This is a genomic window from Flavobacterium chungangensis, assembly GCF_042654045.1.
GTDB classification, from domain to species: domain Bacteria; phylum Bacteroidota; class Bacteroidia; order Flavobacteriales; family Flavobacteriaceae; genus Flavobacterium; species Flavobacterium chungangensis.
Genome location: NZ_JBHSFY010000001.1, coordinates 115343 through 230685, shown reverse-complemented (window position 1 = coordinate 230685; position 115343 = coordinate 115343). Strand labels below are relative to the sequence as shown.

General features: G+C 33.6%; 108 protein-coding genes and 3 tRNA genes (2 of these 111 running past the window's edge). 43 read left to right on the top strand and 68 right to left on the bottom strand.

Going from position 1 to position 115343, the window contains the following annotated elements; translation table 11 throughout:
- Together dnaE and ACFO3N_RS01025 are read left to right on the top strand one after the other, a co-directional pair.
- Window positions 1-263 carry the end of a DNA polymerase III subunit alpha gene (dnaE, locus tag ACFO3N_RS01030; protein WP_379794887.1) on the top strand. Its footprint begins 4273 nt before the window's first position, so 263 of the gene's 4536 nt are visible here — the last part of the coding sequence; its start codon lies beyond the left edge, outside the window; its stop codon occupies window positions 261-263.
- A 177-nt stretch (window positions 264-440) separates the two neighbouring features.
- Entirely contained in the window at window positions 441-1373 is a 933-nt protein-coding gene (locus ACFO3N_RS01025; RefSeq protein WP_379794885.1) for an outer membrane beta-barrel protein, read from the top strand.
- Between the two features lie 182 nt (window positions 1374-1555).
- Here the strand turns inward: ACFO3N_RS01025 and ACFO3N_RS01020 are convergent, their stop codons facing one another.
- The 4 genes from ACFO3N_RS01020 to ACFO3N_RS01005 form a co-directional block, all read right to left on the bottom strand.
- Window positions 1556-2551 (bottom strand): Gfo/Idh/MocA family protein, encoded by a 996-nt coding sequence (locus ACFO3N_RS01020; protein ID WP_379794883.1) that lies wholly within the window; start codon window positions 2549-2551, stop codon window positions 1556-1558.
- A 333-nt stretch (window positions 2552-2884) separates the two neighbouring features.
- Window positions 2885-4987 carry a prolyl oligopeptidase family serine peptidase gene (locus ACFO3N_RS01015; protein WP_379794882.1) on the bottom strand — a complete coding sequence of 701 codons (2103 nt, stop codon included), beginning with the start codon at window positions 4985-4987 and terminating at the stop codon, window positions 2885-2887.
- Window positions 4988-5210: 223 nt separating this feature from the next.
- Window positions 5211-7418: a TonB-dependent receptor gene (locus ACFO3N_RS01010; protein ID WP_379794880.1), complete on the bottom strand. Its 2208-nt coding sequence runs from the start codon at window positions 7416-7418 to the stop codon at window positions 5211-5213.
- Between the two features lie 164 nt (window positions 7419-7582).
- Window positions 7583-7936, bottom strand: a complete 354-nt coding sequence (locus ACFO3N_RS01005; protein WP_379794879.1) for a hypothetical protein — start codon at window positions 7934-7936, stop codon at window positions 7583-7585.
- A gap of 221 nt (window positions 7937-8157) precedes the next feature.
- Between ACFO3N_RS01005 and ACFO3N_RS01000 the strand changes: the two genes are divergently transcribed.
- Window positions 8158-8862 carry a porin family protein gene (locus ACFO3N_RS01000; RefSeq protein WP_379794878.1) on the top strand — a complete coding sequence of 235 codons (705 nt, stop codon included), beginning with the start codon at window positions 8158-8160 and terminating at the stop codon, window positions 8860-8862.
- On the opposite strand, the gene ACFO3N_RS00995 is transcribed toward ACFO3N_RS01000, so the two are convergent.
- Window positions 8857-9555, bottom strand: a complete 699-nt coding sequence (locus ACFO3N_RS00995; protein ID WP_379794876.1) for a hypothetical protein — start codon at window positions 9553-9555, stop codon at window positions 8857-8859. The genes ACFO3N_RS01000 and ACFO3N_RS00995 overlap by 6 nt on opposite strands.
- 473 nt (window positions 9556-10028) lie before the next feature.
- On the opposite strand from ACFO3N_RS00995, the gene ACFO3N_RS00990 reads away from it, so the two are divergent.
- The 3 genes from ACFO3N_RS00990 to ACFO3N_RS00980 all read left to right on the top strand — a co-directional run bounded on the left by ACFO3N_RS00990 (window position 10029) and on the right by ACFO3N_RS00980 (window position 14111).
- Window positions 10029-12500 carry a bifunctional UDP-N-acetylmuramoyl-tripeptide:D-alanyl-D-alanine ligase/alanine racemase gene (locus ACFO3N_RS00990; RefSeq protein ID WP_379794874.1) on the top strand — a complete coding sequence of 824 codons (2472 nt, stop codon included), beginning with the start codon at window positions 10029-10031 and terminating at the stop codon, window positions 12498-12500.
- A gap of 68 nt (window positions 12501-12568) precedes the next feature.
- The gene (gene mscL, locus ACFO3N_RS00985) at window positions 12569-12946 is read left to right on the top strand and encodes a large conductance mechanosensitive channel protein MscL (RefSeq protein ID WP_095929726.1); all 378 of its coding nucleotides are present in this window, start codon (window positions 12569-12571) and stop codon (window positions 12944-12946) included.
- A gap of 175 nt (window positions 12947-13121) precedes the next feature.
- Window positions 13122-14111, top strand: coding sequence for an aspartate-semialdehyde dehydrogenase (locus tag ACFO3N_RS00980; RefSeq protein WP_379794872.1), 990 nt, complete (start codon window positions 13122-13124; stop codon window positions 14109-14111).
- 97 nt (window positions 14112-14208) lie between these two features.
- On the opposite strand, the gene ACFO3N_RS00975 is transcribed toward ACFO3N_RS00980, so the two are convergent.
- The 3 genes from ACFO3N_RS00975 to ACFO3N_RS00965 form a co-directional block, all read right to left on the bottom strand.
- Window positions 14209-14541, bottom strand: a complete 333-nt coding sequence (locus ACFO3N_RS00975) for a hypothetical protein (protein WP_379794870.1) — start codon at window positions 14539-14541, stop codon at window positions 14209-14211.
- 40 nt (window positions 14542-14581) lie between these two features.
- Window positions 14582-15106 carry a hypothetical protein gene (locus ACFO3N_RS00970; RefSeq protein ID WP_379794869.1) on the bottom strand — a complete coding sequence of 175 codons (525 nt, stop codon included), beginning with the start codon at window positions 15104-15106 and terminating at the stop codon, window positions 14582-14584.
- 141 nt (window positions 15107-15247) lie between these two features.
- Window positions 15248-15694, bottom strand: a complete 447-nt coding sequence (locus ACFO3N_RS00965; protein WP_379794868.1) for a hypothetical protein — start codon at window positions 15692-15694, stop codon at window positions 15248-15250.
- A gap of 144 nt (window positions 15695-15838) precedes the next feature.
- Between ACFO3N_RS00965 and ACFO3N_RS00960 the strand changes: the two genes are divergently transcribed.
- The 5 genes from ACFO3N_RS00960 to ACFO3N_RS00940 all read left to right on the top strand — a co-directional run bounded on the left by ACFO3N_RS00960 (window position 15839) and on the right by ACFO3N_RS00940 (window position 20214).
- Window positions 15839-16858: a hypothetical protein gene (locus ACFO3N_RS00960; protein ID WP_379794866.1), complete on the top strand. Its 1020-nt coding sequence runs from the start codon at window positions 15839-15841 to the stop codon at window positions 16856-16858.
- Window positions 16839-17888, top strand: a complete 1050-nt coding sequence (locus ACFO3N_RS00955; RefSeq protein ID WP_379794865.1) for a hypothetical protein — start codon at window positions 16839-16841, stop codon at window positions 17886-17888. The genes ACFO3N_RS00960 and ACFO3N_RS00955 overlap by 20 nt, the downstream gene beginning before the upstream one ends.
- On the top strand, window positions 17875-18918 hold the full coding sequence (locus ACFO3N_RS00950) for a hypothetical protein (protein ID WP_379794864.1): 1044 nt from the start codon (window positions 17875-17877) through the stop codon (window positions 18916-18918). The genes ACFO3N_RS00955 and ACFO3N_RS00950 overlap by 14 nt, the downstream gene beginning before the upstream one ends.
- A 23-nt stretch (window positions 18919-18941) precedes the next feature.
- Window positions 18942-19490 carry a YcxB family protein gene (locus ACFO3N_RS00945; protein WP_379794863.1) on the top strand — a complete coding sequence of 183 codons (549 nt, stop codon included), beginning with the start codon at window positions 18942-18944 and terminating at the stop codon, window positions 19488-19490.
- A 169-nt stretch (window positions 19491-19659) separates the two neighbouring features.
- A complete protein-coding gene (locus ACFO3N_RS00940; RefSeq protein ID WP_379794862.1) occupies window positions 19660-20214 on the top strand; it encodes an SMI1/KNR4 family protein in 555 nt (184 codons plus the stop codon).
- Window positions 20215-20283: 69 nt separating this feature from the next.
- On the opposite strand, the gene ACFO3N_RS00935 is transcribed toward ACFO3N_RS00940, so the two are convergent.
- From ACFO3N_RS00935 to ACFO3N_RS00920, 4 genes are all read right to left on the bottom strand, one after another.
- A complete protein-coding gene (locus ACFO3N_RS00935; protein ID WP_095929730.1) occupies window positions 20284-20601 on the bottom strand; it encodes a 2Fe-2S iron-sulfur cluster-binding family protein in 318 nt (105 codons plus the stop codon).
- Between the two features lie 56 nt (window positions 20602-20657).
- On the bottom strand, window positions 20658-21137 hold the full coding sequence (locus tag ACFO3N_RS00930; protein WP_379794861.1) for a hypothetical protein: 480 nt from the start codon (window positions 21135-21137) through the stop codon (window positions 20658-20660).
- Window positions 21138-21352: 215 nt separating this feature from the next.
- Window positions 21353-21592: a NifU family protein gene (locus ACFO3N_RS00925; protein WP_379794860.1), complete on the bottom strand. Its 240-nt coding sequence runs from the start codon at window positions 21590-21592 to the stop codon at window positions 21353-21355.
- A gap of 142 nt (window positions 21593-21734) precedes the next feature.
- Window positions 21735-22862, bottom strand: a complete 1128-nt coding sequence (locus ACFO3N_RS00920) for an Mrp/NBP35 family ATP-binding protein (RefSeq protein ID WP_095929733.1) — start codon at window positions 22860-22862, stop codon at window positions 21735-21737.
- Between the two features lie 418 nt (window positions 22863-23280).
- Between ACFO3N_RS00920 and ACFO3N_RS00915 the strand changes: the two genes are divergently transcribed.
- A complete protein-coding gene (locus tag ACFO3N_RS00915) occupies window positions 23281-24882 on the top strand; it encodes a L,D-transpeptidase family protein (RefSeq protein ID WP_379794859.1) in 1602 nt (533 codons plus the stop codon).
- 65 nt (window positions 24883-24947) lie between these two features.
- Here the strand turns inward: ACFO3N_RS00915 and ACFO3N_RS00910 are convergent, their stop codons facing one another.
- The 3 genes from ACFO3N_RS00910 to ACFO3N_RS00900 form a co-directional block, all read right to left on the bottom strand.
- Window positions 24948-27377, bottom strand: a complete 2430-nt coding sequence (locus ACFO3N_RS00910) for an ABC transporter permease (RefSeq protein ID WP_379794858.1) — start codon at window positions 27375-27377, stop codon at window positions 24948-24950.
- Window positions 27378-27510: 133 nt separating this feature from the next.
- Window positions 27511-28218 carry an ABC transporter ATP-binding protein gene (locus ACFO3N_RS00905; protein WP_248729096.1) on the bottom strand — a complete coding sequence of 236 codons (708 nt, stop codon included), beginning with the start codon at window positions 28216-28218 and terminating at the stop codon, window positions 27511-27513.
- 142 nt (window positions 28219-28360) lie between these two features.
- Window positions 28361-29605, bottom strand: coding sequence for an efflux RND transporter periplasmic adaptor subunit (locus tag ACFO3N_RS00900; RefSeq protein WP_379794857.1), 1245 nt, complete (start codon window positions 29603-29605; stop codon window positions 28361-28363).
- A 160-nt stretch (window positions 29606-29765) separates the two neighbouring features.
- Here ACFO3N_RS00900 and ACFO3N_RS00895 point away from each other — a divergent pair, with 160 nt between their 5' ends.
- The gene (locus ACFO3N_RS00895) at window positions 29766-31118 is read left to right on the top strand and encodes a sigma-54-dependent transcriptional regulator (protein ID WP_379794856.1); all 1353 of its coding nucleotides are present in this window, start codon (window positions 29766-29768) and stop codon (window positions 31116-31118) included.
- Between the two features lie 146 nt (window positions 31119-31264).
- Window positions 31265-32590, top strand: coding sequence for a sensor histidine kinase (locus ACFO3N_RS00890; RefSeq protein ID WP_379794855.1), 1326 nt, complete (start codon window positions 31265-31267; stop codon window positions 32588-32590).
- A gap of 360 nt (window positions 32591-32950) precedes the next feature.
- On the opposite strand, the gene ACFO3N_RS00885 is transcribed toward ACFO3N_RS00890, so the two are convergent.
- The 6 genes from ACFO3N_RS00885 to ACFO3N_RS00860 form a co-directional block, all read right to left on the bottom strand.
- Window positions 32951-33460, bottom strand: coding sequence for an Imm6 family immunity protein (locus tag ACFO3N_RS00885; RefSeq protein WP_379794854.1), 510 nt, complete (start codon window positions 33458-33460; stop codon window positions 32951-32953).
- A gap of 15 nt (window positions 33461-33475) precedes the next feature.
- Complete coding sequence (locus tag ACFO3N_RS00880) at window positions 33476-33802, bottom strand: MGMT family protein (protein WP_379695395.1); 327 nt, start codon at window positions 33800-33802, stop codon at window positions 33476-33478.
- Window positions 33803-33956: 154 nt separating this feature from the next.
- Window positions 33957-34592, bottom strand: coding sequence for a LysE family transporter (locus ACFO3N_RS00875; RefSeq protein ID WP_379794853.1), 636 nt, complete (start codon window positions 34590-34592; stop codon window positions 33957-33959).
- Between the two features lie 42 nt (window positions 34593-34634).
- Entirely contained in the window at window positions 34635-35312 is a 678-nt protein-coding gene (trmB, locus tag ACFO3N_RS00870) for a tRNA (guanosine(46)-N7)-methyltransferase TrmB (protein WP_095929742.1), read from the bottom strand.
- A gap of 113 nt (window positions 35313-35425) precedes the next feature.
- Window positions 35426-36808: an ammonium transporter gene (locus ACFO3N_RS00865; RefSeq protein WP_379794852.1), complete on the bottom strand. Its 1383-nt coding sequence runs from the start codon at window positions 36806-36808 to the stop codon at window positions 35426-35428.
- Window positions 36809-37071: 263 nt separating this feature from the next.
- The gene (locus tag ACFO3N_RS00860) at window positions 37072-37560 is read right to left on the bottom strand and encodes a nuclear transport factor 2 family protein (RefSeq protein WP_379794850.1); all 489 of its coding nucleotides are present in this window, start codon (window positions 37558-37560) and stop codon (window positions 37072-37074) included.
- 241 nt (window positions 37561-37801) lie between these two features.
- Here ACFO3N_RS00860 and ACFO3N_RS00855 point away from each other — a divergent pair, with 241 nt between their 5' ends.
- Entirely contained in the window at window positions 37802-38467 is a 666-nt protein-coding gene (locus ACFO3N_RS00855; protein ID WP_379794849.1) for a hypothetical protein, read from the top strand.
- Between the two features lie 92 nt (window positions 38468-38559).
- Here the strand turns inward: ACFO3N_RS00855 and ACFO3N_RS00850 are convergent, their stop codons facing one another.
- Window positions 38560-38874, bottom strand: coding sequence for an HPF/RaiA family ribosome-associated protein (locus tag ACFO3N_RS00850; protein ID WP_095929746.1), 315 nt, complete (start codon window positions 38872-38874; stop codon window positions 38560-38562).
- 345 nt (window positions 38875-39219) lie between these two features.
- Here ACFO3N_RS00850 and ACFO3N_RS00845 point away from each other — a divergent pair, with 345 nt between their 5' ends.
- Window positions 39220-39453 (top strand): hypothetical protein, encoded by a 234-nt coding sequence (locus ACFO3N_RS00845; RefSeq protein ID WP_008466285.1) that lies wholly within the window; start codon window positions 39220-39222, stop codon window positions 39451-39453.
- A gap of 34 nt (window positions 39454-39487) precedes the next feature.
- Here the strand turns inward: ACFO3N_RS00845 and ACFO3N_RS00840 are convergent, their stop codons facing one another.
- From ACFO3N_RS00840 to ACFO3N_RS00825, 4 genes are all read right to left on the bottom strand, one after another.
- Window positions 39488-40708, bottom strand: coding sequence for a type II restriction endonuclease (locus ACFO3N_RS00840; protein ID WP_379794848.1), 1221 nt, complete (start codon window positions 40706-40708; stop codon window positions 39488-39490).
- A gap of 64 nt (window positions 40709-40772) precedes the next feature.
- Entirely contained in the window at window positions 40773-41987 is a 1215-nt protein-coding gene (dcm, locus tag ACFO3N_RS00835) for a DNA (cytosine-5-)-methyltransferase (protein WP_379794847.1), read from the bottom strand.
- On the bottom strand, window positions 41984-42205 hold the full coding sequence (locus ACFO3N_RS00830) for a helix-turn-helix domain-containing protein (RefSeq protein WP_263523988.1): 222 nt from the start codon (window positions 42203-42205) through the stop codon (window positions 41984-41986). Before ACFO3N_RS00830 ends, dcm begins: the two co-directional genes overlap by 4 nt.
- 117 nt (window positions 42206-42322) lie before the next feature.
- Window positions 42323-44794 (bottom strand): AsmA family protein, encoded by a 2472-nt coding sequence (locus ACFO3N_RS00825; RefSeq protein ID WP_379794846.1) that lies wholly within the window; start codon window positions 44792-44794, stop codon window positions 42323-42325.
- 231 nt (window positions 44795-45025) lie between these two features.
- Here ACFO3N_RS00825 and trxA point away from each other — a divergent pair, with 231 nt between their 5' ends.
- A complete protein-coding gene (trxA, locus tag ACFO3N_RS00820) occupies window positions 45026-45343 on the top strand; it encodes a thioredoxin (RefSeq protein ID WP_068844792.1) in 318 nt (105 codons plus the stop codon).
- A 300-nt stretch (window positions 45344-45643) separates the two neighbouring features.
- On the opposite strand, the gene ACFO3N_RS00815 is transcribed toward trxA, so the two are convergent.
- The 6 genes from ACFO3N_RS00815 to ACFO3N_RS00790 all read right to left on the bottom strand — a co-directional run bounded on the left by ACFO3N_RS00815 (window position 45644) and on the right by ACFO3N_RS00790 (window position 51983).
- Window positions 45644-46594 carry a DUF4625 domain-containing protein gene (locus ACFO3N_RS00815; protein ID WP_379794845.1) on the bottom strand — a complete coding sequence of 317 codons (951 nt, stop codon included), beginning with the start codon at window positions 46592-46594 and terminating at the stop codon, window positions 45644-45646.
- Window positions 46595-46757: 163 nt separating this feature from the next.
- Window positions 46758-47981, bottom strand: coding sequence for a hypothetical protein (locus ACFO3N_RS00810; RefSeq protein WP_379794844.1), 1224 nt, complete (start codon window positions 47979-47981; stop codon window positions 46758-46760).
- 50 nt (window positions 47982-48031) lie between these two features.
- Window positions 48032-50239 carry a TonB-dependent receptor gene (locus ACFO3N_RS00805; RefSeq protein ID WP_379794843.1) on the bottom strand — a complete coding sequence of 736 codons (2208 nt, stop codon included), beginning with the start codon at window positions 50237-50239 and terminating at the stop codon, window positions 48032-48034.
- A 10-nt stretch (window positions 50240-50249) separates the two neighbouring features.
- A complete protein-coding gene (locus tag ACFO3N_RS00800) occupies window positions 50250-50720 on the bottom strand; it encodes a DUF4625 domain-containing protein (protein WP_379794842.1) in 471 nt (156 codons plus the stop codon).
- The gene (locus ACFO3N_RS00795; protein ID WP_379794841.1) at window positions 50717-51148 is read right to left on the bottom strand and encodes a DUF4625 domain-containing protein; all 432 of its coding nucleotides are present in this window, start codon (window positions 51146-51148) and stop codon (window positions 50717-50719) included. The genes ACFO3N_RS00800 and ACFO3N_RS00795 overlap by 4 nt, the downstream gene beginning before the upstream one ends.
- A 484-nt stretch (window positions 51149-51632) precedes the next feature.
- Window positions 51633-51983: a hypothetical protein gene (locus ACFO3N_RS00790; RefSeq protein WP_379794840.1), complete on the bottom strand. Its 351-nt coding sequence runs from the start codon at window positions 51981-51983 to the stop codon at window positions 51633-51635.
- A 154-nt stretch (window positions 51984-52137) separates the two neighbouring features.
- Here ACFO3N_RS00790 and ACFO3N_RS00785 point away from each other — a divergent pair, with 154 nt between their 5' ends.
- The 9 genes from ACFO3N_RS00785 to ACFO3N_RS00745 all read left to right on the top strand — a co-directional run bounded on the left by ACFO3N_RS00785 (window position 52138) and on the right by ACFO3N_RS00745 (window position 63043).
- On the top strand, window positions 52138-54714 hold the full coding sequence (locus tag ACFO3N_RS00785) for a M1 family aminopeptidase (protein ID WP_379794839.1): 2577 nt from the start codon (window positions 52138-52140) through the stop codon (window positions 54712-54714).
- Complete coding sequence (locus ACFO3N_RS00780; protein ID WP_248729114.1) at window positions 54711-55637, top strand: DUF58 domain-containing protein; 927 nt, start codon at window positions 54711-54713, stop codon at window positions 55635-55637. The genes ACFO3N_RS00785 and ACFO3N_RS00780 overlap by 4 nt, the downstream gene beginning before the upstream one ends.
- Before the next feature lie 86 nt (window positions 55638-55723).
- Window positions 55724-55797: transfer RNA gene (locus tag ACFO3N_RS00775), tRNA-Asp, on the top strand.
- 683 nt (window positions 55798-56480) lie between these two features.
- Window positions 56481-56554, top strand: a tRNA-Asp gene (locus ACFO3N_RS00770).
- Between the two features lie 234 nt (window positions 56555-56788).
- Window positions 56789-57610: a helix-turn-helix transcriptional regulator gene (locus ACFO3N_RS00765; protein ID WP_320495778.1), complete on the top strand. Its 822-nt coding sequence runs from the start codon at window positions 56789-56791 to the stop codon at window positions 57608-57610.
- 443 nt (window positions 57611-58053) lie between these two features.
- A complete protein-coding gene (locus tag ACFO3N_RS00760; protein ID WP_379794837.1) occupies window positions 58054-59346 on the top strand; it encodes a TolC family protein in 1293 nt (430 codons plus the stop codon).
- Between the two features lie 89 nt (window positions 59347-59435).
- Complete coding sequence (locus ACFO3N_RS00755) at window positions 59436-60488, top strand: HlyD family secretion protein (RefSeq protein ID WP_379794836.1); 1053 nt, start codon at window positions 59436-59438, stop codon at window positions 60486-60488.
- A gap of 1 nt (window position 60489) precedes the next feature.
- Complete coding sequence (locus tag ACFO3N_RS00750; protein WP_379794835.1) at window positions 60490-62073, top strand: efflux MFS transporter permease; 1584 nt, start codon at window positions 60490-60492, stop codon at window positions 62071-62073.
- Window positions 62074-62377: 304 nt separating this feature from the next.
- Entirely contained in the window at window positions 62378-63043 is a 666-nt protein-coding gene (locus ACFO3N_RS00745) for an HAD family hydrolase (RefSeq protein ID WP_379794833.1), read from the top strand.
- A gap of 221 nt (window positions 63044-63264) precedes the next feature.
- Here ACFO3N_RS00745 and ACFO3N_RS00740 read toward each other — a convergent pair whose 3' ends face one another.
- Window positions 63265-64056: a hypothetical protein gene (locus ACFO3N_RS00740; RefSeq protein WP_379794831.1), complete on the bottom strand. Its 792-nt coding sequence runs from the start codon at window positions 64054-64056 to the stop codon at window positions 63265-63267.
- 152 nt (window positions 64057-64208) lie between these two features.
- Window positions 64209-64631, bottom strand: coding sequence for a hypothetical protein (locus ACFO3N_RS00735; protein ID WP_379794829.1), 423 nt, complete (start codon window positions 64629-64631; stop codon window positions 64209-64211).
- 198 nt (window positions 64632-64829) lie between these two features.
- On the opposite strand from ACFO3N_RS00735, the gene ACFO3N_RS00730 reads away from it, so the two are divergent.
- Together ACFO3N_RS00730 and ACFO3N_RS00725 are read left to right on the top strand one after the other, a co-directional pair.
- Window positions 64830-65063 (top strand): hypothetical protein, encoded by a 234-nt coding sequence (locus ACFO3N_RS00730; RefSeq protein ID WP_379794827.1) that lies wholly within the window; start codon window positions 64830-64832, stop codon window positions 65061-65063.
- A gap of 265 nt (window positions 65064-65328) precedes the next feature.
- Entirely contained in the window at window positions 65329-65784 is a 456-nt protein-coding gene (locus ACFO3N_RS00725; protein ID WP_379794826.1) for a hypothetical protein, read from the top strand.
- Window positions 65785-65833: 49 nt separating this feature from the next.
- Here the strand turns inward: ACFO3N_RS00725 and ACFO3N_RS00720 are convergent.
- A tRNA-Leu gene (locus ACFO3N_RS00720) sits at window positions 65834-65915 on the bottom strand.
- A 110-nt stretch (window positions 65916-66025) separates the two neighbouring features.
- Between ACFO3N_RS00720 and ACFO3N_RS00715 the strand changes: the two genes are divergently transcribed.
- The 7 genes from ACFO3N_RS00715 (at window position 66026) to ACFO3N_RS00685 (ending at window position 71777) form a co-directional block, all read left to right on the top strand.
- Window positions 66026-67414, top strand: coding sequence for a dipeptidase (locus tag ACFO3N_RS00715; protein WP_095929770.1), 1389 nt, complete (start codon window positions 66026-66028; stop codon window positions 67412-67414).
- 313 nt (window positions 67415-67727) lie between these two features.
- Entirely contained in the window at window positions 67728-68156 is a 429-nt protein-coding gene (locus tag ACFO3N_RS00710) for a hypothetical protein (protein WP_253251817.1), read from the top strand.
- A gap of 19 nt (window positions 68157-68175) precedes the next feature.
- Window positions 68176-69138: a DUF6624 domain-containing protein gene (locus ACFO3N_RS00705; protein WP_379794824.1), complete on the top strand. Its 963-nt coding sequence runs from the start codon at window positions 68176-68178 to the stop codon at window positions 69136-69138.
- Window positions 69135-69509, top strand: a complete 375-nt coding sequence (locus ACFO3N_RS00700; protein ID WP_198854767.1) for a BlaI/MecI/CopY family transcriptional regulator — start codon at window positions 69135-69137, stop codon at window positions 69507-69509. The genes ACFO3N_RS00705 and ACFO3N_RS00700 overlap by 4 nt, the downstream gene beginning before the upstream one ends.
- A complete protein-coding gene (locus ACFO3N_RS00695; RefSeq protein ID WP_379794822.1) occupies window positions 69506-70720 on the top strand; it encodes a M56 family metallopeptidase in 1215 nt (404 codons plus the stop codon). Before ACFO3N_RS00700 ends, ACFO3N_RS00695 begins: the two co-directional genes overlap by 4 nt.
- A 54-nt stretch (window positions 70721-70774) precedes the next feature.
- Window positions 70775-71221: an energy transducer TonB gene (locus ACFO3N_RS00690; RefSeq protein WP_379794821.1), complete on the top strand. Its 447-nt coding sequence runs from the start codon at window positions 70775-70777 to the stop codon at window positions 71219-71221.
- Between the two features lie 136 nt (window positions 71222-71357).
- Window positions 71358-71777, top strand: coding sequence for an energy transducer TonB (locus ACFO3N_RS00685; RefSeq protein WP_379794819.1), 420 nt, complete (start codon window positions 71358-71360; stop codon window positions 71775-71777).
- Window positions 71778-71866: 89 nt separating this feature from the next.
- On the opposite strand, the gene ACFO3N_RS00680 is transcribed toward ACFO3N_RS00685, so the two are convergent.
- On the bottom strand, window positions 71867-73231 hold the full coding sequence (locus tag ACFO3N_RS00680; protein ID WP_379794817.1) for a saccharopine dehydrogenase family protein: 1365 nt from the start codon (window positions 73229-73231) through the stop codon (window positions 71867-71869).
- A gap of 187 nt (window positions 73232-73418) precedes the next feature.
- Here ACFO3N_RS00680 and ACFO3N_RS00675 point away from each other — a divergent pair, with 187 nt between their 5' ends.
- Together ACFO3N_RS00675 and pckA are read left to right on the top strand one after the other, a co-directional pair.
- Window positions 73419-73805 carry a DUF423 domain-containing protein gene (locus ACFO3N_RS00675; protein WP_379794816.1) on the top strand — a complete coding sequence of 129 codons (387 nt, stop codon included), beginning with the start codon at window positions 73419-73421 and terminating at the stop codon, window positions 73803-73805.
- Window positions 73806-74108: 303 nt separating this feature from the next.
- Window positions 74109-75713 carry a phosphoenolpyruvate carboxykinase (ATP) gene (pckA, locus tag ACFO3N_RS00670; protein WP_379794814.1) on the top strand — a complete coding sequence of 535 codons (1605 nt, stop codon included), beginning with the start codon at window positions 74109-74111 and terminating at the stop codon, window positions 75711-75713.
- A gap of 244 nt (window positions 75714-75957) precedes the next feature.
- On the opposite strand, the gene ACFO3N_RS00665 is transcribed toward pckA, so the two are convergent.
- A complete protein-coding gene (locus tag ACFO3N_RS00665; protein WP_379794813.1) occupies window positions 75958-77016 on the bottom strand; it encodes a phytase in 1059 nt (352 codons plus the stop codon).
- Window positions 77017-77090: 74 nt separating this feature from the next.
- Complete coding sequence (locus ACFO3N_RS00660) at window positions 77091-79901, bottom strand: TonB-dependent receptor (RefSeq protein WP_379794812.1); 2811 nt, start codon at window positions 79899-79901, stop codon at window positions 77091-77093.
- 236 nt (window positions 79902-80137) lie between these two features.
- On the opposite strand from ACFO3N_RS00660, the gene ACFO3N_RS00655 reads away from it, so the two are divergent.
- Window positions 80138-81238: a DUF4407 domain-containing protein gene (locus ACFO3N_RS00655; protein WP_379794811.1), complete on the top strand. Its 1101-nt coding sequence runs from the start codon at window positions 80138-80140 to the stop codon at window positions 81236-81238.
- Window positions 81239-81370: 132 nt separating this feature from the next.
- On the opposite strand, the gene ACFO3N_RS00650 is transcribed toward ACFO3N_RS00655, so the two are convergent.
- From ACFO3N_RS00650 to ACFO3N_RS00605, 10 genes are all read right to left on the bottom strand, one after another.
- Complete coding sequence (locus tag ACFO3N_RS00650; protein ID WP_095928185.1) at window positions 81371-82075, bottom strand: PH domain-containing protein; 705 nt, start codon at window positions 82073-82075, stop codon at window positions 81371-81373.
- A 71-nt stretch (window positions 82076-82146) separates the two neighbouring features.
- Window positions 82147-82518, bottom strand: a complete 372-nt coding sequence (locus ACFO3N_RS00645; RefSeq protein WP_095928184.1) for an MmcQ/YjbR family DNA-binding protein — start codon at window positions 82516-82518, stop codon at window positions 82147-82149.
- A 6-nt stretch (window positions 82519-82524) separates the two neighbouring features.
- Window positions 82525-82875: a DUF4260 domain-containing protein gene (locus ACFO3N_RS00640; protein WP_379794810.1), complete on the bottom strand. Its 351-nt coding sequence runs from the start codon at window positions 82873-82875 to the stop codon at window positions 82525-82527.
- Complete coding sequence (locus ACFO3N_RS00635) at window positions 82872-83273, bottom strand: GNAT family N-acetyltransferase (RefSeq protein ID WP_379794809.1); 402 nt, start codon at window positions 83271-83273, stop codon at window positions 82872-82874. The genes ACFO3N_RS00640 and ACFO3N_RS00635 overlap by 4 nt, the downstream gene beginning before the upstream one ends.
- A 69-nt stretch (window positions 83274-83342) precedes the next feature.
- Window positions 83343-84143: a cyclase family protein gene (locus ACFO3N_RS00630; protein WP_379794807.1), complete on the bottom strand. Its 801-nt coding sequence runs from the start codon at window positions 84141-84143 to the stop codon at window positions 83343-83345.
- Between the two features lie 51 nt (window positions 84144-84194).
- Window positions 84195-84572 carry a GxxExxY protein gene (locus ACFO3N_RS00625; protein WP_250834349.1) on the bottom strand — a complete coding sequence of 126 codons (378 nt, stop codon included), beginning with the start codon at window positions 84570-84572 and terminating at the stop codon, window positions 84195-84197.
- A gap of 118 nt (window positions 84573-84690) precedes the next feature.
- Window positions 84691-85839, bottom strand: a complete 1149-nt coding sequence (hemW, locus tag ACFO3N_RS00620; RefSeq protein ID WP_379794806.1) for a radical SAM family heme chaperone HemW — start codon at window positions 85837-85839, stop codon at window positions 84691-84693.
- A gap of 118 nt (window positions 85840-85957) precedes the next feature.
- Entirely contained in the window at window positions 85958-86329 is a 372-nt protein-coding gene (locus tag ACFO3N_RS00615) for a four helix bundle protein (RefSeq protein WP_379794805.1), read from the bottom strand.
- A 98-nt stretch (window positions 86330-86427) separates the two neighbouring features.
- Complete coding sequence (gene ruvC, locus ACFO3N_RS00610) at window positions 86428-86982, bottom strand: crossover junction endodeoxyribonuclease RuvC (protein ID WP_095928179.1); 555 nt, start codon at window positions 86980-86982, stop codon at window positions 86428-86430.
- A 5-nt stretch (window positions 86983-86987) separates the two neighbouring features.
- Window positions 86988-88751, bottom strand: a complete 1764-nt coding sequence (locus ACFO3N_RS00605) for a WG repeat-containing protein (RefSeq protein ID WP_379794804.1) — start codon at window positions 88749-88751, stop codon at window positions 86988-86990.
- Window positions 88752-88871: 120 nt separating this feature from the next.
- Between ACFO3N_RS00605 and ACFO3N_RS00600 the strand changes: the two genes are divergently transcribed.
- A complete protein-coding gene (locus ACFO3N_RS00600; RefSeq protein ID WP_379794803.1) occupies window positions 88872-89816 on the top strand; it encodes a hypothetical protein in 945 nt (314 codons plus the stop codon).
- Window positions 89813-90916: a glycosyltransferase family 2 protein gene (locus tag ACFO3N_RS00595; RefSeq protein ID WP_379794802.1), complete on the top strand. Its 1104-nt coding sequence runs from the start codon at window positions 89813-89815 to the stop codon at window positions 90914-90916. Before ACFO3N_RS00600 ends, ACFO3N_RS00595 begins: the two co-directional genes overlap by 4 nt.
- Here ACFO3N_RS00595 and ACFO3N_RS00590 read toward each other — a convergent pair whose 3' ends face one another.
- Window positions 90917-91402, bottom strand: coding sequence for a hypothetical protein (locus ACFO3N_RS00590; protein ID WP_379794801.1), 486 nt, complete (start codon window positions 91400-91402; stop codon window positions 90917-90919).
- 154 nt (window positions 91403-91556) lie between these two features.
- On the opposite strand from ACFO3N_RS00590, the gene ACFO3N_RS00585 reads away from it, so the two are divergent.
- On the top strand, window positions 91557-92057 hold the full coding sequence (locus ACFO3N_RS00585; RefSeq protein ID WP_379794800.1) for a DUF456 domain-containing protein: 501 nt from the start codon (window positions 91557-91559) through the stop codon (window positions 92055-92057).
- 274 nt (window positions 92058-92331) lie between these two features.
- Window positions 92332-92934 (top strand): DUF937 domain-containing protein, encoded by a 603-nt coding sequence (locus ACFO3N_RS00580; protein ID WP_095928173.1) that lies wholly within the window; start codon window positions 92332-92334, stop codon window positions 92932-92934.
- A gap of 64 nt (window positions 92935-92998) precedes the next feature.
- Here the strand turns inward: ACFO3N_RS00580 and ACFO3N_RS00575 are convergent, their stop codons facing one another.
- The 6 genes from ACFO3N_RS00575 to ACFO3N_RS00550 form a co-directional block, all read right to left on the bottom strand.
- Window positions 92999-93907 (bottom strand): pseudouridine synthase, encoded by a 909-nt coding sequence (locus tag ACFO3N_RS00575; RefSeq protein WP_379794798.1) that lies wholly within the window; start codon window positions 93905-93907, stop codon window positions 92999-93001.
- 203 nt (window positions 93908-94110) lie between these two features.
- Window positions 94111-95067: a geranylgeranylglycerol-phosphate geranylgeranyltransferase gene (locus ACFO3N_RS00570; RefSeq protein WP_095928171.1), complete on the bottom strand. Its 957-nt coding sequence runs from the start codon at window positions 95065-95067 to the stop codon at window positions 94111-94113.
- A gap of 62 nt (window positions 95068-95129) precedes the next feature.
- Entirely contained in the window at window positions 95130-95720 is a 591-nt protein-coding gene (locus ACFO3N_RS00565; protein ID WP_095928170.1) for a DUF502 domain-containing protein, read from the bottom strand.
- A gap of 77 nt (window positions 95721-95797) precedes the next feature.
- Entirely contained in the window at window positions 95798-96736 is a 939-nt protein-coding gene (locus ACFO3N_RS00560) for a mevalonate kinase family protein (protein WP_095928169.1), read from the bottom strand.
- Between the two features lie 308 nt (window positions 96737-97044).
- Window positions 97045-97263 (bottom strand): hypothetical protein, encoded by a 219-nt coding sequence (locus ACFO3N_RS00555; protein ID WP_095928167.1) that lies wholly within the window; start codon window positions 97261-97263, stop codon window positions 97045-97047.
- Between the two features lie 32 nt (window positions 97264-97295).
- Window positions 97296-98396, bottom strand: coding sequence for a diphosphomevalonate decarboxylase (locus tag ACFO3N_RS00550; protein WP_379794797.1), 1101 nt, complete (start codon window positions 98394-98396; stop codon window positions 97296-97298).
- 109 nt (window positions 98397-98505) lie between these two features.
- On the opposite strand from ACFO3N_RS00550, the gene ACFO3N_RS00545 reads away from it, so the two are divergent.
- A complete protein-coding gene (locus ACFO3N_RS00545) occupies window positions 98506-98982 on the top strand; it encodes a TspO/MBR family protein (protein WP_379794795.1) in 477 nt (158 codons plus the stop codon).
- Between the two features lie 43 nt (window positions 98983-99025).
- Here the strand turns inward: ACFO3N_RS00545 and ACFO3N_RS00540 are convergent, their stop codons facing one another.
- The 13 genes from ACFO3N_RS00540 to ACFO3N_RS00480 form a co-directional block, all read right to left on the bottom strand.
- Entirely contained in the window at window positions 99026-99748 is a 723-nt protein-coding gene (locus tag ACFO3N_RS00540) for a hypothetical protein (protein ID WP_379794794.1), read from the bottom strand.
- A 12-nt stretch (window positions 99749-99760) separates the two neighbouring features.
- Window positions 99761-100516 carry a hypothetical protein gene (locus ACFO3N_RS00535; protein ID WP_379794793.1) on the bottom strand — a complete coding sequence of 252 codons (756 nt, stop codon included), beginning with the start codon at window positions 100514-100516 and terminating at the stop codon, window positions 99761-99763.
- An 82-nt stretch (window positions 100517-100598) separates the two neighbouring features.
- Window positions 100599-101267, bottom strand: coding sequence for an MBL fold metallo-hydrolase (locus ACFO3N_RS00530; protein WP_379794791.1), 669 nt, complete (start codon window positions 101265-101267; stop codon window positions 100599-100601).
- 61 nt (window positions 101268-101328) lie between these two features.
- On the bottom strand, window positions 101329-101901 hold the full coding sequence (locus ACFO3N_RS00525; RefSeq protein ID WP_379794789.1) for a Crp/Fnr family transcriptional regulator: 573 nt from the start codon (window positions 101899-101901) through the stop codon (window positions 101329-101331).
- A 3-nt stretch (window positions 101902-101904) separates the two neighbouring features.
- Complete coding sequence (locus tag ACFO3N_RS00520) at window positions 101905-102552, bottom strand: HAD family hydrolase (RefSeq protein ID WP_379794788.1); 648 nt, start codon at window positions 102550-102552, stop codon at window positions 101905-101907.
- Between the two features lie 6 nt (window positions 102553-102558).
- On the bottom strand, window positions 102559-103767 hold the full coding sequence (locus ACFO3N_RS00515; protein WP_379794786.1) for a BaiN/RdsA family NAD(P)/FAD-dependent oxidoreductase: 1209 nt from the start codon (window positions 103765-103767) through the stop codon (window positions 102559-102561).
- Window positions 103768-103994: 227 nt separating this feature from the next.
- Window positions 103995-104672, bottom strand: a complete 678-nt coding sequence (locus ACFO3N_RS00510; protein WP_379794784.1) for a glycerophosphodiester phosphodiesterase — start codon at window positions 104670-104672, stop codon at window positions 103995-103997.
- 221 nt (window positions 104673-104893) lie between these two features.
- Window positions 104894-106555 carry an alpha-amylase family glycosyl hydrolase gene (locus tag ACFO3N_RS00505; protein ID WP_379794782.1) on the bottom strand — a complete coding sequence of 554 codons (1662 nt, stop codon included), beginning with the start codon at window positions 106553-106555 and terminating at the stop codon, window positions 104894-104896.
- A 207-nt stretch (window positions 106556-106762) separates the two neighbouring features.
- Window positions 106763-108625 carry a glycoside hydrolase family 13 protein gene (locus ACFO3N_RS00500; RefSeq protein ID WP_379794780.1) on the bottom strand — a complete coding sequence of 621 codons (1863 nt, stop codon included), beginning with the start codon at window positions 108623-108625 and terminating at the stop codon, window positions 106763-106765.
- 105 nt (window positions 108626-108730) lie between these two features.
- A complete protein-coding gene (locus tag ACFO3N_RS00495) occupies window positions 108731-110845 on the bottom strand; it encodes a glycoside hydrolase family 97 protein (protein WP_379794778.1) in 2115 nt (704 codons plus the stop codon).
- A gap of 29 nt (window positions 110846-110874) precedes the next feature.
- Complete coding sequence (locus ACFO3N_RS00490; protein WP_379794776.1) at window positions 110875-113178, bottom strand: glycoside hydrolase family 65 protein; 2304 nt, start codon at window positions 113176-113178, stop codon at window positions 110875-110877.
- A gap of 194 nt (window positions 113179-113372) precedes the next feature.
- Window positions 113373-114032 (bottom strand): beta-phosphoglucomutase, encoded by a 660-nt coding sequence (pgmB, locus tag ACFO3N_RS00485; RefSeq protein WP_250834327.1) that lies wholly within the window; start codon window positions 114030-114032, stop codon window positions 113373-113375.
- Window positions 114025-115343, bottom strand: partial view of an MFS transporter gene (locus ACFO3N_RS00480; protein WP_095928152.1) — the 3' portion only. It continues 199 nt past the right edge of the window; the window shows 1319 of its 1518 coding nt (coding positions 200-1518); its start codon lies beyond the right edge, outside the window; it ends in the stop codon at window positions 114025-114027. Before ACFO3N_RS00480 ends, pgmB begins: the two co-directional genes overlap by 8 nt.

The following is a 115343-nucleotide window of genomic DNA, read 5'->3' as shown; positions in this document are numbered from 1 at the left end:
AAATCATGGAGCTAGAAAAAATAAAGCGATTAGTTGAGGTAGAAACTCCAACCGATTTTGAAGCTGAAGATGCTGTTTTTGAAGCCGAAAATGAAAATGAAGATAGTGCGATGGAAGACACTAAGATTCAAGAGGTAAATGAGGTTGAAGAAATAAAAGTAGTAACCAAATTAACCATGCCGAGCCGTCGTTTGAAGGTTAAAATTTCTGCTGAATTATTGCAGGAGTTGGAGAAAATGCAGATTAATTTTAAATTGAACTAAAAAATTAACAGTTAAAATTTAAACACATGTTAATTTTTTATGTTAAAAATATGCATGCATAATAGTTTTTTAGTAATATTGCCCAAAATTACAACGTTTTCGTTCCAAGTCTAACTTTACAAACTGTAAGAATGTGTTAAAATGTTCTAAGTTTGTACTAATCAATAAATCAAAATTATGAAAAAGAACCTATTTTTATTAGGGTTACTAGTTTGCTCTATGGCCACAATGGCGCAATCAGAAAAAGTAGAAAAACCAGAAAGCTGGTATTTTAAATTGGGTGGATCTTATTTTATTCAAACAGCTGCTACAGAATTTCCAATTGTAAATGGTGCATTGCCTAATACAGATGTTTACGCGGCAGACGGTACAACTTTAATTTCAAGAGAAACAAATCATGGTTCATTTGGAGAAGGATTTCGTACAGGTATAACTGCAGGATATCGTTTTTCAACTCGTTTGGGAGTAGAAGTAGGATTTAACTATTTCAGTAGCGCTAGTAAAACTATGGTTGAAACGACTAACAGATTAGTTGCTGCTGGTCCTGTATTTGCTACTGGAAAAGCAGTAGGAAAAATTCAGGCTTTTGATGTTGCTCCAGCTCTTGTCTTATTTTTAGGAGAATCTAACGGTTTTGAACCTTACACGAAAGTAGGGGTTATTGTACCTGTTCATGGAGATTTGACAATTAAAACAAATAGAACTTATACAACCCCAGCAGGTACTGTCAATAGTTATGCTAAAGATGTAGTAAAACCTAATCCAACAGTTGGATTTTTGGCTGCATTAGGAACATCTTATAAATTAGGAACACACATTGCTGTTTTTGGAGAGTTAGAATACCGTAACTTTACGGTTCACGGAAAAACAAAAGAAACTGAAGTATATACAGAAAATGGAGTAGATAAATTAAATACACCAACTAATTTCCGTCCTGATGCTTCATACTCTGCAAGTCATACGAAATATGTTGATCAAATTAATACAACTTCAAACAGTAAAGTAACTAATGCTGCAGGATTTGATAATACAAGAGCTACAGATGATATTAGTTCTTATGTTGGAATTTCTGGTTTAGGTTTGACTTTAGGTTTAAGATACAGCCTATAATTTTCCAATTTTTTTTATAGTTTACAAAAAGAGGATATTCGAAAGAATATCCTCTTTTTTTTGAGTCTTCTTTGTCATCCTGACGAAGGAAGGATCACACTAGAGACTCGACAAAGATTGACGTCTTAGATTTCGGAGTTTCAAGTGTGATCCTTCCTTCGTCAGGATGACAAATTGTATAATTATAATTTCGAATCTCTAAACTCCTTCAAAACTTGATCAATAACCCAAGTGGTTCTAGCGCCAGAAGTTCCTTTTGATGGAGAAGCATTTTCATTCCCTAAAAGTTCAGCAATAACAGTTTCAATAAACGGCTGTTGAATGTGAAGCGGGTTTTCTATTGTAATGCTTTCTTTTTCTCCATCGGTATATTGAATATGAACGGGATCATTTCCAAAAGTAGAAAACGAGATTTTACCTTTATCGCCTACAATTTCAGTATTATCATAACGTTCAAAACTCGCAAAATTCCATAGACCAGATCCGTGAATTCCGTTTTCAAATAAAAATGACATTGAAACAGCATCTTCGGCAGGATAGGCTTTTAATTGAGAAGTGGCATGTCCGCGAACTGATTTTATCGGACCTAAAACAAAATCTAGAAAATCTAGAGTATGACAGGCAAGATCAACAAAAATTCCACCTCCAGAAATATGTGGCAGAACTGTCCAAGGAAGATTGATTTCGTCATCGTAACGTGCTTCAAAAGGATGATACAAAACACAATTTACGTGTCTAATAGTTCCTAATTTTCCCTGATCGATTATTTCTTTAATTTTTAAAAAACGAGGCAAAGCCCTTCTATAATAAGCAACAAACAAAGGAACATTATGCTCTTTGCAAGCGCTAATCATTTCGTTGCATTCTTCAAATGTCAAAGCCATTGGTTTTTCTACGTAAACAGGTTTTCCAGCTTTGGCGCATAAAATAGTGTATTCTTTATGAGAAGACGGAGGAGTAGCTATATAAACGGCATCAACTTCTGGATCATTTATTAGATCTTCAGCGTTAGAATACCATTTCGGAACATTATGGCGTTTGGCGTAACCTTCGGCAAGAGCCGCATCTCTTCGCATAACTGCAACTAAAGCCGAATTTGGAGCTTTCTGAAAAGCGGGTCCGCTTTTAACTTCGGTTACATTTCCGCAGCCAATAATTCCCCATTTTATAATTTCCATTGTTTAAGTTTTTTAGTTTCTCAAATTTAAAAGAAAATTAGCCACGAATTCACGAATTTTTTGATCTGAATGTTTAAAAAATCTGTATCGAATTATGCGAACTAATTTCACGCAGATTTAAAATAATTTTAGCAGATGCTCGCAGATTTTTTTAATTCAATGTGCTAAATCTGTAGAATCTGCGTGAAAAAAAATAAAAGCCACAGATTAAAAAGATTTTCACAGATTTTTTAATCTATCTAATCCTTTTAATCTGTGGCATAAAATAAATTAGCCACGAGCTCACAAAAATAATTCGTGAATTCGTGGCTAAAAAAAAATCAGTTTAAAGTCTTACTTTTTAGGCAAAGCTTTAAAGCCCATATTATAAAGCGTGAAAGCTTGAATATCTACATTTTCTTGAATTGTAGCCGCAACAGATTTTCCTGCTCCGTGTCCTGCTTTAACATCAATTCTAATTAAAACCGGATTTTCTCCTGTTTGTTTTTCCTGTAACTCAGAAGCAAATTTGAAACTATGTGCAGGAACAACGCGATCGTCGTGATCACCAGTAGTTACCATTGTAGCAGGATAATGAGTTCCTTTTTTTACATTGTGTACTGGCGAATATCCTTTTAAGTATTCAAACATTTCTTTGCTGTCTTGAGCAGTTCCGTAGTCAAAAGCCCATCCGGCACCTGCTGTAAAAGCATTGTAACGAAGCATATCCATAACCCCAACAGCTGGTAAAGCTACTTTCATTAAATCTGGACGCTGTGTCATAGTTGCACCAACCAATAAACCTCCGTTAGATCCTCCGCGAATAGCTAGATAATCAGAAGAAGTGTATTTTTGAGCAATTAAATATTCTGCAGCAGCGATAAAATCATCAAATACATTTTGCTTTTGAAGTTTTGTTCCTGCATCATGCCATTTTTTTCCATATTCACCTCCACCTCTTAAGTTGGCCACTGCGTAAACCCCACCGTTTTCCATCCAAACTGCATTTGCAATACTGAAACTTGGTGTTAAGCTGATATTGAATCCGCCATAACCATAAAGTATAGTTGGATTTTTACCGTCTAATTTTGTTCCTTTTTTATACGTAATAATCATAGGAACTTTTGTACCGTCTTTTGATGTATAGAAAACCTGTTTAGACTCGTAATCTTCGCTTTTGAAATCTACTTTTGGTTTTTGATACACTTCAGATTTACCAGATTTTGGCTCCAAAGCATAGATGCTTCCTGGAGTTGTATAGTTGGCAAAGCTGTAGTATAAAATCTTATCTTCTTTTTTACCGCCAAATCCGCCTGCAGTTCCAACAGCAGGAAGTTTGATTTCACGAACTAATTTTCCGTTGTAATCATATTGCTGTACAAATGAAACAGCATCTTTTGTATAATTAGCAAAGAAATAACCAGCACCAGTTGAAGGAGATAAGATATCTTTGGTTTCTTTAATAAAATCTTTCCAGTTTTCAGGTTTCGGATTTGTTGCGTCAACCGTTACGACACGTTTGTTAGGAGCATTAAAATCTGTTTGGATAAACAATTTGCTTCCATCGTTTTCAATAATATTGCTATCGCTGTTAAAGTTGTCTACAATTGTAACAATTGGGCTGTTCGGTTTTGTCAAATCTTTAATGTACAATTCATTTCCGTAAGTTGAGTTAGCAGCGGTAATTACTAAATAACGATTGTCTTCAGTAACATATCCGCCTACATATCTTCTTTTTTGATCTGCTCCAAAAATTACTTTATCATCCTTTTGAGGAGTTCCCAGTTTGTGGAAATACAATTTGTGCTGATCTGTTTTAGCCGATAATTCACTTCCTTTTGGTTTGTCATAACTAGAATAGTAGAAACCTTCATTTTTGTACCATGAAACACCACTAAATTTCACATCAACCAAAGTGTCTTCTACAACTTTTTTAGAAAGTGCGTCTATGATGATTACTTTTCTCCAGTCGCTTCCGCCTTCAGAAATTGCATAAGCTGCTTTGCTTCCGTCTTCAGAAAAATCTAAACCGCCAAGAGAAGTTGTTCCGTCTTTAGAAAAAGTATTTGGATCTAAGAAAACTTCTTCTTTTCCATTTTCATCTTTTCTGTAAACAACAGATTGATTCTGAAGCCCATTGTTTTTAGAGTAGTAATTAAATTTACCTTCTTTGTGTGGAGCTCCGATTTTTTCGTAGTTCCAAAGTTTTTCCATTCGCTTTTTAAGTTCTTCGCGAAACGGAATTTTATCTAAATAAGAATATGTAACTTCGTTTTCAGCTTTTACCCAAGCACCAGTTTCGGCAGATTTATCATCTTCTAACCAACGGTAGGGATCGCTTATTTTAGTATCAAAATAAACATCAACAGTTTCTCCTTTTTTGGTTTCCGGATATTTAGTTTGGGCAAACGAAACCCCTGCAGTTGTAAGTGCCATTAATAAAAATGTTTTTTTCATAATTAGTTTTTATCTGTTGTAACAAAAATAACGCTTTTTGTGAGATTGTTGTGTTACTAACCGCAAAGAACGCAGAATTAATCTCGCAAAGACGCGGAGGCGCAAAGTTTTAAAATTTCTTTGCGGCTTGGCGTCTTTGCGAGAATCTTTTAATCGTCATTTATAAAATAAAACTTAGCGAACCTTGCGTAATACTTTGCGCTCTTTGCGGTTAAATTTAAAATTATAAATTGAAATTAACTCCCAAAACGATATTTCTTCCAATATTCGGAATTCCGTCTGTTTTTAATCTAGAAAGGTGTGCAATATATTTTTTATCAAATAAATTGTTTCCGTTGAGGTTAATGTCGAAAGCCGTTTTTCCTAGTTTGACAGTTCCTCCAAAACCTAAATTCACCAAAGTATACCCTTTAGAAGCTGTTTCGAAACCACTTACATTATCTTGATTGAAAGTTGAAGAAACATTCAAAGAAGCAAAACCTTCACTTAGCCAATTTTTGATATTGAATTCCGTTCTAAGCGTATTATTCCAATTATTTGCAGGAATCAAAGGAAGATAATCTTTGTTGTCTTTTTTACCTGTAACCGTTTCAAAGCTCGTTTCAAAATGCAACCAATCTAATGGATGAGGGTGAAAATGAAGACCAACTTCTCCACCATACAACTGTGCATTATCCTGAATATAAGCAAAAACATCATTGTCTTCTAAAACTTCTCCTGTTGGCGAAGTGTAGATATAGTTGTTTACGTGATTGTAAAATCCATTTACGAAGAACTCAAAATGCGAGTTTTTATATTCTAAGTTCAAATCAGTCTGAACATTTTGTTCTGTTTTCAGATTTGCATTTCCAATTTCGTAACGATTTGTTCCTTCATGAACACCGTTTGAAGTCAATTCTGCCAAATTCGGCGCTCTAAATCCTGTTGCAACATTTAAACGGAAAGTTAGAGGCTCAGCAAATTTTGTTTTGTAACCTAAAGAAGCGTTAAAACTATCAAAAGAGCGATCTAAAGCTTGAAAATAGCCTTCTTCGCCTTCAATTCCGTGTGCGATAGAAGTGATGTTTCTGTTGTCAAAACGCAATCCAGCTTGAATAACGCTATTGTCCCATTCGTAATTTGCAGTTCCAAAAACCCCAAAATCATTCGTTGTGGCATCGGGAATTAAATATTCTTCTCCCGAATTTTTGTTGGTCTGATGCATTCCTTGAACACCAAAAATAGTTTCAATTTTTCCGAATTTAGGAAAATGATATTTCGCATTATAATTGAAAGTATTCAGTTTCATGTGTAAAGAAGCATCGTTGCTATCTTCAAATTCGCTTCTGTCATTTGCGATGTATCCTAAATCGACATCTAATTTTGAGTTTTCAAAGAAAATCACATTATTCAAACTTAATAAATGATTGTAAATTCCTTGTCTCGGAAATTGAGTGTCTTTGCTCGAAGATTGTTCTGCAATTCCATCTTCAGGAATTCCAATGTCCAGTTTGTTAAAATTATATCTTACAACACTAGAAAAAGTAGAATTGCTGTATCCGATTCCGGTTTTAAAATCAGTTTCGTTATAGCGTGAATTCGTTACGCGATCGCCGTCAGCAATTTTGTAGTCAGAATGCGTATTGTAGCTTCCTCGCGCCAAGAATTTCCAGTTATCGGTAGAAGTTTTCAATCCGATCGATGAATTGCTTCCCTGCGTATTTGTAAAATATTTTTGACTGAAATTAGCCTTAAAATCCCCCGCATCTGCAAATTTTTCAGGATTGAAATATAAAACACCTCCCAAAGCATCAGAACCGTACAATAAAGAAGCAGGGCCTTTAATCACTTCAACACTTTCTATTCCTGCATCGTTTAAACCTAAACCATGTTCGTCTCCAAACTGTTGGTTTTCGATACGAACACCTTGAGAATATACCAAAACACGATTACCGCTAAGTCCGCGAATAACTGGTTTTCCAATAGAAGTTCCTGTAGAAATCTGAGAAACTCCAGGAATTGTTGCCAAACCTTCAATTAAAGTAGAAGTTCCTTTTTGCTGTAATGTTTTAATGCTTTCGTGCTCAATTTTCATTACGTTTTGCGATTGCAGTTTGTTAAAAGGCGTTGAAACCACTACTTCATCCATTTCTAAAATAGATTCTTCAAGAACAATATCTAGTGTGTTTTGCTTCAATAATTTAGCAATCATTTTGTTTTGATTGGCATATCCAACATAAGTAAAAGCAACGCGTAGAGTTCCATTGGGAAGATTATTCAATTCGTATTTTCCGTTTGCGTCTGTTGTAGTTCCTTTATGTAATTCTGGGGCATAAACAGAAACTCCAGGCAGTGGATTATTTTGATTGTCGGTTACGGTTCCTGAAACCGAATTTTGAGCAGTAAGTATGCTCGAAAACCCTAAAATAAGGGCTATTATAAATTTTTTCATTTGAAAATGATGCTATAGTTAAATGGAATTTTTTTCTTCGAATGAAAAACCAAAAGCCAACAATAAAGCATTCTGATCCCGATTGATAAAATAGGATTAGGAAACTCAATGTTATTTCAATTTTAAATTAAAAGAAATGTGCTATTTTTTCGAATAATCGAAACTTAAGAAACTATAGCGGCAGGCGGTCCCCGTAAGAAATACGAAGTGGTTGAAATTGAAAAAATCTTCTCCGAAAATGGAAAGAAATAAGGGGTTTCTCTATCAAATGAACGAAATTCAAACGAGAAATCTTGCGGAAGAATAAAAGACTCAAAAGCAAAATGGCAAACAAAACAAACGTCATAATCATGATGCTGATGCGTTATTTCGCCGTTCGGATCATTGTAATTATGATGGCACTGTTTTTCTGAAAGCTGCTTTACAATATGCTCATAACTATGTATAGACTGAAACAATATTGAGAACAATATCGTGACAGCAAAAGATAAACTTAGTATGAGCTGCTTTTTCTTCATTTACTGCAAAGGTATAAAACATAAAAAGATAATTGATTTATTTTTGGCTTTTCCAATCGATTTATTGAAAAATATGCAGCAAATAATTTTATTAGCAGGTAAAATAAGAATATTTGCATTTCTTAGTGTTGCTAATAGCATTGTATTATATTTGTATATGAAATAAATAAACCCAAAAAAGCGTTTATTTTAAAATCCTCTTTTAAAACCCAATTTACGATATGCGAATTATTTTTAGCTGCTTATTTTTACTCACTTTTTTTAACTCTTTTGCACAAGAAGACGTTAAGCCTGAGATAAAACCAGTTGTAAAAATAGATTCTTTGTATCGAGAAGATCAGTTTTATTTTTCGGTTACTTATAATATGTTTACCGATATTCCAGTTAATTTCAAACAGAATAAGTTTTCTCTTGGACTTTCAGGTGGTTTCTTGCGTGATATGCCGGTTAATAAATCGAGAACTATTGCTATTGCTACGGGTTTGGGATTGAGTTATCAGAACTATTATCAAAATTTAACGATTTCTGAGGATGCTTCAGGTACAATTATATATGGAGTTAACAGTTATGGAGAATTTGTTTCTAATCGTTACCGACAATATTCTGTAGATCTTCCAATAGAATTTAGATGGCGTAATTCGACTTTCGAGAGCACTAAGTTCTGGCGTATTTATGGTGGTATAAAATTGAGTTATGTGTTTTCAAGTTCCTCTATTTTGGATGATGGAGAAACGACATATAGAATTAAGAATAACGATAATATCAATAAATTTCAATACGGCCCATATCTTTCGGCGGGATACAACACTTGGAATGTTTACATCTATTATGGTTTAAGCCCTTTGTTTAATTCGGCAACCACTTTGTCTGGCGAAAAAATCAATATGAAAACCTTAAATGCAGGATTGATCTTTTATATTTTATAACCACAAATATAAAAATAGAAGCTGAGGCATTATTCCAACAAACAATCCAATTAATATTTCCCTAGATGTATGCGCATTCATTTCTAAACGAGATGAAGCTACAATTCCCGATAATAAAATAAGTAAAGCGGGCCAATACGGATTATGAAGCTGAAGATGAATGTTTAATCCGATAACAAAAATCGTTAAACCTGAGATAGCGACCATATGCAAGCTGGCTTTGGTCTTGAACAGCACGCAAACCAATGCCAAAATAGTACTGAATAAGGCGGCAAGAAAAAAGAAATGAAGCTCTGGATAACGCGTAATTACAATACTTCTTTTTACTAATAAAATATACAGAAAACATTGCAGAATAAGCGGAATCGTTCGTTCTGAGGTCTGACTTAGCATTATTGATTTTACATGGCCAGTCGATTTTAATAATAGATAAAATAAGACCGGAACAATGATGTTAATGACCAAAATCTGAATTAAGACAAAATACTTTTCGTTTGTACTGAAAATATCGTCTTTATAAAAGAGGTAAAACAAAGTTGCATATAGCGATATAAAAATCGGATGTAATATATAGGAGAATATCGGAAGCATTTTTTTCAAAACATGGAAATTTGTAGTGTAAAAACAAATATAATCAATAAATTTTTTCTGCCACGAATTACACGAATCTACACGAATTATTTTTTTTGCCACAGATTTTTAGGATTAAAAAGGATTATAATTAGTGATGCTCTTTTAATCTGTGGCTGCAATTTTTCACGTAGATTTGCTTCGCCTGTTCGCTATCGCTCGGGTAGCAGATCTTGCAGATTTTTTTTAAAATTAATTTAGGAATGCATGACTAGTTTTTTTAGAAATCAGTGATAATCTTTTAATCTGTGGCTAAAAATTTTCATGCAGATTTACCAGATTTAGCAGTTTTTTTTTAAAATTAATTTGGGGAATGCGTGGCTATTTTTTTTAGAAATCAGTGATAATCTTTTAATCTGTGGCTAAAAATTTTCACGCAGATTCTGCAGATTTAGGCAGATCTAAGCCAATTTAATTAATAAAAAAATCTGCGCGCATCTGCTTAAATTTTTTTAAATCTGCGTGAAATTAATTTGTAAAAATTTGGGACATTCGTGGCAAACCTTTTTTTAAATTTGAAAAAAAGAAATTTCTAAATGAGCCTAAATTTAAAAAGCCTTGTTTCAGTTCTCAACGCCAAATGGATTGGCTCAGATGCTGATGTTTTAATCGATCATATCTCAATTGACAGCCGTTCGCTTCAAAACGGATCGCAAACATTATTTTTTGCTCTGGCTGGGGTTAACAACGATGCTCATTTGTTTATTCCAGATTTAATAGAAAACAAAGTTCAGAATTTTGTTGTACAATATATTCCAGAAGGTTATGCCGATAAAGCTAATTTTTTGGTGGTCGAAAATACACTTTTTGCACTTCAAGAATTTGCTGCTTATTATAGAAATTTATTCCATTTTCCAGTTATAGGATTAACGGGAAGCAATGGAAAAACGATTGTAAAAGAATGGCTTAATTTCTTATTAAGTCCTGATTATAATGTTATTAGAAGTCCTAAAAGTTATAACTCTCAAGTTGGAGTTCCGCTTTCGGTAATTGCCATCAATGAAAAGCATAATTTAGGCATTTTTGAAGCCGGAATTTCAACGGTTAATGAAATGGTTAAATTGGAGAAAATCATTAAACCAAACATTGGAGTTTTAACCAGTATAGGTTCTGCTCACGACGAAGGTTTCGAAAATTTAGTTCAGAAAATTGATGAAAAACTGCTTTTATTTAAAGATTGTCCAATCATAATTTATCAAAAAAATGAAGTGGTAGATTCTTGTTTGTCTCAATTTGTTGCAGAATATATGCATCATCCGAGAAAACTGTTTTCTTGGAGTTTTACAGATAAAACAGCCGATGTTTTTGTTGAAAAACGAGAACATAAAAATGACCATACTTTTATTCAATATCGATACAAAAACGAAATTTTCAGTTTAGAAATTCCCTTTAACGATTCGGCTTCGGTAGAAAATGCAATTTCCTGTTTGTTGGTTTTATTGCATTTTGATTACGATCAAGAAACGATTCAGAATCGAATCGAGATGCTTTATCCCGTTCGTATGCGTTTGGAAGTAAAAAACGGAATGAACAATTGCAGTATTATTGATGATAGTTATAGTTCCGATTTTCAGTCGCTTAAAATTGCTTTGGATTTCTTAGAAAGCCAGAAGAAAAAAGGCGCTTCAAAAACGGTTATTTTATCAGATATTTTTCAAAGCGGATTCAGCAATGAAGAATTGTATTCTAAAGTTGCTCAGTTAATCTCAGATAATAAAATAAACCGTGTAATTGGTATCGGACCCACAATTTCTTCTTTTAAAGCGAAGTTTCCAAACAGTACAATGTTTGAAAACACGACCGATTTTATAGCTGAAATCGATAATCTGAATTTCAATAATGAAACGATTCTAATAAAAGGAGCAAGATCTTTTCAATTTGAAGAAATTGTTTCACTTCTAGAAGAAAAAACACACGAGACCGTTCTTGAAATTAATCTCGATGCGATTACTCATAACTTCAATTATTATAAGTCAAAACTAGCGCCAAATGTCAAAATGATGGTGATGGTAAAAGCATTTGGTTATGGAAACGGCGGATTAGAAATTGCTAAATTATTAGAACATCAAAAAGTAGATTATTTGGGTGTCGCTTTCGCGGATGAAGGAATCGCGTTGAAAAATGGGGGAATAAAACTTCCCATTATGGTTTTAAATCCAGAATCGACAAGTTTTCCATCTATTATTCAATATCAATTAGAACCTGAAATTTATAGTTTGAAAGGATTAAATGCCTTTTTGAAAATTGCTCGAGAAAAGAACTTAAAAGAGTACCCAATTCATATCAAAATAGATACAGGAATGCATCGTTTAGGTTTTGAAAACAATACTGTTGATGAATTGATTACGACTTTAAAAGGAAATTCAACGGTTCGCGTTCAAAGTATTTTATCGCATTTAGCGACAAGCGATGATCCAAAACATTTTGATTTTGTGAGACAGCAGATTGCATTGTTCGAAAAACTGTCTTCAAAATTAATGGACGAATTAAATATTAATCCGATCCGACATATTTTGAATACTTCCGGAATCAGTAATTTTCCTGATGCACAATACAGCATGGTGCGTTTAGGGATTGGATTGTACGGAGTTTCAAATGATCCTGCAGAGCAAAAGTATTTAGAAAATGTTGGAACATTAAAATCAATAATTTCTCAAGTCAGAACCATTCCTGCTGGCGATAGCGTTGGTTACGGACGCCGTTTTATGGCCGATGCAACAACTAAAATTGCCACAATTCCGATTGGATACGCAGACGGAATAGCAAGATTATGGGGGAATGAAGTTGGTTTTGTCACCATCAAAAATCAAAAAGCCAAAATCGTTGGAAGCGTTTGTATGGACATGCTAATGGTCAACGTAACCGACATAGATTGTAAAGAAGGCGATTCGGTGATTATTTTCGGCGAAAGCCCTACTGTTATAGAGATGGCTGTAGCTTTAAAAACAATTCCGTACGAGATAATGACCAGTATTTCGCAACGAGTAAAAAGAGTGTTTTTTAGATAATATTAAGAATTTTCAATAAAATTGCGTATTTTCGATATTCATTTATTATTCAACTAAACAGATCAGATATGGGATTTTTTTCAGAATTTAAGGAATTTGCAATGAAAGGCAATGTGGTTGACCTGGCTGTCGGGGTGATCATTGGAGCTGCTTTTGGTAAAATTGTCAGCTCATTTATTGAAGATGTAATTACGCCATTGCTGTTGAAACCAGCTTTAGATGCTGCACATTTGTCTACTATTGAGCAATTAACTGCTTTTGGAGGTGTAAAGTACGGAGTCTTTATATCGGCAGTAATTAACTTTATAATTGTGGCTTTTGTTTTGTTCCTGATAATTAAGGCAATGAACCATGCTAAAAAGAAAGATGTTGCACCGCCACCTCCAGCTGGACCAACTCAAGAAGAATTATTGATACAGATTAGAGATTTATTGAAAAATAAATAAAAATATAATACCGCTACACTAAGTCTAACTTAACCGCCTTCTAAAGAGGCGGTTTTTTTACAAAATGTTTATTTTATAACATTTTGTTATTTTTTGTGAATCACCTTGCCATAACTTTTATTATACTTACTTTTGCCTTACAAATTAGATTAATTGATTATTTAAACATATAAAAATGAGAATTGCAGTTGTAGGTGCTACCGGAATGGTAGGCGAAGTAATGCTTAAAGTATTAGCAGAAAGAAATTTTCCTGTTACAGAATTAATTCCTGTTGCATCAGAAAGATCAGTTGGAAAAGAAATCGAATACAAAGGAACCAAATATAAAGTAGTAGGATTACAGACAGCTGTTGATATGAAAGCTGATATTGCTGTTTTCTCTGCTGGTGGAGATACTTCATTAGAATGGGCTCCAAAATTTGCTGCTGCTGGAACAACTGTTATCGACAACTCTTCTGCATGGAGAATGGATCCTACTAAAAAATTGGTAGTTCCAGAAATCAATGCTGACGTTTTAACTAAAGAAGACAAAATTATTGCAAATCCAAACTGTTCTACAATTCAAATGGTTTTGGCTTTGTCTCCTTTACACAAAAAATACAACATTAAAAGAATCATAGTTTCTACTTACCAATCTATTACAGGAACTGGTGTAAAAGCGGTAAAACAATTGGAAAACGAGTACGCTGGAGTTCAAGGCGAGATGGCTTACAAATATCCGATTCACAGAAATGCAATTCCACACTGCGATAGTTTTGAGGAAAACGGATATACTAAAGAAGAAATGAAATTAGTTCGCGAGACTCAAAAAATTCTTGGTGACAATACCATTAGAGTTACAGCTACTGCAGTTCGTGTGCCAGTTGTAGGCGGACATAGTGAAGCAGTAAATGTTGAGTTTACAAATGATTTTGATGTAAATGAAGTTCGCGAAATTCTACACCATACAGATGGAGTAGTAGTTCAAGATAATTTAGATACCTTTACTTATCCAATGCCATTGTACGCAGAAGGTAAAAATGATGTTTTTGTTGGAAGAATTCGTCGTGACGAAAGCCAGCCAAATACATTAAACATGTGGATTGTTGCCGATAACTTAAGAAAAGGTGCTGCAACAAACACAATCCAAATCGCTGAATACTTAATTAAAGCAGGTTTGGTATAATCTAGAGATTAAATTAAATTGTTATAAAGAGAAAACCGTAATTGCAGTAATGTAATTACGGTTTTTTTGATTTAATAGAATTATAATTCTAGAATATTTATTCTGCTAGTATCGATTTCCCTATTTTGTCCTGATTTTTGGTAAGCCATTCCTGAGCACATTCTTTAGCAGCCTGTTTTACTTTTGATTCATTTTCAGGTTTTTTAGCATCATTGGGTAAAATGTTTTGTTGCTTGAATTTTTGAACAGAACAATCAACAATATAATCCACCTGATCTTCTGAAAGCATTCCTTTACCTTTTTTTAGCATTCCTTCTTTTGCATCAACTTTAAATTTAGCTTCTATTTCTGGCGTCCATTCGTTTTTAGCACAAGAAAATAATGTTATTGCTAAAAGTGTAACGCTAATGTAATTTGTAAATCTCTCCATTTTTAGAAATGTTAAATGAGCTTAAAAGTCTTTTTAATGATTATTTCTTTTTGGCTAATTCCTTGCCACAATCCAATCCGATTTTTTGAATTTGAGCAGCCTTTTTAGGATCTTGTAAATCTGCAGGACTTATATTTTGCTCTTTTAGTTTTGTAATGGCACAATCTGCAAGAGCAGAAGCTTGTTCGTTTTTAAAACCACTTTGAGTAAAGGTCCTTTTTAAGGCAGCTGTATATGTTTTTTCTGATTGTGGATTCCAGGTAGCATTAGTTTTAGCAATTATTTCTTGAGAACATTCTTTTCCCATTTGAAATGCCATTGTTAAATTTTCACCCTTCTCAGCATCATTTGGTTTGATGTTCTTACTCTTTATTTTGTCAAAAATACAATCAGTTATAGAAACGATTTGATCGTCTGAGAATAGGTCTTTTCCTTTACTTTGTAAAGTATCTTTTAAGGCTTGTTTAAATTCTGTTTCTTTTTCAGGTGTCCATTCATTTTTGTTACAAGAAAACAACGTTAACGCTAGTAATGCGATGCTAATGTAATTTAGAATTTTTTTCATTCTGTTTATTTTTTTGATTAATGAATAGGTACAATTGCCTATTCCTAAAGGTTTTTGCAAAAGTATTTTGCAAAGATTCTTTAGAGAGCCTTTAAAAGATATAAGAATGATAGAATAGGGTGATTTTTTTTTAAAATAAATCTATTTCAGTTCAAACGGCACAGCATTTTTAACTTCATGAAAGACGTTAAAAATTTTTTCCTGATTGCCATTATTACTTATTAAAAGTCCATTAAGATCCAGAACATAAGACATTTTCTCAGAAGTCCATTTTTCTCTATTTATTAGTTCTCCTTCTGTTACATACGTTATATTTTCCTGACTGACATTTATTTGGTTTTGCTCAAAAACATAGATTATCTCAATCTGTCCCATTTCTCCATATATATTAATAGTACACTTTTTTATTTTAGAGTCTGTGTAATCTGCTTTCGCACCAGCCCCTTCCGTACTCATTTCATCACCAAGATCATATTCGATAGTTTTTTTGTCTTCCTTTTTTAGAATTGTTGTATTCTTTTTTTTGTTGTCTGAATTACAAGAAACAAGTAGAAGACAAATAGTAATACTGTAAACCAGATTTTTCATTTTAAATTTTTTAGGGGGCAAATATAATGCATATTATTTTTCTTACAAGTAAGCAAAACGAAAAACGTCGTATTTAGATACAATTATACTTTTTAGGGGCTATTTAAAAAGTTGTGCACCAATATTTTTGCAAAAAAATAAAAAATGAAATTTAGCGTAGTTTTTAGGATTGCAGTAATTATATTGATAGTTCAGCTTGTAAGTTGCACCAAAGAGAAAAAAGAAGTAAAAGTTAATAAGGAAATCGAATCAGATACGATATTCAATTCGGGAAATCCTTATTACGCATTTATATTAAAAAGTAATCCGGATATCATTAAAGATAATGAGTTGGTTTATTTTAAAGTAGAAGATATTGATCTCGATGGAAAACAAGAAGCAATTGTTGCATTAGGAAAATTAGATAAAGAAGATGAAAACAATACAGAAATAAATCAGATTTTTTTATTGAGAAAAGATAACGGAATAATAAAGAAATTGAATACTAATTTTAATGATTTTACAATTATTAATGAAGTTGAGCTTGTATCATTAAAAGGAATAAAACAAAAGTTTATCCGTCTTTCTATAATAGAACGGGGAAGTTCACACGGCTTAGTTCTATTTGAACTCAATGGAGATAAAGTGAAAGAGTTCTTAAGCAGTACACCTGTAGGAGAGGGATCATGTTATCTAATAGACAAAAATAATGATGGAGAATATGATGGATATGTTAAATTTTTCTTTTTTACTGATGCTGTGCATTACGAGGTGGAAGAAGCTTATGTTTTAAAGGATAAAAAATTCAAGTTATCTCAAACTCACGTTAAAATTTCAGATTACCCCAAAACAATAGAAGACTTATTGCTTCAATATATATCATTACGATCATTAGAAATAAAATCATCAGAAATAAGTGAACGACTCGAACAGGTTTGTATAGATCAAGATGCGCTTGCCATAAAATGGAATGTGGATGCATGGGAGATGGGACTTTTGGAATATTTTGATGATCCTGATACATTGAAAGTACAGATACAGGACGATAATACTGCAACAGTCACTTACATTGATGATAATAAAAAAACATATCAATGCCAGTTTGAAGTGGCAAAAACTGCTGATAAATGGCAGATTACTAAAGTCACAATAACAAAAAATGGCGATGAAGAACTTAATAAATAAAATGAAATTCAACGCTATCATTTGGGTTGTTATAATTGGTCTTGCTTTGCAATTATCTAGTTGTGCAAAAGAGAAAAAGGAACAAGCAAAAACTAAGGATAAAGAAATAATAGCTTCTGATACAGTTTTTGATAGAAAAAGTCCTTATTATTTTTTTATCCAAAAAAATCATCCGGAAGCATTAAGTCATGAGCTGGTTTATTTTAAAGTAGAAGATATTGATCTCGATGGAAAACAAGAAGCAATCGTTGCATTAGGAAAATTAGATAAAGAAGATGAAAACAATACAGAAATAAATCAGATTTTTTTATTGAGAAAAGATAATGGAATAATAGAAAGTTTATATGATTTTGAAAAATTTTGTTATTCAATTTATAATATAGGGTTAGTTTCATTACAAGGGAAAAAGGAAAAGTGTATCTGCCTTTATACAAAAAATTATACAAGAGCATCAGGTTTTCATCTTTTTGAGCTGCTTAACAATAAAGTGATTAATCTCTGTTCCAGATTATCTTTTAGTAGGTACATAAACAATTATTTAGTAGATAATGATAAAGATGGGAAATATGATGGATATGAACAATTTCTGACTTACACCTATGCTTTATTTTATGATGTAACGAGATCATATGTTTTTAAAAAGGGTGATTTTAAATGGTCTAAGACCCATGTTGAGATTTCTCCTGATTATCCTGATGCTATAGACAAAATATTACTCCAATACATATCCTTGCGCTCGTTGAACCTAGGGGAATCAAAAGAAGTGAACCAGCGCTTAAAGCTTATTTGTATTGATCAAAATGCATCAAGTATAGAATGGAATAAAGCTATATGGGGAAAAGGATATGAATATACCTACTTGAATATAGGGGGGCAAATAAAATTCGAAATACAAGAAGGTACATATACTACCATCGCTACTTATATTGATGAAGATCAAAAAATATATCAATGCCAGTTTGAATTAAAAAAGTACAGTAATCGATGGAGGATTAGAAAAGTAACAATTACGAAAGATGGCGAAAAATAATATCAAAGGCAAAATGAAATTTACCGCTGTAATTTGGTTTGTAATAATGGCTCTTTTCTTTCAATTATCTTGTGGTAAAAAAGAAGAACCCAGCAAAAAGAACACTACCATTTCTGAAAAAGTAAAAATAGAACTAGCTGTTACAGATACAATTTTTGATAGAAAAAGTCCTTACTATTCTTTTATTCAAAAAAATCATCCGGAGGCTTTAAAAGAAGAGCTTCTTTTTTTTCAGGAAAAAGATATTGATTTAGATGGCCAAAATGAAGCTATTGTTGGCTTTGGATCAAAAGGTGAAATAAAAAGAGAAAATTCTATTAATGATATATTTCTTTTAAGAAATGAAAACGGAATTATAATGGAATTAGATTTAGGCAGTGATTTTCAAAGGATAGCTGAACCCGTTTATGATATTAAGTTCATTACGTTACAAGGACAAAAGCAGTTTTACATTTATAAAGGATTGACAGCTGGAGAATATACAAATGGTTTTGTTTTGTATGAATTTACCAATAATGAGATAAAAGAGTTTTGTTATAGTATGGCTCCAATTAGATATGGTACTGATGTGCTGACAGATTCAAATAATGATGGACAATACGACAGCTATACGCAAGAAGCAGAAAGCTTAGGGAAAATAAGTTTTCCTTATAAGAAAACGTATGTTTTAAATAATGGTGTTTTTACATTAAAGAATATAGATGTTGAAGTTGGTAAATACCCGGATAATATTCAGGAAGTTTTACAGCAATATATCGCATTGAGAAAAATAGATTTTAAAAAATCTAAACAAGCAATACAGAGACTAAATCTTTTATGTTTAGATGACAGGTTAGATGAAGTGGATTGGCAAAATACATTTTCTGACTTTTTAGACAATCCGATAAGATTTGATGTTAAGCAAAATGGAAATACAGCTTCAGCATTGGGAGTTTATACTGATGATAATGAAAAAAAATATCGTTTAGAATTTGAACTTCATAAATCTGGCGAAAAATGGCAGATTACAAAAATTGATATTGTTGAATAATTATAAAAAGAAAACGAAATACAATGGAATTAAATTACAGCTTAACAGAAAACGATTATTTACAGCAACAATTATATATCGTTTCAAAAAATGATTTTTTTAAGAAAGAAAGAAGAAATAACAATATTGCTATTATAGTGTTGGTAACTATTTTGGCATTATTTTCATTTTTAATAACTAAAGATGTATTCTTTATTTATGCATTTCTACTACTGTTACTTATTTATTGTTGTGTTTCCTCGCGTTATTTAAAATGGGCTTCGAGAATTCGTTTAAAAAAATATGTTGATTCTGTTTATTTAAAGAAATGTGGTATCATAACAAATGTAAAATTTGAAGAAAATCATATTCTTACTTCAGCCTCAATAATCGAAACAAAACTTAAGTTTATTGGATTTCAAAATATTAGCGAAATTGAAGATTATTTTTTCATCACATTTATAACAGATGAAAATTTTATAATACCTAAAAAGCATATTGAAGATGTTTCGGCATTGAGAAATCTTTTAAAAGAAATTGCAGAAAAAAGAAGTATCGATTTTATTTCAGAATTAGATTGGAAATGGAAATAAAGCTCTAATTTCATCAAACAAAAATTAAAAAATGAATCAAAATCCGCTTAAATCTCTTTGATAAGTCGTAAAAGAACTGGTCAAATTATTAAATTAAAACTGATGAGAGTTTTTTTAGATGATTTGATTGAATAACTTAAATGATTTAATAATTTTAATATAAATGGAAATGAAAGAGTTGATAAACAGATTGAATAATCAATTGGAAACACTGCGACCAGATTATTATCAAACACTTAAATCACCATTGAATGATTCAGAGATTGAATTGTTAGAAGAAAAATATCAAGTTCAAATTCCGAATGATTTGAAAGAACTTTATAAATGGAAAAACGGACAAAATCATGATTGCTATGAAGCTTTTGTAAATAATTCAATGTTTATCCCTTTAGAAGATGTTTTGGAGTCTGCAGAAGAATTTACTTCTATGATTGGTTCTGATTTTGAGATTGAAAATTGGTGGAACGAAAATTGGCTTCCAATTTTTGGTAATGGTGGAGGAAGCTATATTTGTTATGATCTAGGAGGAATATTTACTGGAGACAAAGGGCAATTAATTGAGTATTGGAATAGGGATAATGACAGAAATGTTATTGCTTCCAATCTTGAAACTTTTATTTCTCAACTAGTACAATATTATGATAATATAAAACCAGAAGATTTTGATGAATATTTTGAAATTGAAAATCTTGTTGATTTTCCGAAAAGATTTATTGTAGAATAATAATAAACTCAACAGTTTTTTTGGCATAAAAAAAGCGAGAATCCATAAATTCTCGCTTTTCTTTTATTTTTAATATTCCGGAGCCAGTTCTAATTCTAGTCCTTCTAATTCTTCAGTAATTGGTATCTGACAACCCAAACGGCTATTAGACTTAACATAAAATGCTTCCGAAAGCATAGCTTCTTCATCGTCTCCCATTTCTGGTAATGCAACATCATTTAGAACATAACACTGGCAAGAAGCGCACATGGCCATTCCTCCGCAGGTTCCTTCAACAGGAAGTTCGTATGCTTTGCATAACTCCATTATATTCATTGCCATATCAGTCGGAGCTTGTAATTCGTGTATAACTCCTTCTCGATCTTTAATTTTAATTAATACATCCATTTTAATTATTGGAATTTTTGGCAGGATTTTATAACGTGAAAAAATCCTAATTTATATTAGCTAGTAGGTTTAGTACTAAATGCGTATTCTTTTCTATCATTCTCTTTTAAGTGCATTTTTACACCAAGAACGTTATCATTTTTTTCAAGAATGGTAACCACAGCAATTACAGAATAATAATCTCTGTCAGACTGGAAAATCAATGTTCCTTCGTAAGTTGTGTTTAATACTCCTTGTTTGTCAGTTGAAGCAGAAATCTTTCTCGGATTTGAGAATTCTGCAGAACTGTAAGTTGCTTTTACTGTAAATTTTGCTTTTCCTTCTACGAAATCGTATAAGAAATCATAGTTTCCAATTCGCAATGTTCCAGGTGCGTCGTTTGGATTGATTGAGAACACAATCTTGCCTGAATATTGAAAGTCAGACCATTCTTCAGATTCACTTACCCAAGCCTTGTCAACCACAACATTCTTACTTTGGGCATATCCTACAGAAACAAAAAACAATAATAAAAAAAGAGCGTAATAGTTTTTCATAAGTTTAAGATTTAAGGGTTTTGTGACAAATTTAAGTTAAAAATGTAACAATTCCTTAACAGAAACTCTTAAATCTTTGCGTTGTTTTTTATGAATGTGGCAAAAAACGTCTTTTTTTAGCTGTTATTTTATGATTTTTTCAATCAATCAAATAAATCACCTATTATTCTTGTTAAACTTCAAAGGTTTAATTTGGATAAAAAGACACCGTTTTGTTACATTACATTCACCACAGTTTCAATTTGTGGCGCATATTTTTTTATGGTAGTTTCAACACCAGCTTTTAGTGTCATTTGATTAACGCTACAGCTAATGCAAGCTCCTTCCAAACGAACTTTTACATGTTTGTCCTCTTCGATAGAAATTAATGAAATATCTCCACCGTCAGATTTTAAAAATGGTCTTATCTCATCTAAGGCCAATAAAACATTACTTGTTAATTCTTCTGTTGTCATAATATTAATGTGTCAATTAGAGAATATTTTTAATTCGAAAATGTGCCAATTAGAAAATTAGAAAATTCACTTTGTTGCGTGAAATTATCTTATTTTCTAATTTTCACATTATCTCATTAGTTTCATTATCTCAATTATCTAATTATTTTTTAACTGCCGAGCAACCTGCCATTGTTGTAATTTTGATGGCTTCTGTTGCTGGTAAGCTTTCGTTTCTGTTTACTGTTTCTTGTACAACATTTCTAGTAATTTCTTCAAAAACTGTTTCTATTGGAGAACCAGTCTGCAATGCTGCTGGACGACCATAATCTCCTGCTTCGCGAATAGATTGTACAATTGGAACTTCTCCTAAAAACGGAACTCCTAAATCTTCAGCAAGGTTTTTAGCACCTTCTTGTCCAAAGATATAATATTTGTTTTCTGGCAATTCTTCTGGTGTAAAGTAAGCCATATTTTCTATAATTCCTAAAACAGGAACATTGATGTTGTCTTGCATAAACATTGCCACACCTTTTTTGGCATCTGCAAGTGCCACCGCTTGCGGAGTACTTACTACAACCGCTCCAGTAATTGGAAGTGACTGCATGATAGAAAGGTGAATATCTCCAGTTCCAGGAGGCAGGTCAAGAAGCATGAAATCTAATTCTCCCCAATCTGCATCAAAAATCATTTGGTTTAATGCTTTTGCAGCCATTGGTCCTCTCCAGATTACGGCTTGGCTTGGCGCTGTAAAAAATCCGATTGAAAGCATTTTGATTTCGTAGCTTTCAATAGGTTTCATTTTTGATTTTCCGTCAACTGTTACAGAAATCGGTTTTTCGTTTTCAACGTCAAACATAATTGGCATAGAAGGGCCATAGATATCAGCATCTAAAACACCAACTTTAAAGCCCATTTTTGCAAGTGTAACAGCTAAGTTTGCAGTTACAGTAGATTTTCCTACTCCTCCTTTACCAGAAGCAACTGCAATAATATTTTTAATTCCAGGAATAGCACGGCCTTTGATTTCTGGTTTCTCTGGAGCTTCTACTTTAATATTTACCTTTACTTTTGCATCTGGCGATATTAGTTCATGAATTGTTCTTCTAATATCATCTTCAGCTCTTTTTTTGATGTGCATAGCAGGCGTATGCAATACAAGGTCTACAACAGCTTCATCTCCAAATGTAATAACATTGGTTACAGCACCGCTTTCAACCATATTTTTTCCTTCTCCAGCAATAGTGATTGTCTCTAAGGCTTTTAGAATTTCTTTTCTATCTAGTTTCATTGTAATGGGCTATTTTTTTATTCTCTAAAAACAGTCTTATAAGATTATATTTATTTAAACTGATTTCAGGGTGCAAAGATAACAGATTAAGTTCGGAAATTAAGCGTTTTTGGATTGTAATTATTGATATTGAGATTATTCAAAATTATTCAACATAACTTTTCATTAAAATGGAATTTATGCAGCATTATCTATTTTGATGCATTTAGAAAAGTTTTTCAAATTTAAAAGAATGTTCTTTATGTAAGTTTTCTTTCAAATAAATAAAATTCTCACAAAACTTCGTTATATTTGATTGCCCAAATCGATTGATTACCAGACAGAAAAAAAATATGTGAAAACTAAGGTTTTTTGAGTAATTTTTTGGGTTTTCGGTATTTTTTTTAAAGTTATTTCTACCAATTTAAACTTTAAAAATATGCGAAATTTTACTTTTTCTCTAATTATTGTTACAGTCAGTTTTTTTGCATTTTCATTCAATTCATTGTCTAACAATGCTAAAAGTAATTCTGATCTGTCAAATCGAAAAGATGTTGCTGTCATTACAATCGATGCAGCTTCCATCAATGCCTTCTTCAAGAAATATCCAAAGCTTAAAAAATATCAGAAAGATGTTGATGATATTTATAAAGCTAAACAGTACAAATCTCTTTGGTATGATGATAAAAGTATCACTGAATTTGGATCCTTATTGTATCAGAAAGTAAATGTTCTGAAAGATCAGGGAATTGAAGAAAAAATGCCTTATAAAGAACAAATTGATGAGGCGTTTAATGAAAGTTCTTCAAACAAACCATCTCAACTTGATACCGAATTACTGCTTACAAGTATGTATGTGTTTTATGCGAGTAATGTGTATTCTGGAGTTGATCCTGCAACATTAAAAAAAATAGGATGGTATCTGCCTGCAAAATCCATTTCGTATTCTCACATTCTAGATTCATTAATGATAGATACCAATCGATTGAATGAAGATGATAATCTATTATTCAGTCAATACTACAGATTGAAAGATGCGCTGAAAAAATACCGTAAAATAGAAACCGATAATCTATGGCAGAAAATTGCGATTGACAGTGCGACTTTTAAAGATTTAAGACCAGACGACACAGCTATCGCCATTAAGCAAATTAGAAATCGCTTATTTGTAGTAGGAGATTTAAAACAAGATTCTGGAAGTGATATTTATGATGAAGAATTGATGGCGGGAGTTTTAAATTATAAAAAAAGATATAATTTAAAAATAAATTATGCCCTAACGAGAGATATTATCAATCAAATGAATGAGCCGATTAGCAAGAGAATCAGAACCATTATGCTAAACATGGAAAGATGCAGATGGATTCCGACGAAATTGGCAAAAGCAGACGAGTACGTCATGGTTAATATTCCTTCATTTAGGCTATTTTATGTTAAGGACGGAAAATATGATCTGGTTTCGGACATTTTTGTGGGTAACAGACTTAGTGAAACGGTGATTTTTAGCGGAAGCATGGATCGAATCGTCTTTAGTCCGTATTGGTACGTACCAAATAGCATTATTCAAAACGAATTAAAACTCCAGATTGCAAGTGATAAGAACTATTTGGAAGAGCATAACATGGAGTGGAATGGGGGTAAAGTGCGACAAAAACCAGGGCCGAAAAATTCGTTGGGATTAGTAAAATTCATGTTCCCAAATCCAAACGATATTTATATGCACGATACGCCTGCAAAAAGTTTATTCGAATTTGAAAAACGCACTTTTAGCCACGGCTGTATCAATGTGAAAGAAGCCAAACAGCTTGCATTGCATATTTTAAAAGACGATCCAGACTGGCCGGCAGACAAAATTGAGAGTGCTATGAATGGCGGAAAAGAAACAACCTGTATGCTTAAACGTAAAATTCCGGTTTATATAGGTTATTTTACCTGTTGGGTTCAGGACAATGGAGAAGTCAATTTTTTTCCAGATGTTTACGATCGAGATCAAAGTCTGGATAAGTTGATTTATAATGATGCCATTACAATGAAAGATTAAAAATAAAAGCCCGACGGATTTTACTGAAATCTGTCGGGCTTCTTTAAAAAAAATGGTCTACAAGCTTATTCGTATTTTAGATATTTTAATACATCTATTCTAGTTACCTGAAAGGCTTTTGTTAAAACAATTACTAATGTTAAAAACAAAAGTGAAATCAGGGCAATTATAAACGGAACTGTCGATATTCCAATTCTAAAAGCGAAATCTTCAAGCCATTTCTGTAATAATATATAAGCAGGAACAATCCCGATTGCAAATCCTATAAAACAGAAGACAATATATTGTTTCGACAATTCTTTTAAGAGTATATCTGTTTCGGCTCCTAATGTTTTTCTAATGGCGATTTCTTTCAATCTTCTCTCCATCGAAAATGATGCCAAAGCGAACAATCCGAATATAGCAATTATGATTACGACCAAATTTAGGATGAAAAAGAGGTTTTTTTGTTTGACTTGCTCTTCATAAGTTTTTGCAAATCCCTTGTTAACAAATTCGTAATCAAACGGATAGTCAGGGTTAACGTTTTTCTCCCAATATAATTTCAATTTTTCTAACGTTTCTGTTAAATTATTTGGAGAAACCTTTACAAGCACTCTATTAAAATTATTCCATTTTAGCGTTTTTAAACTAATAAAAACCATTGGCGGAACCTTATTCTGTAAATTGGTTAAATTAAAGTCTTTCACAACTCCAACAACTTTAAACTTCAAATTATCGCCGCTTCCAATACTCCAGCCCGATGTTATCATGGTGTTTACCGGATTCTTAAGATTTAGTTCTTTGGCAAGTGTCTCGTTTATAAGCATGCCGTTTACAGTGTCTGAAGCAAATTGAGAAGATAAATCGCGCCCTTCAACGATTTTAATCTTCATCATTTCAAGAAATCCAAAATCCATTTCGATGTTTTTTGGCTGTACAAAAATTCCATTATGCTTAAATCCTGAACTTGATCCCGAATTGCCTCCAAAAGTACCGGCAAATGTAGTAACGTCTACAACGCCTGGGATTTTTTTAATTTCTTGTTTCTCTGCTAAATATTTATCTGTTCTGCTTAATCGGTCTTTTGTATTGTACGTAATAGAAAGTACCTGATCACCGCTAAAGCCTAGATCTTTGTTCATCATGTAGCTAACTTGCGAATTAACAATTAATGCTCCAATGATAAAGAAGGCCGCAATTCCGAATTGAAAGATAAGCATTGAGTTTCGAATCCAAATACCGCTTTTACTTCTTGAAAAATTCCCTTTTAAAACCTTTAATGTTTCAAAATTTGAGATATAAACAGCAGGGAAAATACCCGCAAGAACGATTACTAATCCAAATATAAAAATGAGCTGCAGGTAAAATTCGCCGCCATTCATAGTCAAAGTTTTTCTCAAAAAGGTATTGTAATAAGGTAATGAAAGTTCTACAATTGCAAGTGCAAAAACGATTGCAAGTGTTACGATTATAGAAGTTTCAAAAATAAACTGTGTAACAATTTGCTTTTTTGTTGCACCCACAATTTTACGCACACCTACTTCTTTGGCGCGTTTGATGGCCGATGCAGTTGCCAAATTGATATAATTTACGATAGATAAAAATAAGATTAGAATAGACAAACCGCCCATAATGTAAAGCAATTTTAAATTGCCCTGTCCTTCAGGAAAATTTTGGCCACCTGAACTTTTTGTGCCATATAAACGAGACGTTTTCAATTGATCCAGCATCACTTCTACCTGTCCGTTTTCTTTTAAATATTGCTCTACGGTCTGACCGCTGGCTTTGGCATCTTTTACGGTTCTGTTGACAAAAATTACATTTTGCATTTTCTTTATAAGAGCAGCAGAATTGGTTCCTTTTTTAGCTTTGACCATTAAAGCATAATTAAAATTCCCCCATTGATCTCTGTCGCCCTCACGCTTAACCCCGTTAAAGACATAATTTGGTTCGATTGAAGAAGGTGTAGTTACACGAAAAACCGCTTTTACGATATAATCGCCATTACCATACGAAATTGATTTACCAATTGGATCATCGTTTTTGAAAAGCAATTTTGCTTGATCTTCGGATACGGCAACACTATTTTTTTCTTTTAAAATGTTCTGTTTGTTTCCTTTTATAATTTCAAAAGGGAAAAAATCAAAAAAGTTTTCGTCTGTACGGATAACTTTTTTATCGAATATTTTTAGATTTTGAAATTTAACAACGCCATCTTCGTACCAATTGTAGAGAAAGCAAACTTTTTCAATTTCAGGTATTGTAGCTTTACAAGTCTCGCCAAAAGGGATCGAACTAGTCGCCCAGATATCTCCCGAACCAATTTTGTTTAGAACAAGATAAGTATTCTCTTTTTCAGGATTCCATTGATCGTATGCATTTTCATTGTTCCAATATAAGATCGCAAAAATGACAGAAGCAATCCCGATGCTTAGTCCTAAAACATTTAAAAACGAAAACAATTTGCTTTGCTTTAAATGATATATAAATATTTTAAACCAGTTAAAAATCATTTTGTGGTATATTTTTTATAGTTGATATGGTTGTTTTTGGTAAACCTTTCGGTTTTACATCATAGTAAATATTTTGCATACTAGCTCTACCAGAACTACAAGTGCAGTAACAATAATTTTAATCATCACTTTATTATTTAGCGTCCATAAAAACATCAACATTGCGTTGATTTAATTTCTCAGAAAATATAACTCCGTCTTTCATATGAATGGTTCTTTGCGAAAAAGAAGCATCATAATCAGAGTGGGTAACCATCAAAATAGTAGCGCCTTTAGCGTGCAAATCGGTTAAAAGTTCCATTACTTCATTACCGTTTTTACTGTCTAGGTTTCCTGTTGGCTCATCGGCCAAAATAATTTTTGGATCATTTACCAAAGCTCTTGCAACGGCAACCCTCTGCTGTTGTCCTCCAGAAAGCTGTTGCGGAAAATGTTTCAAACGATGAGAGATATTAAGTTTCTCAGCAATCGCCTCAATTTTTTGTTTTCTCTCAGAAGCTTTTACATTGTTGTAAAGCAATGGCAATTCGATATTATCGTATACAGAAAGCTCATCAATTAAGTTGAAATTCTGAAAAATAAAACCAATGTTTTCTTTTCTCACTTGCGCTCTGCCTTTTTCTTTTAAGCCAATCATTTCTTGGTCTAGCAGTTTGTAGCTTCCGGTGCTTGCGCTATCCAAAAGCCCGATAATATTTAATAAAGTCGATTTTCCACATCCAGAAGGTCCCATAATGGTTAAAAAATCTCCTTTTTTTATTTCTAAATTGATACCGCTCAAAGCAGCAGTTTCTATTTCTTCTGTTCTAAAAACTTTGGTTAAATTCTGAATTGTGATCATAATTTTTTAAGGTTTTGAAATGTTATTAAATACGTTTTTTGATTGATGATTGAAATTATGTTTTTGTTTATTTTGTTTCAAGTTTCAGGTTTCAAGTTGGTTGCGGTGTTAACGTGAAACCTGAAACTTGAAACAAAATAAACTATTCTTTATTTAGAGAAAGCTCTTCGATATCCTTATAATCGCTGTAAGAAGAAGTAACCACAGATTCGCCTTCTTTTAAGCCTTCTAGAACTTCATAATACGAAGGATTTTCGCGGCCTAGTTTGATATTTCTTCTTATCGCTTTGTTTCCGTTTACGACAAAAATCCATTTTCCTGCTGCTTCCTGGTTAAAAGCTCCTCTCGGAATTACCAAAGTTCTATTCTTTTCAGACAAAATCAGTTTTACGCCAAAACTAAGTCCGTCCTGTAGAACAATGTTTTCTTTACTTACAAAAGCAAGCTCCACAGTAAATCGTCCGCCTTTTACTTCAGGAATTACTTTGGTCACGATAACTTCAAGATTTTTCCCTTTAAATTCTACCTGTCCTTTTAAACCTTCTCTAAGTTTTTCCAGATAAAATTCGTCTACTTCGGCAATAAGTTTGTATCCTTTGTTAGAGTCGATTCTTCCGATACTTGCGCCTGCCTGAAAAGTCTTTCCTAAAACAGGTTCAAAAGACGTTAATCGTCCTGTTTCTGGTGCTGTAATTAAAAAGTTCTTTTTGTTGTTTCTAAGAATATCCAAACTTTTTTCCATAGTCTGGATCGAACGGTTTATTTGTGAAATCTGAACCTGATTGCTTTGTTTTTCTTTTTGAATACTCTGCTGAATGGTTCTTTTGCGTTCTTCCTGAAAACGAAGGCTTTCTTTAAAAGTATTCCAATCATTTTTAGAAATTACATCTTTCTCATACAACTTCGCATTCATATCGTATAGTCTCTTTGCGTCGTTATAATCATGCTCTATCAAAACCAAATCTTTATTTAGGTTTAATTCTTGATTTCGAATGTTTAATTTCCCCGTATTCAAATTGTTGATTTGCTCAATAATAGCAGTTTCCTGAGTCAGATAATTCAATTCTGTATTCGGATTGTACAAACGAGCTAGCGATTGTCCTTTGGTAACCATTGCACCATTTTCTACAAAGATTTCTTTTACAGAACCTCCCTCAGTAACATTTACAAGCATAACATTCAAAGGTTCTACTTTTGCCTGAAAAACAACAAAATCTTCAAAAAAGGCTTTTTCTGCTTTTTGAATTACCAATTCGTCGGCTTTTACATTTAAAGTTCTTTTGGTGTTAAATGCAAAAAGGACGATCACGAGCAAAACTAAAAAAACAGCAATTGCTATTGCGAAATATCTAAATTTTTTACTTTTACGAGGAATTATCGTGTCCATTTTTTAAATTATTTTACTGATAATCAATAGGTAAATATTGTGCCATAAAATTTATTATCTGTAAAGTATTGATTTTAAAGAGGCTCTAAAAAACACTTCTAAAAAGCAGTGTCCGATAATGAACAGTTGACCGTTCGGAAGCGGACAGAAAAAAGACCACATGAGAAAAAAACTAGCCCAAATATTAGTTGTTGACGATCAGGAAGAAATTCTTTTTTCTGCAAAAATGATTCTTAAAAAACATTTCGAGACGATTTTTACAACCAATAGTCCTAAAAAAATCATTTCGATCTTAAACGAAAATGACATAAATGTGGTGTTGCTGGATATGAATTACCGAATTGGTTTTGAAGATGGACGAGAAGGAATTCATTGGCTGAAAGAAATTAAAACACTTTCTCCCAATACAATTGTGATCTTAATGACCGCTTTTGGTAAAATTGAAACCGCTGTAGAGGGTATTAAAATTGGAGCTTTTGATTATGTGCTAAAGCCGTGGAATAACGAAAAACTGCTAGAAGTTATTGATAAAGCAGTTGCCGAAAGCAGAAAAAACAGTAAAAAAACAGCTTTAGAAAAAGCAGAGAAGACCGAAAAGAAATATTTTGTCGGCACTTCAGCAAAAATAAAACAAGCTTATTCTATCGCCGAAAAAGTGGCCAGAACAGATGCCAATGTTTTGATTTTGGGCGAAAACGGAACAGGAAAGTATGTTTTTGCCGAATATATTCACCAACATTCTGAGAGGAAAAATCAGCCTTTTGTCCATGTAGATTTAGGTTCTCTAAGTGATAATCTGTTTGAAAGCGAGCTTTTTGGTTACGCCAAAGGTGCTTTTACGGATGCTAAAATCGATACCGCTGGCCGTTTCGAAAATGCCTCAAACGGAACTATTTTCTTAGATGAAATTGGAAATATTCCGCTTCATCTTCAAGCTAAATTATTACATGTTTTACAGACTAAAACCGTAACGCGTTTAGGCGAAAGCAAACCACGACCGCTGAATGTTCGTGTTATTGCCGCAACTAACAGCGATATTAAAACCGAAGTAAAAAATAAAACCTTCCGTGAAGATTTGCTGTACCGAATCAATACAATGGAGATCAATCTTCCTTCTTTAAGAGAAAGAAAAGACGATATTGTAGCGATGGCCAATTTTATTTTGGAACAGATTGCAGAAAAATACAATCAGGAAAATTGGCGTTTTGAAGATAATGTTGCATCTTATCTGGAAAAATATCCGTGGAAAGGGAATGTTCGAGAAATGGAAAACAAAATTGAACGCGCTTTGATTTTGGCTGAAAACAATACTATTTCTGTAATGGATCTGGATATTTTGGATTTTGAAGAGATTCAGGAAAATGATGAAAATCCACTATCGGAAATGGAGAAAGGCGCGATTGAAAAAGCACTTTTTAAACACAACGGAAACATCAGTAAAACTGCCGAAGAATTAGGTTTGTCTCGCGCTGCGTTGTACAGAAGAATAGAGAAATACGATTTGAAGAATTAAAGAGGAAGAAGCAAGAGGCAAGAATCAAGATTTTTGCTTTGTCTTTAGTCTCACGCAGATTTTGCAAATTTAGCAGATAAAAAATCCCTTTAATCTTTTTAATCTGTGGCTAGAAAAAAATAATTCGTGGTAAACAAAAAAACTAAATGAAAAACTGGAAATTTTATAATGCGTTGTTTGTTAGAGTTCTATTTGTAATGGTGCTCTTCCTTGCCAGTGCATTATTATTCTATAAAGGATTTCAATACAACGCTTTATTGGTTGGTGTTTTTGTTTTGATTTTTCTAATCGAAATGTATTTTTATGTCAAAAACCAATTGCTGTTTTATGACAAAACGATAAACTCTATTCTACATGACGACTTTTCTGCTCATTTTCCAGAAGAACATAAAAAAGGCAACTTTAATAGTCTGTATCTTTTGTATGATACTTTAAAGGTTCAGAAACAAGAGCAGATTTCCAAAGAATTAATCTACCGTTCGATTCTGAATAGTATTGATACCGCTGCTTTAATCTTAGAAAAAGAAAATGAGGATTGGTCTATTTTTATAATGAACGATTGTTTTTCGAATCTTTTTAAAGTGCCAAAAGTAAGTCATTGGAAATACCTGAAAAACTATCTTCCGAGTTTATGCGGCGAAATTGAAAAGGTTGGTTTTACCGAATTAAAAACCGCCATTTCAATTAAAATTGAAGATCAGGATCTGCAGACTTTTATGTTGCAAACTTCTCTTACGCAGACTTATGACAAAGAGTATTTTATCATTTTGCTAGACAGTATCCAGCGCGTTATTGAGAAAAAAGAAAAAGAAGCATGGATTAATCTGATGAAGATTATTTCGCATGAACTAATGAATTCTTTAACGCCTATTCGTGCGCTTTCGCAGAATTTGCTTCATATTGTAGATCAGGATGAATTGGAAGAAGACGATTTTGAAGACATCAAAAGCAGTATTTCGACCATCATAAATAGGAGCGATCATTTGCAGTTTTTTGTCGAGAATTACCGTAAACTAGCAATGTTGCCAACGCCAAACAAACAAATGACGCCGATTAATGCTTTGTTTGAAGATTGTCTTCGAATTATGAGTCCGATTTTGAAGGAAGAAAAAATCGAGTTGATAAATGAAATACACAGTTCACGTTCTATTATGATTGATAAAAATCAAATGGAGCAGGTAATTATCAATTTGATTACCAATAGTATTCATGCTTTAAAAGAGAAATCAGAAAAGAAATTAATAATCTCGAGCTATACCGAAAATAATCGTTTTTTTATTGTGATTTCAGACAACGGAAAAGGAGTAGATGCTGAAATTAGAGATAAAGTTTTCCTTCCGTTTTTCACCACCAGAAAAGACGGAGCTGGAATAGGATTAACGCTTTCTAAGAATATTATAGAAGCACACGGAGGTTATTTAAGCTACCAAACCGATGAAGATAAAACGAGTTTTGTGATATGCTTGATTTAGTGGGTTTGCCACAAAGTCGCGAAGTCTCAAAGATTTTATCGTAGAGACGCACTGCAGTGCGTCTACACAAAGAGAGTAAATATTGATAATGGTTTAATCTCGCAAAGTCGCAAAGACGCGAAGATTTTATCGTAGAGACGCACTGCAGTGCGTCTACACAAAGAGAATAAATATTGATAATGGTTTAATCTCGCAAAGTCGCAAAGACGCGAAGATTTTATCGTAGAGGCGCACTGCAGTGCATCTACACAAAGAGAGTAAATATTGATAATGGTTTAATCTCGCAAAGACGCGAAGTCGCAAAGATTTTTTTGTTCCCGCAGATTTTGCAGATTCGGCAGATTTTGAATTTTTAAAAGATTATTTATTGTCTTTCAAAAATTGCTCTATAAGAAGTTTTTCAAATCCTTCGTTATTATTGTTAGATTCAATTAATAGTAAATCAATTAAGTTTTCCCATAGATCATTTCCTCTTTTGCAAACATCTTTAAAGTTATCAATAAAGTGTTGAATGGTTTCATAATCTACACTTTCAATAGTTTGAGGAATATATTTTGTTTTCTCGAATTGATAAGCTTCCCAGGTAGTGTATGAGAATGCATTTGCTATGCAAATCCAAATTTTTTCTTTGGAAGGATCATTTTCGAGCATTAGAAAGTCCAATAAACTTTGTTCTTCTAAGTTCTCTAAATAGAAGTACAAATCATCTGCGGATATATTTTTATATTTTAGCCATTGCCAGCATTTATCTATTGCTTTAATAGCAAATTCATAGCCATTAGATTCTGAAATGTCTTCAATAATTAACTCAGTTAAAGAAAGAAGAAGTGAAACTTTTGCATTTGTATTTAATAATTCAAACTTATTCATGCGATTTTAAGTAAATTAAACTTCAACTTCTGGTTTCCAGAAATGTTTCTCAAAATCTACAATCTGATTGTTGACGACTTTAATCCCTTCGTTCTCTAAAAGCTGCTGCATTAAATTAGTTCCGTCAAAGTGATGTTTTCCTGTCAAAAGTCCTTTTTGGTTTACCACTCTATGTGCAGGAACATCATCCATATTATGGCAGGCATTCATTGCCCAGCCGACCATTCGTGCAGAACGTGCTGTGCCTAATGCTTTTGCAATTGCACCATAAGAAGTAACTTTTCCAAACGGAATTTGTCTGGCGATTACATAAACTCTTTCAAAAAAATTCTCTTCTGCCATGATGTTTTGCCACAGATTAAAGGGATTATAAAGATTTTAAAATTACTATTAATCTGCTAAAATCTGCAAAATCTGCGTGAGAAATAATTAACCACAAAGAAAAAAATCATTTTAATCCCTTTATCCCGATAGCTATCGGGAGTGGCTATAAAAATTATCCGAAGTAGTAATTCAGAATATTAAAAAGTGTTGCCAGAGCCACTAATCCAGTAATGGTTCCGATAATGGTATTCATGTTTCTCATGAAGTAATCGGTTTTCTTTTCTATTCTTCCGAAGAAAGCAATATAGCTGTATAAAATTCCGAAAGCCCCAAGAACAGAACCTAATACAAATGTTAGTATAATCGGGTTTTGAAATGTAAAAAGATTGTATGAAGCCAGAGTAACACTTACGACAACATAATACGGAATGGGAAAGAAGTTTAATCCAGAAAGCAACATTCCGAGAAAGAAACTGCTCTTTTTACTCTTTTTGATTTTCGTTTTTTTCTTTGCTATCGGATCTTTTGCAAAAAACAAAAAATAAATAGTTAAGATCGAAAAAATGACAAAACCAACTTCACGCAATAAGGTTACAACATCTGGACGATTGTCTATGACACGAGCAAACAATACGGCAACATAAGCTTGAAAAAAAATAACTAAAACAGCTCCGATTACAAACCATAAAGCATTCTTTTTGCCTTCTTTTATTTTTATTTTCGCAGCTGTCATATTGAGCAATCCTGGCGGAATAGTCCCGATGGCTGCAGCAATAAAGCCTGAAAGTAATGGGGTAAGATAGGTCATTTAGTTATTAAAATCGGTTAGATAAAGGTTTCAAAATTAAAGTTAGTCTTTAATTTTGAAACGAATATACGTAATTGCCTTATTAATTTCTAAATATTGTTTCTCGTAAAAAGTCTGGATAGACGTTACCACTTCTGGGCTTCCTTCGTTTTTGTATACGTTATGATTTGCGTATAAAACTTCGTGACCTTCACCATGAAGCAATCCAAGTGTGTAACCGTGCATAAATTCGCTATCGGTTTTAAGGTTTACAACACCGTCTTTTTTCAAGATTTTTTTGTACAATTTCAAGAACTCAGAATTCGTCATTCTGTGTTTTGTTCTCTTATATTTGATCTGCGGATCTGGGAAAGTAATCCAGATTTCATCTACTTCGCCTTCAGCAAAAATATGATTGATCAATTCGATTTGTGTACGAACGAAAGCAACATTATGAAGTCCGTCTTCTACAGCAGTTTTAGCACCACGCCAGAAACGAGCGCCTTTAATGTCGATTCCGATAAAATTTTTGTTTGGGTATTTTTCTGCTAATCCAACAGAATATTCTCCCTTTCCACATCCTAATTCTAAAACTAATGGATTATCATTTTTAAAGAAATCAGAGTTCCATTTTCCTTTTAAAGGCATTAAATCGCCTACAACTTCTTCTCTGGTTGGTTGAAAAACGTTTTGAAATGTTTCGTTTTCTCTGAATCTTTTTAGTTTATTTTTACTTCCCACTTTTACAAAAATTTTCTGCAAAATTAAGGAATATAAACGGTAGGATTGTTTAAAAAAGAGAAAAATCGCAAGAGTTGTCTTTTTTAAAACAAATCTTGCGATTCTATAATGTATTAACCGTAGTGAGGTTCAGTAATTGGTTTTGATTTCGGATCTAATGTTTCATCATGTTGTGATAAATCCAATCCGATGTGTTCTGATTCTTCAGAAACTCTTAGCGGAATAATGAAATTGGTTACTTTGAACAAGAAATAAGCTCCAAAGAAAGTAAAGACTGAAACCAGAACCAATGCCATCATGTGATGTCCGAAAACATTCCATCCGCCGTGAAGTAAACTTGCATTTTCGCCGTGAGCGAAAATAGCGGTTAGAATCATTCCCATAATTCCGCCCACACCGTGACAAGCAAAAACGTCAAGCGTATCGTCGAATTTTTTAGAATATTTACAATTTACAGCCGTATTAGAAACCAAAGCTGTAATGAATCCGAAAAACATACTTTCTGGGACAGAAATAAATCCTGCAGCAGGCGTAATGGCAACTAAACCTACGACAGCTCCAATACAAGCCCCTAAAGCAGAAACTTTTCTTCCGTTCATTCTGTCAAAGAAAATCCAAGTTAGCATCGCTGCAGCCGATGAAGTTGTGGTTGTAGCAAAAGCCATAGCGGCAGTTCCGTTGGCAGCAAGAGCAGATCCAGCGTTGAATCCGAACCAACCGAACCAAAGCATTCCTGTTCCTAATAATACAAACGGAATATTGGTTGGAATATGCTGGCTGTTTTTTCTTTTTCCTAAAACAATAACTCCGGCTAAAGCTGCAAAACCAGAACTCATGTGTACAACAGTTCCTCCTGCAAAATCCTTAACACCAAAATAACTTCCTAAAACACCCGTTGGATACCAAACGGCATGACATAAAGGAGCATATATAAAAATGGTAAATAAACTAATGAAAACTAAATAAGAGATAAAACGTACGCGCTCTGCAAACGAACCCGTAATAATTGCAGGACAAATGATGGCAAATTTCATTTGAAACAAAGCAAAAAGCATAAACGGAATCGTATTGGCCAATTGTTTATGAGGCAGAACGCCAACATAATCCATAAAAGCAAAAGTGGTCGGATTACCAAAAAAGCTATAAAAATGGTCGCCAGAACCAAAACCAACCGGTTCTCCAAAAGCAAGACTAAATGCAACTACAACCCATAAAAGCGTAACGACACCTAGACAGATAAAACTTTGAAGCATGGTTGAAATAACGTTTTTCTTTCCTACCATTCCGCCATAAAAGAAAGACAATCCTGGTGTCATGATTAAAACTAGACAGCTCGAAGTAAGCATCCAGGCAACATCGGCAGGAACAATATGATCTGTCGTTCCAAATTCTGATAAAACATAATTATTTTCGGTAACTGTTGGCCAAAAAGCCCCTATCGTACATACGACGCTTATCATGATAAAGGAGATAATCCAGCGTTTTTCTATTTTCATTTTTAAAATACTTTGTTTAACCCTATTTTTTTTGGGGTCAAAGTTAGAAAAAAATAAATATTCTTGTTTTTAAGGCTGATAAAATAGAGGTGTGGGTTTTATTTTGATGAATTTTGTAAAATACCGCTCGTTTTTTTGACAGTATCTTATTCTAAAGTTACAAAAAAGCACTGTTTTTGCCGAATTAATTAAAAATAATCTGCTAACAGTGCTTCTAAAGTGCTCAAAAAGTTATGTTTATAATAACAAAACCGTAAAATGTTTTATTTTTTCTGAAGTTTTGCAATCAAAGCGTCTTCAATGGGTGCTTTTATTTTGGTTACAGCATCAACTTCGTCATTTGGAACGGTCATCGATAGAACATAATGCTGAATTTTCCATTCGTTCCCCACTTTAACCAAAACGCCAGAACCGCGGCAAATTTTCATTTGCGTATCTAATAATTCATCAAACCAAGCAATCTTTCCGCTTTTATCAAAAAAGATATGACGCTCTAAAGCATTAAAGTTCCATGTAGTTCCTTTATCGAAAAAGGGTTTTGCCCAAACGGCAAATTCTTTTTTAGTCCAATTCTCGGTTGCATCAGTTCCAATGTAAATTGCATCATCGGCCAATGTATTAAAATAAGCATCAAATTTTACTTCGCCGGCAGCTTTATGCCACGCATCTAAAGTCTGATTGATTTTGTTTTTGTCTGTTTGTGCATTTACAAAAGAAGCAACGAATAAAAGAAGTAAAAGTGTTTTTTTCATGAGATATGTTATTTGAGTTTAAAGGTATAATTTTTTTGAACCATATAAGTGATATAAGAAAACTAAAGAAAACGAATTATTGCCGCAAAGGCACCAAGGCACTAAGAATCTTTAAAATAAAACTTTGCGCCTTGGTGCCTTTGTGGCAAGTGTAAGTAAAGCTTAAATTATCTTACATTACTTATATGGCGTAATATCTCAAAAACCACTATATTTGATTCTCAATAAAAATACCCCAGTCATGAATCCAAAAATACTTTTAAGTTCACTTGCTATAACCTCTCTTTTGATTGTTTCCTGTAAAAAGGAATTAGAGCCGCAAGAAAGTACAGCGACTTCAGAATTAGTACGATTAGGACTTGCAAAAGATACAACTAAACCTGCTGCGCCAGTGGTGCAAGCACCTGCAACAAACCCAAATACAGTTTTAAGCGATACAAAAGGAATTAACCCTGCTCACGGACAGCCGGGACACCGTTGCGATATTGCGGTTGGCGCACCTTTAAATTCTGCACCAACACAGCAAGCGCAGGCAACTCAAGCACAAACCGTTCAGGTAAATCCGACTCAGCAGAAAATGGTTACGACTACAACTGCTGCGCCAGTTAAAGTAGCAAAAGGAATGAATCCGCCACACGGACAGCCAGGGCATAGATGTGATATTCTTGTTGGAGCACCTTTAAATTCTGCTCCTGCAAAAACTACAACAACAACAGCTTCAAATACCGCTCAAAGCGGAACAGTTACACAAAACTTTACGGTTACCCCGCCAGCATCAAACCAAGTTCCAGCTTTGTTAAGCACAGAAGGCACTGAAGCGACAGTAGCAGACGGAATGAACCCGCCACACGGAAAACCAGGTCACCGTTGCGATATTGCAGTTGGAGCACCGTTGCCAAAATCATAAGTTAAAGAGAGAAAGTAATAAAGTAACAAAGTGACAAAGATTCCAAGAAAACTTAGAATCTTTGTCACTTTGTTACTTTGCAACTTATTATATTAATGCTCTTTTATTTTTTCGAAAGTGCTCGTCAATGTTTTTTTAGCTTTGGCCAATGCACCGCTAAAAGCTTTTTCAAGACTTTCGGCGTGTTCTGTAACCGTAATTGGCTGTAGTTTTACAGGACGAACTTCAATCACACACTTTTTGTCATGCAAGCTGAATTTTTCTCCATTTTCATCTCCAAAATGAATTTCTACGCGAGTAATTTTATCTTGAAAACGGTCTAAGCTTTTTTCTACTTCTCCAGAAAAATAACTTTCTAATCTTGCACTTCCTTCAATGTTTTTGTCGGTGTTGATTTGTACTTTCATAACAAATAAAATTTAATGATTCATTCTCAAACTTATCGATTTTAAAGATAAAAGACAAGTAGGTTAAGGAAATATTATGAAATTTTAAATTGATTTATTTTTCAATTTTGTAATTTCGATTTGGAGAAAATATACTTAGAGTATTTTAATTCTTAAATAAAGAAAAAACTTACAATTCATTTTGTTTTTTTATATATTTGGAGTTCCTAAAACTTCAAATAATGAACACAAAAAAACTTTTTGCCCGTGCGGAATGCTGGCGGTATTGGAAACAACTGCAACGCGTATTTGAAGGCGTAGGACAGCTAACCCGTGCGGGTTTTATTTTCCCTAAACTTCAAAATTATGAGTACCAACACCCTTTCCAAAGAAACCGAATTGAGGTTAACTGAATTCTTCAACAATTCAATTGATTCCAAAAGTATGGCTAAAACCATTAGGCAAGTAAATTTCCTAATTGCATTAAATGCAATACGAGAAGATGGATTTATGAAAACGGAGACCGTAAATATTGAAGATGGTTTCTTTTGGTTAAATGAATTAGCAGAAATTCTTGATCCTTATTTGGTGATTGAGTAAGAAATGAGAAAAAGCCACTTGGGAAAGTGGCTTTTTATTTAATGATTATGTTTTGTCGCTGACGAACCATATGTATAAAATCTTGAAGATTTAACAAATTTGACTGTTGTGAAGCTGTAAATGTTTCCTTTAAAGATTGTGGAATTACAAGTTGTAAATTTTGTGCAATCATTTCATCAGTCTGATTTACGCTTATTGCTGGCTCTAAGGTGATTAAATGTTTCTGAGAAATTCTTCCTGCTTCTGATAAAACTTGTCTCCATCTGTCTTTCGCTGTGGTCTTGACACCAAGCATCGTTAATAATTCAACAGGAAAACTGGGATTATGATAATCCGTTATCGATGGAAAAAGAAAATCAGGTTTGTTGTTTCTTTCTGTTTTTGCTCCCTTAGAAAAATTTATCTCTTGAAATTTAAAAATAGATGCGAGATGATTTTCAAAAGCAAAACCGGCACGAGATTTTCTTCTATTCTGAATGCTTAATGAGAATGAAATAAAATCGTCTACATCGGTTTTATTTTCTCCAAATCCTTGCTCAAGTTTTTTTGATACAATATGCTTTTCAAGCGTTTTGAAAAGCATTTCTTCTCTTTCAAGCCAAGTGATTAAAGTTTTATCAGGTTCTTCAAAAGGAGAGACATTGTCAACTGTAGAACGGGCAAACTCGGAAAAGATAGCTGTTGGAGGAAACTGACTTCCAAATGTCTCAAGTATTAAGTTTAAGAAATCAGGCTCAGATTCATCAATTTCGAAACCAAGAGAATTAAGGATGTATTTTCCTGCAAAATTGAGTTTAATGTCTTTTGAGGAAATATTGCGGAGAATAAATTTGTTTCCTATTTCTCTTATTTCAAAAAGCCAAAGTAATTGTTGCTCTGCGGTTGTTCCTTTTGGCGCTATTACTACAACTAATTTGTTGTCATGCGTGAGTCCAATTAATAAGAAATCGCCAGCAATAGCCTTTTCCATAATTTGTGTTGTGGAATAATAAAGACGAAATTCATTTCTTGTCGGATGATTTTCTCTTGCATTATACCAAGTCAAGGAGCCTTCTTCTTTTAATATGGCTTCTTCATCATCAGTTAGATGTATAAAAATAGCTTCATATGTATGTTTTTTAGATCCTAAAATATTTCTAAATTCATTGATGCCATTGAATTCGTGTTGATTGGAAATGTTAGGGTCAGCTTCAACGTCACTAAGTCTTTTTGCGACTATACCTTTAAAATATTTTGAAAGAAGACCATTTTCCATTATTGATGTATTAAAATTAATTTATCACGATTTATTAAATATATTACTATTGAGAATTTAATTCTTAACTAGTTTTTCGTTTTTCAATTTCTGCGACTAAATTTTTTCCAACTGCTTGCATTAAAGGTGAAACAACAGAGTTTCCAAATTGTTTATATGCTTGATTGTCCGATACAGGTATTATGAAATTGTCAGGAAAACCTTGAAGTCTCGCACATTCTCTAGGAACTAATCTTCTTGGGTTTTTGCCTTTCTGAGGAATTAATATTTCTGCTCCATCTTTGTAATATCTAGCACTCATGGTTCTAGAAATTCCGTTTAAATCAGCTAAACCAAACCCGAAGCCATTTCCTTTGGCTTTGTGTTTTTTTGCATATTCCTGAAGATAATTCCATAGTTTGTCTGACAATGTGTATTTAGGGTCTACATTAGGTAAAAGAATATCTTTTAATGCAAATTTTGCCTCAGCCATTTCTGGGAATTTGAAATTCTCTTTTCCTTCAAAATATTCGTTATCAAAACCAACAATAATAATTCTTTCCCTATGTTGTGGGACAAAATACTTTCCATCTAAAACTTTATAGTAAATAGTGTAATTTAGTTCCTCTAAAGTTTTTTTAATGATTTTAAAAGTGTTTCCTTTATCGTGAGATACTAAATTTTTAACATTTTCTAACATAAAAGTTTTCGGTCTTTTATGTTTAAGAATTCTAGCAATATCAAAAAACAATGTTCCTTGAGTTTCGTCTAAAAAACCATGATTTCTGCCTAATGCATTCTTTTTTGAAACACCAGCAATCGAAAAAGGTTGGCATGGAAATCCTGCAAGTAAAACATCGTGATCAGGAATTTCCGTTTCATTAATTTGAGTTATATCTCCAAATGGTACTTTACCAAAATTTGCTTCATAAGTTTTTTTTGAATAAGTGTCCCATTCACTTGTAAATACACACTTACCTCCCAGATTTTGATAAGCAAGTCTTATTCCTCCAATACCAGCAAATAAATCGATAAATTTAAATTTAGGTTCTTCTGGAGAAGGAAAAGGGATGTCCCATTTTATGGGTAAATAATATTGGAAGTTTGGTTCTTCTAAAATATTTAATTTTTCATGTATCGTTGTAAGATATTCTTCAGCATCATTTTTGAAATATTCCGAAACACCATTTTTATGATTTTGTAGATAATGAGTAAATTTAGCTAAACCATTATCTGTTTTTTTGTCAACATCAATTTGAAGTTTTTGCCTGATTTCTGAATATTTTTTTACTTTCTTCATTTTTTAAAACCCTTATCATTAAAAAAAGCTCCAAAATCAGTATCAAGAGCTGTTATTATTTTTTCTATTATTTCTATGGAAACATTACGTTGACCTTTTTCGATATCTGAAATATAATTTCTATCAACGTTGGAAATATTGGCTAAATACTCGATTGAGTATCCTTTTTGTTCTCGAAGTTCTTTGACTTTGAATCCGAATTTTTCTTTGATATTCATAGTTTATAAAAGTAGTTTTGTGCGTACAATTGACCTGCTTACAATTGGCCTCAAAAATATTTAGTTTTCAACTTAATATCAACTATGAAATACGAAATTTTATTAATGATTTTTTTTCTACCCCTTATCCTTCTTCCCCCACTTAACCTTCATTTTTCCTTCATTATCATAAGCGATCAAATGCAGGACAATACCGCGCTCGCGAACGGCTTTTCGTTCTTCTTTGGTGGCGAGTTTGGCGTCGTTTTTAGAATTTCTTAGCGGGATGGTAAGGGCGAGATTGGTGCCTCGGCCGAAAGAGTAAATGCCATTTATGTCAAAATTTAAGACACTGGAACTTATGGTAAGTTTATTGACATCGATTTGTTCTCCGCGCAGATTAAGCGAACCCGACAAATCGCTGAAAGTAATATTCTCGACATCGCGAAACGGAAAAGCAAATTTGCCCACTTTCATAATTGGTTCAAAATTTAGTAATGCGCCTTGGTTGACATTAAAATCGAGTTTTCCTTTCATTGAATTGACAATCAAATCGCCTTTACTGCTCATTAAACCCGCAACATTCGCATTGCTGGTCAATCGTCCGCGAATGTTTTTTGGACTAAAAGATTTGATTCCGAAATTATTAAAAGACCTTAAAAAGCTCGCAATATCAACTCGGTTTACCTGTGCGTTTGAAGTAAAAACATACCGATTTCCGCTTGGTTCGACAGAACCGCTAAAGTTTATACTTCCGCCAGAAGTATTTAATGTTCCGTTTTTGAGCAGAATCTTAGAATTTAGCATCTGGATTGTGGCCTGAGTGTTGGTTGCGGTAAGTGATCCGTAGGTAATGTTATCGGCTTTGAGATTAATTACAGCCGTACATTTTTCTATTACAGATCGCAACTGATTCGTAAAATTGACATTCTTTTTCACTGGTTTTTTCTCTGCCACTTTTTGTTTTGGAGAATTTTGTAGAACGCCCAGAAACTGTTTCACATCAATATTTGGACAGTAAATATTCCAGTTTACGACCATTTTTTCGGGTGCGTCGTAATAGAGATTCAGGAAATTATCGATTTTTCCGTCAATGCGGATAATGTTCTTTTTGTGTTTGTAGGCTATTTTTTTAATGTAAAGCGCCTGTTGAGTAAACGACAATTGTACAGCCGTTTTTTCGGCGTGAATCTTCTTAGGAATATAATCGAATGTGGCATCAGCAATATCTACATCGCCTGTAAATTTGGGTTTATTGATGTACAAATCGACAATATCAAACTGAAATTTCAAATTGGCTTTGGCGTGACCGCTTTCAAAATGAAGAATTTTCTCGTTCATCATTCCGTTGAGTTTCGAAATGTCAAAATCGGAATTTACAACTCCTGTCGCAATCGGTTTTTCGAGATTGTTAATTACGGCTTGCGCAATTTTTAATGGAATGTTTTCGTATTCAGCTTTAAAATTGGTTAGAATAATGGCTGAATTTGGATCGCTGGATTCTTCTTTGGGTTTAAAAGTGTTAGTAAAAATTCCTTTGAAACTGCAATTGGTAAACAAACCGTCAGGAATACTCACTTCGTTATCGCGAATGTCTGCCTGCACCACAATTTTCGGATCGCCTTCTACATTCAAATCGCCTTTTATGTCGCAGTTTACCTTAATCGGTTTTTTGATGTCAAACTGATTAAGCTTCGAACTAATGTTTGACGATAATAAATTGGAAGCATTTCGCCATAAAATATCCGTTCCGATATTGATTCCGAAAAGCGAATTGTTTTTTCCGATATTAAAGAAAGCGATAATATCAAAAACGTCAGAACCAATTTTAAGTCCTTTGGTTTTAATATCTATTTTCTGATTGGCTTCGGCATACGAAATATCAAAATTACCTTCCAGAACTTTCTCCTTAGCAAAACTTCCGTGAACGGTATTAAAGGCTAGACTGTTAATTTTGGTTTTCAAATACAGATTGGTTTGCCAGCTGTCATCATCATAATTTACTTTGGATTTTAAACTTGCCACATCAAAATCAAATAGTTTGTGTCCCAGATGATTGTCAATAATTACACGAACATCGTTGAGGTTTACTTCGTCAATTGTCGTTTCGGGTCTTTTTTTATCGGTCTGCGTTTTTTTCTGTTTAGGTTTAAAAATATTGGCGTTAGAATAACCATTTTCGGCTTTATAAATATAAATATCGGCGTCGTTGATTAAGATTTTATGAATGTTGATTTCGTGCTGCAGTAAGCTCCAAATGTTCAAACGCGCTTCAATTTCTTTTGCTCTCAGCAAAGTATGTTTGTGGCTCTGCCATTGATTGTCTTTTATTTCGACATCATTTAGCGCCAATGTAAAATTCGGAAAACCAGTAAGAAACTTATAATGAAAATCTCTAATATGAAATTTACCATTTATGTTTTCGTTGATTTTAGTATTGACCTTAGCAATAATTTCGGCTTTATTGCGATTGAAGTATATAGACAAACCTCCGCAGGCCAGCAAAAGAATGGCAATTAAGCCCAAGATAAAATATCCAAAACGTTTGGCGTATTTTTTAAAAGAATCAGATTGCAGAAAGGATTTGGTTTTGGATATAGCTTCTTTCATAGTAGCCGAATTTTGGATGTATTAAAGATACTATAAAAAACTTTAACTTTTTATTGGTTTGATTTTCAGATAAATATATTGTAATTTTAAAGCTATGTGGCTTATAATTAATGATAATACATTTATAACGAAAACTAATTTAGTAATGGTGTTTGATTTATTTTAAATTTTTAAATTTGTACTGTAGTTTGAAAGTTAAATATTCAAACCTAATTTTAATCTTAATATATTATGGCATTAGCAATAACAGATGCTACTTTTGATGAAGTAGTTTTGAAATCAGATAAACCAGTAATGGTAGATTTTTGGGCAGCATGGTGTGGTCCTTGTAGAATGGTTGGTCCAATCATTGACCAATTAAGCGAAGAGTACGCTGGTAAAGTAGTTGTTGGTAAAGTAGATGTAGATGCTAACCAAGAATTTGCTGCAAAATATGGTGTGCGTAACATACCAACCGTTTTGGTGTTTCATAACGGTGAAGTAGTAGGAAAACAAGTAGGAGTAGCTCCGAAACAAACCTACGCAGATAGTTTAGACGCTTTATTGTAATCTTAGATTACGATTTATATTTGAAAAAAGGTTTGACAATAGTCAAACCTTTTTTCATTATTAGAAAAGCGAAATTCTAATATATGCTAATGAATTTTACATTAAAAATTAATATTAAAACGGTGTTAAACTACTACTTTCCTTGTCTTCTTAAATCTAACGGAAGTGAAGAAGAAATCTTTTGATCTTTTAATAAACTTAAAAAGAACTACATTACATATATTTTTCGTCTGTAAAATACTAAACACAGGAGATTATTATTTATAACAGCGGATCATTAATTGCTCAGCAAATCATAGTCTATTTCATTTGCACCGTAATTTCTCCGTAATGGAATAATGTCATATTGTAGGTGGTGTTGTGATATACAAAACCCACATAGTATTGTCCTGATTCCCATTTTTTTAAATTTTGAACGGGATTTGGTGTAGGAAAGTTTTTATCAGAAGTAGCTCCGATTTTAATTGCTGGCGAAAGTATCGTTAATGGGGTTGTAGTAAAGTTATACATATTTGAGCCAAACTCTGACTTTGACAGGTTTTTATGTTCCCAATAGTCAGCTACAATAGATTTTGAGAAATCTATAGAGGCTATTGTCTCCGGTTTGTGATTATGCTTTTTATTAATAATAAGACAATACATTTTTCCTTCTCCCTTTATTGAGGCAATGTTAACAATAGGGGATAGAAATTCATTTTCCTGTATATTTTCTTCTGATTTGTAAGATTCGTTATCATAAATATTACGCTGTGAATACAATGTTCTGATATGCTTAAAATCTGAGTCAACGGCCTCTATTCCGAATTCAAATTTTAAATCAATAGGAAGATTTTCCGGAGCATATATATTTAGTGTTCTTTTTTCTTCAAGTTGGGTTCCATTCGTGTCGGTAACGATAATAATAAAGTTATATTTTCCTTCTACAGCATTTGCTGGAATATTAAAATGCTTATGAACAACAGCATTTTTAGCGCCTGCGTATTGCTCCCAAATGATTTGATGCGACCATACTTTAGAATATGTTTCAGTATTGATCTGATCTATTTTTATCTTAACATCTTTTATCTTTTCTCCAGCGGTAATTTCAGCATTAAAATGAAAATCCTGATTTATAACGCCGATTTCATTATTCCCTAGGCCAAGTTCAACTTTATCGATTGTTGGTTTTTGGGCTAGCTGTTCGTCATCATTACAGGCTAGAAAGGGAAGTATGCATAGGAAAAACAAGAGTCTAAATTGTTTTGTTTTCATAAATTATGATTTGGTAATTGTCTGGGTTATTTATTTTGATCTGTTATATTCTTTATTGTTGTACTGAGAATTAGTTCTGAAGATGAGCTTGCGATTGTAGTTACTTTTATTTACTAGTCCTGAAAAATCGAGAGAGATTTTTTAGGACTAGTTAAATAGTATTTTAGTGATTATGAGTTTCGCTGTTTTCGTAACCCAAAACCGTAATCATATATGGCGTGCTTGAAACCTTAGTCTTTTTGATTGCCAATGTAGAAAGATTTACTTGTACTAATTCTCCAGTTGTTGGCGACGTGATATAAGCAAAACGGTCTGTAACTGCCATTTGAGGCTTTAATGTTGCGTCTGTAGCCGTTTCTGAAGTTGCTTTAGTTTCTTTTATCGCTTGTAAACTGCTGATATCATAAAGTTTAAATTCTCCTGAATGCAATAAAACAGCCAGTTTTTTATGGTCGTAACTTGTTTTGCACTGCATAATAGTTGTGTTCGCAATAATTGGTTTTACAGTATTAGCCACAACATCAATTAAATAAGCGCCTTTTGCAGCTGTATACCCAATGAATTTTCCTGCCGAAGCTGTTTCTAAAATACTTCCAAACCAAGCTGTGCCAAAATCTGCTGGATGATCGATTAGTTTTTGGTTTCCGTTACTTTCTACAACCAAAATTCCACTTGACGAACCAAAAACAGCATAAACACCGTCTGAAGCATTTCCGTGAATTCCTTTTGTTTGAATTTTAGCATCAAAAAGCGTTTTTCCAGTGTTGTCGATAATTTTTACTTTTTCTGGAAGCGTTCCCGTAACCGAATTATCTTTTACCGTAATCGCATAAGTTCCGTTTGTAAAAGTCGCCATTGCACCGTGATGCGCCAATAAACCTGCGTTTATCGTTTTGAAAGTTGAACCAGCTTTGTTTACATCAGCTTCTTTACCAACAGAAAGCGTTCCGTCGCCGTCGTTAAAAGTCAGGATTTCTCCAATTTTACTTTTAAAATGCGTTGGTTTTAATGCGCTTGTCGCTAAAATTCCAAATTTAGGAACATCATCTACATCAATATGATCGCCGTGTAATTCCAATCCGCTATCGAAAGTTTCTACAAAATTATTATCTCTGTGAACAATTCCTGCATATCGTCCAGATTCTGTTGTGTACAAAGAGGCTTTAGCAAATTTTGCCGTAAAAGAACTGATTTTATCTTCATGCGGATCAAAAAGCGTTAACTCCGTAGTTTTTTCGTCAGAAAGTAAAACTCTAACAAATGTATGTTCTTTAGAAGTATCGTGATCATGATCATGATCGTCGTGGTTGTCATCGTCGTTGCTGCACGAAACCGCAAAAAGCGATAAAGCAAATAAAAATAGTAGTTTGTAAAACTTGTTTTTCATTGTAATAAAGGATTTAAAATTTGTAAATAATTGAGTTTTGAATGGTTTGCTTATCGCGAAAACAAAAACGGAATCTTCATAGAAACAATAATGTTTCGTCCCGCTTCTGGAAGTTCGATAAGGCGGTAAAAGCTGGTGTGATTTAAATATCTCGTATTAAATAAATTCTGGATCTGAATATTGAGGCTGATATCCTGTTTTCCTGTTTTAATTTTTGAACCAAAAGCCAGATTAAAAACATGACTTTCTGCCGTTTTTTTCTCAGGCGGAACAATGTTGTTTTGCTGCGCCGTAAAACGATAATCAACAGAAAAGTAAGATTCTTTTAAAAAGGTAATTTGAGGTTCGTAATTCAATCCCAACAAGACAGAAGGTGGCGGAGAAAACGGAAGCGTATAGCCTTTTTTACTGCCCGATTTTTGTTCGGAATAAAGATATTCGGCACCAATTTCTGCACTTAAAGATTTTAAGAAATAATAACGGGTTTGGAATTCCGCACCGTAACGAAAGACTTTGCTTTGTTCATATTCAAAAACCTGATTTCCTGCGCCATAATAAATATCATGAGCGGAAGTTGGATTCAGATAAATGAAATTTGGAAAATAGTTCACAAACGGAGTCAATTGAAAAGACCAGTTTTGCTGATTCCATTCCATTCCCAAATCCAATTGATACGAACGTTCTGCGTCCAGATTCGGATTCCCTTTTTCGAATCGGAAATAATGATAATTTACACCGTTTGAAGCCAGTTCTTTGGCAATCGGCATTCTAAAACTCGAACCCAAATTGGCTTTCAGCGAGAGTTTTCCAGGATTGTAATTTGCACCAATCGACCATGTAAAACTGTCAAAGGTTTTGGTCAAATCTTGAGAACGCTGTAAATATTCCAATTCCGTTTGATTGTTTTCAGAAACTGGACTTTGAAACCAATCGTAATACGATTTCATTTTAATTTTTCCGTAATCGTAACGAACAGCGCCGTTTAAAAACCATTTTTCGTTCAGTTCAATTTTATCGTAAGCAAATAAGCCAGCGTTAAATTGTGTGAAAGCAGGAATAAGGAAACTCCATCCGCCGATTTCATTTTGCTGAAAAGCTACATTAGAACCAACCGTAATTTGATGATTTTGAATTCTAAATTCGTCTTTAGCAGAAAACGACCAAACATCTTTATTATATTGGCGTTCCAAATCTTGTGGAGCGTACATATCTTCCGGATAAATCGGTGGCATATAACCGTGATTGACATAATGGCTATATTCTCTTCTAAAGTTATTCTGAAAACCAATCTGCGTCTCAAAAGCATGATTTCCCAACTGAAAAGAAGTCGTATTGCTAACCTTCAAATGATTGACTTGCTGATACGGCATCAAAATATCACGGCTCGATTTATCGTGTAATTCCAGATCTACATTTCGAGGTTCGAGTCCGTGCGCATTCGCAAAAAATCCGCTTTTGGTATGCACATTGCTGAAATAGAAAACCGATTTAAAATGTTCTCCCGAATAACCCGAACTCAAATGAAAATCGAGTTCTCGTCCTGCCGTATTTCGTAAATGATTTTTGTATAATGGAACAGCATAACTATACACATGAACCACATCTGTCGGAACGCGATAATCGCCATAATCCATTGTGGTTATGCGAGAATCAAAGAACCAATTTTCGTTTCTTCCAAATAAATTAACAGAGCTTCCAAATTGTGCATTATTGCTTTTTCCGGTAAGATCAACACTTCCGCCAAAAGTATTTTGAGATGGAAGTGGCAATGGTTTAATATTGACCGCACCGCCCACAGCATCAGATCCGTAGATAAACGAAGAAGGGCCTTTTATAATTTCTACCCGATTTACAGCATATTGATCGATTTCCAAACCGTGGTCTGCGCCCCATTGTTGGCCTTCGTGTTTCAAGCCGTTCTCCACCACAATAACCTGATTGAAACTCAAACCACGAATTAGCGGTTTAGAACCTCCAGAACCAATCGAAATAGTTTTAACGCCAGGCAATTTCTGTAAAGATTGCATCAAACTTCCGCCAAGGTTACGTTGAATGAAACTATTGTTTACCGTTTCAACATTAAGCGATTCTTCTTTTTTGCGTTGTTCAATAGAATTTCCGTTAACTAAAACTTCGTTAAGTTCTTTGATTTCTGGTTTTTTATCTGAAGGTTGATTTTGAGAAACAGCTTCCGCCGCAATCAATAAACTGAGGAGTAAGAAACAATATTTCCAATACATGGATAGGGCATTCTTCATTAATCTGATCTTATAAAATTTTAATACTTAAACCTTTCAGCGTTTGCCAGCCTTCTTTATCCGTCAAGCGAATCATAAAATGATAATCTCCAGGATCAATATCGGCTGGAATGGTAATTTGTGTCGTCGCTTCGTAGCTTTTCACCCCGTTCGGAATGGTGTAATTATTGATGAAAAGCATTGGTTTTACAGGCTTTTTTACCGCTTCCATCTCACATGTTGCCACTTCTGTACTATGCGTATGATGATCGAAATTGTGATGAATATCGAGGCTGTAAGAACCAAGCGCGACATTATCATTAAAAATGGCTTTAAAAGTGATAGTTTGACCACGCTCGATTGTACTGCATTGAATCGGAAAAGCATTTGCTCCAGTAATATCAATTACAGGATATTCGGTATCGATTTCTGCGTTATCGCTTGAGCAGGAAGAAATGAAGGCAAGAGCAAAAAAGCCTAATAGGAATTTTAATTTTTTCATATTTTTTGATTTATAATGGTTAGGTTTTTCTTCACTTCTAGCTTACTTCCATTTTGATCGTTTACGATAATGATGAAGTCGTATTTGCCTTCTGCGGCATCTTCTGGAATATCAAAGTGCTTGTGAACTGTAGCATTTTTTGAGTCCGCATATTGCGTCCATGTAATTTCATGTGACCATATTTTAGAATACGTTTCGGTGCTTTTTTGTACAATCTTAACTTGCACATTTTTGATTTTATCAGCAGCTGTCACTTCTGCATTAAAATGGAAATCCTGACCAATAGTTGCTGTTTCGTTATTGCCAAGACCAAGTTCGATTTTATCAATGGTGGGAATTGCCTGTTCTTTTTCGGAATCGTCATTGCTACAGCTTGTAAAAGCAATTGCAGCAAAGAGAGAAGCCAAAATGAGTTTTGTTGTTTTCATTTTTTCTGATTTGATTTTGATCATTTTATAAAGGGTATTTGGGTTACAAAAAGGGCATAGCGATTTCAATATTCCAGTCCCATTGTGACAGAATGCTGGTAGAAAATTGGATATTTGGCTAAGTCCCGGAGGGACGAAATATTTATAGAAAAAAGATTTACGACCTAAGAAAAAGCCTCAGAGAAGCGACATATTTCTTTTCTCTAGTTAAAACAGCATAGCCGCAACTAAAAACCTAAATTGGGATTTAGTTCGAATGCAGTAAATCGATAAAAATTGGAAAGTGTTTTTTTGTGTAGAAAAAGCTATTTCAATGTCAATATCAATATCAATATCAATATCAATATCAATATCAATATCAATATCAATATGTTGTATTAAATGCTTAAAATGAGTAAAATAGCCTTTGAATGTTTTAAGATTTTGAAATAATAAAAACAATTAAATAGCCGAATTGCAAAACAATCGGGAACACAAAAAAACACTAAAGTGTAAAAGGCGGGGCTCGAAGTGAGAAAAGAGCACCCTTAAAAAATGTAAAATGCGGTTTGCTGTAAAAACTAAGGTGTCTTACAGCAGAATTATTTTTGAAAAACTGAAAAACAGTAAATTCAAAAGTACCAACAGCACTGAATTTAAAATCACAAATCGAACATTTGTGAAATGAATGAAGTTTGGCTTTAAATTGCGGTTTTTCAGAAACAGAAAACTCTAATTTCTCTTTGCAATTATGAGTGTCTAAAATATGTTCGTACGAATGGACAACCGGAAAAAGTATTGCAAACAATACAATTAAAGGCATTAAAAGATTAATAAGTTTAAGTTTCTTTTTCATTCGTTGAGATTATTTCCGACTCATTTAAAGTCAGAATTAATGCAATAGTGTTGCAAATATAGAAATCTTATTTTTAAATGCAATGTTGTTGCAGTAATTGTTTGCGAAAAATCAATGCTTTTGCTAATTTTAGCAAATCTTATATTCCTTAAAAATGAAAATTTTCTACAGCTTCCTTTGTTTTTTTATCTTGATTTTCAATAGTTTTTCGCAGTCAAAAGAAATGCAGGTTTATCTTTTGGATAAAGGTGTTTCAGAGTCATTGGCTAATTATAGAAAACAGGAAATCTCAGATGTCACTTACGGACTTTCATTTGAAATTCCGAATAAAAAAGAAGAACAAATTAAAGCCAATTTGGTTTTAGGAGTAACTTTGCCAAATCATCCTTATCGTTATGTTTATTTAGATTTTAAAGAGAAAACGGAAAACATACAAGCAATTGAAGTCAATGGAAAAAAGGTTTCAATTGTGCACGAAAATGGCCATATTGTGATTGATTCTTCGGCTTTAGTTTCAGGAAAAAATAGCATTTCAATTTCTTTTATTGCAGGTAATTTATCATTAAATAGAAATGATGATTTTCTATACACTTTATTAGTTCCAGATCGCGCAAGTACATTGTTCCCGTGTTTCGATCAGCCAGACATAAAAGCTACTTATAAACTAAGTCTTTCTGTGCCCAAAGAATGGTCAGTTTTGGCTGGAGCCCATGTAAAAGAAAAAACCGAAAAGGGAGATTTTACACTGTACACTTTTGCAGAATCCGATAAAATGAGTACGTATTTATTTTCTTTCGTTGCCGGAAAATTCAAAAGCGCGACGCAAAAACCAGGTTTAGAAATGACAATGTTGTATCGTGAAAATAGTCCGGAGAAATTTCGCGTAAGCGTTGATACTATCTTCAATTTGCATCAACAATCTTTAGATTTTTTAGAAAAATATACCCATTATAAATTTCCATTTCAAAAATTAGATTTTGCTTCTATTCCAGTTTTTCAATATGGTGGAATGGAGCATGTTGGTGCGATTCAATACAGAGAATCGACTTTGTTTTTGGATAACAGCGCAACCGACAGTGAGAAATTAAACCGCGCAAAACTCATTGCTCACGAAACCTCACACATGTGGTTTGGCGATTTGGTTACCATGAAATGGTTTGACGATGTTTGGATGAAAGAGGTTTTTGCCAACTTTATGGCCGATAAAATCATGAATCCGATTTTTCCGAAAGTCAATCATAATCTGCAGTTTTTCACGGCGCATTATCCTAGCGCTTTCGCGGAAGATCGATCTTTAGGAACACATCCTATCAAACAGCATTTGGCGAATTTAAAAGATGCGGGTTCACTATATGGAGCCATTATTTACAACAAAGCACCAATTATGATGCGTCAGTTAGAGGCTTCGATGGGAAAGGAAGCGTTCCAAAAAGGAATCGAAAAATACATTCAGAAATATGCCAACGACAATGCCGATTGGAATAATCTCGTAGAACTTCTCGATGCCGAAACTCCATTAGATATGAAAAAATGGAGCGATGTCTGGGTAAATAAATCGGGGAGAGCCATTTTTACGGATCAAATCGAATATGATGCTAAAAACCGAATCAAAAGTTTTGAAATTCAACAACAAGCCGAGGATAAATCAGAGAATATCTGGCCTCAGGTTTTTCAGATTGGTTTAGTTTATGCTAAAGAAGTAAAGGTTTTATCGGTTAATATTAATGATAAAAATACCGTTATAAAAGAAGCTATCGGACTTGAAAAACCGCTTGCTGTGGTTTACAATTATAATGGTTTTGGATACGGCGTTTTTCCGCTTGACGGGAATAATTTAAATTATATCGCTGATTTAAAAGATGAAATGGCTAGAGCTTCGAGTTACAGTAATCTATATGAGAATACTTTGATTGGCAATGTTTCGCCAGAAAAAGCTTTTGATTGTTTTTTAAAGGGAATTCAAACAGAACAAAACGAATTGGTTTTGAGAATTGTTTCAGGAAATTTAAATACGATTTACTGGAGATTATTGACAGAAAAACAGCAAAGTAAAGTTCAGAAACAGCTTGAAGGTGTTTTATACGAGCGTTTACAGGCCAATTTATCTGCGAATATCAAAAAGACTTTATTCGGATTATTTAGCTCAATTGCCTATTCTGATTCGGCGAAAGCCAGTTTGTATAAAGTTTGGAACAGAGAAATCTCGATTCCGAATTTGAAATTAAACGAAGACGATTATACCAATATGGCGATGAATCTGGCGATTTTCAAGCATCCAAAAGCAGATGAGATTTTGGAGAAAACCAGAACATCTTTTACAAATCCGGATAAACAAAAGCGTTTTGAGTTTTTACTTCCATCTTTATCCAAAGACGAATCGGCTCAGAATGCTTTTGTGGAATCTTTAAAAGACGATGCAAACCGTGAGAAAGAATCTTGGGTTTCGGTTGGTTTGGCAAATGTAAATCATCCGCTTCGTCAAGAAAGTGCACAGAAATATATTAGATTTTCATTAGATTTGGTTGATGAAATCCAGCGGACGGGAGATATTTTCTTTCCGAAAGATTGGCTCGATAATACCGTTGGAAAATATTCGTCGAAATATGCTTTTGATGAAGTACAGCGATTCTTAAAAGAAAACCCTAATTTTAGTCCGATCTTGAAGCGTAAATTGTTTCAGGCGACAGATTTGCTTTATAAAGCACAAAATATTAAAAAAGAAACCGAATGAAAATCGAATCGGAAATAGAGAAAGTCTCCAGTTTTCAGCATCTCGAAATGCTGGCCAATCAGGTTGTGGAAGGTTTTATATCGGGAATGCACAAGAGTCCGTTTCATGGATTTTCGGCCGAATTTGCTGAGCATAAAGTTTATAACGCAGGCGAAAGCACCAAACATATCGACTGGAAATTGTTTGCCAAAACGGATCGTTTGTACACGAAACGTTTTGAGGAAGAAACCAATTTACGTTGTCATCTTATTGTAGATAATTCGTCATCAATGCATTATCCTGAACTCAAATCGAATCAGCCTTTTTATGAAAAGAAAATCGGATTTGCAGTTTTAGCTTCGGCGGTCTTGATGAATATTCTAAAGAAACAGCGCGATGCCGTTGGGTTAAGCGTTTTCTCGGATAAATACGAATATTATGCACCAGAAAAAGGAAGTGATCGTCACCATAGAATGCTTTTGAACAAACTGGAAGAATTATTGGTTCAGCCAAAAGTCAAAAAAACGACCGATACAATAACATATCTGCATCAGATTGCAGAGAAAATGCATCGCCGTTCGATGATTATTTTGTTTACAGATATGTTTCAGACTGAAGATGATGAAAAGCTTTTTAACGCTTTACAGCATCTTAAACACAACAAACACAAAGTGGTTTTATTTCATGTAGTTGATAATGAAACCGAATTGAAATTTGATTTTGATAACACGCCAAGAAAGTTTATTGACTTAGAATCAGGCGAAGAGGTTTCGATTTTTGCTGACAACGTAAAAGAAGAATATGAAAAAAGGGTAGAGGCCTACTTTAAAAACTTGGCTTTAACCTGTGCGAAGAACCAAATTAAGTACGTTCCAGTAAATGTTGGCGATAATTTTGAAAAAATATTGACTACATATTTGGTTGAAAAACAAAACTTTGGATAAAGATTTGAAAATTTATTTCATTTTTTTTACAAAAACACTTGCAGAAATGAAATTCTGTACTATCTTTGCAACCGCAATAACGCAGAGGTTTGGTAGTTCAGTTGGTTAGAATACATGCCTGTCACGCATGGGGTCGCGGGTTCGAGTCCCGTCCAGACCGCAATATTGGGGAAGCCTTTCTTAACAGAAAGGCTTTTTTGCCCAAATACGGTATCTAAGATTAGTTGTGTTGTTTTGCTACGACTTTGTAACTCGTAGCTGGTTTAGTAGTTAGACCAATGAAAAGCTTTCCACTTTTGTGGATGGCTTTTTTGATTTAAAACACTTTTGGTTTTTTGTTTTTACCGCAAAGAGCGCAAAGGTTTACGCAAAGAACACAAAGATATTTTCTAAAGAATGCAAAGTTCGCAAAGTTTTCAATTTAGAAAGTTTTGCGATTTTTTTTTGCTTAATTCTGATTTTAACGTAACAGTTTGTCATTTCGAGGAACGAGAAATCTCCGCAAGTAACTCTATAAAGATTTTCCATTCATTATCTAAAATATAGCCCGTGGTTTCAACCACGGCAACACAATGTATATAAATACGTCTCCAGTGGTTTCAACCACGGGCTATGTTTAAAAATGAGTGTTTGAAACCACAGGTTATGTGAATGAAAAACTGCGGACTTTGCGTAAATCTTAGCGCTCTTAGCGGTTAAGTAAAAGAAAATTCTTGCTTTTTGATTAAAACTTGAATTTTTAAAATATTGGAATTTAGCTAATTAAAAATTTCTTAAATTTTATTTGAAAAAACGCTTGCAGAAACGAAATTCTGTTGTATTTTTGCACCCACAATAACGCAGGGTTTGGTAGTTCAGTTGGTTAGAATACATGCCTGTCACGCATGGGGTCGCGGGTTCGAGTCCCGTCCAGACCGCCTAAGTTTGTAAAAAGCTTCTCTTAATGAGAAGCTTTTTTGTTTTTATACAGTTTATGAAATTTAACCGCAAAGAGCGCAAAGGTTTACGCAAAGCACCCAAGGTTTTTTTAACGAGATTTATAGTAGTTCGCAAAGCTATATGATATAGCTTTGCGAACTTTGCGTTTGTAAACGTAATCTTAGAAGAAATCTTAGCGCTCTTTGCGGTTAAAATTCTATTATCTTTATAATATGGAACAATCCCCTTTTAAAGTAGACAAATATTACATCAAGAGAGTAGATGCCGATAAGAAAAGCATTTACTGTCATCATGATATAATGGGCGAATTACTGGTTCCTACACATAAACACAACAAAGCTCAGATGCTGTATGCAGAAGGCGATGTGGTTTTTGTGACAACTGAAACGAAATCATATTTTTTGCCTGCAAGACATTTTATTTGGATTCCCGCGGGAGTAGAGCATAGTATCGAGCCGAAGTCGGAACATGTGATGATGCGAAATTTGTATTTTCCGGTTGAAAAAGATGAGGATGATTTCTATAAAAGCGAAGGTATTTATCCAGTGAATAATCTACTGCTTCAAATGATGATGTTTACCAATCAGTGGAATGGTGATTTAAAAAAAGGAAGTCCGAGTTTTGTGATTGCAAAAGCCATAAAAGCGATTCTTCCGCAGATATGTCATACGAATTTGCCTTTAGAACTTCCTCAGCCTAAAGATAAACGATTAGGAAAAATTCTTCGACATATCGAAAATAATTTGGGAGAAACGATTCTTTTTGCCGATGTGGCGCATGAATTTGGGTTTAGCGAACGCTCTTTGTATCGCTTATTTCAAAAAGATCTCAAGATGTCTTTTATTCAATATTATACCATTCGAAGAATTCTTAAAGCAATCGAACTTTTGTTAGAAAGAAAACTTTCGGTAAAAGAGGTAGCTCTAGAAGTTGGTTATAATAGTGTTCCGACCTTTAGTAATACTTTTTTTAAGATTTTAGGACAAAGACCTTCTGATTACTTAAACGGAGAGGAAATTTTGGAAAAGAACTAAATAGTTTTTGTTTCACGCAGATTTTAATAGATTTTAGCTGATTTTGCAGATTCTTTTTTGTTCCATGCGTAAAAAAAATCTCTCGCAGATTCCGCAGATTTGAGAGATTTTTTTAAATGCTTTATAATCTGCACAATCTGCCAAATCTGCGAGAACAAAAAATAAAAATCTGCGCCTTCTGCTCAAATCTATTAAAATCTGCGTGAAATAGCACAATCCAAACCTATTTTTGTAACAAATTGTTTTTCAGTTTTTTAATATAACGTTTTCGGGAAATGGAGTTTTAACATTTGTCCGAAATGAATATGTTATTGACTTTTTATAATCATCCGCCAAGCAAAAAATGAAGGAACTTTGCAGCATAAATTATTCAAATATTCATGTTCCTTACAAAAACAAACTCTAAAGAAGATTGTTTTCCCAGAAGCTTATTGATTTTACTAATGGTATTAGTATTCAGTAGTTTGCAAGCTCAGGAAGTTCATACGGTTTCTTTACAAGAAGCGATGAAACTGGCGAAGGAAAACAACAAAAAAATCCTTAAATCTCAACTGGAGATTACGCTCGCTGAGCAAAACATCAAAGAAAGAAAAGAACTTAGATTGCCGGATGTACAACTAAACGGAATGTACTCCAGAATTACCAACATTACAGAATTTAAAGGAGATGGTTTCTTAAACGGAAAAGAAGTTACGAAAGCAATTCCTGAAATCTATGAGGTAAATTCAACTTTTAAAATGCCAATTTACGTTGGAAACAAGATTAATAACGCAATAAAAATTGCGAATCAGGAAAACGAAATTGCAAAAATAAAATCGGAAAAAACAGAAAATGATATTGAACTGGAAGTTGTTGCAAACTATCTGGCGATTTATAAAATGATGGAACTTCAAAAGATATTTGAAGAAAACATCAAAGAAGAAAAAAGCCGATTAAAAGAAGTGCAGTCGCTTCAAAAACACGGAACGGTAACCAAAAATGAGGTTATACGTGCCGAATTACAGCTCTCAGATCGTGAGTTGAACGCGCTTACAAACTCCAAAAACATTAAAATTGCGCTTCACGATCTGAAGACTTTAATTCAGATTTCGGAAAACGAAGAAATTTCAATCGACACGACTGCAAGTCTGGACGAAATGAACGGTTTAGATCCGTATGATTTTTATCTGAATAAAGCGATGCAGAACGAAGAAATGCGAATTGCAAGTCAGGAATTAGACATTAGTAAAACCGAAATGCAATTGGTAAAAGGTAATTATCTGCCAAGCGTAAACTTCTTCGGGAATTATGGTTTTTATTATCCAAACTACAAATTCTTTCCGCCAAATCCGTATTTGTACACTTTAGGTCAGCTGGGAATCGAGGCGCGTTTTGATCTTTCGGCTTTGTATAAAAACAAAACGAAAGTGGCAAAAGCGAGCACTAAAATCGATATGCAGAAAATGCAGACTGAAATTATAAAAGAAGAAATTCAAGATCAGTTATACAAAGAGCATACACAGTATCAGGAAATCCTAGAAAAATTTGTTGTAGTTGACAAAGCGTTGGATTTAGCCGAAGAAAACTACCGAATTGTAAAACTGAAATACTTAAACCAATTGGTTTTAATTACCGAAATGGTTGATGCTGATAATGCGTTGCTTCAGGCAAAATACAACAAAATCTCTACCCGATTGGATGCTGTTTTGAAACATTATGAAATGATGCATACGGCAGGAATCATGCCTCAGAGCTAAATGCTGGTTAAAGATTAGGCTAAAGCCTTAGAGGAAAGAAGCAAGAGAAAAGATTTAAAAGAAAGAACTTAGATAAAGAGATAAAAAAGATGGTTAAGATAAAAAATGAAACTAAGAGAAATAAAACGTTTCATATATTAATAACAATTATTGCGTGTACGCTGGTTATAAGCGGGGTTATTTTGGGAATTTGGTTTTATGTGTTTAACCGAAACCATGAAGAAACCAATGATGCGCAGGTAGAACAATATGTTACACCAATTATGTCGAGAATTACAGGTTATGTGCAGGAAGTTCGTTTTGATGAAAATCAATTTGTACATAAAGGAGATACTTTGGTGGTGATCGATAATAGAGAATATAAATCGAAATTGAATGTGGCTCTTGCCGATGTTCAAAATGCACAGCAAAATAGTGTTGTGGCTCAAAAAAATGCCATTAATACAGCAAGTGCAACCGCAATTAACGAATCGCAATTAGAAGCTGCAAAATCGAATCTTTGGAAAACTAAGCTAGAATACGAAAGATACAAAGCTTTGGTAAACGAAGAAGCGGCAACTTCTCAACAATTAGAAAAAGTAAAAGCAGATTACGAGTCGGCGCAAGCGCATTTTCAGGAAATGAAAAACAGGATTCATTCAGCTACTTTAAGCACTTCTGTTGCCGAAGCGAATGTTCCAACAACGCAAACGAATATTGCGTCAAAACAAGCTGTTGCAGACAATGCGGCATTGTTTCTTTCGTACACTGTAATTACAGCGCCATATGACGGATGGATCGGAAAAAGAACTTTACAGCCAGGACAAATGGTAAAAGAAGGACAGTCTCTGCTTTCTATTGTAAGTAAAGAAAAATGGATTACAGCCAATTTTAAAGAAACGCAATTGCAATATTTAACTGTTGGGCAAGAAGTAGAAATTAAAGCAGATGCTATCGATGACAAAGTTTTTGCGGGAACAATTGCTTCGTTATCGCCTGCGAGTGGTGCAAGATTCTCGTTGCTTCCTCCAGACAATGCGACCGGAAACTTCGTAAAAATTGAACAGAGAATTCCAGTTAGAATTCAGTTAAAAGAACAAGACAAACAAACCGATTTTTTAAGAGCAGGAATGAACATTACGGTTGTTGCTGCACACAAATAAAATGGAAGATAAAAGTATATTTAAATCATGGGTTCCAAGATGGGCGATCATTATTATTTTGTTCGTTTGTTTATTGCATTCTATGATTTTATTGGGAGTTTACACGTCAAACGTAACATATGCGGCGAGTTTTCTGGACATTGAGCCAGAAGATTTGCAGTTTGCAATGTGCGTTACGTACGGAACTCTGCTGGCAACCATTTTAATAGAAAGCCGATTTTCGAGTTTTTTCCCTGCAAAAAATTACCTGATGGCAGTTTATTCCTTAATCGGAATTACAATTATTTCATCGGCTTATATTACTAATTTTTCGGTTTTTTTATTGATGAGAGTTGCCGAAGGAATCCTGATGGCACTTCCTGTAATCACGATCAGACAATTACTTATTGAACAATTCAATACTAAAAATGCCATCATTATCGGGTTTTCATTTTACTACGGTGCGCTGTTGTTGTCTACGCCTTTTATTATGAATATCGCTGTGTGGTTTCTCGATCATTACGACTGGAAATATATGTTGTATGTTTCGGGCGGACTACAGGTTTTAAACGTCTTTTTAATCTTAGTTACTTTCAGAGGGCACCGAATTACAAAGAAGATTCCGTTGTATCAAATCGACTGGATGAGTTATTTTTTGGTTTTAATTTCGATTCTTTGCGGTGCCTACTTTTTTGTTTATGCTGAGAAAAAATATTGGTTACAGTCTTCAGAAATGGTTTTAATCTTGATGATTTCGCTCATTACAGGCGGATTATTCATTTTTAAAGAACGTTTAGTAAAACGACCAAGTTTTAATTTTGAAGTTATAAAATACGCCAATCTGCGAATAGGATTTTTATTGTTTTTCCTTTTCTATATCAGCAGAGCAACACTGAGTCTTTGTCATTCGGCAATGTTTTCAATCTGGAATTGGGATCCTTCTCGTGTTGCGGGCGTTCAGTATATAAACGGATTAGGAAACGTAATCGGACTTATTTTAGCCGCATTTTTCTTGATGAAATCTGTTTCGACAAAAATTATTTTTATGATTGGTTTTACGCTTATTGCTATTTTCCATTTCTGGTTTACGTTTCTTTTTGTGCCAGATATTGCATTGAGCGATATTATCATTCCCTATATTTTGCAAGGAATCGGTGTTGGATTTTTATTTGTTCCGCTCATCTTATTTACCACATCATCGGTTCCGGCAAATATGGCGGTTTCTTCGGGAATTGTTGGGGTTTCAGGACGTTTTTGGGGAAGTACAATTGGTTTTTGCGTCATGCAGAATGCAATGGTGTTTTTAAACAAAAAACACTTTTTAAAATTAAGCCAATTTGTTACTGGTGAAAATCCAGAAGCGCAGCAAACCATTGCAAGCACAACTCAAAGTTTTATTGCCAAAGGATATTCGGCAGATAATGCAAATGTTTTGGCTATGAAAAAAGTTTTCAGCACAATCTCTAAACAATCGACTTTATTGGCCGATATGGAAATTTATACGATTGTTGGTTATGGTTTAGTGGTTTTAATTATTCTAATTGCATGCAATCAGCATTTGAGACAAACTATGACGTTGGTTAAAAGTAAAATTTGGATTGGCTGATGAATTAATCTCGCAAAGTCGCGAAGTCGCAAAGTTTTTATTTCACGCAGATTTTAAAAGATTTAAGCAGATAAGTGCAGATTATTTATTTCTAAAATCTTAAAATTAAATCTGCTAAAATCTGCCGAATCTGCGTGAAACAAAATCCTTTTAATCTTAATAATCTGTGGCTTTAAAATAAAAACCTTGCGACTTCGCGACTTTGCGAGATTCAAAAAAAATCTTAGCGAATCTCTGCGAAAAACCTCCGCGCAACTCTGCGGAAAAACTTATCTTGCAACCGTTAAAACAACAAAACAAAATTATGAGCCAACAATGTGTAATTTTTGATATGGACGGTGTGATTTCGCACACTAATCCGCATCATGTAATCGCTTTTGAAAAGTTTTTCGATAAATATAATGTTCCGTATACTCAGGAAGAATTTGAAGAACATATGTACGGAAAACACAATAGTTATATCATGACGCATTTCTTCAAACGTCCAATTGAGGGAGAAGAATTGATTAAGCTTGAAGACGAGAAAGAAGGAATGTTTCGTGAGATCTACAAAGACAAAGTCGAAACGATTCCGCATTATATGGATTTTTTAAACGAATTAAAATCTCGTGGATTTAAAACAGCTGTTGCGACATCGGCGCCGCGTGCAAATCTAGATTTGATTGCCAACGCTTTGAAGCTCGGCGAAAAAATGGATTCAATGATGTCGTCAGAAGACGTAACGTTTCATAAACCAAATCCTGAAGTATATCTAAAATCGGCAGAACGAGTTGGAGTTTCTCCTTCGGATTGTGTGGTTTTCGAAGATTCTTTTTCGGGTGTTACAGCAGGACTAAATGCCGGAATGAAAGTGGTTGGCGTTTTGAGCACGCATACCAAAGAACAGCTTCCGCCATGTGATTTTTATATCAATGATTATAGTGAAGTGAATGTGGATAAGATTATTGAAATATTAAATTCCAATTCTTAAAATTCCAAATTCCAAATCTGCATGAGAGGCCTTTGTCAAAGTTTTAAACTTTGACAAAGTTTTTTTTTTTTTTTTTTCATATTGTAACCACAATCTTGTCATTTCGACGAAGGAGAAATCTCCGTAAGTAACTCCGCAACGAAAAGCCAATCTATGTAGAGCTTCTCGCGGAGATTTCTCCTTCGTCGAAATGACAAACTAGATGGACTTTTACAGCAGAATCAATACTTCTCCTCCAAAAAAGCCATCCAGCCTTTTTCAAATTCCTCTTGCGTTACATTCAATGTTTTTTCGATGTTGCCGAAAGAAGCAATCAATTTTGGCAGAATATCTTTTCCCCATTTTTGCGTCATGTATTCGATTATCGTGTAGCCAATATTATAAATCTGATTGCTGTGATTTAAATCTTCTAAAGTCAAGTTTTTGCTTTTGGCATATTTCACGCTTAACATATTTACTTCTTCTGCTTCAAACATACTAATCGATTCCCAAAGCCAGCGTGGATATTCGGCTTTGAATCTTTTATCAAATTCTCTTTCAAAAGTCAGTCGGTCTTGGGTGATTATGGTATCTTTTGCTTTGTGTATTAATAGGTTCAGCTGAACGCAATGTGTAAACTCGTGCAAAGCCGTTTTAAGCGGATCGTTTGGAAAGATGGAATTAAACCAATTCGTCCAGACAAAATGAAATTCGTTTGGGCCACGACTTGTGCCTTTTGTGTTTTCTGTTAAACCTGTCGCTTCATTAAACTTAAATTGCGAACCGTAAACAAAAACCTTTATCGGGTCGTGTTCTACGTCTTTTAAATTTTCTCTTATTCTAGAATAATTTTCCTCAAGATGTTTGCTGACTTTTTCGGCCTCGCTTTTATAAATTCCGTTATAGGAAACAATAAAATGCTCCGATTTAAAGGTTTTGGTTTCGTGCTGAACGGTAAAGCTTCGAATCGTTCTCGCAAAGTAAAAAACAGCAATAATTGCTAATAGAATAACTAATAATCTGTATTTTCTCATGTGTTCTAATTGTTTTTTGAGATTTAAAAACAAGCGAAATTTTGAGAATTAGGTTTTTGGTGTTTTAAAAATAAGAATATTTAAATACTAAAGCGTAAAATAATTAAAGAAATTTCTGAAATATTTTGCTTTTAGGTTTGTCAATGTGTTTTTTAAAAATCCTCCCAGAATATTTTTTCGTTATGTCCAGTAAGATAAAAACAAGTCGTATCTATAAGTCTTACATCTTTTTTTAAGTCAAAAGAATAAGTTCCATTAGATTTTGTTTCTCTTCCCTGGCCACAATCGCTCCAATAATCTTGAACTATTTTTTTATTTCTAATTAAGCCGCTAATATTTTCGTATGGGAAATTATCATCAAATTCAAATTCTTTAAAACTAATATATTCTGTCGATTCGCCTTTTTTTAATGATCCAATGAAAGTTCCTGCAATTACTAAAGAATCAATATCTTCTCCAGTTTTGTTGTAGAATTTTGCATGAAAGCCTTTGAAATTTATAAAACTAGTTAGAATAATTATGCTCGATAAAGCCAAAAGAGATAATTGGATTATTTTGGGTTTTGATACTTTCATGTGGAATTATTGATAAACAAATCTAATAAAGAAATGAATTGCCTCCTGCTTCGGCTGGAGGTTTTTTATGATTAAAAAGGAAAAGGCTTTAGCCGAAAATTGATTTCTATAAGAAAAAAATAATTAGAGTTGAACGCATATATGGGTTCAAATGAAATTAAGTTCGAATGATTTTTGCAATATTTTAAATCTAAAATTATGAGTACAAATCATTTTTCAGAAGAAGTTGAAGCTAGACTAAAAGGTTTTTTTAATGAAATTATCGATCCAAAAGATATGGCGAAAACAATCCGAGAGGTAAACTATCTTCTTTCTTTATATTTCATGCGAAGTCGTAAAACTGGTGAAGTTGAATTGCCTAATATAGATGATGATTTTTATTGGTTGAATAAACTGGCGGAAGTTCTCGATCCTTATTTAGATTTGAGATAAGAAGGATAAAACACAAAGTATAACCGCACAGTTTGTCATTCCGAGGAACGAGGAATCACACTAGTAACTCCGCAAAGAAAATCGCCAATCTTTGTAGATATACGCGTGTGATTCCTCGTTCCTCGGAATGACAATATTGTGGTTACGTTTCTTAAAATAATATGTATGAGTAATTGATAAAATAATTTCTCATTTTACGATTTTCCGTAAAACAGTCCGTTTAAGCCAAACTAAATTTGGTCATTATTAATTTAAATAAAAAGAAATGAAAAAATTATTATTGGCAATTATTTTGGTTTTAGGTTTTAATCTTAATGCACAAATAATTAAGCTTCCTGAAGTTAAAAAACCAGATGAAGTGATTTCTGTAAATATGGGGACTACGAAAATAAATAAGTATGGAGAAATTTATTTTTTGGATATGCCTGATTTAACTTCTAAAAGTGATAAAAGATGGGGTTATGAATTAAAGAAAACAGAAATGATAGAGATTTACACTGAAATTTTTACAACAATGAATAGTGCTGAATATAAAAAAGGAGAGAGTTTTATTTATAAGAATTGGAAGGGGGATTTAGTAGGTATTCTTTATGATAAAATGATGGGAACTAAAAGTATTCAGTTTGTAACAATGCAAAACGAATCAGTGGAGCATATTGGTGGGCCACTTACTTTGAAAAATTTGCAAAAATTATTTGGAATAAATGATGTACAAAAATAAGCGTAAAAACAAAAAAGCTTCTGAAAATCTATTCAGAAGCTTTTTTTAGTGCGGATAATAGGACTCGAACCTACACGCCTTGCGGCACCAGATCCTAAGTCTGGCACGTCTACCAATTTCGCCATATCCGCGGTAATTGTGGGTGCAAAGATAGGCATACTTTTGAATTATCAAAGCATTTTTTCAAAATTTTTTTTAATTCTCTTTTTTGTACTTTTGGGTTTCTATAAAAATAATTTAAATGGAAAATATTAAGTCCTACGTTCAACAACATAAAGATCGGTTTATCAACGAATTGATCGAATTATTAAAGATTCCGTCGGTTAGTGCCGACACTGCATATTCTCAAGATGTTATTGACACAGCAGAGGCTGTAAAAGAAAGTTTATCAAAAGCAGGGTGCGATTATGTCGAAACTTGTGACACTCCAGGTTACCCAATTATCTATGGAGAGAAAATTATAGATCCAAATCTTCCAACGGTTTTAGTTTACGGCCACTACGACGTACAACCGCCAGATCCATTAGAATTATGGACTTCACCACCTTTTGAACCGGTTATTAAAACTACAGATATTCACCCAGAAGGAGCCATCTTCGCGCGTGGAGCATGCGACGACAAAGGTCAGATGTACATGCATGTAAAAGCGCTTGAATTAATGGTGCAAAGCAATACGTTGCCTTGTAACGTAAAATTCATGATTGAAGGTGAAGAAGAAGTAGGTTCTGCAAGTTTGGCTTGGTTCGTAGAACGCAATCAGGAAAAACTGAAAAACGACGTGATCTTGATTTCAGATACAGGAATGATCTCTAACCAACAGCCATCTATCACGACAGGTTTAAGAGGTTTAAGTTATGTTGAGGTAGAAGTTACAGGTCCGAACCGCGATTTGCATTCAGGTTTATACGGTGGAGCTGTGGCAAACCCAATTAATATTCTGGCAAAAATGATTGCTTCGCTTCACGACGAAAACAATCATATTACAATTCCAGGTTTCTACGATAAAGTAGAAGAATTATCTGCAGAAGAAAGAGCTGAAATGGCAAAAGCGCCTTTCAGCCTAGAAAAATATAAAAATGCTTTAAACATTGCTGATGTTTATGGTGAAAAAGGATATGTAACCAACGAGCGCAACTCAATCCGTCCTACATTAGACGTAAACGGAATCTGGGGCGGTTATACTGGCGAAGGTGCTAAAACGGTTATTGCGAGTAAAGCTTTTGCTAAAATCTCGATGCGTTTGGTTCCAAATCAGGAATGGGAAGAAATTACAGAACTTTTTACCAAACATTTTACAAGCATTGCGCCAGCTGGAGTTACAGTAAAAGTTACGCCTCATCACGGTGGTCAAGGTTATGTAACGCCAATTGACAGCATCGGATATCAGGCAGCAAACAAAGCGTATACAGAAACGTTTGGAGTTCCTGCAATTCCGGTTCGTTCTGGCGGAAGTATTCCGATTGTGGCTTTGTTTGAAAAAGAATTAAAAAGTAAAACCATCTTAATGGGATTTGGTTTGGATAGTGATGCAATTCACTCGCCAAATGAGCATTTCGGAATCTTTAATTACTTGAAAGGTATTGAGACTATTCCGTTGTTTTACAAGTATTTTGTGGAATTAAGTAAATAAGTTTTTTTGCCGCGAAGGCGCCAAGGCACTAAGTTTTTTTTGCTCGCAAAGTCGCAAAGTCGCAAAGATTTTTTGATACTTTGTCAAAGTTTTAAACTTTGACAAAGTTGAATTTAGATACAGAATCCGTTCAGAAATGAGCGGATTTTTTTTGTTTATCCTAACAGGTTTTTAAAACCTGTTAGGTATGAATTGAGTCAACATTAGAAAAATAGGAATAAAGATTTTTTAGAATAAAAAAATAAGAAAAAACTTGGTCGTTTAAAAATTAACTCTACATTTGTAGAAACGAATCTATAATTGTAGAGCAATCATGAAATTGAAAAACATCTTTTTATTATTTCTTTTCGGATTAATGCTTTTGGGGTGTAAAAGCCAGCCGATTAATCAGAAGATTGACAAGAAAAAAGAAGGTGTTTGGATTGATACATATTCACAAGACGGAACAGATTATAAATCGTATGAATATTATAAAAACGATCTTCCGGTAAAAAAGTGGAAATCGTACATTAATGGGAAAATCTATAAAACGGAGAAATACAAAAACGGAATCTGTATCGTGAAAAGTTATTACGAAAACGGAAAACTGGAATCGAAAGGGAAAACAAAATTAGAAACGAATTCGGTAGAAACGCATTGGTTTTATTTTGGAGAATGGAAGTTTTATTCGGACAAAGGAAAATTAAAAGGAATCAAAAATTACGAAAAAGGAGAATTGATTTCAGAACAAAATATTAAATAAACCAACTAACCTCTAAATCATGAAAAAAATAATTACACTCTCTTTATTAGTGATGAACTGTGTTTTTATGCAAGCCCAAACGTATAAAGAATGGGTTCGTAAAGCAGATTCTTGCTACACAGCAAAAAACTATGAATTGTCTGTTTCGTATTATGAAAAAGCTTTTAAAATAGAGCAGAAAGATGATCGAGACTTATACAACGCAGGCTGTTCTGCTTCTATGGCAAAAAAGAACAAAAAAGCATTTAAATGGCTAAATCTTTCTATCGATAACGGATACGAGAATATTGCCCATCTTAAAATTGATAACGATTTAAAGCCTTTGCACTCAGAAAAACAATGGAATAAAACAATTGATAAACTGCAAAAGAAGTTAGATATTATTGGAGCAAATTATGATAAAGTGCTAGAAAAAGAGCTTGCAGAAATTTATACCGACGATCAGGAAATTCGCGGAGAATTTATGAATGTTTATAGAGCTTCAAAACCTGATAAAAAGAAAATTGACAGCATTGGTAAAATCATGGAAAGAAAAGACAGTATTAACCTCATTAAGGTGATGAAAATACTGGACGAAAAAGGGTGGTTAGGAAAAAATGTTGTAGGTTCTCAAGGAAATCAGACTTTGTTTCTGGTAATTCAGCATGCCGATTTAAAATACCAGCAAAAATATCTGCCTATGATGAGAGAGGCGGTTAAAAACGGAAATGCCAATCCAGGAAATCTAGCGTATTTGGAAGATAGAGTGGCTTTGAGAGAAGGAAAAAAACAAATTTATGGCAGTCAGAGTTCAATGAATAAAAAGACTAATAAAATTCGTATAGCACCAATGATAGATCCAGATAATGTCGATAAAAGGCGTGCAGAGGTCGGACTTGGAACTATGGCCGAATATGCGACAAAATTGAATGTTGAATGGAATTTGGAGGAATATAAAAAGGAATTGGCTGAAACAGAAAAACTTGAAAATACAAAACCATGATACAATTATCAAATGCAGAAGAACAATTAATGGAGCATTTATGGAAGCTTGAAAAGGCTTTTATGAAAGATTTGCTCGAAGCGTATCCGGAACCAAAACCAGCAACAACAACCGTAGCGACGCTTTTAAAACGAATGATTGACAAGAAATTTGTGGCGTATAACGAATTCGGAAATTCTCGAGAATATTATCCGCTGGTTAAGAAAACAGACTATTTTGCAAAACACGTAAAAGGGTTAATTAGTAATTTCTTTAATAATTCGGCTTCACAGTTTGCTTCGTTTTTTACGACCGAAACCAATTTGTCGGCTTCGGAACTGGAAGATCTTAAAAAAATAATCGATTCAGAAATTCAAAAAAAGAAAAAATGATAACGTATCTTTTAAAATCGGGTTTACTGCTTGCTGTTTTTTATGCGGTATATAAATTGTTGTTAGAAAACGAAAGAATGTTTCGATTCAATCGTGCTTATCTTCTCGGAAGTTTGGTTTTTAGTCTAGTTATCCCGCTGCAATTGTTTTCGATTGCATCATTTTTTCCGTCAAAAATTAAAACAATTCAGCTGGATGAAATAATGATTGTGTCTAATCAATCAATCTTAAACAAAGTTTCATACAATGAAATCGTATATTTCTTTTTAAGTGCAATTTATGTTCTCATTGCAACAATTTTATTGATTCGATTTGCTGTAAATGTGTCTTCCTTTTTCTTTAAAATGAAAAAGAATTCGGTACAATTTACAGACAATCAGAAACTTGTTTTAATGAAAGAATCGGTTTTACCACATTCTTTCTGGAATGCTATTTTTATTAGTAAAGAAGATTTTACAAATGGAAAAATTCCATCAGAATTAATAGCTCATGAAAAAGCACATTTAGAGCAAAAACATACTTTGGATATTCTTTTTGTTGAGGTTTTGCAAATCGTATTTTGGTTTAATCCGATGTTTGTTTTGTTTGAAAAAGCCATAAAGCTCAATCATGAATTTTTGGCCGATGAAGCCGTAAACAAACAATTTGATGAAGTGAAAAGCTATCAGAACTTATTGTTGCAATTTGCTTCAAATAAACATACCGTCGTTTTGGCAAGTACTATCAATTATCAAATAACAAAAAAACGTTTGCTCATGATGACTAAAGAAAAATCGCCAATTGCAATGGTTTTAAAAGTGAGTTCTGTAACTGTTGTTTCTATTTTATTGTTAATTGCTTTTAATTCGGAAGCTACTGCGCAAACCAGTTTTAATGGAAAAAACAGTATTGGCGTTAATGAAAAGGCAGATGTTAAACAACCACAATTTCCTGGTGGAATAGAAAAGTTCTATATGTTTGTGGGACAAAATTTTAAAATGCCAGAAGAATTTTCGAAACAAAAAAAGGATGGCAAAATTTTTATTGAGTTTATGGTCGAAAAAGATGGAAGTTTGTCTGAATTTAAAGTCGTAAAAGATTTAGGTTATGGAGTAGCAGACGAAGCGATAAGAGTTTTGAAACTTTCGCCAAAATGGATTCCCGCAACTGAAAATGGTCAGACCGTTCGAGTGATGTACAGTTTACCGATTACAATTCAAAGCAATAATTAAAAAAAATAAAAAAGAAATGAGAATTAATGTAGATTTGTAAAAAATATGCTACAAATGAAACCGTTTTCTAATTTAATATTTAAAGTTGCTTTTTCCTTTTTTTTACTGCTTTCATGTAATTCAAAAAGTTGGGCGCAAGAAGTAGAACTAATAGATCTTTCTGCTAAATCTGATAATGCTGTAAGTGTAGAAACTCAGGCAGAATTTCCTAATGGTTTAACCGATTTTTACATCTTTTATGGTCGAAATTATAATATGCCTGAGATTGCTTACGAAAAGAAAGTAGATGGAAAGTATTATATACATTTCACAATTGAAAAAGACGGATCTTTATCTAATATAAAAATTGTTAAAGATTTAGGATATGGTTTGGGTGCCGAAGCTATTCGTGTTATGAAACTTTGTCCAAAATGGATTCCAGCAACTAAGGATGGCGAACCAGTAAGTTCTAAATTTATTTTACCGATGGTTGTTCAATTGGCTAGGCCTTTAGGACATTAAATCAAAACAAAAAAATCCATTCTTTTTGAACGGATTTTTTTGTTCTTGTGTAAAATTAGAACAACTTTAATTAAAGTAAAAATCTATATTTGTACGTATAGTATATAATATTTTAGGGGTTAAACAATTTAAAAATATGAAGAGAATATTTACTCAGAGTTTTATATTAATATTAGTGATTTTTATGAGTACTAAAAGTATGGCTCAGGAAAATACGTCGAAAGATGAGGATAGACCTTTGGAAATGAAGGTTGATAGCATTGAGAAAAAACCTGATTTTCCAGGTGGAATAAACAAGTTTTACAGGTTTGTGGGCAAGAACTTTAAGGTTCCAGAAAAAGCACTGAAATATGGAGGAAAGGTCAAACTGCAGTTTATTATTGAGAAAGACGGTACACTATCTGATATTAAAGCAGTAGAAGATATAGGATATGGAACGGGTGAAGAGGCTGTTAGGGTTATAAAGCTTTCTCCTAAATGGATTCCAGGCTCAAACAAAGGTTTGCCAGTAAGAGTATTGTATAAATTGCCAATAACGCTTACGCCAGCTATGTAAAAGAAAAAAATCCGCTTCTGATGGGAGAAGCGGATAAAATTAAAAACTAATTAAAAAAAAAATTCTAAAAATAAACATGCAGATCCAGACTAAAATAGGTCCGGATTGTATCCAAAATAAGGCACATTTTGCTCGTTAAAAATGACCCCATATTCTTCTAACTCTTTCAAAATTGGCTCATAAACTTCCTTTTTTATCGGAAGCTGAACGCCTGGAGTTGTAATTTTTCCGTTTAAGATTAATAAAGTAGCAATTGCAACCGGAAGTCCGACTGTTTTTGCCATTGCCGTATAAGTTTGGTCTTCGCCAATACAAACCATTTTCGAATCGATTTGTTTCTTTTCTCCATTTAGTTCATAACCAAATTTATGATACATCACAATCATATCTTTGTCTTCTGGTTCAAGAGCCCAGCTGTCGGTCAGAATTTTTTCTAAGATTTGAGCCGGAGTAGCATTTGGCAGATTTACTTTTTTGTCTGGGTTAAATAAATCCAATTCCAAAAGTTTATCCCACATAATATCGTCCTGATCGATTTTTAGAATCAATCGAGTTTTAATTTCTACAGAATCTGTTGGATGATACGGAAGGAAAGAATTGATGAACTGACGATAACTCATATTTTCTGACCCCTCTAAAATATAGCTATCATCAGTCATCCCGAGCTGTACAAACATATTCCAAGCGCGAGAATAACCCACTCTTCGAATAGTTCCTCTATATAATGTCAGAATATCATCTAAACCATAAACCGAGCGGTATTTAAGAGAATCACGATTAGAATACGCTTCAAATTTTCCGTAACCTTCTACTTCTAGAAATTCAGTTCTTCTAAACAAAGCACTGTACGGAATATATTTATAAGTTCCTTCTTGAATAAACTTCGCAGCGCCTCCTTGTCCTGCCAGAACAACGTTTCTTGGTGCCCAAGTAAATTTGTAATTCCATAAATTATTGTCAGATTCAGGAGCTACAAGTCCGCCACAGAAAGATTCAAACAAAAGCATTTTACCGCCTTTCGATCTTATTTCGTCAATAACTTTCATGGCGCTCATGTGGTCGATTCCTGGATCGAGACCAATTTCGTTCATGAAAATCAGATTGTTTTTGATGGCTTCTTCGTTTAAAGCTTGCATGGCATCACTTATATAAGAAGCTGTAACAAGATGTTTTTTAAATTCTAAACAATCTTTTGCAATTTCGATATGCAAATGTGCAGGAAGCATAGAAATTACTATTGACGCATTTGCAATAGCTTTTTTTCTTTCGTCGGAATTAAAAATATCTAAGGAAAGCGGTGTGGCATTTGGATGATTCTGAGTCTTTGCTTTTGCAAGATTCAATGAAAGATCGGCTACGGTTAAATGCAGCTTTTCTTCATTAGATTTTGATAGTAAATATCGAATCAAAGACGATGCAGATCTTCCTGCTCCAATTATTAAAACGTTTCTCATGTCTCAAATATTTAACACAAATATATTTAAATGTTATAAATATAACAATTCAAATTAAATAAAATTCAATTTATTTTTTGAAATAAGATAAAAAATAACCTGACTTTGCTCTAAATAATCCAGAAACTAAAGCGGTTTTTCGATTCGTTTGAAGTATTTTTGTTTCAAATTTCAAAAGAGATATATTATGAAAAGAAGAATCGTTTTAACTGGAGCTTTTATCGGTATGTTAGCTATTATTTTGGGTGCTTTTGGTGCTCATTTATTGAAAAAATATCTTTCAGTTGATCAATTAAATACTTTTGAAGTTGGTGTTCGTTACCAAATGTATCACGCCTTATTTCTTCTCTTTTTATCTACTCAAAAAGATATAGCCGAAAAGACCTTAAAAACAATCTATGGTTTTGTAGTAGCAGGTGTTGTTCTTTTCAGCGGTTCAATTTATGTATTGGCTACAAAAGACTACACTTTGTTTGAGTCTAAAATTATCGTATTCGCAACTCCTGTGGGTGGTTTTCTATTAATTATTGCTTGGACGCTATTATTCTTTACGATTTTGAAGAGAAAATCATAAAATCCCGAAAAAAAAATTCTGTCTAAGAATTAATCTTTAATTTTGTCACATAAATAACATATAACTTTATTTATGTGACTTTTTTGTATTTTCTGTTGTCAAACAAAAATAATATAACAAATTCGCGTATAAGGTTGTAAATAAACAAATTAGAGGCGGTTATTTTTTTCTTTTTATAATTTTTAAAGTGAAATTTCTCTTTTTTAATATAAATTAAAGTGAAATTTAAGTATTTTAAAAGAAATAAAAATAAATCTGTAATTTTGCTTTAAACAAAAAATCACACACACAACTTAAAAACTTATGGACACTAATACAGTTTTCGCGCAATCGATTTCGTTAAAAGAGTTAGGAATTGAAAATGCAAAAGTTCGTTATCAACTATCTGCAGATGAATTACATGCGATTACTTTGCAGTCAGGACAAGGTGTTGAGAATTCTACAGGAGCGTTAGCAATTAATACAGGCGAATTTACAGGTCGTTCTCCACAAGATCGTTTTATCGTAAAAGATGATATCACTAAAGATCAAGTTTGGTGGGGAAATGTAAATATCCCTTTTGAGCCCCAAGCTTTTGAAAAGCTTTATAATAAGGTAACAGCATTTTTATCAGACAAAGAAGTTTTTGTTCGCGATTCTTATGTATGTTCTGATCCAAATTATAGATTAAATGTTCGTGTTGTAACAGAAACTGCTTGGTCAAACTTGTTTTGCTACAATATGTTCTTACGTCCAGAAGATTCAGAACTGGCAAATTTTGCTCCAGAATGGACTGTAGTTTGTGCTCCAAGTTTTATGGCAGATCCTGCTGTAGATGGAACACGCCAATCTAATTTTGCTATTTTAGATTTTACTAAAAAAATTGCTTTAATTGGAGGAACGGGTTACACAGGAGAAATGAAAAAAGGAATTTTCTCTGCATTGAACTTTATTCTTCCGGTTTTCAAAAATACACTTCCAATGCACTGCAGCGCCAATGTTGGTGAAGCAGGCGATACTGCAATCTTTTTCGGATTGTCTGGTACAGGAAAAACAACTTTATCTGCAGATCCAGAGCGTAAATTAATTGGAGACGACGAACACGGCTGGACAAATGAAAACACTGTTTTCAATTTTGAAGGCGGATGTTATGCAAAAGTGATTAATTTAACAGAAGAAAACGAACCAGACATTTTTAGAGCAATCAAAAAAGGAGCGCTTTTAGAAAATGTGGTTTTCAAAGAAGGAACAAACGTAGTTGATTTTGACGATGTTTCTATCACTCAAAATACTCGTGTAAGTTACCCAATTACACATATTGATAATGTACAGCCAGGTTTGATTGGACATAATCCTAAAAATATATTTTTCTTAACAGCCGATTCTTTCGGAATTCTGCCTCCAATCTCAAGATTAAATCCAGGTCAGGCGGCTTACCATTTTATTTCTGGATATACAGCAAAAGTTGCTGGTACAGAAGCGGGTGTAACAGAGCCTCAGCCTAATTTCTCTGCTTGTTTTGGAGCGCCATTTATGCCTTTACACCCAACGCGTTATGCTGAGATGTTGAGCAAGAAAATGAAAGATGCAGGAGTAAAAGTTTGGTTGATCAACACAGGTTGGACAGGTGGACCTTACGGAGTAGGAAGCCGTATGAAGCTTAAATATACTCGTGCTATGATTACTGCTGCATTAAAAGGAGAATTAGATAATGTAGAGTACGTAGATCACAAAGTTTTTGGAATTGCAAAACCACAATCTTGCCCGAATGTTCCAGAAGAAATTCTAAATCCTAGAAATACTTGGGAAGACAAAGATTTATACGATAAAAAAGCGTTAGAATTAGCTCAGAAATTCAAAGCTAATTTTGCCAAATTTGAAGAGTTTGCAAATGCTGAAATCTTAGCAGGAGCGCCGATTACAGAATAAAAGGAATTATTTAATTCAAAATAAAAAAGCTGTTCAGAAATGAACAGCTTTTTTTGTTTTTTGTGTTTGTCTAATACTTCTTCCTTGTCTCCCTGAGCGAAGTCGAAGGGCATTTCAATTAGAAACTTGGCTTCGACTTTGCTCAGCCTGACATAAGTACTTTTTAAAGACATTGAAACGCAGTTTTCAGTACAGTTTAAAGGAAAGTACCGAAAAACTGCAATTTCAAATCAACACTGAATCTTTATTTCTTAGCTTCGTCGATGCGTTTCTGAATTAAATCCCAAGCATAATAATGGAAAGTCATTCCGTTGCTCATCGCTACAAAAAGTCCGTTTTTATATTTTGGACCTAAGTTTATGCTCGTAACATCTGCACCATCACATTCGATTGTAGAAGTTGGAACTTCCGCCAATAACGGATGATTGTTTGGATTTCCGTTGGCGCCTTCTCTTGGATAAACCATAAAAGAATTGGCCTGCTGATTCGATACTAAAATATATCCTGTAGAATCTGTTTTTTTGTAAATCGCGATTCCTTCGTGATCTGCTTTAAAGTCTTTCTGACCAAAGAAAGCCAATTCTTTATTATCGTTTAAAGCTGGATCTGCTTTGTATTTTCTAATTCCAGCTTGTTCATCGCAATAGTACACAAAACCTAACTCGTTATCCACAGCAATAGCTTCAATTTCTTTTTTACCGCTGTATGTTCCAAATTTGCGAACCACTTTTGCTGCAGCAAATTTTCCGTTTCCAGAAAGTTCATATTGCCATAAATAACTTCCAGAAGGACCTGTTTTTCTGCCTACAATAGCAAAAATCTTCCCATCGCTTGGGCGAGTGTACAACGAGATTCCCATTGGATCGCGTTGTGCTTGTCCTTCAAAAACAGGAATTCCGCCGTTATCAATTGGCTCTAAATCAGGTAAGCTAAAAATTCTGATTTTATTTTCTTCACGTTCAGTTGTAACCGCAACGTCTACTTTTTTTCCGTCAATAATCAATCCGTAAGCGATATCAACATTGTTTGGACGTTTTAACGGAATTGATTTTTTAAGGATTTTTCCACTCAAATCAAAAGCATACAAACCTCCGTCTGTGTCTTTATCTGTTCCAACAATAATACTTTTTGAAGCATCAGTTGGATTGATCCAAATAGAAGGATCATCTGTATCGTGAGGTAAAGCTTCTGTAACAGTTGTTGGTTTTACAGCATTTGGCTGAACTGGGGCTAATTTATCGTCTTTACAAGCTGTAAATGAAACAGCTAAAAGTAAAAGAGCAACTAAAGATTTATTTTTCATTATGTTATATATTTTAATGCAATTAGACAGAGCGCTAAACTCTGTCTAATTTAAGAATTTTAAAAAAGTGCAGATTACAAGTCTAACTTCAATCCGAAATTGTAACGTGGCTGGTAATATTCAGCTTGTTTTGTATGAGCAGCAACCCCTTGGTAGTAACGTAACGGCTGGTTTGTTAAGTTATTAGCTTCAGCAAAAAAGCGCAATTTTGGAGTAATCTTATAAGCAGCATTGGCATCTAAGAAAAACTGTTTATCATAGTAACTGTCTTTGTAAGACTCAGAACCTAATTCGTCTAAGTAATCAGATGTAAAGTTGGTTGAGATTCTTGCAGAGAAACGTTTGTTTTCCCAAGATAAAGATCCGTTAAACATGTGTGGAGTTGTACCTGGAAGACTAATGTCATTTCTTTCGTTTCCGTCCTCATCGGCAATACCTTTTGCTTTAGATTGCGTGTAAGTATAGTTCAAATAGATTGCAAAACCTTTTAGGAATTTACCTGGCAAGAAATCCAATTGACGTTGGAATGCAACTTCAAACCCGTAAACATCTACATTTTCTCCATTTCTTGATTGTAAGAAAGACCAGTTTTCTCCTGCTGGAACTGGGTTTGCTTGATTAGGGAAATCTGCGGCAAATTTCGCATCTGTATATTGATTGTCGCTGTAGTTGTAAATGAAATCATTTAATCTTTTGTAGAAAACACCTCCAGAAATTAAACCAACAGATTTGAAATAATTCTCAGCCATGAAATCATAATTGTATGAATAGGTAGCTTTAAGATCTGGATTTCCAGCTGTAATTTCTTTATCGGCAGCGATATTGTTTACATAAGGAGCCAATGCATAATAGTTTGGTCTAGCCAATGCAGTTGTAGCAGCAGCTCTCAAAACTAAATCTTTTGTTGCGTTGTATTGGAATGAAATACTTGGCAATAAATTAGTGTAAGAGTTGGTGTTGTTGATTTTGCTCTCTAATTCTTCCTCGTCTAATACACGGTTTCCTGTATAATCGATATGAGTATTCTCCACACGGAAACCTAAAACCATAGAAAGTTTATCGTTAAAATCCTGATCCCATCTTACATAAGCAGCAGTAATTCTTTCTTTAGCATTATAGTTTACAGCTAAATATTCTGCTGGATCTGTTTCTTTTTCAAATAAAGAAGCATTGTTCAAATCTAAACCTCCTAAATAGTTAGCAGAAGCGAAAGTTCCCGGTACATATTTGCTTCCTGGATTAAATCCGTTTCCATCATAATAAGATGTTGGAACTTGCGATAACAATTCCATATCGTCGTTTAGCGGAGTATAAGAATAGAACATATTGTTTCTTTCTTTTTCTTTCAAACGAAGTCTAAGACCCGTTCTCAATCTTCCTTTTTCTCCTGCAATAACAGAGAAAGGGAAACGAATGTTTACTTTAGCACCAAATTCGCTTTCGCTTGTTTCGTCTGTGTTTTCAGTAACAGAGTCAAATTTAAATTCGTCAACAGACTCGCCAACAGTAGTAATTAAAGGAAATCTGATATCAGATAAATCTTCAAACATCTCTAGACCTTTTTGACGATATTCGATGTAACGCTCACCTGGACGGTATTCTCTAGCTTTTGCATAGTTTGCAGACCAATCTAAATCTAATGTAGAATTGATTAAGTGTTCTCCACGAATAGAATAGTTTTGAACTCTCTGGTCTTCTAATCTTCTGTTTTTGTTTCTGTTATTGTCTAAACCACCTTTGGTCTGACGTTTTACACGACCTTCAAAACCAACAATTTCTTCACCATTATAAAGCGGTTCAATATCATCGTAAGTAGTTCTAAAACGGTTTTCTCTATCATCTCTCCAGTTGTAGATTGCATTGGCAAAAATGGTATTGTTATCATTGAATTTATAATCTAAAGCAACAGAAGCACTACGACGGATACGCTGTACATCATACTTTCTAATTTCAGAAGCTTGTAAATAGTCATTTCCAAACTCATCTTTTACCCATTCGTTTTCGACGTTATCAGAACCGTAATCTACATTGTTATAAGATCCGCTAAAAACTACTCCTAATTTATCATTTGCAAAACGGTTACCATAAACAAAACCAGCAGTATAAGAAGCATGGTCACGAATTGGTAAATAACCTCCTGCAAGAGTTGCAGAAATTCTTTCTCCGTTTGGAGTTGCTCTTGTAATTAAGTTTACAGAACCCCCAATTGCATCAGCATCCATGTCTGATGTTAGTGTTTTGTTTACTTCGATTGTAGAAATCATATCAGACGGAATTAAGTCCATTTGTACGTTTCTGTTGTCTCCTTCAGCAGATGGAATACGGTCACCATTTAAAGTTACAGAGTTCAAAGATGGAGCTAGACCTCTAATAATAATGTTACGAGCTTCACCTTGGTCATTCTGCATTGTGATACCAGGAACACGTTTTAAAGCATCTCCAACGTTAGCATCTGGAAAACGACCCATTTGATCTGAAGAAATTACGTTTCCGATGTTTTTGTTATTTTTTTGTTGATTCAGCGCTTTTGCCTGACCTTTTAAGATATCTCCAACAATAACCTCTTTCAGTTCATTCTCAGAAGCTTTAAGAGAAAAATCAATTACGTTGTTTTTTCCTTGCTCCACTTTTATTTCTTGAGTTAAAGAAGTATATCCAATATATTTTACTTCAACTTGGTAAGTTCCTTCATTAATATTTAATAATTCAAAACGACCGTTGTAGTCAGAAACGGTGTATTTTTTCTCGCCTACAATTTGAACCATTGCTCCAGGAAGAGGCAGTTTGTCATCGGCATCTAATATCTTTCCAGATATAATAGCCTTCTGAGCAAAACCTGTAAAGGCGAATAAAAAGAATGCTGTTAATAGATAGAATTTTTTCATTGTGTGTGTTTAGTTTAATTTCGGTTGCGAAACTAAGGCCTGTGTATTACTATACCCTTGAAAAAAAATTAACATAGTGTTATGATTAGTCAGTTATTGCTTATAATTATTAATGTTTAACTAACATTGCACTTTCAAACGTTTGATTCACAACTAAAAAGAAATTGATATTTTGACTGTATTTGAAAATTTGGCGTTAAATTTGCCATATCAATCACAATCAAAAATCATCAATCATGTTAAAACAATTTTTTATCCTATGTTCAGGAGCCGACCGTGATCTCTTGAAAGACTGCTCAGAAGGCGAACAAACCAAATACGTTGGTATTGGCGCCACCGTGTTCTTTACGGCAGTTATGGCTTTTCTAGCCAGTGCTTATGCGCTTTTTACTGTTTTCGATTCTATTTATCCCGCTTTAATTTTCGGATTTGTTTGGAGTTTGCTAATCTTCAATTTAGACCGATTTATCGTTTCTACGATTAAAAAAAGAGACCGTTTTCTGGACGAATTCCTTCAGGCTACTCCGCGTATTGCTTTGGCTATTATTATTGCAATTGTAATTTCGAAGCCTTTGGAGATTAAGATTTTCGAAAAAGAAATCAATACCGTTTTATTGAAAGAGAAAAACGAAATGGAATTGGCCAACAAAAAACAAATTGGAACGTATTTCAAAACGGATTTAGATAAAAATAAAGCTGAAATTGCTGCGCTTAAAGCGGATATTGTAAAGAAAGAGAAAGAAGTAAACGATTTATATTCAGTTTATATTACTGAAGCCGAAGGAACAACCGGAACTAAAAAATTAGGAAAAGGTCCTGTTTATAAGGAGAAACGCGAAAAACACGATGCGGCCTTAAAAGAATTTGAAACACTTAAAAAAGCAAACGAAGCTAAAATTGCCGAAAAAGAAAAGGCGGGCGTACAGCTTCAGGCGGATTTAGATAAAAAAGTTTCGCAGACACAGCCTATCATTGAAGGTTTCGACGGATTAATGGCGCGCATCAATGCATTGAACAAACTACCTTGGCTTCCGTCATTTTTCATTATGCTGTTGTTTCTGGCAATTGAAACCTCTCCAATCATCGCTAAATTATTAGCTCCAAAAGGGGAATTCGATTTCAAGCAAGAAGAAGCCGAAACCGCAATGAAAGCAACTTTGACACAAAATAAATACCAACGTGAATTATTAGTTAAAACAAGTGCCGAAATGCATGATAAAGTTTATGCTGATATTGCAGAAGATAAAGGTTTATTCGATCTGCAACGAAAAAATGCAAAAGAGTTACTCGAACTGCAATCTCATAAATTTGTAGAAAAGCAAAAAGCGACTTTATAAGTACAAAGTGTAAAGTTTCTAAGTACAAAGTTATAAATGCAAAGCCCGAAATAGAATCTCTATTTCGGGCTTTTTATTTTAGACAAAGTCAATAATCTTTGTACTTTGTACTCAGAACTTTGTACTTTAAAATTACATATAACTTAAAATTTCTTTTTTGTAAGCATCATATTCTCCTTGCATGATCAAACCATTATCAAGAAGTTTTTTGTAATTCTGTAATTTATCAAAAAGTTCTTCTTTAGATAAATCACTTAATCTACGTTCTCCAGCAGGTTGAGTTGGTTGCGTCGGAAGCGGTTCAAAAGTTTCTGTCACAGCTGGAGCTGCAGGTAAAATTTCTGCAAAGCTTGTTACTTCTTCTGTTTCTACCTCTTCGATTTCGTCTTCAACTTCTGCTTCTTCCACAATTTCTTGAACTGGAGCTGCTGTCTGAACAGGATTTTTTAATAAATCTAATTGCTCTTTAGCATAGGTATACATTTTTCTAGCCTGAATTTTCGGAATATAATCTATAGAAATAATCAGGTCTGTATTAGTGCTAAATGAAAACTCAGAACCTAAAATATTTTCTTTTACAAATGAGCTTGTAATATCATCCCAAGTATAATCTGTAAAATTCATTGAAAGGCCTAAGTTTTTAGGCGTGCAAATAATAATACGTTTATTGGTTAAGATTATACTATCAGGAAAAACAGTAATTGCAGGCTTTTTTTGCACGGCGATGTAACCAACTTCTTCACCTTTCATTAATAAATCAGTAAGTTTCGAAGTTATTTTTTCAATCGCTTTTGGATCTTGTTCTTCGTTTAGAAATTTTTTAAATTGTTCTTTCATTGTTTATTAGTTGCTAAGTTTCAAAGCGGCTAAGCTGCTAAATTTTTTTTCTTACGATGCAAATGTAATGCCTAATTTTCTAATTCGATAATTTCATTTTGAATTTTCTTCGTCAAACTTTTGAAAACCAATTCATACGAATGGTCTATGAGTTCCTTCACGAATTTATCAGGTAAATTTCCGTTCAAAGCCACGGTATTCCAGTGTACTTTGCTCATATGAAATCCAGGCTGTATTTCGTCATACTCTGCTCGAAGTTCCTGTGCGCGGTCTGGGTCGCATTTTAAATTTGCCGATTGTTCATTTTTTTCCCACTGAGAAAGTGAAGACAAAGCAAACATTTTTCCGCCCACCTTAAAGACCAAAGTATCTTCATCAAAAGGAAAATGTTCGCTGACTCCTTTTTTTGAAAGACAATATTCGTAAAACGTTTCTAAATTCATAACTATTTATTTGCCAATTTCACCTAAATGTGTGTATTTAAATCCTTTTTCGTATTTAAGACCGTAACCAAAAACACGATCCATTGCCGAATGTGAAAATAGAATAATTCCCGCTAATTGCGCAATTTCAATGCTTAAATAAAATCCGATGGCATAAATCAAAAGCGCGATTCCTTTGTGATGAAAGAGGTTATAAAGAAATGCTCCAGTTTTGTTTCCAAATACATAACCGATCATTGATAAATCGGGAGCCAGAATTAAAACCAGAAACCACCACCATTCATAATTTAAGCGGTTAAACAAAAAGATTCCGAGAAGGAATAAAGCGACTTCCTCAAGTTTTAAAACTGTTTTCATTTGACTATTTTTTCCATCATCTTTTCAGGATGATTTAATTTTGTAAATCCGAATTTCTCGTATAAAAAGTGAGCGTCAGTTGTTGCCAATCGCCAGATTTTAACTTCTTGCAATTGAGGCTCATTCATCATCGCTTGAATTAAAATTGATGAGTAGCCTTTTCCGCGATGTTCTTCATCAATAAAAACATCCATTAAATAAGCAAAAACAACATAATCGGTTATTACACGTGCAAAGCCAATTTGTTTGTCCTCTAAATAAATTCCAAAACAAACCGAAGCATCAATTGTTCTTTGCACTTCGTCAATCGTTCTTCCTGCAGCCCAATAAATGTCTTTTAAAAAGTTCTGTATAAAAGGAACGTCAAGTTTGGCTTTATCTGTAGAAACGGTTATCATTAGTATTCAGTGTTCAGTTTTTGAGTGTTCAGTTTAAGTCTCAGTCTCAGTTTTCAGCAAATCTAAAATCTACATTCTAAAATCTAAAATTTTATATAATAAAGGTTTGCTTGGACTTGCATCATTTTCAAACGAAGCGATTTGAAGATTTAGGATATAATTTCCATCTTCAATTTCGTCTGGAACATAAATCATTTCTGTGATTGTAGCATAGAATCTTGCATCTGAATTTAGATTTATTGTGTCTTTTACATTCCAAAATGCTTTATGCGCTAATAATTTTCCTTCGTCATGTTCTTTATCCACACTTGGAAGATCGATCAATAAATGCTGAATTTCGCTTTCGCGGATAAAAATTGCAGCATCTTCAGACAAATACGGCGGATTGGTATTGGAATATTTTCGAGACTTTTTTTCCAGTTGATTGGGAAGAGTCCGAATTATTAAAGCCTCATTTGTCACGCTGAGCGGAGTCGAAGCGCTATCCAGTGATGTCACATTGAGCGAAGTCAAAATGTTTTCTTTCGTAATCACCAAATCATCTCCAATTTTCTCAGGTTCAACCGTAACGAGTTTAGCAAAAAAGAAGAATTGTTTTAAAGATTGATTGATACTATAAAAATCATTCGTAATATGCCCCAAGCATTCCGTATGCGTTCCATGCCCATGCGGATTGAAGAAAATATTATTGAAATTCGTAGATGATTTTCCTTCAGAAACTTTTCCAATCCAATCGCCAAAAACTACTGGTTCAATAACTGGTTTTTCAATATACCACGCAATCGGATTTTCATCTGTATTGGTTAATGGAATAGAAATATCAATGGGTTTTGATAAGTCGATTTCGAAGTTGTTGATTTTTGCTATCATAATTTAACCGCAAGGTTCGCTAAGGTTTACGCAAAGGTCGCTAGGATTTTATTAAAGATTGTTTGCTATTCTTTTAACTCCATGTTTTAGTAATGCAACATTAAAATTTATTAATAAGCCTAGTTTGCAATTTGTTAATTTTAAGTAAGTCAATAGTTGGGCAAAATGAACTTCATTTAAGCAATCTACAGACTTTATTTCCAAAATTAGTTTATTTTCTACTAAAATATCTAATCGATAACCAACATCTAATTTTACTTCTTCGTAAATTAATGGTAGAGGCTTTTGTTTTTCAACTACCAAGTTAAATTTTTTCAACTCATAAAATAAACATTCTTCATAAGCACTTTCTAAAAGCCCAGGTCCTAAAGTTTGATGAACCTTCAAAGCTGAATGAAACACAATTCGAGATAAATCATTCTCTGACATAAAATAAATATTTAAAGCTCCAAATATAATACTTGTGCCTTTAAAATATAGATTTATTCCTACAAAAAAAAACAAATAGCGTTCTTTGCGTAAACCTTAGCGAACCTTGCGGTTAAACTTAACTTTCAACATAAAACAAATCTGAAGCAATTCCATCCGTTAAAAATTTTCCTTTCAGAGTTGGTTTAAGAATATTCTTTTCGATCGAAAGCAAATCGTCGTTTAAGAACTTTTGAGATTGTTCCAGTAAATAATTCAAGTATTCTGATCCGAATTCTTTTTCAATTCTTTCTAAAGAAACACCCCAAATGGTTCGCAATCCCGTCATGATATATTCATTGTAACGATCAGAAACAGTTAAGATTTCGGTTTCGATTGGAAGTTCGTTGTTCTGAATAGCTTTTAAATACAATGAATTATTAGCAATATTCCAGCCTCTTTTTACGCCGTCATAACTATGTGCCGAAGGTCCGATTCCGATGTATTTTTTGCCCAGCCAGTAAGCTGAATTGTTTTTGGAGAAATATTTTTCTTTTCCAAAATTGGATAATTCGTAATGAATAAAACCATTCTGTTGAAGCATTTCAACCAAAATCATGAAATGATTTGAAGCCACTTCATCTTGCGGTTCTGCAACTTTTCCAGTTTGAATTAATTTGCTTAAAGCCGTTTTGGGTTCAACCGTCAAAGCATAACTCGATATATGCGGAATGCCAAAATCTAAAGCAGTTTGGATATTCTGTCTCCACATCTCGTCGCTCATTCCTGGAATTCCGTAAATTAAATCCAATGAAATATTATCGAAATATTTTGTCGCTTCTTCCAGACATTTTTTGGCTTCAGCCGAATTATGAGCACGATTCATCATCTTCAAATCTTCTTCATAAAAAGACTGAATTCCAATGCTCAATCTATTTATTGGACTTTTAGATAATTCCAGAATTCGTTCAGGAGATAAATCATCCGGATTAGCTTCAAGTGTAATTTCAGGGTTTTCTACGACTTTATAATTTTTATAAACTTCAGAAATTAAAAAGTTGATTCCTTCATTTGACAGAACCGAAGGGGTTCCGCCGCCAAAATAAATGGTTTCTACAATCTCATTGTCACTTCGAGCGAAGTCGAGAAGCTCATTTTTACGCATGCCAATTTCTTTAGCCAAAGCCAAAACCATTTCATCTTTTTTCTTCATCGAAGTAGAAAAATGAAAGTCGCAATAATGACAAGCCTGCTTGCAAAAAGGTATGTGAATGTAGATACCGCTCATTTTTTAGTGTTCAGTGTTCAGGTTTTTAGTGTTCAGACTTTAGTCTTCAGTGTTCAGTTTTTAGTATTCAGACTGATATTATTTTTTTAAATTACTGAACACTAAAACTGATCACTGATTACTCTTTTCTAACTCCAAATTTCTCTGGGTTTAAAAGCATATAATTTAATAATTTGCCTACTTCAATACTTTCAGGTAAAAGTTCGTTATAGGATTCGTTTGAGATATATTTACAGGCGAGAGCAAATTCCAGCCAAGTTTGTGTTTCAGAATTTTCACCATCCGAATCGGTTAATTTGCTATAAAAATGTTTCGGATAAATACGTTTTCTATAAGCTTCGGCAATCGTAACTGTAACACTTCTGGATGAGCGTCTAACTTGATCAGTTAATGAATAAGTTTCTTCTTTTGGAAACTGTTTTGTAATATTAAATATCTTCATCGCTAAAGAAAAAGATTTTTTGTAAGCTAATAAATCTTGAAATCTCATTAAGGTTTTTTATTCATAACGAATATAAAGTAAGAAAATTATTAAAAAAAAATACACGGTTTTAATTAACTGATCACTAAAAATCTGACCACTGACCACTACTTTTTAACTCGATCCTCATTCTGTTTCACAAAAGCATCCCAACCAGAATAACTTTTTCCAGCCACAACTTTTCCCGAATTAAAGAAATGACAAACCGCTGCTGCTAAACCGTCTGTAGAATCGAGATTTTTTGGTAATTCTTTTAAGCCTAAAAGCTGTTGCAACATTTTGGCAACTTGTTCTTTACTGGCATTTCCGTTTCCGGTAATCGCCATTTTTATCTTTTTAGGTTCGTATTCAGTAATCGGAATGCCTCTTGAAAGTCCTGCTGCCATTGCAACACCTTGCGCTCGCCCGAGCTTTAACATCGATTGTACGTTTTTGCCAAAGAAAGGTGCTTCAATTGCAATTTCGTCTGGACAATGCGTTTCTATAAGTTCAATGGTTCTTTCAAAAATGATTCTTAATTTTTGGTAATGATTGTCGTATTTAGAAAGCTGCAATTCATTCAACTGCAGAAATTCCATTTTTTTATTGATTACTTTAATCAATCCAAACCCCATAATTGTGGTTCCGGGGTCAATACCTAATATGATGCGTTCTTGTGTCAATTTTTTTAATTATAGTATGAGAATTTATCTTCTACTTCTTGTGTTGAAATATTTGATTTAATAATCTCATTTTTATTGTTTACGATTGAATATTTTCCATTTTTTAGTACATAAAACTCAGCTTCCTTATTGTCTCCAAAAAATCCAAATTCAATATAAATTTTTTCATATACAAAAGGAATTACTTGTTCGTTTTGAATGGTTACCACTCCATATTTTTTATCTTTAGACAGAATAATCATTTTATCATTGTGATAAAAAAGATGATCATATATTGGTGGAATAACATTTTTTCCTTCTTTAGTAATTAAGCCTTCTTTGTTGTCTTTAGTTACAAAATGATAATTTTTTCCAGGTCCGTATTCAACCCAGTTAGACATTTTACTGTATTGAAAAGGGATAATAATTCCGCCAAGTCTATCAATAACTCCATATTTACCATTTTTTTTGGCAATAAATCTATTTTTTATGTCATAAAAACATGGTGATAAATCTTCGAAATCAAAATAAAAAATAGGTGTTAGGTTTTTGTTTATTATTCCATATTTGTTGTCCTTGTTTTTTATAACGTAATAATCCAATTCCCTTCTGTCGGCATAAATTGCTTTATTCTCAATTGGATAGGTAGTTTTATTGTTAGAATCAATCAGACCAAATCTACCTTTATATTTTACAATTGCATTGTCATTGCTTCCAAAATCTTGAAATTCTTCATAAATAATAGGGATTATTAATTTGCCCTTTGTGTCAATTGCACCATATTTTCCATTCAAATCCTGAACATGATAGATTTTTTCAATTTTTTTATTTAAACGACAATAATCAAATGAAAAGTCTTTAATCTTGTCGTAAATTTTCTTCCCATTTTTATCAAGTAAAACTAAATAATTATTCTTTTTTGCTGCAAAAATTTCAGATTCATGATAAGATTCTTCAGGATGTTCTATCGTGTCATATTCTGTTTTTACGACTTCTTTTCCAAATTCGTCAATGATTCCATATTTATGATTTTTTGAAACAATCGCTATCCTATTTGAATTGAATCTGTCACCGGTTTCATATTTTCCAAACGGAATTATCTCTTTTAAATTTTTATCTAAATAGCCAATTTGTTTGTTTTTTCGAACTAAGATCAATCCATTTTTCCAAAACGTATCTTTATAATTGAAACTTGTTGAAGCAATCTCGTCATAAATAAAATCTGTTTTTTGTTTTCCGAAAGAATCAAAAAATGCCCATTTCCCTTGTTTTTTCACGGTAACTAAACTATCAAGAATAACTTGATTAGCGTTTTGATATACAATAGGAATTACTTCCTTTCCTTTTTTATCAATAAAACCATAAAGACTGTTTTTCTTTACTAAAGCCAACCCGTTTTTACGGAAAAAAGTTTCATCTTCAAATTGAATCAGAATTATAATTTTTCCTTTTCGATCAACAAAACCATATTTATTGTCCTTTTTTACACAAGCTAATTCTTCCGAAAAAACAGTTAAGGCATCATATTCAAAAGGAACCACTATTTTTTCGTGAATATCAATATAACCGTATTTACTTCCTTTATTAGCATAAATCATCCCTTTTTCATCAATTAGATTTAGGAATTTATATTTTCCTAAAGGAATAATAGCGTTTCCCTTATCATCCCTATATCCCCAAGAATTTTGCCCCATAATTCTTTCGTAAAATTTCGGAGAATTGTTCTCAATCTTATTGCATGCCGTTATTAGCAATAAAAGGAAGCCTAATATGATGCGTTCTTGTGTCATTTTTTGTTGGTTACACAAAGTTTCGCCAAGTTGCCACAGAGATTCACAAAGTTTTTATTTTCTCCGTGTATCTTTGTGATTTCTTCGCGAATCTTTGTGAAATAGCTTTACTTTTGCGGCATGATTTCAATTCCTCACAAAGCTAAGCAATTCCTAGTTCTTCTGGCCAAACTTTTAATTGTTGGCGGCGCATTTTATTTTATTTATAATCAGTTGGCTAACAATGATAAATTAGACTGGCAGAAGTTTATTGCTTTGTTCCAAAAAAATCAGTCGGTTTTAGGGATTTCGTTTATCTTGCTTTTGAGCGTTTTGAACCGTTATTTCGAAATTTTGAAATGGCAGAATCTAGCGCAGGTTATTCATAAAATATCGGTTTATGAAGCGACAAAACAGGTTTTGGCTGCTTTGACGGCAGGAATTTTTACGCCGAATGGAGTAGGAGAGTATGCAGGAAAAGCGCTGTATTATCCGAAATCAGAAGCCAAAAGAGTGGTTTTCTTAAACTTAATCTGCAACGGAATCCAAATGATTTTAACGATCATTTTTGGGATTTTCGGATTACTCTATTTCAATGCGCAATTTAATGTAATTACAACCAAAACAGTCTTGATTCTTTTTGGCGGATTTGTTCTGATTTTGATTTTATTATTCTCCATTAAAAAGATAAAAGTCAAAGGATATTCGATAGAAAAACTGATTCATAAAATCAATGAAATTCCGAAATCGGTTCATCAGAAAAATATCTTTTTAGGGATCTGTCGTTATTTGGTTTTCTCGCATCAATATTACTTTTTGTTTTTAGGTTTTGATGTCGATTTGCCTTATTTAACTTTGATGGCAGCGATAACATCAGTTTACTTTTTAGCTTCTTCATTGCCAACTTTTCAGTTTTTAGACTTTGCAGTAAAAGGAAGTGTTGCGATTTATTTCTTCGGAATACTGGGCGTAAACGAATGGATCGTTGTTTTTATAAGCACTTTAATGTGGTTTTTAAACGTAGTTCTTCCCGTAGTTTTAGGAAGCTTTTTTGTGCTGAATTTTAAAACGAAAACTTCAGAATGATTTTCGGATTGTTTGCCATATTAGCCATTTATATCTTTAGCATTTCTTTGCTGATTTATGGTTTTTTAAAAATAAAAAAATATCAAAAACAAGATTTAGAACCAAAAACAAGTTTTACGATAATTGTTCCTTTTAGAAATGAAGAAGAAAATCTGCCCCTACTTTTGGAAAGTTTTTCAAAGCTAAATTATCCAACAGATTTATTTGATGTAATTTTAGTTGATGATAGCTCTAACGAGAAATTCCAATTTTTAAATTCCAAATTCCAAATTTCGATAATTGACAATATCAGAATTTCCAATTCTCCTAAAAAAGATGCCATTACAACGGCAATGCAGCACGTAAAAACCGATTGGGTTATTACAACCGATGCCGATTGTATTTTTCCCGAAAATTGGTTGTTGACTTTTGATAATTACATTCAGCAGAAAAAAGTTTCCATGCTTGCTGGAGCTGTAACGTATCAATGCGGAAACTCATTTCTAGATCATTTTCAGCAATTGGATTTAACGAGTCTGCAAGGCGCTACAATTGGAAGTTTTGGTTTAAATAAGGGTTTTATGTGCAACGGAGCTAATTTTGCTTATACAAAATTATTCTTCGAAAGTTTAAATGGTTTTGAAGGAAATGATAAAATTGCCAGCGGAGATGATGTTTTTTTACTGCAAAAAGCGATTCAAAAGTTTCCTCAAAAAGTTTATTATTTAAAAGCAGAAGAAGCAATTGTAACCACAAAATCAACCGAAAACTGGACATCTTTATTTCATCAAAGAGTGCGTTGGGCGGCTAAAACAAGTTCGTATAATAGCAATTTCGGAAAGTTTCTTGGATTGATTGTTTTCTTCGGAAATCTGAGTTTTGTAATTGGATTTTTCTCTTTTCTTTTGGGAATTTTCTCGTATCCCATTTTTGTAATTTTTGCTTTTTCTAAAATTTCAGTTGACTTTATTTTGCTTTCAATCACTAATCGATTTTTGACAAAAACCAGAATTAAAAGTCTTTTACTAAGTAGTTTGTGGTATCCATTTTTTAGTTCGACTGTTGCTTTGTACAGTTTATTTGGTTCCTATAAATGGAAAGGACGTCAGTTTAAAAAATAATTATTTTTCTTCTTTTGCTTTTATAATAACAGGCAGAATAAACTGTGTTTTTACTGGAATACCGCGCTTTATAGCTGGATTTACTTTCGGAAAATCGACTAGGCGTGCGTGCAGAATGCTGTCAATTTTTATGGTATCGTAAACTACAGAGTCTTTAGGAAACTGAGGTTCAAACTTCATGGTTGAGTTTGGGAAAACGGTTACCTTGACTTCGATTGTGTCCAATTCTGGATATAAAATAGATAAAGTATCAACGTTGAGTTTTTCCTGAATAAGATTCGACATTACTTCAAAAAAACATTGCTGGCGAAGCTTTTTATCACCAATTTTATCGCAATCAGGCAAAGAAGGATATTCATCAACTTCTTTCCAATTTATCGATTTTAATTCTTTCTGAAGTAACTCTTTTTCAGACGGAACCTGCTTCTCAAAGTATTGACAAGAATGAAAAGTTACGCATATAAAAAGAAGAAAAAACTGCCTCAAGATTTTGATGTTGAATGAATGAACAAAAATACGATTTATTTTTTTGAGAATCTTTCGATTACTTTTGAATCTTAATCTTTGTGCGCATACCTTTGGGGATTTGTATGGCAAAGAATAAAATAGTAATTTGTAAGAACAAATTTATCAAAAAAATATGGATTTATTACTGCTTATTTTGGGTTTTATATGTATGATTGTTGGCATTTTTGGGAGCTTTCTTCCTGTTCTACCTGGATTATCATGCTCTTGGGTTGGGATATTATTACTTTACCTGACTAAAGCAGTCGAAAATAATTACTGGGTTTTAGGGATTACTTTTGTTCTAATGGTCATCATTACTATATTAGATTATATTATTCCGTCAAAAGGTACTAAAAAGTTTGGAGGAAGCTCTTATGGAGTCTGGGGAACCAACATTGGTTTGGTCGTCGGAATCTTTGCTCCAATTCCTTTTGGAATTATAATTGGACCATTTTTAGGCGCTTTAATAGGCGAATTAATGTATGATTCTCAAAATCATAAGCGAGCTCTAAAAGCAGCCACTGGATCGCTATTAGGATTCATTGCTTCGAGTTTCGTTAATTTTCTTTTTGCAGTGGTTTATTTGGGCCTATTTTTAAATATTGTGTGGGAATATCGAAACATTTTATTTTAATTCTATAACAATTTTAGCTTTTTGGCGTTGCTTGCAAAAATAAACATCAAACTTTTCTTAACTTTTTTTCTTTTGTGTTTGACAACGAAAGGGTTGAGTTTACTAGTGTTAAGGCATTTTTAGTGTTAAGAACTGGTTATTAAGAAGGTAAATTTTTAACTTAATTTTTGGAAATGTTAAAATATTTTATATTTTTATCACGATAAACGATAAAAAGCCTCATTTTATCGATTATTTTAAATAAGTATAAATAATCATTTTTTAAGTTATGAGTATGACCCCAAACCTACAAATTGAACTTAGACGCTTTATTTCTTCTAATGTTGTCTCCAAGTTAAACAAGTTTTATTTTGAGAATGATGCACTTTTAATAAAGGGAATAGACGTCTCGATCGGTACAATTTTAATGGGACTCTACAACAAAGCCGAAGAATCTGATTTTTATTCTGAAATCGTTTCATTAATCCAAGAAGATTCTACTTTTTACCAAGAAATAGACTTTAATGCAGGCAGAATTTTATCAGTCGACGACTGTTACCGCATAGAAGGGAACGCTTTACTGAAAGAATTATTCTCTAACAAAAAAGGCAGAATTTCAGAAATGGTTTCAAACGAAGTTGGCATTAAAAGCGAAACAGCCAGAGAAATACTTAACTTTTCAGCATTACTTGTAATGTCTTATTTAAGATACAATCTTCAATTAATAGAAAGTTTAAAACTCCTTTTAGAAGACCAAAAAAGAGATATTTTAAACAGCATTCCTCCCGGAATTAAAATCATCCTAGGTTTTTCATCTTACGAAACTGTAGAAGATAAAAACCAATCTATCGGAAGATCTATTTTTACCCTTTTCGGACATAATTTCTTTAGTTTTTAAAAATAAAAAATCCCATTTTCTAGAAGAAAACAGGATTCATTTATGACTTAAATTTGAAAAGCGTTTACACGTTTTTCAAATTGATAACTTCTTGATCGGTTAAAAAGCGCCAGTTTCCACGAGGAAGATTCTTTTTGGTTAATCCAGCAAACGAAACACGGTCAATACGCAATACATTGTATTCGAAAGATTCAAAAATTGAACGCACCACTTTTACGTTAGCAGTACGCAGTTTAAGACCAACTTCGCTTTTTGGTTCATTATCAATATAGCTTACTTCTTCAACAAAAACGCGGTGTCCGTCAAGAACTAAACCTTTGCTGATTTTTTCTAAATCTTCAAATTTTAAGTTTTTGTCTAAAGAAACCTGATAGATTTTAGACGATTTCTGGTTCGGCAATGTAAACTTACGAATCATATCTGTATCGTTTGTAAACAATAATAAACCAGTTGTATTCTTATCCATTCTTCCTACAGCAGCAATTTTTGCATTTGTAGCGCCACGAACAAGTTCTAGAACGTTACGATATTCCTGACCTTCGTCAAAAGCAGTCGTAAAGTTTTTAGGCTTATTTAATAAAATATATTCTTTCTTTTCAGGAGTTAATGTAACACCGTCAAAGTTTACAACATCATTTAGTTTTACCAAATAACCCATTTCTGTAACTACAGTACCGTTAACTTTAACGTTTCCAGACTGAATATAAATGTCGGCGTCACGACGAGAACAAACACCAGAATTAGAGATGTATTTGTTCAGACGAATTTCATCTGAAGCCTTTTGTCTCTTTGCTGGCTGATTTTGTTTTCTCAATTTTTCAGCAGCAGCTTCCTGAGCAGCTTTAACTTCAGGTTTTACTTTTTTAGGCCCTTGCGCGCGCTTAGCCATAGGAGGTTTTGGCTTGTTAGAGTTTGGTCGTGAGCTATTTGGTCTCGATCCGCCTCTTTTATTGTTGCCTTCCTTGTTGTTCATAGAATCATTAATTTGTGCAAAGATAGTTTTTTCCTGCTAATAAATCTTAAGTTCAATGTTCTTAGATTAATAGCGCTTTATTTTAAGAGGTTTAGGAGCAATATAATTGGTCTTTTTAAAATAGATTGTTCCGCAGAGATTCGCAAAGAATTTCGCGGAGTTACACAAAAAAGACTTTGCGAATCTCTGTGAAATAAAAAGCTTTAGTAATTAGAAATCAATTCGCGACCATGCCATAAGACGCTCGGGTTAATCAGAACAATGCAGCAAACGCCAGATACAATCAGGAACTTAAGAACATTATGTAGTCTTAGATATTGCTCTTTAGAGTCCGATTTCCATAAATAAATCAGGAAGAAAAGCAAAACTCCAAAACACACATAAAAATAAATGTCCATATAGCCTACATCATAAATATTAACCAAAACGTAAACAGGTAAAATGGTAGACAAAGTCAAACCCGTGATAATTTGCTTAGAAATTTTTTCTCCGTATAAAACCGGAATCGTTCTATAGTCACTTACTAAATCGCCTTTCAGGTTTTCTAAATCTTTTATCATTTCGCGAATCAATAAAAGCAAAAATAAGAAAACCGCATGTGCCGAAATCACCACAAAATGACTCATATGATTCTCAATTTCTTCAAACGAAATCTTATTATAGAAATATAAAAGAATGGCAAAAAACGGTGTTACAGCAAGCAATGCAGACATTAAATTTCCAATAATGGGATACTTTTTAATTTTATGAGAATAAAACCAAATCATAAAAATATAACCTGAAAAGAACAAAAAAGCTCTCCAGGAAACTATAAAAGCCATTAGAACAGCAAGAAAATTCAAACTGAAATATACGTTCAATTTAGTTTTCTGACTAACTAAACGATCCAGCATGGATTTATTCGGACGATTAATCAAATCCTTCTGACTGTCGTAAAAATTATTGATGATATATCCCGAAGCGATTGTAATAGCCGAAGCAAAAACAATTAAAAACAAATGAAAATCAAGCAAAATATCCAACGCTCTAATTTCTGGCGCCAATATAAAAATTGCCGATAAATACTGAGCTAAAACGATAATTGGAATATTGTAACCTCGAACTACAGAGAACAGACTAACAATTTTCATTACTAAAAGTTTTTGTTGTCTGCTTAACATAGATGATATAGTGGAGTTGATTTGATGTAGGGAAGTTAAAGTATATTTTTTGATTCTGAAAACTAGAGCTTGTTTTTTAACAATTCTTCAGATCCGTAACCTAATTTTCGAATGCAGGCCAAAGCTTGTTTTTGCGTAATATCGATTTCTGTAATATCTTTTTTATCTACAAAAACCACCGATCCGCTCCAAGGGTTTGGAGCATCTGGTATAAAAACTGTAGATTTCTCATCACTGATTTGTTCTATTAAAAAAGCAAATTGTAAACCAGCATCAGTAGGAACTAATATTACTTTTAAATCGTCTTTAGATTCTAATCCCAATATATTTTCATTCATGCTTTTCATAAATGAATAACCGGGAACAAAACTTAAAATTCCTTCTTCTAATTTCTGAACCAATTTTTCTGCCGCTGCAGTTCTTGCCAATAATCCAGCAACCAGACAGATTAGAATTATGATTAATAACCCAACCAGTTCTTGAATTGCAAGTCCTAAAACGCTTACTTTTGGTAAAGCACTTACTAACGGAAGCGTTGTTTTTTGTACAATACCATATCCTTTTTCCAAAACAATTAATAATACAACTAAAGGCACTAAAAAAAGAATTCCTCCTAAAAAAGTTGCTTTGATAATCTTTAAAATACTTTTCATAGGCAATAATTTTTTAAGATTAAATGTTAGGAAAGGGTATTCAATACATCACAACAATATTTTTAAGAGGTTTAACTTTAAAATTGGTAAACTACTTCTAATTTATAGTCTTTTAAGGATGCTTTGGCTCTTTCTAAATCTTCGGTAAAACCAAGGATATAGCCGCCGCCGCCAGAACCGCAAAGTTTTAGGTAATAATCGTTAGAGTCAATTCCGTGTTGCCAGATTCCGTGAAATTGTTCTGGAATCATTGGTTTAAAATGATTTAAGACAACTTTAGAAAGTTTTTTGGTATTGGTAAACAAAGATGTCATATCGCCATGCAGAAAGTTTTCTACGCAGGCATCTGTATATTTTACAAACTGATTTTTAAGCATAGCACGGAAACCTTTATCTTTTAAGTTTTCCATAAAAATACTTACCATTGGAGCAGTTTCTCCAACAATTCCTGAGTCTAACAAAAATACAGCACCTTTTCCGTCAAAACTTTGAGTCGGAATTCCAGTTGCTTCAATATTGTCTTTCGAATTGATTAAGATTGGGATGCTCAAATAGCTGTTTAGAGGATCTAAACCAGAACTTTTTCCGTGGAAAAAGCTTTCCATTTGAGAAAATATATTTTTTAAGTGCAATAATTTTTCACGAGTCAGATTCTCCAGAACAGTGATTTTGTTGGTAGCATATTTATCGTAAATAGCTGCTACAAGTGCACCGCTGCTCCCAACGCCATATCCTTGTGGAATACTAGAATCGAAGTACATTCCAGTTTCAACATCATTTTTTAAAGTTTCTAAATCGAAAGTAACCAATTCTGGCTGTTGCGTATGCAACACTTCAAGATAAGAAGCAAAACTTCTTAAACTTTTGTTTGATGAAATGGCTTCTTCTGTAGGCTCTTCAGATTTTTTTAAAGCGCCGTTGTAAAAGTTATAAGGAATAGAAAGTCCTTTAGAGTCGCGGATAATTCCGTATTCTCCAAAGAGTAATATTTTTGAGTAAAATAGTGGTCCTTTCATGATTTATTTTATGTCTTTCTTTATTTTATTTGGGTTTTGTCTGGTGTCGAAAATGTTGTGAATCCTGATTTCGTTTGCACTAAAACTATATAATAGGCTCGATTGCTTTGTTATAACACATTTTCGATATTTTTTATTCACAGTTGATTTTGGAAAAATTTCTGGATTCATCACCATTATTGAAATTGCTTTTTCAAATTTGACAATAAAAATCTTTTTTGATTTTTCTGACCATCTTGCTTCAATGAACTTTAAAACTGAATCTAAATTTTTCTCCGCTGTTTTTGAAAAACTTACTTTAAGATCCACTATCTGTATTTTTTCATCACATCCTCATAGCTCGTAAATTCTCCTCTTTCAAATTCTAATTCACTTTGAGCTATATCCTCTTTTTGTTGATCGGTCAAATCGTCCCACCAATCTTTTTTGTTTTTTCTAAGCAATTTTGCAACTGCCATAATGATTGAAGGATCATCAGTTTTTTTCAACATCTCCATCGCTTCGCGTTTTTCTAATTGAATATCCATAACCAAGAAAATTTAATTAAAGATACGGAAAATTATAATGCAATTGCACCGTGTCCAATTTTGTCGCAAATGTATTGACTATTCTGACAAAATACAACTAATTCGTCCTGAATAAATTGAAGTACATTTTCGCTAACGTTTTCGGGATAAAGTACGTGCACATTTGCTCCAGCATCTAGCGTAAAACATACTGGAATCTGGGTTTCATTTCTAAATTTCCAGATCGCATTTATGATTTGCAGTGTGTTTGGTTTCATCAAAATAAAGTATGGCATAGAGGTCATCATCATAGCGTGTAGTGTCAATGCTTCACTTTCTACAACTTTTATAAACTCGTTTAAATCTCCGTTTTCAAAAATGGAAATTAATTTATCCAGATTTTCATGTGCCTGAGCAAAACGTCTTTCTGCATACGGATGATTGTGCATTAAATCGTGCCCAACTGTACTCGAAACCTGTTTTTCGCCTTTGTCAACCAATAAAATAGTATCTTGATAATTCTTGAAATTTTCATGAATTGTATATGGAAATTCTACACCAAACAAATCGGTGCTTCCTTCAATATTTTCCTGATTTCCCCAAACGACAACATTCCCTTTCACACTTCTGCAAGCACTTCCAGAACCTAATCGAGCTAGAAATGAAGCTTTTTGATAGAAATAATCATCGGTCATTTCTGGATTCAATTTTCTCTCCAAACTCATAAAATTCATTGCCAAAGCCGCCATTCCAGAAGCCGAAGAAGCAATTCCTGAACTATGAGGAAAAGTATTTTGAGTGTCAATTGTAAAATGATATTCTTTCAAAAACGGCAGATAAACTTCAACTCTTTCTAAAAACTTCTGAATTTTTGGTTTAAAGTCTTCTTTTGGTTTTCCTTCAAAAAGTAAATCAAAAGAAAAACCATTTGTCACGTTGAGTAAACTCGAAGCGTCTCTTTTTTCAAAACCTAATTTTGTAATTGTTTTACAGTTATTTAGAGTAAAACTAACAGAAGGATTTGCTGGAATCTGGTTGTCTTTTTTTCCCCAGTATTTCACTAAGGCAATGTTGCTTGGAGCGCTCCATTCAAAGTTTCCGTTTTCGATTGCTGAAGTATATGAATTTGGTATAAAATCGGCTGCTTTTAACATGAATTATAAAATTTTGGCAAAGATAGTTTTTTCGCCTTAAAGGGATAATTTTTTATCTATATGGTTTAAACTTTTCTTTTGACTATTTTTGAATTCAAAATTTGATATCATGAATAAATTTGTAAAAATCGCTATAGCTTTAGTAATTTGTTTAACAGTTGGATATTCTGCTAGTTTAGTAACAAGACCAAGTATTGAGACTTGGTATGTAACGTTGGAAAAACCAGTTTTTAATCCGCCGAATTGGATTTTTATGCCAGTTTGGACAGTTCTTTACATATTTATGGCAATTGCAGCAGCGCTGGTTTGGAACCGAATAAAAGAACATACTGAGGAAGTTAAAAAAGCACTGCTTTTCTTCATCATTCAATTGATTTTAAATGCTATTTGGTCTTATTTATTTTTCGGATTAAAAAACCCGATGTTGGCTTTAGTCGAAATCGTGCTTTTATGGTTGATGATTTATGAAACATATTTGAAATTCGTCAAAATCAATAAAACTTCAGGTTATTTATTGATTCCATATTTAGCTTGGGTTGGATTTGCGACGGTTTTGAATGCGAGCATCTGGTGGCTGAATAAGTAAAATTTAGTTTCAAGTTTCAGGTTTTTCTCTGTTTCAGATTAAGCTATTTTAATTTCTTAAATTCCTCATTTTTAGCATATAGAAAGTCTATCAATTCCAAATCATTTGATTTATCTAAAAGGGTTTTAGATTTCGAATCGGCATTACAAAAGTTTAAGAAAATTTCTTTTTCTTCGGGGTTTATTTTCAAATTCTTGATAAAAAAATCCGGAGAACAAGTAGCGATGACGAGTTTTTTAAAACGGTCATCACGTGGCTCAATTTTTTTCTTCGGTTTATCAAAAATGGGGTAACTAAAATCTAGTCCATTTTTGATCCTCCCGTCATAAACATTCAATTTTGAAGTCACTTCGTCAAATTGTTTACGATTTTTAATCTCCTTTATTTTTTCCTTATCATTTGCGATTTTTTTAATTTCAGCTTTATTAAAAATGGATCTAGAAACCGTAACATTCTCCAGTTCTTCGGCTTTTGGAGTCATTTCAACAATGAGATAGCTTTTTTCTAGATCTTTCGCGGTTAGTTTCAATCTTGTAAATAAGTAATCCTTTGAAAAAAATAATACACTATCCTGCTCTTTAACTAAAATCGAAAATTCTCCAAATTCATTTGTTCTCGTGCTAGTTTTGGCTGTTTTATTAATGACTTCTACATTTTGAAGCACATTTTCCTGAGAAACAACTTTTCCGTGAAGTAGTTTTTCTGTCTGCGAAATGCTAAGCTGATAAGTAAGAAAAGAAATTGTAGTGAGTAATTTTACTTTCATTTACAGATTTTTTTAGTTTTTAATTCCAGTATTCAGTTTTTTAAACTCTTCATTTTTAGCATATAAAAAATCCATTGTATAAAGTAAATTTTTCTGTTTTAGAATAATTTCCGACTGTGGATCGGCTGTGCAAAAGTCTAGGAAAAGAGCTTTTTCATCAGGATTTAATTTTAAATCTTTTGTAAAAAAATCTAAAGGACAAGTTGCTTCGGCGAATGTTTTGAAATCCAATTCAGGAGTTTTCTTTTTAGGTTTTTTGTTGCCACTATCTTCTTTTTTAAATAAACTTAAAAGACCTGCTCCCATAGCGCCAAAATTCATTCCGTTTGCAATAGTACCATCATAAACACCAGTATATTTTCGTAAATCGCTCGAGGCTCTCATTAATGCAATCGAATCCGAAACTTCTTGAGTAGGACCAACATGAGGAAATTTTATAGTTGTAATCAAGACTTCATCGAGTTCTTCCGGTTTCAAAATCATATTGACAACCAGGTTATTTTGATCTATGTTTTCCTGAGAAATTTTAAATCTTTTAAAGAAATAGTCTTTGGAGTAAAAAAGAAGGCTGTCTTCTGGACGGACTAAAATTGAAAACTCGCCTAGCTCATTTGTTCTGGTACTAATTCGAGCTGTTTTGTTAATCACCTCTACTTTATTAAGCGGAATGTTTTGCGAAAAAACTTTTCCCTTTAATACTTTTTCTGTTTGAGAAACGCTGAGCTGATAAGTGAAAATAGAAATTGTAGTAAGTAATTTTACTCTCATATAGGATTAATTAGTTGAGAGTAAAATTATTAGAATTGTCTTAATGAAAACTTACGGAATATGTAAATTCTTGTTAATAAAATTATCGCATGTTTTGAACAAATTTTTCAAGTTCTCCCTTATTAAACAAAGCAGGTCCGTGACCAAAACAAAGTATTTTTGGTTTTAGCGAAGCCAATTTTAGAATGGATTTTCTATTGGTTTCTTTATCAGCGGTAAATAAATGGGGAGGTTCATGCAAACCGACTTTTGTAGTGAGAAGATTCATATTGGTCATCACATCGCCTAGAATTAAAACGCCATCCTTTTCCCTGAAAAAAGAGATATGTCCACTTGAATGTCCCGGTGTTTCAATAACCGTGAATCCGCCGATCTGATCTCCTTCTTTTAAGGTTTGAGAAACAGGATATCCTTTTCCTGCCCAAAAGTTTTTCTGAAATTTAGAAATGATATGATTCGGATTTGGGTATTCTGTAATTACATTTCCGTTTTCAGCAAATGCTTTTTCAGGTTCACTGCATAAAAGGGGAACATTAAAGGTTTCACATATTGTTTTACTGCTTCCCTGATGATCGGCGTGAGCGTGGGTCAAGGCGTGTTTGGTAATAGATTTACCTTTAATTGCTTTTACTATTTTATGGGCAGAAGTTCGAATTCCTGCATCGATTAAAACATCTTCAATTACATAACAATTAATGGCGTTGCGGGGAAATAACGGAATCTGGTAAACGTCTTTGGCAATATTCTTCATCTTTTTCAAATTTTATTTTGACAAAGATTTGAATCCAGATTCTTAATCCACTTGATAAATGTTAAGAAATGTCCTGACGGATTCTGCTCAAAGATTCAGGGGTTATTCCAAGAAAGGAAGCGATATAAATTAAAGGCGTTCGCTGGATTATTTTGGCTGGAGCCGATGCCAAAAAAGTCTGGTATTTTTCTTTTGCCGGAATCATTTGCAGTTTGAGAACACGATCGGCCATACAAAGATAATTCTGCTCGGCTAAAATTCTCCCGACACGTTCCCAATTCGGAATTTCGTTATACAGAAACTGCATTTTTTCGAAAGTAATCGAAAGAAATTCGCAATCTTCAATACATTGAATATTTTCAAAAGAAACGGATTGATTTATAAAACTGGAATATGAAGCGATAAAACCCTCATCACAACTTAAATAAGTCGTAATTTCTTTTCCGTCTTTTAAATAATAAACCCGCGCTAGACCTTCGACAACAAAAAAGATTTTATTGCTGATTTTTCCCATTGAAGAAAGAGAATCTTTAGCGGTAAACTTTTCATATTCAAAACAAGAATCTATCTTTTCGATTTCTTTTTCAGAAAACGAAGCGATTGATAGTATTTGTTTTTCTAATTCAGCATTCACGATTTACAATATTCCGATTAATTCTGAAGCATTATTAATGACCGCTTTTGCCCCGCTAGATTTCAATTCATCTGCTGTTCTGTAGCCCCAAGTTACGCCCACAGGAAACATATTAGCATTTATAGCCGTTTTCATGTCAATATCAGAATCTCCGACAAAAAGAATTTCTTCGGGTTTTAAATTCCATTTTTTACTGATTTCAATCGCTTCAAACGGATTTGGTTTTTTTAGTTCTTCTGTGCTTAAACCAATAGCTGTGTCGAATTGTTTTGGAAATAATTCATAAGCTATTTTCTTGGTTAACTCATCGGCTTTGTTGGAGAAAACCGCCATTTTGATGTTTTGCGAAGTTAGATTTTCTAGCAATTCTACAATACCCTCATAAGGTTTTGTTTTCAGCGTACAGATTTTAGTGTATTCATCGACCATACATTCAAAACAACTTTCGATTTCATCATCAGAATTGTTTGTAGCAGGTAAAGCTTTACTTACTAGATTTCGTAAACCGCTCCCAATAAAATATTGATAAGTGTCGTAAGTATGTGTAGGATAATTTAAAGCGGTAAGCACTTTATTCATCGCATCTGAGATGTCTTCTAAAGAATTGACTAATGTGCCGTCTAAATCGAAAATAATTCCTTTAAATTTCATTTTGTATTAAATATTTTGAGCCAGAATAAACCCGCTTGTCCAGGCATTCTGAAAATTAAATCCTCCCGTTATGGCGTCTATATTTACAATTTCACCAGCAAAATAAAGATTTTCGTGAATTTTACTTTCCATGGTTTTGAAATTGATTTCTTTTAAATCGATTCCGCCTGCCGTTACAAATTCTTCTTTAAAAGTGCTTTTTCCGTTTACTTTAAATTCGGCTTTTGTTAATTGTGAAGTTAGATTCTGCAATTGAATTTTAGATAAATCTGCCCATTTGGTTTCAACTTCAACTCCCGAAGCCAAAACCAAACTTTCCCATAAACGATTCGGAAAGTCAAATGGAGATTTTTTTGAAACTGCTTTTTTAGCGTGTTCCTGTTTTAAGTCTTTTAGGATTTTTTCGGCATCTTCAAAATCAACATCCTTTAGCCAATTAACGAAAATGGTAAACTGATAATTTTTATCGTGTAAAATACGAGCGCCCCAAGCTGAAAGTTTTAGGATTGCTGGACCACTCATTCCCCAATGTGTGATTAACAAAGGTCCTGTAGATTCTAACTTGGTATCTTTTACATTTACGGTTACTTGTGCCGCAACGCCGGGTAGTTCTTTAATTCGAGAATCTTTGATATTAAAAGTAAATAGGGAAGGAACGGGGCTCACAACAGCGTGTCCATGTTCCTGAAGCATTTCCCAAATTTTTGGGTTGCTTCCCGTTGCCATTACCAATTTTTCGGCAGCGAAATTGTCGCTTTGTGTGTCAATTTTCCAGTGATTTTCTTTTTTGAAAATAGATTGAACGCTTTGTCCTGTCAGCACTTTTATGCCTAATTTTTCAGTTGCTTTTAAGAAACAATCGATAATAGTTTGGGATGAATTGGAAACTGGAAACATTCTTCCGTCTTCTTCAATTTTTAATTCTACGCCGTGTTTTTCAAACCATTCAATAGTATCTCCAGAACAAAATTGATGAAAAGGCCCGCGAAGTTCTTTTTCGCCTCGGGGATAAAACTTTACCAATTCATTAGGTTCAAAACAAGCATGAGTAACATTGCATCGTCCGCCTCCGGAAACACGGACTTTAGAAAGGACTTCTTTTCCTCTTTCTAAAATGGCAATTTTCAGTTTCGGATTTTTCTCTGCAATATTAATCGCGGTAAAAAAACCTGCAGCGCCTCCGCCAACGATGATTATGTCGAAATTTTTGATCATATTTTTATCTTTTTGCCACGACTCGAGCGATAGCGAACTGGCGTAGCAATTACACGAATTGGCACTAATTTTTTTTCTTGCCACAGATTACACAGATTAAAAGGATTTTTTCTTTCGCCACGAATTTCACTAATTTCCACGAATTATTTTAGGATGATAAATTTGTGTCAATTCGTGAAATTCGTGGCAAACAAATCTGTGTTAATCTGTGCAATCTGTGGCTATACTTATATTTTGTCTGGATTATCAGAGATAATTCCGTTTACGTTGTAACTTTTTACTTTTTGAATGTCTTTTTCTGAGTTTACTGTCCATGGTAAAACTAAGAATCCTTTTTCCTGAATTTGTCGAACATTTTCTTTATTCAATAAATTAAAATCAGGATGAATGGCTTTTGCATTTATTTTTTCGGCGAAAGCCAAAGCGGTATCTATATTTTCTTCTGTTAGAACACCAATTGGAATATTCGGATTTAGATTTGAGGTTTCCTCCAACATATTCCAATCAAAACTTGAAATGATAAATTGATTGTAATTCCAGTTTTTCTCAGAGATATATTTCTCAATTAATGCAACAACTTTAGACGCAGTGCTTAAACCTTTTAATTCGATATTGATCAAACCTTTTTTGTCAACCAAATCAAAAACTTCATTTAAAGTTGGGATTTGATATTTTCCATCAATTAAAAATGATTTTAATTCTGCTAAAGTAAAATCATTTACAAGACCTTTTCCATCGGTGGTTCTGTCTATGGTTTCGTCATGAATTACGATTATACTTTCATCTGAACTTAGATGAACATCAAGTTCAATGCCGTCTGAATTTAAGTCTAGGGCTTTTTGAAAAGCTTGTAAAGTATTTTCAGGTTCGTAGGCTTTGGCGCCTCGATGTGCAATTTTGAGCATTTTGCAGTGTTTTTTTCTAACCGCAAAGGTCGCAAAGTTTTACGCAATCCCGATAGCTATCGGGATCAAATATTATAAAAAAAGTTAGCCACAGATTATAAGGATTAAATTGATTTTGAAATCTGTGATAAATTATGTCTCTCGCAGATTTAGCAGATTCGGCAGATTTTATTAAAATTATCTGCTCAATCTCCTAAATCTGCGAGAGAAAAAAAATATTTTTAAATCTCTTCTAATAAAACAATATCAAAATCATTGTCTATAATCACTTTCCCATCAATTACTTCGACTTCTTGATTTGAATAAGTATCTTTTAATTTAGTTCCGTTTGGGAAGACATCGCCAACAGGAAGCTCTTTTCTGCCTTTTGGTAAATCTACTCCCATAACTACTTTATCTGTAAAAGAACCTTTTGTAAATGTTCTGGAAAAAGTATAAGGATAAGGATTAATTAGTTTATGAACTCCAGCTCCAACTGCAGGATGATTTCGTCTAAACTGACCTAATTTCTGCCAATGTAAAAGTGTTTTTTGTGTTTCAGGATTATTCTGAATATCCTCCCAATTCATATTAGAACGTAATGTTGCATCGCCTTGAGTTCCTTCAATGACTAAAGATCTTGCAGATTCGTCTCCATAATAAACCTGAGACATTCCTGGAGAAAGCAATAGTTTATTGGCTGTTTCGATGCTTTTAGTTCTATTAGCATCAAAAGGCTGTCCGTCGTCGTGAGAAGACATATAATTAAGGACAGAATATCCTTTTAAATCATTGTTAAGTGCATTCGAATATTTAGAAAATAAACCTTCGTAATCGTTTTGTGCAGCATTCCATTTGAATTCAAAGTTGATCATGCTGTTGAAACCATTTTGGAAATAATTGATTTTGCGGTCTCCAAAATCATAATCTTGCCCACCGCTGATTCCGTAACCGTAAACCTCGGCAATTGTATAAAATGGGTTTTGATCTAAAACCTGCAAAGGATGATGTTTTTTCCAAGTCTCAAATGCATAATCACATTCTTTTTTAAAGTCTGCCCAAACTCCTTCTTCGGTATGTTTTACAGTATCGGCGCGATAGCCGTCAATTCCGAATTCTAGAATATAATCGGTTAACCATTTTATGATGTAATATTTTGGTGTTCTTGGATATCCTGTTCTTTTGAAGAATTCATCCAACGAAGCAATTTCTTTTTCATAACGTCCTTCTTTTTTCCATTTTTCTATTAAAAAAGAAGGGAGTTTGACTTCTTGTATACTTTCAGTTCTAATATCTGGAAGATTGTCAACCAAAGTACACATAGTAGTGTTTTCAAAAGATTTATAATCGCATACTACGCCAGTTCTTACCCAATCAGAAGGCCAAACGGGATCTTCGGGAGTTACAGGGCCAGTATGATTAATTACGCCGTCTAGAACTATTCTGATTCCTTTTTCATGTGCTTTTTTTACCAGATTGGCTAAATCTTCTTTTGTTCCAAAGTTCGGATCTAGAGCCGTCCAATCTTTTGCCCAATAACCGTGGAAACCATAACTCAATCCAGTTCCTTCGTCAACGCCGTCATGAATTTGTTCTACAATCGGCGTAAGCCAAATGGCATTGATTCCTAATTTTTCAAAATATCCCGATTCTATTTTTTTGGTAATTCCGATGATGTCACCGCCTTCAAATCCGCGAAGTTTTCCGGGAGTTTTGGTTCTGTTAAAATTGACATCGTTGGAAGTGTCTCCATTGTAAAAACGATCTGTAAGTAAAAAATAAACATTTGCTCCTTCCCAAACGAAAGGTGTCTTTGAAGTATTATTCATTGTAACTGATTTTGAGCCAGAACAACTCATTATTAAGAATACTAAAGGTAAAAAAAGGAAAGTGTATTTTTTCATTATTTTAGAATATTTTAGGATGGATTGTGTTGAAAAAAATAGCCACGAATTCACGAATTATTTTTTAAAATCTTTGAGAATAAAAATTCGTGAATTCGTGGCGGAAAAACTTTGCGTAGACGCACTGCATTGCGCCTCTACGATATATACTGTGGCAAAAAATATTGCGAACTTTGCGCTTGTCCTTGCGAACTTCGCGGTTAAGCTTTATTCCAATTCTAAAACCAAAGCTGATTTAGGTTCTAAAGTAATTTCAGAGGCTAAATCGAATGTTTTTCCTGTAATAACATCTTTACCAGATTTGAAGTTTTTGATGCTTTCTTTAAAACGATTTGTTTTTACAACCTGCTCTTTTGCGTTGTTATTGAAAACTACCATAACCGTTTTATTATCAGTATATCTGAAATATACATACGTGTTGTTTTCTGGAATGTAATGCGTCATTTTTCCAAAATGAACCGCTTCGTTTGTTTTTCTCCAGTTGAATAATTTCGCACTGAAATCAAAGTAAGCTGCTTGTTCTGGAGTTCTTCCTTCTTTGGTGAAAGCATTGTTTTTGTCCCCAGCCCATCCGCCAGGGAAATCTCGACGAATATCGGCATCTCCGCCTTTGCCCTTATCACCACCCATTCCGATTTCTGAACCGTAATAGATTTGCGGAATTCCACGAACTGTTGCCAATAAAGTCATTGCCAGTTTGTATTTTGGTAAATCATATTTGAATTTTTCATTCATACGATCCGTGTCATGATTTTCGGCAAAAACCAAAATGTTATTGGTATTTGGATATAGAAAATCCATAGCAAAATTGTTGTAGAATTTAATCAATCCGCTATCCCAGTTTGGCTCATCTTCACTAAAGGCAGATGTAATCTGACTTTGAAGCGTAAAATCCATTACACTTGGAAGATTCGAATTGTAGTTTTCAATAGCACCAATTTTACTGTCTTTCTGCCAAAAAGCTAAATTTGCCTGATTGTGCATCCAGATTTCACCCACAATATTAAAATTAGGATATTCGTTTGTGATTGATTTTGCCCATTCGGCCATTGCCGTTTTATCTGAATAGTTATAAGTATCTACACGGAAACCGTCAAGATTTGCAAATTCAATCCACCAGATTGCATTTTGAGTTAAATATTTTGCAACCAAAGGATTTCTAAGATTCAAGTCTGGCATTGAAGGTACAAACCAGCCGTCAACACAAACTTCCTGATCTATTTGAGAAGCGTGAATATCGGTAATTACTTCGCGTCTGTGGTGTGTTTGTGTAAAAGTTTCAAATTGATTGAACCATGTTTTGGTTGGAATATCTTTCATCATCCAATGCGTAATTCCCCAGTGATTAGTTACATAATCCATAACCAACTTCATGTTCTTTTTATGCATTTCTGCTGATAAACGAGCATAATCGTCATTTGTTCCGTAACGTGGATCGATTTTGTAAACATCCGATTGTCCGTACGTATGATACGAATGCTGTTTGTCGTTGTCTTCGCACAAAGGCGTGCTCCAGATTGTAGTTGCGCCAAGAGACGAAATATAATCTAAGTTTTTGATGATTCCTTCGATATCGCCGCCGTGACGTCCGCTTGGATCTTGACGGTTTCCTTTTTCAGTTAAAGAAACATCGCTGTCGTTTTTCGGATTTCCGTTAGCAAAACGATCTGGCATGATTAAGTACATTAAATCCGAGGAATCGTAACTCTTTCTGTCTGCCGAATTTGCTCTTCTTTCTTTTAGAGCATATTTTTGTTTAAAGGCAACTTTATTATTGTTTTTGAAAGAGAAAACCAATTCAGAAGCTTTTACGTCTTTTGTATCGATTGTCACGAAAAGATAGTTTGGATTTTCTGTTTTTTCTACATTTTTAATCACAACATTATTCGAAACCGAAGCTTCATACTGTGCAATGTTTTTTCCGTAGAACATAATCTGCAGTTCCGAATTTTTCATTCCAGCGTACCAAAATGGTGGTTCTACTTTTTGGATTTGCGCTTTCGCGGAAGCGGAAAACAACAAAACCAATAGAAGTAATTTATAGATAAGTGATGTTTTTTGGTTTTTCATAGTAAAGATGAATTTAAACCATATAAGAAATGTAAGAACATTTAAGACAAAAACTGGGGGAGATTTCTATTTAAATGGACTTACATTTCTTATATGGTTTATTAATTATTTATTTTCAATAATGCTTATCGCATAACCTCCACCAGGAGCAGAAAACTGAGATAATTTTGATTTGTTTGTTACAGCAATTTTCTTGATTGTATAAGCTTGCGGATTCGTTTTGTAATGCGCATCTTTTGCATCAGCATAAATTGTAGCTGTATATTTTTTTCCTTTTTCAAGGAAACTGAAATCGATGTTTGAAGTACGAGGAGTTTCGCCGTTTACGTTTCCAACGAACCAGTTGTTTGTTCCTTTTGCTTTACGAGCAACTGTAATGAAATCTCCTGGTTCAGCTTCAATATATTTACTTTCTGACCAGTCTACAGCTACATCTTTAATAAATTGGAATGCATCTGGAAAACGGTTGTAGTTTTCTGGAGTATCAGCAGCCATTTGTAATGGACTGTACATCGTAACGTATAGTGCCAATTGGTTTGCAATTGTACTGTTTACATGAGATTTGTTCTCAGGATTCATTTTGCTGATATCCATTTCGAAAATTCCAGGAGTATAATCCATTGGACCACCAATTAAACGTGTAAATGGTAAAACGGTAACGTGATTTGGTTTAGAACCTCCAAAAGCTTGGTATTCTGTTCCTCTTGCAGCTTCGTTTCCAATTAAGTTAGGATACGTTCTTGCAATTCCTGTAGGACGAACGGCTTCGTGGGCATTCACCATAATTTTATAATCAGCTGCTTTTTCGATTGCATATTGATAGTGATTTACAATCCATTGGCTGTAGTGGTTTTCGCCTCTTGGCAAAATATCACCTACGTAACCGCTTTTTACAGCATCGTATCCGTTATCATTCATGAATTTGTAAGCTGAATCCATGTGGCGCTCGTAGTTACGAACAGATCCAGAAGTTTCGTGGTGCATGATGATTTTTACACCTTTAGATTTTGCATATTCATGCAGACCTTTTACATCGAAATCTGGGTAAGGTGTTAAGAAATCAAAAACATAATCTTTAGAGTGTCCAAACCAGTCTTCCCAGCCTTCGTTCCACCCTTCAACCAAAACAGCGTCGAAACCGTGTTGTGCAGCAAAATCAATGTATTTTTTCACATTAGCATTGTTTGCTCCGTGTGTTCCGTTTGGTTTTGCTTTCGCGAAATCAGTAACTCCCAATTGTACTGTTGGGTAATCATTAGTGTATGACCAAGAGCTTTTTCCTGTAATCATTTCCCACCAAACCCCAATGTATTTTACTGGCTTGATCCAAGAAGTATTATCAATTTTTGATGGATCGTTTAAGTTATAAGTCATTTTTGAAGCTAAGATTTCTCTAGCATCATCACTCACAATAATCGTTCTCCAAGGTGAATGATTTGGTGCCTGCATGTGACCTTTATCTCCTTTTGCATCTGGCGTTAACCAAGAAGTAAAAGTCATGTTTTTATCATCTAAATTCAAGTGCATACAAGAATAATCAATCAAAGCCGCTTCGTGTAAGTTGATGTAGATTCCGTCAGCAGTTTTTAACATCAAAGAAGTCTGAACTCCTGTTGGAGAAAAAGATTTTTGTGAAACGTTTGCTGTATATGCTTTTTCAGATAAACCTCTAATTTCAGATAGTTTCGATTTTGTGTAATCGTATTCCTGAGTATCATAATCTCCTGGAATCCAGAAAGCAGTATGATCTCCAGTCATAGCAAATTGAGATCTTTCTTCTTTAATTACAAAATAAGTAAGATTCTTTTGTGCTGGGAATTCATATCTAAATCCAAGTCCATCTTCGAATAAACGGAAACGAATTATGATTTGTCTGTCTGTTCCTTTTTGATTTAAAGTAACCGCTAACTCATTATAATGATTTCTGATGTGATCAACTTCTCCCCAAACCGGTTTCCAAGTTTCATCAAAAGTTGAAGTTTTCGTATCAGTAATTGTAAAGTCGTTTAATAAAGATTTTTTATCATCTTTAAGTTCAAGACCCAATTTACTGGTTTTTACAACTTCTTTGTTTTTGTATTTTAAATTGTACGTTGGAGTTCCGTCGTTTTGAAGAGAAAATTCCATTACGAACTTGCCTTCGGGTGATTTTAACTGCTGCGCTTTTGCAACCGTGCTAAACGCAAACAAAATTAAACTTGCGAAAAATAAGTTTTTCATGTTTTTTAGATTTTTAGGTGTATTGTAATTTAATTTATTTGTACAAATTTACTTGCAATTTCAGGTTTTCCGTTAACGATAATTGTTAAATCTTGATCGCTATCTACAGTAAAAGTTGTTTCGTTATGATTTACAGCTACTTTTAAAATTTGGTTTCTGAAATTAATTTTAAAAGAATACCCTTTCCATTCTTTTGGAATTTTTGGTGAGAAATGAAGCTGGTCATTTTTAACACGCATTCCTCCAAAGCCTTCCACGATACTCATCCATGTACCGGCCATTGACGTGATATGACAACCTTCTTCCACTTCTTTATTATAATCATCCAAATCCAGACGAGAAGTTCTTAAATAAAATGTATATGCCATATCCATTTTATCTAAAGCTGCTGCTTGAATCGAGTGCACGCAAGGCGAAAGCGAACTTTCGTGAACGGTAAACGACTCATAAAATTCGAAATTGCGTTTTAGTTCTTCTTTAGAAAAATGATCTTCGAAGAAATAAAAACCTTGTAAAACATCGGCCTGTTTGATATAAGGCGAACGCAACACACGATCCCAAGACCATTTTTGGTTAATTGGACGTTGTGAACGATCTAAATCTTTTACTGGAACTAAATCTTTGTCTAAGAAACCATCTTGCTGTAAGTAGATTCCAAGTTCTTCAGAAATAGGGAAGTACATATCGTCTGCTACTTTTTTCCATTCTTTGATTTCTTCAGATGAAAGATTAACTTTCTCCATCACTCTTTTGTGATCTGCTGTATATTCTGAAGCTACTTTTTCAATTTGTTCAGCAGCAAAATCAATACACCATTTTGCGATATAATTGGTGTAGAAATTATTGTTGATGTTGTTCTCGTATTCATTTGGACCTGTAACTCCTAAAATCACATATTGATTTTTATCTTTTGAGAAAGAAGCTCTTTGGTGCCAGAAACGCGCAATACCAATTAAAACTTCTAAACCTTTTTCTGGAATATAAGAGTAATCTCCCGTGTAACGGTAATAGTTGTAAATCGCAAAAGCAATCGCACCATTTCGGTGGATTTCTTCGTGTGTGATTTCCCATTCGTTGTGGCATTCTTCACCATTCATGGTAACCATTGGGTACAATGCAGCACCGTTTTTGAAACCTAAATTATCCTTAGCATTTTCAATCGCTTTGTCTAATTGATTGTAACGATACGTCAATAAGTTTCTTGCAACTTGCTGATCTTTTGTAGCCATGTAAAACGGAATACAGTACGCCTCAGTGTCCCAATAAGTAGATCCGCCGTATTTTTCTCCTGTGAAACCTTTTGGGCCAATATTTAAACGAGAATCTTTTCCTGAATACGTTTGGTTTAATTGGAAGATGTTGAAACGAATTCCTTGTTGTGCTTTTACATCGCCTTCAATGGTAATATCTGACATTTCCCAAACTTTTGCCCAAGCCTCAATTTGATTTTGAAGTAAAGTATCATATCCTAAGGCAACCGCAGATTTGATTACTTTTTCGGCTCCAGCCAAAGTGTTTTCGTGGTTTAAAGAAACCGTATAACCTCCAATTTTTTGGATTGTTGAGGTTTGTCCTTTTGCGATAATAGTACCATAAGTGTACTGAACTTTATCTACAGTTGAATCGATTGTTGATGGCGAAACATTGATGTTTTCTCCATTTGCTAAAATCGTATTGTGCATAAAAGTCGTTACTTTAAAATGCGTTTTGAAAGTTTGAGCCGTTACAAAAGCTTCATTTGTACCTTTTTTAACTTCCAAAGGTTCCCAGAATTTTTCTTCCCAGTTGGCGTCTTCATTGGTTACACCAGCGTCGATATACGGTTTGTAAACGATTTTTGCATCTTTATTTAAAGGTGTAATATCGTATTTGATCACTCCAGCTTCGTCTAAATCTAAGGAAAGAAAACGACGAATATTTACCGCAATCTCAGTTCCGTTTTTAAGAACAGCTTCAAAAGAACGATTGTACCATCCTTCTTTCATATTCAATTCTCTACGGAAATTTTTAACTTCGGTACAATTGTGTAAATCAAGGTTTTCCTCGTTGATTTCAATATCAATTCCAATCCAGTTTGGCGCATTTAGTACTTTGGCGAAATATTTCGGATAACCGTTTTTCCACCAGCCCACTTTTGTTTTATCTGGATAATAAATCCCTGCGATATAACTTCCCTGGAATGTTTCTCCAGAATATGCTTCTTCAAAATTCGCACGCTGCCCCATAGCACCGTTTCCGATACTAAAAAGACTTTCGGACGATTTTACTCTTTCGACATCAAATCCTTCTTCTATTATGGACCAATTGTCTGGTTTTATATAATCTTGATTCATTTTTAAATTAGATAATGTGGCAATTTGAGGAATTAGAAAATGTGTCAATTGGATAATTAGATAATTATTTTTTTGACGCTTTTTTTACCTTTTGAACTGCTTGGTTGTTCTACGTTTTTTTTAAGTGAAATAATTTGTCGGTTTGATCATTAAATAATTCTCATTTTTAGAAATTATCTAATTATCAAATTTTCTTATTGACTAATTAAATCGTTAATAAAGCTTGTTTCGATTTGGGTAAAATCTTTAAAAATATGATCAGCTTCATGTAAAATTGTTTCCTCACCAATTCCAACACTTACCATTTCTGCGATGTTTGCTGCCTGAATTCCGGCAACAGAATCTTCAAATACGATTGAATTTTTTGGATCAATATGTAATAATTGAGCCGCTTTTAAGAAAACTTCCGGGTCTGGTTTTGCATTGGTAACGTCATTTCCGTCAACAATAACATCGAAGTAAGATAGAACTCCAGTTTTTTCTAAAATTGGTCTTGCATTTTTGCTGGCAGAACCCAATGCAATACCTTGATTTTTCTCTTTTAATAGTTTTAGAATTTTTAAAACTCCTGGAAGAACCTCACTTTCATCCATGTCAACTAAATAAGATAAATAATCTTCGTTTTTTTGAATTAACCACTTGTCTTTGTCCTCTTGCGAAGCCTGAACATTACCTAATCCAAGTATAATATCCAACGAACGAACTCGGCTTACACCTTTTAAAAGTTCGTTGTCTTCATGCGTAAAATTTATATTTAACGACTGAGCAATTTTTTGCCAAGCCAAAAAGTGGTATTTAGCGGTATCAACGATCACGCCGTCAAGATCGAAGATGAATGCTTTTTTATTATTCATGGATTTCAATTTTAGTTTTACTATTTACTCTAAGAGTCAATAATCCTGCGAAAATCATTGATATACCTCCTATTATTAGAGCGTAAATAGGTTCATTATGGAAGAATTGTTTGATTACGAATCCTAATATCGTAGCGGCTACGATTTGCGGAATTACTACGAAAAAGTTAAAAACTCCCATATAATAACCCATTTTTGCAGCTGGCAAAGCACCAGACAACATAGCGTAAGGCATTGATAAAATACTTGCCCATGCAATACCAACTCCCAGCATTGGAAGGATAAGCATTTGTTTGTCACCAATAAAATAAATTGAAATTAAACCAACACCTCCAGCGCATAAGGCCAATAAGTGTGTTGCTCTAACGCCTACTTTTTTTGCAATAATTGGCAGTAAAAAGGCAACTGCAGCGGCAATTCCGTTGTAAACTGTAAACAATACCGAAACCCAGTCGGCGGCATCATTGTAGGTTTTCGAAGTTGTGTCTGTAGTTCCAAAAATATGCTGCGTGACTGCTTGAGTGGTATAAATCCACATGGAGAAAAGCGCAAACCAAGAGAAAAATTGAACCCAAGCTAATTTTTGCATTGTTTTTGGCATATTCAATAAATCGGTCATGATTATGGTAAAACCATTCTGAACTTTTTTTGTTCGTAGTTGCGATGCAATTACAAATAAAACGCCCATGAAAATTAGACCAATAAATAGAATGTAAAGTTCTTTTGCCAGGCTGTTTTCGAAAATTAAAAATGAAATTAATGCTCCGATACCAGCAAACAATAATCCTAAAAGCAATTGTTTTTTTGTAGAAACGCCAGATTCTGTTTCAGAATTTGATATGCCTTCTGAGTCTTTTTTGCTGTTAGCTTCAAAAGCATGAAGTTCTTCAGGAGTATATTCGGTTGATTTAAAAACGGTCCATAAAACGGAAAGCAGAAAAACGATTCCACCAATATAAAATGACCATTTTACGGCATCCGGAATAATTCCTTTTGGCGCAACATTGCTGACATCAAAAACATTTGTGAAAAGATAGGGCAGAACAGAACCAACAACGGCACCGGTACCAATAAAGAAACTCTGCATAACAAAGCCCAAGGCACGCTGATGGTCGGGTAAATTATCGCCTACGAAAGCACGGAAAGGTTCCATTGAAACGTTGATCGAAGCATCCATTATCCATAAAGTTCCTGCAGCAATCCATAAAGTTGGAGAGTTGGGCATTACGAACAAAGCCATCGATGACAAAATAGCGCCAATTAAAAAATAGGGGCGTCGTCTCCCTAAACGAGTCCAAGTTCTATCACTGA

Excerpts from the sequence above, each read along its gene's own strand:
- ACFO3N_RS00680 (WP_379794817.1), bottom strand. The coding sequence starts at position 73,231 with ATGAGAAACGTTTTAATAATTGGAGCAGGAAGATCTGCATCGTCTTTG.
- ACFO3N_RS00740 (WP_379794831.1), bottom strand. The coding sequence starts at position 64,056 with ATGAGAAAATACAGATTATTAGTTATTCTATTAGCAATTATTGCTGTT.
- ACFO3N_RS00895 (WP_379794856.1), top strand. The coding sequence starts at position 29,766 with ATGAGAAAAAAACTAGCCCAAATATTAGTTGTTGACGATCAGGAAGAA.
- ACFO3N_RS00875 (WP_379794853.1), bottom strand. The coding sequence starts at position 34,592 with ATGACCTATCTTACCCCATTACTTTCAGGCTTTATTGCTGCAGCCATC.
- dcm (WP_379794847.1), bottom strand. The coding sequence starts at position 41,987 with ATGAAGAAAGTAAAAAAATATTCAGAAATCAGGCAAAAACTTCAAATT.
- ACFO3N_RS00655 (WP_379794811.1), top strand. The coding sequence starts at position 80,138 with ATGTTAAAACAATTTTTTATCCTATGTTCAGGAGCCGACCGTGATCTC.
- ACFO3N_RS01015 (WP_379794882.1), bottom strand. The coding sequence starts at position 4,987 with ATGAAAAAAACATTTTTATTAATGGCACTTACAACTGCAGGGGTTTCG.
- ACFO3N_RS01010 (WP_379794880.1), bottom strand. The coding sequence starts at position 7,418 with ATGAAAAAATTTATAATAGCCCTTATTTTAGGGTTTTCGAGCATACTT.
- ACFO3N_RS00700 (WP_198854767.1), top strand. The coding sequence starts at position 69,135 with ATGATACAATTATCAAATGCAGAAGAACAATTAATGGAGCATTTATGG.
- ACFO3N_RS00725 (WP_379794826.1), top strand. The coding sequence starts at position 65,329 with ATGAAAAAATTATTATTGGCAATTATTTTGGTTTTAGGTTTTAATCTT.
- ACFO3N_RS00840 (WP_379794848.1), bottom strand. The coding sequence starts at position 40,708 with ATGGAAAATGGTCTTCTTTCAAAATATTTTAAAGGTATAGTCGCAAAA.
- ACFO3N_RS01025 (WP_379794885.1), top strand. The coding sequence starts at position 441 with ATGAAAAAGAACCTATTTTTATTAGGGTTACTAGTTTGCTCTATGGCC.
- ACFO3N_RS00595 (WP_379794802.1), top strand. The coding sequence starts at position 89,813 with ATGATTTTCGGATTGTTTGCCATATTAGCCATTTATATCTTTAGCATT.
- ACFO3N_RS00990 (WP_379794874.1), top strand. The coding sequence starts at position 10,029 with ATGAGCCTAAATTTAAAAAGCCTTGTTTCAGTTCTCAACGCCAAATGG.
- trxA (WP_068844792.1), top strand. The coding sequence starts at position 45,026 with ATGGCATTAGCAATAACAGATGCTACTTTTGATGAAGTAGTTTTGAAA.
- ACFO3N_RS00965 (WP_379794868.1), bottom strand. The coding sequence starts at position 15,694 with ATGAAAAATCTGGTTTACAGTATTACTATTTGTCTTCTACTTGTTTCT.
- ACFO3N_RS00940 (WP_379794862.1), top strand. The coding sequence starts at position 19,660 with ATGAAAGAGTTGATAAACAGATTGAATAATCAATTGGAAACACTGCGA.
- ACFO3N_RS00755 (WP_379794836.1), top strand. The coding sequence starts at position 59,436 with ATGGTTAAGATAAAAAATGAAACTAAGAGAAATAAAACGTTTCATATA.
- ACFO3N_RS00510 (WP_379794784.1), bottom strand. The coding sequence starts at position 104,672 with ATGCTCAAAATTGCACATCGAGGCGCCAAAGCCTACGAACCTGAAAAT.
- ACFO3N_RS00635 (WP_379794809.1), bottom strand. The coding sequence starts at position 83,273 with ATGATAACCGTTTCTACAGATAAAGCCAAACTTGACGTTCCTTTTATA.
- ACFO3N_RS00890 (WP_379794855.1), top strand. The coding sequence starts at position 31,265 with ATGAAAAACTGGAAATTTTATAATGCGTTGTTTGTTAGAGTTCTATTT.
- ACFO3N_RS00960 (WP_379794866.1), top strand. The coding sequence starts at position 15,839 with ATGAAATTTAGCGTAGTTTTTAGGATTGCAGTAATTATATTGATAGTT.
- ACFO3N_RS00830 (WP_263523988.1), bottom strand. The coding sequence starts at position 42,205 with ATGAATATCAAAGAAAAATTCGGATTCAAAGTCAAAGAACTTCGAGAA.
- ACFO3N_RS00540 (WP_379794794.1), bottom strand. The coding sequence starts at position 99,748 with ATGAAAGTAAAATTACTCACTACAATTTCTTTTCTTACTTATCAGCTT.
- ACFO3N_RS00925 (WP_379794860.1), bottom strand. The coding sequence starts at position 21,592 with ATGACAACAGAAGAATTAACAAGTAATGTTTTATTGGCCTTAGATGAG.
- ACFO3N_RS00645 (WP_095928184.1), bottom strand. The coding sequence starts at position 82,518 with ATGAATTTAGAAACGTTTTACGAATATTGTCTTTCAAAAAAAGGAGTC.
- ACFO3N_RS00880 (WP_379695395.1), bottom strand. The coding sequence starts at position 33,802 with ATGGCAGAAGAGAATTTTTTTGAAAGAGTTTATGTAATCGCCAGACAA.
- ACFO3N_RS00500 (WP_379794780.1), bottom strand. The coding sequence starts at position 108,625 with ATGAAAAACCAAAAAACATCACTTATCTATAAATTACTTCTATTGGTT.
- ACFO3N_RS01005 (WP_379794879.1), bottom strand. The coding sequence starts at position 7,936 with ATGAAGAAAAAGCAGCTCATACTAAGTTTATCTTTTGCTGTCACGATA.
- ACFO3N_RS00750 (WP_379794835.1), top strand. The coding sequence starts at position 60,490 with ATGGAAGATAAAAGTATATTTAAATCATGGGTTCCAAGATGGGCGATC.
- ACFO3N_RS00795 (WP_379794841.1), bottom strand. The coding sequence starts at position 51,148 with ATGAAAACAACAAAACTCATTTTGGCTTCTCTCTTTGCTGCAATTGCT.
- ACFO3N_RS00600 (WP_379794803.1), top strand. The coding sequence starts at position 88,872 with ATGATTTCAATTCCTCACAAAGCTAAGCAATTCCTAGTTCTTCTGGCC.
- ACFO3N_RS00950 (WP_379794864.1), top strand. The coding sequence starts at position 17,875 with ATGGCGAAAAATAATATCAAAGGCAAAATGAAATTTACCGCTGTAATT.
- ACFO3N_RS00935 (WP_095929730.1), bottom strand. The coding sequence starts at position 20,601 with ATGGATGTATTAATTAAAATTAAAGATCGAGAAGGAGTTATACACGAA.
- ACFO3N_RS00555 (WP_095928167.1), bottom strand. The coding sequence starts at position 97,263 with ATGGATATTCAATTAGAAAAACGCGAAGCGATGGAGATGTTGAAAAAA.
- ACFO3N_RS00560 (WP_095928169.1), bottom strand. The coding sequence starts at position 96,736 with ATGAAAGGACCACTATTTTACTCAAAAATATTACTCTTTGGAGAATAC.
- ACFO3N_RS00640 (WP_379794810.1), bottom strand. The coding sequence starts at position 82,875 with ATGAAAACAGTTTTAAAACTTGAGGAAGTCGCTTTATTCCTTCTCGGA.
- ACFO3N_RS00515 (WP_379794786.1), bottom strand. The coding sequence starts at position 103,767 with ATGATCAAAAATTTCGACATAATCATCGTTGGCGGAGGCGCTGCAGGT.
- ACFO3N_RS01020 (WP_379794883.1), bottom strand. The coding sequence starts at position 2,551 with ATGGAAATTATAAAATGGGGAATTATTGGCTGCGGAAATGTAACCGAA.
- ACFO3N_RS00855 (WP_379794849.1), top strand. The coding sequence starts at position 37,802 with ATGAATCCAAAAATACTTTTAAGTTCACTTGCTATAACCTCTCTTTTG.
- ACFO3N_RS00715 (WP_095929770.1), top strand. The coding sequence starts at position 66,026 with ATGGAAAATATTAAGTCCTACGTTCAACAACATAAAGATCGGTTTATC.
- ACFO3N_RS00630 (WP_379794807.1), bottom strand. The coding sequence starts at position 84,143 with ATGATAGCAAAAATCAACAACTTCGAAATCGACTTATCAAAACCCATT.
- ACFO3N_RS00505 (WP_379794782.1), bottom strand. The coding sequence starts at position 106,555 with ATGAAAAAATACACTTTCCTTTTTTTACCTTTAGTATTCTTAATAATG.
- ACFO3N_RS00615 (WP_379794805.1), bottom strand. The coding sequence starts at position 86,329 with ATGAGATTTCAAGATTTATTAGCTTACAAAAAATCTTTTTCTTTAGCG.
- ACFO3N_RS00495 (WP_379794778.1), bottom strand. The coding sequence starts at position 110,845 with ATGAAAAACTTATTTTTCGCAAGTTTAATTTTGTTTGCGTTTAGCACG.
- ACFO3N_RS00845 (WP_008466285.1), top strand. The coding sequence starts at position 39,220 with ATGAGTACCAACACCCTTTCCAAAGAAACCGAATTGAGGTTAACTGAA.
- ACFO3N_RS00490 (WP_379794776.1), bottom strand. The coding sequence starts at position 113,178 with ATGAATCAAGATTATATAAAACCAGACAATTGGTCCATAATAGAAGAA.
- pgmB (WP_250834327.1), bottom strand. The coding sequence starts at position 114,032 with ATGAATAATAAAAAAGCATTCATCTTCGATCTTGACGGCGTGATCGTT.
- ACFO3N_RS00760 (WP_379794837.1), top strand. The coding sequence starts at position 58,054 with ATGGTATTAGTATTCAGTAGTTTGCAAGCTCAGGAAGTTCATACGGTT.
- ACFO3N_RS00690 (WP_379794821.1), top strand. The coding sequence starts at position 70,775 with ATGAAACCGTTTTCTAATTTAATATTTAAAGTTGCTTTTTCCTTTTTT.
- ACFO3N_RS00930 (WP_379794861.1), bottom strand. The coding sequence starts at position 21,137 with ATGAAAAACTATTACGCTCTTTTTTTATTATTGTTTTTTGTTTCTGTA.
- ACFO3N_RS00660 (WP_379794812.1), bottom strand. The coding sequence starts at position 79,901 with ATGAAAAAATTCTATCTATTAACAGCATTCTTTTTATTCGCCTTTACA.
- ACFO3N_RS00885 (WP_379794854.1), bottom strand. The coding sequence starts at position 33,460 with ATGAATAAGTTTGAATTATTAAATACAAATGCAAAAGTTTCACTTCTT.
- ACFO3N_RS00900 (WP_379794857.1), bottom strand. The coding sequence starts at position 29,605 with ATGGACACGATAATTCCTCGTAAAAGTAAAAAATTTAGATATTTCGCA.
- ACFO3N_RS00765 (WP_320495778.1), top strand. The coding sequence starts at position 56,789 with ATGGAACAATCCCCTTTTAAAGTAGACAAATATTACATCAAGAGAGTA.
- ACFO3N_RS00535 (WP_379794793.1), bottom strand. The coding sequence starts at position 100,516 with ATGAGAGTAAAATTACTTACTACAATTTCTATTTTCACTTATCAGCTC.
- ACFO3N_RS00905 (WP_248729096.1), bottom strand. The coding sequence starts at position 28,218 with ATGATCACAATTCAGAATTTAACCAAAGTTTTTAGAACAGAAGAAATA.
- ACFO3N_RS00970 (WP_379794869.1), bottom strand. The coding sequence starts at position 15,106 with ATGAAAAAAATTCTAAATTACATTAGCATCGCATTACTAGCGTTAACG.
- ACFO3N_RS00780 (WP_248729114.1), top strand. The coding sequence starts at position 54,711 with ATGAAAATCGAATCGGAAATAGAGAAAGTCTCCAGTTTTCAGCATCTC.
- ACFO3N_RS00730 (WP_379794827.1), top strand. The coding sequence starts at position 64,830 with ATGAGTACAAATCATTTTTCAGAAGAAGTTGAAGCTAGACTAAAAGGT.
- ACFO3N_RS00545 (WP_379794795.1), top strand. The coding sequence starts at position 98,506 with ATGAATAAATTTGTAAAAATCGCTATAGCTTTAGTAATTTGTTTAACA.
- ACFO3N_RS00810 (WP_379794844.1), bottom strand. The coding sequence starts at position 47,981 with ATGAAAAACAAGTTTTACAAACTACTATTTTTATTTGCTTTATCGCTT.
- hemW (WP_379794806.1), bottom strand. The coding sequence starts at position 85,839 with ATGAGCGGTATCTACATTCACATACCTTTTTGCAAGCAGGCTTGTCAT.
- ACFO3N_RS00605 (WP_379794804.1), bottom strand. The coding sequence starts at position 88,751 with ATGACACAAGAACGCATCATATTAGGCTTCCTTTTATTGCTAATAACG.
- ACFO3N_RS00745 (WP_379794833.1), top strand. The coding sequence starts at position 62,378 with ATGAGCCAACAATGTGTAATTTTTGATATGGACGGTGTGATTTCGCAC.
- ACFO3N_RS00705 (WP_379794824.1), top strand. The coding sequence starts at position 68,176 with ATGAAAAAAATAATTACACTCTCTTTATTAGTGATGAACTGTGTTTTT.
- ACFO3N_RS00815 (WP_379794845.1), bottom strand. The coding sequence starts at position 46,594 with ATGAAAACAAAACAATTTAGACTCTTGTTTTTCCTATGCATACTTCCC.
- ACFO3N_RS00570 (WP_095928171.1), bottom strand. The coding sequence starts at position 95,067 with ATGTTAAGCAGACAACAAAAACTTTTAGTAATGAAAATTGTTAGTCTG.
- ACFO3N_RS00530 (WP_379794791.1), bottom strand. The coding sequence starts at position 101,267 with ATGAAGAATATTGCCAAAGACGTTTACCAGATTCCGTTATTTCCCCGC.
- ACFO3N_RS00865 (WP_379794852.1), bottom strand. The coding sequence starts at position 36,808 with ATGAAAATAGAAAAACGCTGGATTATCTCCTTTATCATGATAAGCGTC.
- ACFO3N_RS00860 (WP_379794850.1), bottom strand. The coding sequence starts at position 37,560 with ATGAAAAAAACACTTTTACTTCTTTTATTCGTTGCTTCTTTTGTAAAT.
- ACFO3N_RS00675 (WP_379794816.1), top strand. The coding sequence starts at position 73,419 with ATGAAAAGAAGAATCGTTTTAACTGGAGCTTTTATCGGTATGTTAGCT.
- mscL (WP_095929726.1), top strand. The coding sequence starts at position 12,569 with ATGGGATTTTTTTCAGAATTTAAGGAATTTGCAATGAAAGGCAATGTG.
- ACFO3N_RS00910 (WP_379794858.1), bottom strand. The coding sequence starts at position 27,377 with ATGATTTTTAACTGGTTTAAAATATTTATATATCATTTAAAGCAAAGC.
- ACFO3N_RS01000 (WP_379794878.1), top strand. The coding sequence starts at position 8,158 with ATGCGAATTATTTTTAGCTGCTTATTTTTACTCACTTTTTTTAACTCT.
- ACFO3N_RS00695 (WP_379794822.1), top strand. The coding sequence starts at position 69,506 with ATGATAACGTATCTTTTAAAATCGGGTTTACTGCTTGCTGTTTTTTAT.
- ACFO3N_RS00580 (WP_095928173.1), top strand. The coding sequence starts at position 92,332 with ATGACCCCAAACCTACAAATTGAACTTAGACGCTTTATTTCTTCTAAT.
- ACFO3N_RS00915 (WP_379794859.1), top strand. The coding sequence starts at position 23,281 with ATGCGAAATTTTACTTTTTCTCTAATTATTGTTACAGTCAGTTTTTTT.
- ACFO3N_RS00975 (WP_379794870.1), bottom strand. The coding sequence starts at position 14,541 with ATGGAGAGATTTACAAATTACATTAGCGTTACACTTTTAGCAATAACA.
- ACFO3N_RS00790 (WP_379794840.1), bottom strand. The coding sequence starts at position 51,983 with ATGAAAAAGAAACTTAAACTTATTAATCTTTTAATGCCTTTAATTGTA.
- ACFO3N_RS00945 (WP_379794863.1), top strand. The coding sequence starts at position 18,942 with ATGGAATTAAATTACAGCTTAACAGAAAACGATTATTTACAGCAACAA.
- pckA (WP_379794814.1), top strand. The coding sequence starts at position 74,109 with ATGGACACTAATACAGTTTTCGCGCAATCGATTTCGTTAAAAGAGTTA.
- ACFO3N_RS00665 (WP_379794813.1), bottom strand. The coding sequence starts at position 77,016 with ATGAAAAATAAATCTTTAGTTGCTCTTTTACTTTTAGCTGTTTCATTT.
- ACFO3N_RS00550 (WP_379794797.1), bottom strand. The coding sequence starts at position 98,396 with ATGTTAAAAGCAGCCGATTTTATACCAAATTCATATACTTCAGCAATC.
- ACFO3N_RS00520 (WP_379794788.1), bottom strand. The coding sequence starts at position 102,552 with ATGAAATTTAAAGGAATTATTTTCGATTTAGACGGCACATTAGTCAAT.
- ACFO3N_RS00980 (WP_379794872.1), top strand. The coding sequence starts at position 13,122 with ATGAGAATTGCAGTTGTAGGTGCTACCGGAATGGTAGGCGAAGTAATG.
- ACFO3N_RS00565 (WP_095928170.1), bottom strand. The coding sequence starts at position 95,720 with ATGAAAAGTATTTTAAAGATTATCAAAGCAACTTTTTTAGGAGGAATT.
- ACFO3N_RS00850 (WP_095929746.1), bottom strand. The coding sequence starts at position 38,874 with ATGAAAGTACAAATCAACACCGACAAAAACATTGAAGGAAGTGCAAGA.
- ACFO3N_RS00585 (WP_379794800.1), top strand. The coding sequence starts at position 91,557 with ATGGATTTATTACTGCTTATTTTGGGTTTTATATGTATGATTGTTGGC.
- ACFO3N_RS00710 (WP_253251817.1), top strand. The coding sequence starts at position 67,728 with ATGAAATTGAAAAACATCTTTTTATTATTTCTTTTCGGATTAATGCTT.
- ACFO3N_RS00735 (WP_379794829.1), bottom strand. The coding sequence starts at position 64,631 with ATGAAAGTATCAAAACCCAAAATAATCCAATTATCTCTTTTGGCTTTA.
- ACFO3N_RS00685 (WP_379794819.1), top strand. The coding sequence starts at position 71,358 with ATGAAGAGAATATTTACTCAGAGTTTTATATTAATATTAGTGATTTTT.
- ACFO3N_RS00955 (WP_379794865.1), top strand. The coding sequence starts at position 16,839 with ATGAAGAACTTAATAAATAAAATGAAATTCAACGCTATCATTTGGGTT.
- ACFO3N_RS00920 (WP_095929733.1), bottom strand. The coding sequence starts at position 22,862 with ATGAAACTAGATAGAAAAGAAATTCTAAAAGCCTTAGAGACAATCACT.
- ACFO3N_RS00650 (WP_095928185.1), bottom strand. The coding sequence starts at position 82,075 with ATGAAAGAACAATTTAAAAAATTTCTAAACGAAGAACAAGATCCAAAA.
- ACFO3N_RS00625 (WP_250834349.1), bottom strand. The coding sequence starts at position 84,572 with ATGTCAGAGAATGATTTATCTCGAATTGTGTTTCATTCAGCTTTGAAG.
- ACFO3N_RS00825 (WP_379794846.1), bottom strand. The coding sequence starts at position 44,794 with ATGAAAGAAGCTATATCCAAAACCAAATCCTTTCTGCAATCTGATTCT.
- ACFO3N_RS00800 (WP_379794842.1), bottom strand. The coding sequence starts at position 50,720 with ATGAAAAAATTAAAATTCCTATTAGGCTTTTTTGCTCTTGCCTTCATT.
- ACFO3N_RS00575 (WP_379794798.1), bottom strand. The coding sequence starts at position 93,907 with ATGAACAACAAGGAAGGCAACAATAAAAGAGGCGGATCGAGACCAAAT.
- ACFO3N_RS00805 (WP_379794843.1), bottom strand. The coding sequence starts at position 50,239 with ATGAAGAATGCCCTATCCATGTATTGGAAATATTGTTTCTTACTCCTC.
- ACFO3N_RS00785 (WP_379794839.1), top strand. The coding sequence starts at position 52,138 with ATGAAAATTTTCTACAGCTTCCTTTGTTTTTTTATCTTGATTTTCAAT.